Origin of the sequence: Escherichia sp. AM3 (genome assembly GCF_032029835.1) — a bacterium.
Lineage (GTDB): Bacteria > Pseudomonadota > Gammaproteobacteria > Enterobacterales > Enterobacteriaceae > Escherichia > Escherichia coli.
Genome location: NZ_JAVUPQ010000002.1, coordinates 115,344 through 213,372 on the forward strand (window position 1 = coordinate 115,344; position 98,029 = coordinate 213,372).

88 protein-coding genes, 2 tRNA genes and 2 pseudogenes (1 of these 92 running past the window's edge) are annotated in these 98,029 nt (G+C 49.7%); 25 read left to right on the top strand and 67 right to left on the bottom strand.

What is annotated here, in order from left to right:
- The 14 genes from RTW80_RS01675 to pdxB all read right to left on the bottom strand — a co-directional run.
- Positions 1 to 388, bottom strand: the 5' portion of a protein-coding gene (locus tag RTW80_RS01675) for an ABC transporter permease (protein WP_000569958.1). It extends 329 nt beyond the left edge of the window; the window shows 388 of its 717 coding nt (coding positions 1–388); it begins with the start codon at positions 386 to 388; its stop codon lies off the left edge, out of view.
- A complete protein-coding gene (gene hisQ / locus RTW80_RS01680) occupies positions 385 to 1,071 on the bottom strand; it encodes a histidine ABC transporter permease HisQ (protein WP_000965518.1) in 687 nt (228 codons plus the stop codon). The genes RTW80_RS01675 and hisQ overlap by 4 nt, the downstream gene beginning before the upstream one ends.
- Before the next feature lie 89 nt (positions 1,072 to 1,160).
- Entirely contained in the window at positions 1,161 to 1,943 is a 783-nt protein-coding gene (gene hisJ, locus RTW80_RS01685) for a histidine ABC transporter substrate-binding protein HisJ (RefSeq protein ID WP_000737621.1), read from the bottom strand.
- Between the two features lie 220 nt (positions 1,944 to 2,163).
- Entirely contained in the window at positions 2,164 to 2,946 is a 783-nt protein-coding gene (argT, locus tag RTW80_RS01690) for a lysine/arginine/ornithine ABC transporter substrate-binding protein ArgT (protein WP_000748261.1), read from the bottom strand.
- 265 nt (positions 2,947 to 3,211) lie between these two features.
- Positions 3,212 to 3,781, bottom strand: coding sequence for a flavin prenyltransferase UbiX (gene ubiX, locus RTW80_RS01695; RefSeq protein WP_000825704.1), 570 nt, complete (start codon positions 3,779 to 3,781; stop codon positions 3,212 to 3,214).
- A 94-nt stretch (positions 3,782 to 3,875) separates the two neighbouring features.
- Positions 3,876 to 5,393 carry an amidophosphoribosyltransferase gene (gene purF / locus RTW80_RS01700; protein WP_000334220.1) on the bottom strand — a complete coding sequence of 506 codons (1,518 nt, stop codon included), beginning with the start codon at positions 5,391 to 5,393 and terminating at the stop codon, positions 3,876 to 3,878.
- 36 nt (positions 5,394 to 5,429) lie between these two features.
- The gene (gene cvpA / locus RTW80_RS01705) at positions 5,430 to 5,918 is read right to left on the bottom strand and encodes a colicin V production protein (RefSeq protein WP_000262113.1); all 489 of its coding nucleotides are present in this window, start codon (positions 5,916 to 5,918) and stop codon (positions 5,430 to 5,432) included.
- A 258-nt stretch (positions 5,919 to 6,176) separates the two neighbouring features.
- The gene (gene dedD, locus RTW80_RS01710; protein ID WP_000146992.1) at positions 6,177 to 6,839 is read right to left on the bottom strand and encodes a cell division protein DedD; all 663 of its coding nucleotides are present in this window, start codon (positions 6,837 to 6,839) and stop codon (positions 6,177 to 6,179) included.
- A complete protein-coding gene (gene folC, locus RTW80_RS01715) occupies positions 6,829 to 8,097 on the bottom strand; it encodes a bifunctional tetrahydrofolate synthase/dihydrofolate synthase (protein ID WP_000584571.1) in 1,269 nt (422 codons plus the stop codon). The genes dedD and folC overlap by 11 nt, the downstream gene beginning before the upstream one ends.
- A 69-nt stretch (positions 8,098 to 8,166) precedes the next feature.
- A complete protein-coding gene (gene accD / locus RTW80_RS01720) occupies positions 8,167 to 9,081 on the bottom strand; it encodes an acetyl-CoA carboxylase, carboxyltransferase subunit beta (RefSeq protein ID WP_000118404.1) in 915 nt (304 codons plus the stop codon).
- 155 nt (positions 9,082 to 9,236) lie between these two features.
- Positions 9,237 to 9,896: a DedA family protein gene (locus RTW80_RS01725; protein ID WP_000364331.1), complete on the bottom strand. Its 660-nt coding sequence runs from the start codon at positions 9,894 to 9,896 to the stop codon at positions 9,237 to 9,239.
- An 82-nt stretch (positions 9,897 to 9,978) separates the two neighbouring features.
- A complete protein-coding gene (gene truA / locus RTW80_RS01730) occupies positions 9,979 to 10,791 on the bottom strand; it encodes a tRNA pseudouridine(38-40) synthase TruA (protein WP_001283590.1) in 813 nt (270 codons plus the stop codon).
- Positions 10,791 to 11,804 carry an aspartate-semialdehyde dehydrogenase gene (locus RTW80_RS01735; RefSeq protein WP_001289165.1) on the bottom strand — a complete coding sequence of 338 codons (1,014 nt, stop codon included), beginning with the start codon at positions 11,802 to 11,804 and terminating at the stop codon, positions 10,791 to 10,793. Before RTW80_RS01735 ends, truA begins: the two co-directional genes overlap by 1 nt.
- Before the next feature lie 65 nt (positions 11,805 to 11,869).
- Positions 11,870 to 13,006, bottom strand: coding sequence for a 4-phosphoerythronate dehydrogenase PdxB (pdxB, locus tag RTW80_RS01740; protein WP_000699122.1), 1,137 nt, complete (start codon positions 13,004 to 13,006; stop codon positions 11,870 to 11,872).
- 98 nt (positions 13,007 to 13,104) lie between these two features.
- Between pdxB and flk the strand changes: the two genes are divergently transcribed.
- Positions 13,105 to 14,100 (top strand): flagella biosynthesis regulator Flk, encoded by a 996-nt coding sequence (flk, locus tag RTW80_RS01745; protein WP_000615813.1) that lies wholly within the window; start codon positions 13,105 to 13,107, stop codon positions 14,098 to 14,100.
- Here flk and RTW80_RS01750 read toward each other — a convergent pair.
- Positions 14,097 to 15,275: an MFS transporter gene (locus RTW80_RS01750; RefSeq protein ID WP_000127762.1), complete on the bottom strand. Its 1,179-nt coding sequence runs from the start codon at positions 15,273 to 15,275 to the stop codon at positions 14,097 to 14,099. The genes flk and RTW80_RS01750 overlap by 4 nt on opposite strands.
- Positions 15,276 to 15,585: 310 nt before the next feature.
- Entirely contained in the window at positions 15,586 to 16,806 is a 1,221-nt protein-coding gene (gene fabB, locus RTW80_RS01755) for a beta-ketoacyl-ACP synthase I (protein ID WP_000817178.1), read from the bottom strand.
- Between the two features lie 158 nt (positions 16,807 to 16,964).
- On the opposite strand from fabB, the gene mnmC reads away from it, so the two are divergent.
- Complete coding sequence (gene mnmC / locus RTW80_RS01760) at positions 16,965 to 18,971, top strand: bifunctional tRNA (5-methylaminomethyl-2-thiouridine)(34)-methyltransferase MnmD/FAD-dependent 5-carboxymethylaminomethyl-2-thiouridine(34) oxidoreductase MnmC (protein ID WP_000683799.1); 2,007 nt, start codon at positions 16,965 to 16,967, stop codon at positions 18,969 to 18,971.
- Between the two features lie 120 nt (positions 18,972 to 19,091).
- On the opposite strand, the gene RTW80_RS01765 is transcribed toward mnmC, so the two are convergent.
- The 6 genes from RTW80_RS01765 to prmB are packed head-to-tail and all read right to left on the bottom strand — an operon-like array spanning position 19,092 to position 23,641.
- On the bottom strand, positions 19,092 to 19,370 hold the full coding sequence (locus RTW80_RS01765) for a YfcL family protein (RefSeq protein WP_000559764.1): 279 nt from the start codon (positions 19,368 to 19,370) through the stop codon (positions 19,092 to 19,094).
- Positions 19,371 to 19,403: 33 nt separating this feature from the next.
- Positions 19,404 to 19,952 carry an elongation factor P hydroxylase gene (gene epmC / locus RTW80_RS01770; protein ID WP_001089235.1) on the bottom strand — a complete coding sequence of 183 codons (549 nt, stop codon included), beginning with the start codon at positions 19,950 to 19,952 and terminating at the stop codon, positions 19,404 to 19,406.
- Positions 19,952 to 20,761, bottom strand: a complete 810-nt coding sequence (locus tag RTW80_RS01775) for a sulfite exporter TauE/SafE family protein (protein ID WP_000447359.1) — start codon at positions 20,759 to 20,761, stop codon at positions 19,952 to 19,954. The genes epmC and RTW80_RS01775 overlap by 1 nt, the downstream gene beginning before the upstream one ends.
- A complete protein-coding gene (gene mepA / locus RTW80_RS01780) occupies positions 20,761 to 21,585 on the bottom strand; it encodes a penicillin-insensitive murein endopeptidase (RefSeq protein WP_001043821.1) in 825 nt (274 codons plus the stop codon). The genes RTW80_RS01775 and mepA overlap by 1 nt, the downstream gene beginning before the upstream one ends.
- A gap of 3 nt (positions 21,586 to 21,588) precedes the next feature.
- Positions 21,589 to 22,674 carry a chorismate synthase gene (aroC, locus tag RTW80_RS01785; protein ID WP_000918470.1) on the bottom strand — a complete coding sequence of 362 codons (1,086 nt, stop codon included), beginning with the start codon at positions 22,672 to 22,674 and terminating at the stop codon, positions 21,589 to 21,591.
- A gap of 34 nt (positions 22,675 to 22,708) precedes the next feature.
- Entirely contained in the window at positions 22,709 to 23,641 is a 933-nt protein-coding gene (prmB, locus tag RTW80_RS01790; RefSeq protein WP_001295704.1) for a 50S ribosomal protein L3 N(5)-glutamine methyltransferase, read from the bottom strand.
- A gap of 165 nt (positions 23,642 to 23,806) precedes the next feature.
- On the opposite strand from prmB, the gene smrB reads away from it, so the two are divergent.
- Positions 23,807 to 24,358 carry an endonuclease SmrB gene (smrB, locus tag RTW80_RS01795; protein WP_000730816.1) on the top strand — a complete coding sequence of 184 codons (552 nt, stop codon included), beginning with the start codon at positions 23,807 to 23,809 and terminating at the stop codon, positions 24,356 to 24,358.
- Positions 24,359 to 24,430: 72 nt separating this feature from the next.
- Here the strand turns inward: smrB and RTW80_RS01800 are convergent, their stop codons facing one another.
- The 11 genes from RTW80_RS01800 to RTW80_RS01850 form a co-directional block, all read right to left on the bottom strand.
- The gene (locus tag RTW80_RS01800; protein WP_001315753.1) at positions 24,431 to 25,282 is read right to left on the bottom strand and encodes a StfH/YfcO family fimbrial adhesin; all 852 of its coding nucleotides are present in this window, start codon (positions 25,280 to 25,282) and stop codon (positions 24,431 to 24,433) included.
- Position 25,283: 1 nt separating this feature from the next.
- Complete coding sequence (locus tag RTW80_RS01805) at positions 25,284 to 25,823, bottom strand: fimbrial protein (protein ID WP_000844750.1); 540 nt, start codon at positions 25,821 to 25,823, stop codon at positions 25,284 to 25,286.
- Complete coding sequence (locus tag RTW80_RS01810; RefSeq protein WP_000714139.1) at positions 25,820 to 26,308, bottom strand: fimbrial protein; 489 nt, start codon at positions 26,306 to 26,308, stop codon at positions 25,820 to 25,822. The genes RTW80_RS01805 and RTW80_RS01810 overlap by 4 nt, the downstream gene beginning before the upstream one ends.
- Complete coding sequence (locus RTW80_RS01815) at positions 26,305 to 26,814, bottom strand: fimbrial protein (RefSeq protein ID WP_000018471.1); 510 nt, start codon at positions 26,812 to 26,814, stop codon at positions 26,305 to 26,307. Before RTW80_RS01815 ends, RTW80_RS01810 begins: the two co-directional genes overlap by 4 nt.
- Before the next feature lie 15 nt (positions 26,815 to 26,829).
- Positions 26,830 to 27,582 (bottom strand): fimbria/pilus periplasmic chaperone, encoded by a 753-nt coding sequence (locus tag RTW80_RS01820; RefSeq protein WP_000482748.1) that lies wholly within the window; start codon positions 27,580 to 27,582, stop codon positions 26,830 to 26,832.
- Between the two features lie 19 nt (positions 27,583 to 27,601).
- The gene (gene yfcU / locus RTW80_RS01825) at positions 27,602 to 30,244 is read right to left on the bottom strand and encodes a fimbrial usher protein YfcU (protein WP_001315754.1); all 2,643 of its coding nucleotides are present in this window, start codon (positions 30,242 to 30,244) and stop codon (positions 27,602 to 27,604) included.
- Between the two features lie 81 nt (positions 30,245 to 30,325).
- Positions 30,326 to 30,889, bottom strand: coding sequence for a fimbrial protein (locus RTW80_RS01830; protein ID WP_000033328.1), 564 nt, complete (start codon positions 30,887 to 30,889; stop codon positions 30,326 to 30,328).
- A 674-nt stretch (positions 30,890 to 31,563) separates the two neighbouring features.
- Positions 31,564 to 32,049, bottom strand: coding sequence for a phosphohistidine phosphatase SixA (gene sixA / locus RTW80_RS01835; protein WP_001195819.1), 486 nt, complete (start codon positions 32,047 to 32,049; stop codon positions 31,564 to 31,566).
- Between the two features lie 202 nt (positions 32,050 to 32,251).
- Entirely contained in the window at positions 32,252 to 34,396 is a 2,145-nt protein-coding gene (fadJ, locus tag RTW80_RS01840; protein ID WP_000426154.1) for a fatty acid oxidation complex subunit alpha FadJ, read from the bottom strand.
- Positions 34,396 to 35,706, bottom strand: a complete 1,311-nt coding sequence (gene fadI / locus RTW80_RS01845) for an acetyl-CoA C-acyltransferase FadI (protein WP_000531990.1) — start codon at positions 35,704 to 35,706, stop codon at positions 34,396 to 34,398. Before fadI ends, fadJ begins: the two co-directional genes overlap by 1 nt.
- 179 nt (positions 35,707 to 35,885) lie before the next feature.
- Complete coding sequence (locus RTW80_RS01850; RefSeq protein WP_000030901.1) at positions 35,886 to 36,170, bottom strand: YfcZ/YiiS family protein; 285 nt, start codon at positions 36,168 to 36,170, stop codon at positions 35,886 to 35,888.
- A gap of 371 nt (positions 36,171 to 36,541) precedes the next feature.
- Between RTW80_RS01850 and fadL the strand changes: the two genes are divergently transcribed.
- Positions 36,542 to 37,882, top strand: coding sequence for a long-chain fatty acid transporter FadL (gene fadL, locus RTW80_RS01855; protein WP_001296861.1), 1,341 nt, complete (start codon positions 36,542 to 36,544; stop codon positions 37,880 to 37,882).
- Between the two features lie 366 nt (positions 37,883 to 38,248).
- Positions 38,249 to 39,307, top strand: coding sequence for a protein YfdF (gene yfdF / locus RTW80_RS01860; RefSeq protein ID WP_312718246.1), 1,059 nt, complete (start codon positions 38,249 to 38,251; stop codon positions 39,305 to 39,307).
- 181 nt (positions 39,308 to 39,488) lie between these two features.
- On the opposite strand, the gene mlaA is transcribed toward yfdF, so the two are convergent.
- Positions 39,489 to 40,244: a phospholipid-binding lipoprotein MlaA gene (gene mlaA / locus RTW80_RS01865; protein ID WP_000776768.1), complete on the bottom strand. Its 756-nt coding sequence runs from the start codon at positions 40,242 to 40,244 to the stop codon at positions 39,489 to 39,491.
- Between the two features lie 293 nt (positions 40,245 to 40,537).
- Here mlaA and RTW80_RS01870 point away from each other — a divergent pair, with 293 nt between their 5' ends.
- From RTW80_RS01870 to intS, 3 genes are all read left to right on the top strand, one after another.
- Entirely contained in the window at positions 40,538 to 41,470 is a 933-nt protein-coding gene (locus RTW80_RS01870) for a formate/nitrite transporter family protein (protein WP_000368131.1), read from the top strand.
- 75 nt (positions 41,471 to 41,545) lie between these two features.
- Positions 41,546 to 41,620: transfer RNA gene (locus RTW80_RS01875), tRNA-Arg, on the top strand.
- Between the two features lie 161 nt (positions 41,621 to 41,781).
- Positions 41,782 to 42,942, top strand: a complete 1,161-nt coding sequence (gene intS, locus RTW80_RS01880) for a prophage integrase IntS (RefSeq protein ID WP_312718277.1) — start codon at positions 41,782 to 41,784, stop codon at positions 42,940 to 42,942.
- Positions 42,943 to 42,946: 4 nt separating this feature from the next.
- On the opposite strand, the gene RTW80_RS01885 is transcribed toward intS, so the two are convergent.
- The 12 genes from RTW80_RS01885 to RTW80_RS01940 all read right to left on the bottom strand — a co-directional run bounded on the left by RTW80_RS01885 (position 42,947) and on the right by RTW80_RS01940 (position 52,941).
- Positions 42,947 to 43,765 (bottom strand): glycine-rich domain-containing protein, encoded by an 819-nt coding sequence (locus RTW80_RS01885; RefSeq protein ID WP_312718249.1) that lies wholly within the window; start codon positions 43,763 to 43,765, stop codon positions 42,947 to 42,949.
- A gap of 224 nt (positions 43,766 to 43,989) precedes the next feature.
- Positions 43,990 to 44,307 carry a hypothetical protein gene (locus RTW80_RS01890; protein WP_021518678.1) on the bottom strand — a complete coding sequence of 106 codons (318 nt, stop codon included), beginning with the start codon at positions 44,305 to 44,307 and terminating at the stop codon, positions 43,990 to 43,992.
- Entirely contained in the window at positions 44,307 to 44,546 is a 240-nt protein-coding gene (locus tag RTW80_RS01895) for a hypothetical protein (protein ID WP_021543273.1), read from the bottom strand. The genes RTW80_RS01890 and RTW80_RS01895 overlap by 1 nt, the downstream gene beginning before the upstream one ends.
- A gap of 106 nt (positions 44,547 to 44,652) precedes the next feature.
- A complete protein-coding gene (locus tag RTW80_RS01900; RefSeq protein WP_021543321.1) occupies positions 44,653 to 44,847 on the bottom strand; it encodes a hypothetical protein in 195 nt (64 codons plus the stop codon).
- Positions 44,848 to 44,856: 9 nt separating this feature from the next.
- Positions 44,857 to 45,609, bottom strand: a complete 753-nt coding sequence (locus RTW80_RS01905) for a hypothetical protein (RefSeq protein WP_074523317.1) — start codon at positions 45,607 to 45,609, stop codon at positions 44,857 to 44,859.
- A gap of 11 nt (positions 45,610 to 45,620) precedes the next feature.
- Positions 45,621 to 48,164, bottom strand: a complete 2,544-nt coding sequence (locus RTW80_RS01910; RefSeq protein ID WP_312718255.1) for a hypothetical protein — start codon at positions 48,162 to 48,164, stop codon at positions 45,621 to 45,623.
- 301 nt (positions 48,165 to 48,465) lie between these two features.
- Positions 48,466 to 49,170, bottom strand: a complete 705-nt coding sequence (locus RTW80_RS01915; RefSeq protein ID WP_053274351.1) for a hypothetical protein — start codon at positions 49,168 to 49,170, stop codon at positions 48,466 to 48,468.
- A 1-nt stretch (position 49,171) separates the two neighbouring features.
- Positions 49,172 to 50,590: a ubiquitin-activating E1 FCCH domain-containing protein gene (locus RTW80_RS01920; protein WP_021518673.1), complete on the bottom strand. Its 1,419-nt coding sequence runs from the start codon at positions 50,588 to 50,590 to the stop codon at positions 49,172 to 49,174.
- Entirely contained in the window at positions 50,587 to 50,919 is a 333-nt protein-coding gene (locus RTW80_RS01925; RefSeq protein WP_001352219.1) for a hypothetical protein, read from the bottom strand. The genes RTW80_RS01920 and RTW80_RS01925 overlap by 4 nt, the downstream gene beginning before the upstream one ends.
- Positions 50,916 to 51,632 (bottom strand): hypothetical protein, encoded by a 717-nt coding sequence (locus RTW80_RS01930; RefSeq protein WP_059334153.1) that lies wholly within the window; start codon positions 51,630 to 51,632, stop codon positions 50,916 to 50,918. The genes RTW80_RS01925 and RTW80_RS01930 overlap by 4 nt, the downstream gene beginning before the upstream one ends.
- The gene (locus RTW80_RS01935) at positions 51,629 to 52,666 is read right to left on the bottom strand and encodes a hypothetical protein (protein ID WP_032082995.1); all 1,038 of its coding nucleotides are present in this window, start codon (positions 52,664 to 52,666) and stop codon (positions 51,629 to 51,631) included. The genes RTW80_RS01930 and RTW80_RS01935 overlap by 4 nt, the downstream gene beginning before the upstream one ends.
- Positions 52,663 to 52,941: a hypothetical protein gene (locus tag RTW80_RS01940; RefSeq protein ID WP_025269765.1), complete on the bottom strand. Its 279-nt coding sequence runs from the start codon at positions 52,939 to 52,941 to the stop codon at positions 52,663 to 52,665. Before RTW80_RS01940 ends, RTW80_RS01935 begins: the two co-directional genes overlap by 4 nt.
- A gap of 213 nt (positions 52,942 to 53,154) precedes the next feature.
- Between RTW80_RS01940 and RTW80_RS01945 the strand changes: the two are divergent.
- The 3 genes and pseudogenes from RTW80_RS01945 to torI form a co-directional block, all read left to right on the top strand.
- Positions 53,155 to 53,628 (top strand): annotated as a pseudogene (locus RTW80_RS01945) (DUF551 domain-containing protein); the annotation flags it as partial.
- Between the two features lie 174 nt (positions 53,629 to 53,802).
- The gene (locus tag RTW80_RS01950) at positions 53,803 to 54,147 is read left to right on the top strand and encodes a hypothetical protein (RefSeq protein ID WP_059338120.1); all 345 of its coding nucleotides are present in this window, start codon (positions 53,803 to 53,805) and stop codon (positions 54,145 to 54,147) included.
- Between the two features lie 125 nt (positions 54,148 to 54,272).
- Entirely contained in the window at positions 54,273 to 54,473 is a 201-nt protein-coding gene (gene torI, locus RTW80_RS01955; RefSeq protein WP_001163428.1) for a response regulator inhibitor TorI, read from the top strand.
- A 529-nt stretch (positions 54,474 to 55,002) separates the two neighbouring features.
- On the opposite strand, the gene RTW80_RS01960 is transcribed toward torI, so the two are convergent.
- Together RTW80_RS01960 and RTW80_RS01965 are read right to left on the bottom strand one after the other, a co-directional pair.
- Entirely contained in the window at positions 55,003 to 56,250 is a 1,248-nt protein-coding gene (locus tag RTW80_RS01960; protein WP_001197023.1) for an oligosaccharide MFS transporter, read from the bottom strand.
- A 71-nt stretch (positions 56,251 to 56,321) separates the two neighbouring features.
- Positions 56,322 to 57,236 (bottom strand): aminoimidazole riboside kinase, encoded by a 915-nt coding sequence (locus tag RTW80_RS01965; protein ID WP_001274887.1) that lies wholly within the window; start codon positions 57,234 to 57,236, stop codon positions 56,322 to 56,324.
- Between the two features lie 215 nt (positions 57,237 to 57,451).
- Here RTW80_RS01965 and cscA point away from each other — a divergent pair, with 215 nt between their 5' ends.
- Complete coding sequence (cscA, locus tag RTW80_RS01970; RefSeq protein WP_000194515.1) at positions 57,452 to 58,885, top strand: sucrose-6-phosphate hydrolase; 1,434 nt, start codon at positions 57,452 to 57,454, stop codon at positions 58,883 to 58,885.
- 7 nt (positions 58,886 to 58,892) lie between these two features.
- Here cscA and RTW80_RS01975 read toward each other — a convergent pair whose 3' ends face one another.
- Positions 58,893 to 59,888 carry a LacI family DNA-binding transcriptional regulator gene (locus RTW80_RS01975; RefSeq protein WP_001315771.1) on the bottom strand — a complete coding sequence of 332 codons (996 nt, stop codon included), beginning with the start codon at positions 59,886 to 59,888 and terminating at the stop codon, positions 58,893 to 58,895.
- 230 nt (positions 59,889 to 60,118) lie between these two features.
- Between RTW80_RS01975 and RTW80_RS01980 the strand changes: the two are divergent.
- Positions 60,119 to 60,337, top strand: a pseudogene (locus RTW80_RS01980) (D-serine transporter DsdX); the annotation flags it as partial.
- A 17-nt stretch (positions 60,338 to 60,354) separates the two neighbouring features.
- Positions 60,355 to 61,683, top strand: a complete 1,329-nt coding sequence (dsdA, locus tag RTW80_RS01985) for a D-serine ammonia-lyase (protein WP_000426426.1) — start codon at positions 60,355 to 60,357, stop codon at positions 61,681 to 61,683.
- Between the two features lie 107 nt (positions 61,684 to 61,790).
- On the opposite strand, the gene emrY is transcribed toward dsdA, so the two are convergent.
- Both emrY and emrK read right to left on the bottom strand, forming a co-directional pair.
- On the bottom strand, positions 61,791 to 63,329 hold the full coding sequence (gene emrY, locus RTW80_RS01990) for a multidrug efflux MFS transporter permease subunit EmrY (RefSeq protein ID WP_001018713.1): 1,539 nt from the start codon (positions 63,327 to 63,329) through the stop codon (positions 61,791 to 61,793).
- The gene (emrK, locus tag RTW80_RS01995) at positions 63,329 to 64,492 is read right to left on the bottom strand and encodes a multidrug efflux MFS transporter periplasmic adaptor subunit EmrK (protein ID WP_000435166.1); all 1,164 of its coding nucleotides are present in this window, start codon (positions 64,490 to 64,492) and stop codon (positions 63,329 to 63,331) included. Before emrK ends, emrY begins: the two co-directional genes overlap by 1 nt.
- Before the next feature lie 415 nt (positions 64,493 to 64,907).
- On the opposite strand from emrK, the gene evgA reads away from it, so the two are divergent.
- Together evgA and evgS are read left to right on the top strand one after the other, a co-directional pair.
- Complete coding sequence (gene evgA / locus RTW80_RS02000) at positions 64,908 to 65,522, top strand: acid-sensing system DNA-binding response regulator EvgA (protein WP_000991370.1); 615 nt, start codon at positions 64,908 to 64,910, stop codon at positions 65,520 to 65,522.
- A gap of 4 nt (positions 65,523 to 65,526) precedes the next feature.
- Entirely contained in the window at positions 65,527 to 69,120 is a 3,594-nt protein-coding gene (gene evgS / locus RTW80_RS02005; protein ID WP_001317243.1) for an acid-sensing system histidine kinase EvgS, read from the top strand.
- 55 nt (positions 69,121 to 69,175) lie between these two features.
- Here evgS and yfdE read toward each other — a convergent pair whose 3' ends face one another.
- The 5 genes from yfdE to RTW80_RS02030 all read right to left on the bottom strand — a co-directional run bounded on the left by yfdE (position 69,176) and on the right by RTW80_RS02030 (position 75,552).
- Positions 69,176 to 70,321 carry a CoA:oxalate CoA-transferase gene (gene yfdE, locus RTW80_RS02010; protein WP_001296867.1) on the bottom strand — a complete coding sequence of 382 codons (1,146 nt, stop codon included), beginning with the start codon at positions 70,319 to 70,321 and terminating at the stop codon, positions 69,176 to 69,178.
- 73 nt (positions 70,322 to 70,394) lie between these two features.
- Positions 70,395 to 71,339 carry a transporter YfdV gene (yfdV, locus tag RTW80_RS02015; RefSeq protein ID WP_000955028.1) on the bottom strand — a complete coding sequence of 315 codons (945 nt, stop codon included), beginning with the start codon at positions 71,337 to 71,339 and terminating at the stop codon, positions 70,395 to 70,397.
- A 69-nt stretch (positions 71,340 to 71,408) separates the two neighbouring features.
- Positions 71,409 to 73,103 (bottom strand): oxalyl-CoA decarboxylase, encoded by a 1,695-nt coding sequence (oxc, locus tag RTW80_RS02020; RefSeq protein WP_001283499.1) that lies wholly within the window; start codon positions 73,101 to 73,103, stop codon positions 71,409 to 71,411.
- Between the two features lie 53 nt (positions 73,104 to 73,156).
- Positions 73,157 to 74,407 carry a formyl-CoA transferase gene (frc, locus tag RTW80_RS02025; RefSeq protein WP_000106759.1) on the bottom strand — a complete coding sequence of 417 codons (1,251 nt, stop codon included), beginning with the start codon at positions 74,405 to 74,407 and terminating at the stop codon, positions 73,157 to 73,159.
- A gap of 512 nt (positions 74,408 to 74,919) precedes the next feature.
- Positions 74,920 to 75,552, bottom strand: coding sequence for a YfdX family protein (locus tag RTW80_RS02030; RefSeq protein WP_000825604.1), 633 nt, complete (start codon positions 75,550 to 75,552; stop codon positions 74,920 to 74,922).
- A 295-nt stretch (positions 75,553 to 75,847) separates the two neighbouring features.
- On the opposite strand from RTW80_RS02030, the gene ypdI reads away from it, so the two are divergent.
- Complete coding sequence (ypdI, locus tag RTW80_RS02035; protein WP_000867637.1) at positions 75,848 to 76,123, top strand: colanic acid biosynthesis lipoprotein YpdI; 276 nt, start codon at positions 75,848 to 75,850, stop codon at positions 76,121 to 76,123.
- Positions 76,124 to 76,199: 76 nt separating this feature from the next.
- Here ypdI and RTW80_RS02040 read toward each other — a convergent pair whose 3' ends face one another.
- Positions 76,200 to 76,442 carry a YfdY family protein gene (locus RTW80_RS02040; RefSeq protein ID WP_000639883.1) on the bottom strand — a complete coding sequence of 81 codons (243 nt, stop codon included), beginning with the start codon at positions 76,440 to 76,442 and terminating at the stop codon, positions 76,200 to 76,202.
- 352 nt (positions 76,443 to 76,794) lie between these two features.
- Here RTW80_RS02040 and lpxP point away from each other — a divergent pair, with 352 nt between their 5' ends.
- Both lpxP and ypdK read left to right on the top strand, forming a co-directional pair.
- Positions 76,795 to 77,715 carry a kdo(2)-lipid IV(A) palmitoleoyltransferase gene (gene lpxP, locus RTW80_RS02045; RefSeq protein WP_000484404.1) on the top strand — a complete coding sequence of 307 codons (921 nt, stop codon included), beginning with the start codon at positions 76,795 to 76,797 and terminating at the stop codon, positions 77,713 to 77,715.
- A gap of 355 nt (positions 77,716 to 78,070) precedes the next feature.
- Positions 78,071 to 78,142, top strand: coding sequence for a membrane protein YpdK (gene ypdK, locus RTW80_RS02050; protein ID WP_010723117.1), 72 nt, complete (start codon positions 78,071 to 78,073; stop codon positions 78,140 to 78,142).
- 64 nt (positions 78,143 to 78,206) lie between these two features.
- Here the strand turns inward: ypdK and alaC are convergent, their stop codons facing one another.
- Positions 78,207 to 79,445: an alanine transaminase gene (alaC, locus tag RTW80_RS02055; protein WP_000785931.1), complete on the bottom strand. Its 1,239-nt coding sequence runs from the start codon at positions 79,443 to 79,445 to the stop codon at positions 78,207 to 78,209.
- Positions 79,446 to 79,820: 375 nt separating this feature from the next.
- On the opposite strand from alaC, the gene ypdA reads away from it, so the two are divergent.
- Genes ypdA through RTW80_RS02070 form a run of 3 tightly spaced genes read left to right on the top strand, consistent with a single transcriptional unit; the run spans position 79,821 to position 83,137 of the window.
- Positions 79,821 to 81,518: a two-component system sensor histidine kinase YpdA gene (ypdA, locus tag RTW80_RS02060; protein WP_000544359.1), complete on the top strand. Its 1,698-nt coding sequence runs from the start codon at positions 79,821 to 79,823 to the stop codon at positions 81,516 to 81,518.
- A 14-nt stretch (positions 81,519 to 81,532) separates the two neighbouring features.
- A complete protein-coding gene (ypdB, locus tag RTW80_RS02065) occupies positions 81,533 to 82,267 on the top strand; it encodes a two-component system response regulator YpdB (RefSeq protein WP_001295458.1) in 735 nt (244 codons plus the stop codon).
- Positions 82,268 to 82,279: 12 nt separating this feature from the next.
- A complete protein-coding gene (locus tag RTW80_RS02070; protein ID WP_000646835.1) occupies positions 82,280 to 83,137 on the top strand; it encodes an AraC family transcriptional regulator in 858 nt (285 codons plus the stop codon).
- Positions 83,138 to 83,139: 2 nt separating this feature from the next.
- Here RTW80_RS02070 and ptsP read toward each other — a convergent pair whose 3' ends face one another.
- The 6 genes from ptsP to glk form a co-directional block, all read right to left on the bottom strand.
- Entirely contained in the window at positions 83,140 to 85,635 is a 2,496-nt protein-coding gene (gene ptsP / locus RTW80_RS02075; RefSeq protein ID WP_063119303.1) for a phosphoenolpyruvate--protein phosphotransferase, read from the bottom strand.
- Between the two features lie 24 nt (positions 85,636 to 85,659).
- On the bottom strand, positions 85,660 to 86,697 hold the full coding sequence (gene ypdE / locus RTW80_RS02080; RefSeq protein WP_000366028.1) for an aminopeptidase: 1,038 nt from the start codon (positions 86,695 to 86,697) through the stop codon (positions 85,660 to 85,662).
- Positions 86,697 to 87,782 (bottom strand): aminopeptidase, encoded by a 1,086-nt coding sequence (gene ypdF / locus RTW80_RS02085; protein WP_000173291.1) that lies wholly within the window; start codon positions 87,780 to 87,782, stop codon positions 86,697 to 86,699. The genes ypdE and ypdF overlap by 1 nt, the downstream gene beginning before the upstream one ends.
- Before the next feature lie 14 nt (positions 87,783 to 87,796).
- Complete coding sequence (locus tag RTW80_RS02090; protein WP_000985359.1) at positions 87,797 to 89,044, bottom strand: PTS fructose transporter subunit IIC; 1,248 nt, start codon at positions 89,042 to 89,044, stop codon at positions 87,797 to 87,799.
- Between the two features lie 21 nt (positions 89,045 to 89,065).
- Positions 89,066 to 89,392 (bottom strand): PTS fructose transporter subunit IIB, encoded by a 327-nt coding sequence (locus RTW80_RS02095; RefSeq protein ID WP_000038456.1) that lies wholly within the window; start codon positions 89,390 to 89,392, stop codon positions 89,066 to 89,068.
- Positions 89,393 to 89,610: 218 nt separating this feature from the next.
- Positions 89,611 to 90,576, bottom strand: coding sequence for a glucokinase (gene glk, locus RTW80_RS02100; protein ID WP_000170346.1), 966 nt, complete (start codon positions 90,574 to 90,576; stop codon positions 89,611 to 89,613).
- A gap of 203 nt (positions 90,577 to 90,779) precedes the next feature.
- Here glk and RTW80_RS02105 point away from each other — a divergent pair, with 203 nt between their 5' ends.
- Together RTW80_RS02105 and ypeC are read left to right on the top strand one after the other, a co-directional pair.
- Positions 90,780 to 92,036, top strand: a complete 1,257-nt coding sequence (locus RTW80_RS02105) for an ion channel protein (protein WP_000903148.1) — start codon at positions 90,780 to 90,782, stop codon at positions 92,034 to 92,036.
- A gap of 114 nt (positions 92,037 to 92,150) precedes the next feature.
- The gene (gene ypeC / locus RTW80_RS02110) at positions 92,151 to 92,477 is read left to right on the top strand and encodes a DUF2502 domain-containing protein YpeC (RefSeq protein WP_000490072.1); all 327 of its coding nucleotides are present in this window, start codon (positions 92,151 to 92,153) and stop codon (positions 92,475 to 92,477) included.
- A 140-nt stretch (positions 92,478 to 92,617) separates the two neighbouring features.
- On the opposite strand, the gene RTW80_RS02115 is transcribed toward ypeC, so the two are convergent.
- Positions 92,618 to 93,856 carry an Nramp family divalent metal transporter gene (locus RTW80_RS02115; protein WP_000186384.1) on the bottom strand — a complete coding sequence of 413 codons (1,239 nt, stop codon included), beginning with the start codon at positions 93,854 to 93,856 and terminating at the stop codon, positions 92,618 to 92,620.
- A gap of 335 nt (positions 93,857 to 94,191) precedes the next feature.
- On the opposite strand from RTW80_RS02115, the gene nupC reads away from it, so the two are divergent.
- On the top strand, positions 94,192 to 95,394 hold the full coding sequence (gene nupC, locus RTW80_RS02120) for a nucleoside permease NupC (protein ID WP_000376337.1): 1,203 nt from the start codon (positions 94,192 to 94,194) through the stop codon (positions 95,392 to 95,394).
- Between the two features lie 50 nt (positions 95,395 to 95,444).
- On the opposite strand, the gene RTW80_RS02125 is transcribed toward nupC, so the two are convergent.
- Both RTW80_RS02125 and RTW80_RS02130 read right to left on the bottom strand, forming a co-directional pair.
- Positions 95,445 to 97,634, bottom strand: coding sequence for a sensor domain-containing phosphodiesterase (locus RTW80_RS02125; protein ID WP_000497400.1), 2,190 nt, complete (start codon positions 97,632 to 97,634; stop codon positions 95,445 to 95,447).
- 208 nt (positions 97,635 to 97,842) lie between these two features.
- A tRNA-Ala gene (locus RTW80_RS02130) sits at positions 97,843 to 97,918 on the bottom strand.
- Positions 97,919 to 98,029: the final 111 nt, after the last annotated feature.

The following is a 98,029-nucleotide window of genomic DNA, read 5'->3' on the forward strand; positions in this document are numbered from 1 at the left end:
GCGGAACCGAACGGATTGCCCCAGCAAAAATCTCGGTAGTGTAAGCGCAGGTGTTAAGCGTCAGCGCCAGCACGGTACAGTTCAGGCCACTGCGGAAGAAAGCGTTAAGGAATTCGGTTCCCTTAACAATCTCAAGCGTGTACATGCCGGAATAGAACACCAGCAACTGAACATACAGCGGCGTACCACGAAAAATATAGGTAAATAACCAGATTGGAAACTGGATGTATTTATTACTGGAGACACGACCAATCGCCAGAAACAGCGCCAGGACTCCGCCTATCACTACCGACAAAATAAGCAGCCACAGAGTGATCGCCACACCAGTAAAGCGATAACCGTCGGTCCACAGCAGCGGTTTCCAGTATTCATGTAAGATTTCGATCACAGGTCAGCCCTCTTCACACCCACGGAGTAGCGGCGCTCAAGGAACAGCAGCACACCATTGGAAACAGTGGTGAAAACCAGGTAAATCACGCCACAGACGATGGCGAAATAGAACGGTTCCCAGGTACTTTTGCCTGCCAGTTGGGTGGCTTTGACCACATCTTCCAGGCCGAGTAACGAAACCAGTGCGGTAGATTTGAGGATCACCTGCCAGTTGTTGCCAATGCCTGGCAGGGCGTAACGCATCATCGCCGGAAACATGATCCGCCGAAACACTTGCCCACGAGTAAAACCGAACGCCGTCGCCGCCTCTATATGCCCTTTCGGCACTGCCATAAACGCGCCACGGAACGTTTCGGTAAAATAAGCACCGTAGATAAAACCGAGAGTAATAATACCAGCGACCATCGGATCGATATCAATCTGCCCGACGCCCATCGCCTCCGTCACCGTGTTTAGTGCAATCTGCAAACCGTAGAAAATCAGCAGCATCAACACCAAGTCCGGCACGCCTCGAATCAGCGTGGTGTACCCTTCGAAAATCAGCCCCGAAAGCCGATTTTGCGAGAGCTTACCGCCAGCGCCAATTAAACCGATGATTACAGCGAGCACTACAGAACTGATAGCCAGCTCCAGCGTGACGAGCGCACCCTGTAAAATAACACCTGAAAACCCATACAACATGCTGCCTGTCCTGTCGTGTGTGGTGAATTACCGCCTCTTGTCTCCCTCCGGTTACCCGAAGGGAGCGGGCTTTCTTTCACCGATGGCGATTAACCGCCATAAACATCAAAATCGAAGTACTTTTTCGCTAATTTCTCGTAAGTACCGTCAGCGCGCATTTCGGCAAAGGCTTTGTTCAGTGCCTCGCGCAGTTCGTTATCTTCTTTACGCAGGCCCATGCCGGTCCCTACGCCAAACAGTTTTTCATCTTTAACAGACGGGCCACCGAATTTGTAATCTTTACCGACAGGTTGTTTGAGGAAACCTTCGCTGGCAGCGACCTCATCCTGGAACGCGGCATCAATACGTCCGGCAGTCAGGTCAGAATAAATGTTGTCCTGCCCCTGATACGAGACGATTTCAATGCCTTTTGGTGCCCAATGTTCATTACCGAACGTCTCCTGGGTGGTGCCCTGCAATACGCCTACCCGTTTGCCTTTCAGCGACTCGACTGTCGGCTGAATGTCGGAATTTTTCGCCACCACCAAACGAGAATCGGCAGCGTACAGTTTGTCGGTGAAGGCTATTTCTTGCTGACGTTTTTCCGTAATGGAAAGCGATGACATGATGGCGTCAATCTTCTTCGCTTTTAAGGACGGGATTAACGCATCCAGCGGATTTTCGACAAACGTACATTGCGTATTGATGCGTTTGCATAATTCCTTTGCCAGATCGATATCGAAGCCAACCAGTTCGCCTTGTGAATTTTTTGATTCAAATGGCGCATAGGTCGGGTCGGTACCGATGCGGATGTTTTGCGGAATCGCAGCAAACGCCGCAGTTGCGCTGGAGAAGGCCAGAACCAGAGAGAGCGATAGCACCAGTTTTTTCATAATGTCCTCAACTGACAGTCTTTTTATAGGGAATATTTACAGGTTTGTTACACTTATCGTGCCATAAAATTGACCATCAAGGCAAAATATCCCGCCCCGTTAGACGTATTATTTTTCATTAAAAATGCTTAAGTATGCATTTCAATGCACCACGATAGTGCAACAAACCTGGCGTGCACCATGATGATCATTCCATCAGGTACAGCTTCCCAGCGACGTATCAGTCACCGTAGACATTAAAGTCGAAATACTTTTTCGCCATCTTGTCGTAGGTGCCGTCCTGACGCAGCTCGCCAAGCGCCTTATTGAAGGCAGCCGTCAGTTCAGCATCATCTTTACGTAGCCCTACACCGGTGCCATCACCGAAGTATTTTTTGTCTTTTACTGATGAGCCAGCAAAGGCGAAATCTTTACCAGCAGGTTGCTTGAGGAATCCTTCGCTGGCAGCAACTTCATCTTGTAACGCAGCATCCAGACGTCCTGCAGCCAGATCGGAATAGACCAAATCCTGGTTGGCATAGGCCACCACATCCACGCCTTTGCTACGCCAGGTCTCGTTAGCGTAAGCTTCCTGGGTTGATCCCTGCAGCACACCAACATGTTTACCTTTCAGTGAATCCAGCGTTGGCTGAATCGGTGAACCTTTGGCAGCAATCAAACGAGAATCTGCGGCGTACAGCTTGTCGGAGAAGGCAATCTCCTGCTGACGTTTATCGGTAATGGAAAGCGACGAAATAATGGCGTCGATTTTTTTCGCTTTCAGTGAGGGGATCAGCGCGTCAAAGTCACTGGCAACCCAGGTACATTTCACCTGCATCCGTTTGCACATCTCGTTACCGAGATCGATATCAAAGCCAACAAAATCACCTTTAGCATCTTTCGACGAGAACGGCGCATAGGTGGTATCGGTTCCGATACGTACCGTCTCCGGTAGCGCCGCATAGCTGGAAGCCGCTGCGGAGAGACCGACTAACAAAGACAGAGCGAGAATCGACTTCTTCATACATAACCCTCAAGTGAAAATGGCTTTTTTATGTTGTGTATTGTGTTGTGTGTTTGCAGGCTCTTTCATGCAGGTCTTATGCCATCTTGACGACAACAGTAACATTCAACGTTAAATATGTTAATAAGACGTTGCATTATTGTCCTGAAGTTGAAGATAGCAGGTATAGCGGTTGAATCGCAGCGTTTCGATTGAATGGCAGAAACAAAATGTCGAGGATTTGATCGCGGTTGCAAAATTGCCCTGAAACAGGGCAACAGCGGAGTTATGCGCCCTGCCAGCGGGCAAAGAGATCTTCAGGAAGGGTTATTGCAAACTGGTCAAGAACACGATTAACCGTCTGATTTATCACATCATCAAGGGATTGCGGGCGATGATAAAACGCCGGAACGGGAGGCATAATCACCGCACCGATTTCTGCCGCCTGAGTCATTAAACGCAGATGGCCTAAGTGCAATGGTGTTTCACGCACGCAGAGCACCAACGGGCGACGCTCTTTCAGCACCACATCTGCCGCACGGGTCAGTAAGCCATCAGTATAGCTATGGACAATGCCGGAAAGGGTTTTGATTGAACAGGGTAAAATCACCATCCCCAGCGTCTGGAAAGAACCGGAAGAGATGCTGGCGGAAATATCGCGCGCATCGTGCGTGACATCAGCTAATGCCTGCACTTCGCGCAGGGAAAAATCCGTTTCGAGGGATAAGGTCTGGCGCGCCGCCTGGCTCATCACCAGATGCGTTTCGATATCTGTGACATCGCGCAGAACCTGTAATAAGCGCACGCCATAAATCGCGCCGCTGGCACCGCTGATGCCTACAATGAGTCGTTTCATAAATAGTTGCCCTGTCAGACTTGCAGGCAGACTTTGCAGTATTTCGGCGGGAGTTGCAAGTCAGGGTGCCAGACCGGCACCCTCAGCGAAGGCATCATCCTTCGTTATGCATTTCGAGATTTTCCACTTCGTTCTGACGTTGCACTGCTTTGGCGTCATCATTACGTAACGTATCGAGGAAATCGAGGTAGCCCTGATCAACATCTTTGGTGACGTAGACGCCGTTGAACACCGAGCATTCAAACTGCTGGATATCCGGATTTTCAGCGCGAACGGCGTCGATCAGATCGTTCAGATCCTGGAAAATCAACCCGTCAGCACCGATGATCTGGCGAATTTCATCAACTTCGCGACCGTGAGCGATCAGTTCCGTGGCGCTCGGCATATCAATACCATAAACGTTCGGGAAGCGAATTTCCGGTGCCGCAGAAGCGAGGTACACTTTCTTCGCTCCGGCTTCGCGTGCCATCTCGATAATCTGCTCAGAAGTGGTGCCACGGACGATGGAGTCGTCGACCAGCAGGACGTTTTTATCGCGGAACTCGGCGCGGTTGGCATTCAGTTTACGGCGCACGGACTTACGACGCAGCTGCTGGCCCGGCATGATAAAGGTGCGGCCAACATAGCGGTTTTTAACGAAGCCCTGGCGGTACGGTTTGCCCAGAATACGAGCAATTTCCAGCGCGATATCACACGAGGTTTCTGGGATCGGGATCACCACGTCGATATCCAGATCTTCCCATTCGCGGGCAATTTTCTCGCCCAGTTTCGTGCCCATATTCACACGCGCGCTGTAAACGGAAATTTTGTCGATGAACGAGTCCGGGCGAGCAAAGTATACATACTCAAACAGGCACGGATTGCTGACCGGATTGTCAGCACATTGACGGGTAAACAACTGCCCTTCTTCAGTGATGTAAATCGCTTCGCCCGGCGCGACGTCACGCAGGAAATCAAAGCCCAGCGTATCGAGCGCTACGCTTTCGGAAGCGACCATATATTCTGTACGGTTCTCGTCAATATCACGTTTTCCCAGTACCAGCGGACGAATCCCGTTTGGATCGCGGAAAGCAACCATACCGTGGCCGATAATCATCGCCACACAGGCATATGCGCCGCGGATTAAGCGGTTTGTGGCAGCAATGGCAGCGAAAATATTGTCGGCTTCCAGCGGGTAGTGGCGGAAGTTGTCCAGCTCGCTAGCGAAGATATTAAGCAGAATTTCCGAGTCGGAAGTGGTGTTGATGTGGCGGCGTTTTTCTTCAAACAGTTTTTTACGCAACTCGTGAGCGTTGGTCAGATTGCCGTTGTGGGCAAGCGTAATGCCATACGGGGAGTTAACGTAAAACGGCTGCGCTTCAGAGGCGCTGGAGCTGCCAGCCGTAGGGTAACGCACATGACCAATGCCCATATTGCCCTGCAAACGCTGCATATGGCGAGCTTCAAATACATCGCTCACCAGCCCGTTCGCTTTACGCAAACGGAAGCAGTTATTGGCATCTATGGTGATGATGCCGGCGGCATCCTGACCGCGATGCTGAAGCACCGTTAAGGCATCATAAATCGACTGGTTAACCGGCATAACACCGGCGATACCGACAATACCGCACATACGTCTTTTTCCTCGTTAAGCCACATCTCAGAGCACTTACGCTCTGGGCAAGAAACTTGACGAGCTTTGCAGATAATCAAAAAACCATCTGATGATAAAACTGAACTGCGGGATCAGCTGTGATTTGCTCCAGTCTTCGCTTTTCGACACCCCGGTAAAGGAGTCGAGAAAGAATAGAATGGCGGCAACAATCAACACACCGCGCAACGCACCGAAACAGACGCCCAGCACCCGATCGGTGCCTGACAACCCCGTTTTCTCCACCAGCTGGCCTATCACGAAGTTCACGATAGCACCAACGATCAGGGTAGCGATAAATAGTACCGCGATGGCAATCCCATTTCGAACCAGTTCGTCTTCAAAGCCCGTAAACCAGACTGACAGGTAAGTGTAGTAATGACTGGCAACAAAGAAAGCACAACCCCATGTCACCAGCGATAACGCTTCACGAACAAAGCCGCGGATCAGGCTAACCAGAGAGGAAAAAGCAATCACCGCGATTATGGCGTAATCAATCCAGACCATATGTGTCCCACGATTTTACGCCCTGTCATCCTGTTCGGGGCGCATTCTAACAGAAAAAGAAAACGTTTGCGTAGGGATTTCCTTCCCGCGCATCAATAAAAATGGCGCTGAAAAAATATTCAACGCCATCGACTTTTTATGCCTTTGCGGCATCGTGCAATGCGTGTCGGATGCGGCGTAAACGCCTTATCCGACCTACGGTTCTAACCCTGCCCAGTCCTGATAAGACGCGCCAGCGTCGCATCAGGCAAGGCCGTATTAATTCGGCGTATAGCCCATTACCACGCCACTTAAGCCAGAAAGTTGCTTCAACTCACCCAGCGAACCTTTCAGCTTATCTTTCGAGGCATCCGGCCCAACCAGAATACGGGTAATTTTACCCTGCACTGGCGTGGATGGCGACGTATAAACCCGATAACCGGCACCGCGCAGCTTACCGACAATCTCATTTACTTTATCGGCATTTTTCAGCGCACCCAGTTGCACAACATAGGCTTTACCCGTTGGCGCTGCTTTTTCTTCCACGACCGGCTTCGGTTCTGGCTTCGGCGCAGGTGGTGCTTCAACCTTCGGTTTAGGCGGCTCCACCGGTTTCGGCTTCGGTGGGGCGACCGGTGCAGGTTCCGGTTCAAACTCGGTGTTATTGGCTGCAATAGTGGCCGGATCGAGCGACGGTGCTGCGGCATCACCTGCCCGCACCTCTTCCGCTGCGCCTTCCGGCGGCTGCGTCGGCAACGCCTGGGTGGCGGCTGGCATCATATCAGGCTCATCACGATCGCCCGCTTTCGGCACCAGCGGGATAGCCGCGAACTCATCCTGATAATGTTTTTTCTGCCCGTCCAGCAGCCCTGGAAGTACAATCACCCCCAGCGCCACCAGCACGATCGTGCCCACTAACCGATTCTGAAACTTACTTGCCACCGCTTCTCCTCGCGTCAATCACTTCCATGACATGTGCGACCGTGTGGAAAGAACCACACACCAGCACGGTGTCTTCCGCTTTAGCGTCCGCCATTGCGGCATCCCATGCCTGCGCAACGCTATCAAATGATTTGCCGTTACCCAAATGCTCAAGCAGTTGTTCTGCCGTGGCACCGCGCGGCCCTTCCAGTGGCGCACAATACCAGTCATCAACCACGCTTTTCAACCAGGCCAGAGTTCCGGCAATATCTTTATCATGTAGCATACCGATAACCGCCAGCACGCGCCCGTTTTTCGGTAGCGCTTTCATACGCCCGGTGAGATATTCCGCCGCATGTGGATTATGCGCGACATCAAAAATAACGCGTGGCGACTCGCTCACAATCTGGAAACGTCCCGGCAAAATTGCGCTGGCAATCCCGTCGCGAATGGCATTTTCACTGACTTCCAGCCCGCTGGCACGCAGTGCCGCCAGCGCTGTTGCGGCATTCGGTTGCGGGACAAGCGGCAACGGCAGATTTTCCAGCGTGCCGTGAGCATCGCTAAACGCCCAGTCATGATCGGTGACGGAATAGTTCCACTCAACGCCCCGACGTTGTAACAGTGCACCTTTTTCCTGCGCCACATCAGCAATGGTAGAAGGCATTTCCGGCTCACCGACAATTGCCGGTTTTGCGCTGCGAAAGATGCCTGCTTTCTCGCGACCAATACTTTCGCGATCTGGTCCCAGCCAGTCGGTATGATCCAGCGCAATGCTGGTTACTACAGCCACATCGGCATCGACAATATTGGTTGCGTCCAGACGACCGCCCAGCCCTACTTCCAGAATCACTACGTCAAGTTGTGCCTGTTTGAACAGCCACAACGCCGACAGCGTACCGTACTCGAAATAGGTCAGGGAAATATCACCGCGTGCCGATTCAATCTCCGCAAAAGAGGCGGTGTGGGCCGATTCCGGCAATTCCTGCCCCTGCACACGTACGCGCTCGGTATAACGCACCAGATGCGGTGAACTGTAGACGCCCACTTTGTACCCTGCCGCCATCAGAATCGACTCCAGCGTACGGCAGGTGGTGCCTTTGCCATTCGTACCCGCAACGGTAAACACAAATGGCGCTGGTTTCAGGACGCCAAGACGCGCCGCGACCTGGCTCACGCGCTCAAGGCCGAGATCGATAGTTTTACTGTGCAGGTTTTCCAGATAAGAAAGCCACGAAGCCAGAGGCGACGCGGCTTGAGGAGTGCGTTTGATAATCATGGTATCCGCTGATTCGTTACGGTGAGAATAGCAAAAGGGCAGAGCCAGTGGCCCTGCCCTTATCAGTTATCAGGCCTCAGGTTCCTGATCCGGTACCGGGGGTACCACTACGCCTTCACGCGGCGCTTCAGGATTCGGCGCTGGCAGATTCATCAACTTCGCCAGAATGCTCGCCAGTTTCAGGCGCATTTCCGGACGACGGACGATCATGTCGATGGCGCCTTTCTCGATCAGGAATTCACTGCGCTGGAATCCTGGCGGCAGTTTTTCGCGAACGGTCTGTTCGATAACACGCGGACCGGCAAAGCCAATTAACGCTTTCGGTTCAGCGATGTTGAGATCGCCCAGCATGGCGAAACTTGCAGAAACACCGCCCATCGTCGGGTCGGTCAGCACGGAGATGTACGGCAAGCCGCGCTCCTGCATTTTTGCCAGTGCCGCAGAGGTTTTCGCCATCTGCATCAGCGACATCAGTGCTTCCTGCATACGTGCGCCACCAGAGGCGGAGAAGCAGATCAGCGGGCAGTTATCTTCCAGCGCCTGCTCAACGGCACGCACGAAACGTGCACCCACAACAGACCCCATTGAACCGCCCATAAAGGCGAACTCGAATGCCGCAGCGACAACCGGCATTCCATACAGAGTGCCTTTCATCACCACCAGCGCATCTTTTTCGCCAGTTTCTTTCTGCGCAGATGCCAGACGGTCTTTATACTTCTTGGAGTCACGAAACTTCAGCACATCTTTCGGCTCAAGCTCGCTACCCAGCTCCACAAGGCTTCCTTCATCTAACAGGCTATGCAGGCGATTACGCGCTGTCATACGCATGTGATGGTCACACTTCGGACAGACCTCAAGATTACGTTCCAGCTCAGCGCGGTATAAAACCTGACCGCAGCTATCACACTTAGTCCACACCCCTTCAGGAATGCTCGCCTTGCGGGTGGGAGTAATGTTGCTTTTAATTCGTTCAATCCAGCTCATTAGGGACCTTTCTGTCTGAACCTGGTTCGATGCCAGTTTTATCTTTGGGGACGCATAATGCCATTTTTGCCCCCAACAGACCATGAATGTTGCACATTAAAACATAACAGCCCGAAACTTTGGATAAAAAAGTGGTCGAACCGCGGAGTTACTTTTTATTTTGCGGCGCGTGCCGCAGCGCGTTTGTGACGAATAAATTCGAAAACCCCAGGCAATATTGAAACAAAAATAATGCCAACAATCATCAGCTTAAGGTTGCTCTGAATGAAGGGGAGCGTGCCGAAGAAATAACCCGCGTAGGTAAAAATCAGTACCCACAACAGTGCGCCGATCACGTTATAAGCGGCGAAATGACGGTACGACATGTGGCCCATTCCCGCAACAAACGGCGCGAACGTTCTGACGATCGGTACAAAACGGGCGAGAATAATCGTTTTGCCGCCATGTCTCTCGTAAAACTGATGAGTCTTATCAAGATAACTGCGACGAAAGATTTTCGAATCCGGGTTACTGAACAGTTTGTCACCAAATAACCGTCCAATGGTATAGTTCACTGCATCACCGACAATAGCGGCAATCAACATAAGCACCACCATCATATGGACATTGAGATCGTTAGTTTCCAGCGACGCCAATGCACCAGCAACAAACAGCAGCGAATCACCAGGCAGGAATGGCGTTACCACCAGCCCCGTTTCGCAGAACAGAATCAAAAACAGAATGGCATAAACCCAGACGCCGTACTCCGCGACCAGCTCTGCCAGATGCACGTCAATGTGCAGGATAAAATCGATGAGGAAATAAATCAGGTCCATATTTGCCTATGCCTTGTACTCGTCATCTTTCAGGCTGTAACTACGTTGGCTACAGCCTGAAATGTTCCGAGCATTATTCTCGTTAGTCCGCCAGAAATAGCGGGCCCATTGGCGGTTTTGGAAGATCATACCGGTCAGGGTAATCCACCGCGACCAGATACAGCCCTTCCGCTTTTGCCGTTGCTGCCGCCAGCGTTCTGTCCTTTGCCGCCAGCAACTCTGCTATCCAGCTCTCCGGCTGGTTGTGGGCACCGACTTCCATCAGGCTGCCGACAATATTCCTGACCATATGATGTACAAAGGCATTCGCTTTGATATCTACCACCACATAAGGACCGTGACGCGTGACATTAATATGCATAACGTTGCGCCACGGGGTTCGGGACTGGCACTGCACCGCACGGAACGAGGTGAAATCATTCTCGCCCAGCAAGCATTGCGCAGCCCGATGCATCCGTTCAGCGTCCAGCGGTTCGTAAAAATGGGTTACCCCTTTACTCAGTACCGCCGGGCGCAGCCGATGATTGTAGATGATGTAGCGATAACGGCGAGCCGTGGCGCTAAATCGGGCATGAAAATCATCAGGTACAGCTTTAACCCAACGCACGGCGATGTCACCAGGTAAATTCGCATTTACGCCCAAGGTCCACGCCGCGTCTTTGCGCTGCGCGGTCGTTTCGAAATGCACTACCTGCCCGGTACCGTGTACACCAGCGTCAGTACGCCCGGCGCAGAAGACGGTAATGGGTTCGTTCGCCACCTGGGAGAGCGCCTTTTCCAGCTTCTCCTGCACACTGCGGACTTCATTCTGCCGTTGCCAGCCGTAATACTTACTGCCGTCGTACTCAATGCCCAGCGCAATTTTATAAACTGGCGGTTGTTGCTGGTCGGACATTAGTACAGATACTCCTGCACCAGTTTCTCGGCGATTTTTACTGCCATCAGCGCGCCGCCAAAGCGAACGTTATCGGCCACCGACCAGAACTGGACTTGCTCCGGCATACCGTAGTCATTACGCACGCAGCCAACAGAAAGATGCGGCGTACCCGAAGCATCCCCTACCTGAGTCGGGAATTCGTTCTCTTCAGAGAGCACAATATCTTCGCCCTGAGCAAACGCATCACGCGCTTCTTCTGCCGCCAGCGGACGCAGTGCTTCAAAGTTGACCATCTGGGCATGACCGTAGAATACCGGTGCCTGGACGACGCTTGCCGAAATCATCAGCCCTTCGTCCTGCAGGATTTTGCGTACTTCGTCAACGATACGACGTTCTTCACGCACGCTACCTTCGCTATCCGGCAACAACGGCAGCATATTGAACGCCAGTTGACGACCGAAGAAATCTTCTTCGTCAATCGGAATGCCGTTGAGCAATTTCGCACTCTGCCCCGCTAACGCATCGACCGCTTTTTTGCCCTGGGCGGAGGCTGAAATCAGGCTGGTAACACTGATACGCGACAAACCGCCCTGATCGATTAACGGTTTCAGTGCCGCCAGCAGCTGGCTGGTCAGACTGTCTGGTACGGCGATGACATTCCGGTTGCGGTAATCGGTCAGTACAAACGGGTTTACTTCCGGCACCACCAGCGGTACGTCGGGTTCGAGAGCAAACAGTCCGCTGCTGTCGATCACCAGGCAACCTGAGTTGGTCGCTTCTTCAACCCAGGCAGCGGTAGCTTCTTTGCCTGCGACAAAAAATGCCAGCTGCGCCTGCGTCCAGTCGAATTCAGCGGCATCCTGCACGGTGATTGTCTTACCACCAAAGCGCAGTTGTTCGCCTGCGCTTTCGTTACGTGCCAGTGCATAAATTTCCCCAACCGGGAACTGACGTTCAGCCAGCGTTTCAAGCAGGGCTTCGCCCACAGCGCCAGTTGCGCCCAGGACGGCAATGTTCCAGCCTTCAGACATGGTGGTTTACTCCAGAAATAGCAAAGCTCCCTGCCAATGTTACAGCAGAGAGCATGAAGAAGAGATTAACGTGCCGGATGATGAACGGCGTTAAAACCCAGTTTACACAGCAATGATGCCGCACTGGCGTCATCACAAATTACATACAGAGATGACCATTCACGGCGCTCAAGATAGTTTTTGCGCAGTTTATCGAACTCACCCGGTATCCCGGCGACTTTACGCAGCTGTGCGTCATCGCGGCGCACATCATACACCAAATGCACCAGCCTTTTCAGCGTCGGTTGATCGAGCGGGCCATGCAGCGTAATGCGACCAAACTCTGGCGCGGGCAGTAATGTATCCAGCGCAACGTGCTGTTCATGCCCAATAAACTTGCTATAGGCTTCAAACACTTGCGTAGTACCGCGTGCTTTACCTTCCAGGGTATAACCTGCGATATGCGGCGTGCCGATATCCACTTTTGTCAGCAACTCCACGTTAAGTTCCGGTTCGCCTTCCCAGACATCCAGCACTACGCTTAACTTCTGGCCTTCATTCAGGCAGGTCAGCAACGCAGTATTATCGACGACTGCGCCACGGCAGGCGTTAATCAGAATCGCTCCCGGCTTCAGGCTACGGATCAGTTTTTCATCCGCCAGATGCAGCGTTTTGTACGGCCCATCTTTGAAGAGTGGCGTATGGAAAGTCAGAATATCCGCATGCTGAACTAATTCATCCAGCGAGCGGAAATCACCCTCATCCCCACGGTCAGCGCGAGGCGGATCGCAAAGCAAGGTTTTAATCCCTAACGCTTCCAGTCGCGCTTGCAATCGACGTCCAACGTTACCAACGCCCACGATCCCCACCGTACGGTCGTGCAGTGAAAATCCATCGCGTTCGGCAAGCATCAGCAGGGAGGAGAAAACATATTCCACCACCGCAATCGCATTACAGCCAGGTGCCGCGGAAAAACCAATTCCCGCCTGCTTTAACCATGCTTCATCGACATGGTCGGTCCCTGCTGTGGCAGTACCAACAAATTTAATGGGTTTTCCTGCCAGCAAAGATTCATTCACTTTCGTGACCGAACGCACCATCAGCGCATCCGCGTCTGCCAGTTGAGCGACGGGGATTGGACGCCCGGGAACCGCGGTCACCTCACCCAAACGGCTAAATAAGTCGCGGGCATAAGGCATATTTTCATCAACAAGGATTTTCACGTTTGTGTTACCTGTATGAGACGAGAGTTAACCGGACAAGTGTGCCATAATCTCGCGGCCAGGCATACTTGCGAAGATTTCAGGTATAAGGATACGTAATGATACAACCTATTTCCGGCCCTCCTCCTGGGCAACCACCAGGTCAGGGAGATAACCTGCCGTCTGGCGCGGGCAATCAGCCTTTATCCAGTCAGCAACGTACTTCGCTGGAAAGCTTAATGACGAAAGTGACCTCACTGACGCAACAGCAAAGAGCAGAACTGTGGGCGGGTATCAGGCACGATATTGGTCTGTCGGGAGATTCACCGCTGCTTTCGCGTCACTTCCCTGCCGCTGAACATAATCTGGCGCAACGTCTGCTGGCCGCGCAAAAAAGCCATTCTGCCCGCCAGCTTTTAGCGCAATTAGGCGAGTATTTACGTCTGGGGAATAATCGTCAGGCGGTCACGGATTATATCCGTCATAACTTTGGTCAGACGCCGCTGAATCAGCTCTCACCGGAGCAATTAAAAACCATTCTCACCCTGTTGCAGGAAGGGAAGATGGTTATTCCGCAACCGCAGCAGCGCGAGGCGACCGACCGTCCTTTATTACCGGCGGAGCACAATGCGCTCAAACAGCTGGTGACCAAACTTGCGGCGGCAACGGGGGAACCCAGCAAACAGATCTGGCAATCGATGCTGGAACTTTCCGGGGTGAAAGATGGCGAGTTAATTCCAGCGAAACTGTTTAACCATCTGGTGACCTGGTTGCAGGCGCGCCAGACGTTAAGCCAGCAAAATACGCCGACGCTGGAATCACTACAGATGGCGCTAAAACAACCTTTAGATGCCAGTGAACTGGCGGCGTTATCGGCATATATCCAGCAAAAATATGGCCTTTCTGCGCAATCATCGCTTTCTTCTGCCCAGGCCGAGGATATTCTTAATCAGCTTTATCAACGGCGGGTTAAAGGGATTGATCCGCGTGATATGCAACCGCTGCTTAATCCTTTTCCACCGATGATGGACACGTTGCAAAATATGGCAACGCGTCCCGCGCTGTGGATACTGTTAGTCGCGATTATCCTGATGCTGGTCTGGCTGGTTCGTTAGCCCCGACGAAATGACAGTATCGTGACAATAATTCCCAGCACCGCAGAGATCGCCCCGGCAAGAAATACCGAAGAGTAACCAAACGTGGTCGCCAGCATTCCCGCCAGCGGCCCGGAGACGCCGAGGGCGATATCCTGAAACGCGGCGTAACCGCCCAGTGCGGTGCCGCGAACTTGTGAGGGGACGCGTTTAACCACCTCCACGCCCAGCGCAGGAAAGATAAGCGAACATCCGGCTCCGGTTAACGCCGCGCCCGCTAATGCGACCCACGCACCTGGGGCTTGCCAGAGCAACAACAAGCCCACCGTTTCTACAAGCAGAGAGACAATCGCCACTTTCACGCCGCCAAAACGGTCCGGCATCCAGCCAAACATGACGCGCATCACGACAAATGCGCCGCCAAACGCGGTAAGAGTAAAGCCCGCCATCGCCCATCCTTTGCTGGCAAAGTAGAGCGAAACGAAAGTCCCGATAACCGCAAAACCAACGCCTTGTAGTGCCAGCCCTAACCCTGGTTTCCAGATAAACCCGACAACGCTCCACAGCGATGGACGTTCTCCCGCCAGGGCCGGTACTTTGCGCACTGTGCCGTTACAGGCCCACGCCAGTAAGGGTAATACCATTGTGGTGATCGCCAGTGCGGCAAAACCGTAATGGCTATGAATCAACAGGCCAAGCGGAGCACCAACAGCGAGGGCACCGTAAATCGCCATTCCATTCCATGACATCACTTTGCCAGAGTGTTTTGCCCCTACGATGCCTAACCCCCAGGTCAGAGCGCCTGTCAGTAACTGGCTTTCACCAAACCCAAGAATCAAACGCCCGATGACCAACAGGGCAAATTTGAACGGTGCGGAGACAGGCAAAATCGCCGCCAGCAGCAACGCGCCGCCAGCCAGACCACAAGCTAACATCCCCTGAAGCGCCGAACGTTTTGCGCCATATTGATCGGCCAGTCGCCCGGCATAGCCACGCGTCAGCACCGTAGCCAGAAACTGAATCCCGACGACAATCCCGACCATGGTATTGCCATAGCCCAGATCATGATGAACAAACAGCGGGATAACCGGCAACGGCAGCCCTACGGTCATGTAGGTGAGAAAAACCGCAAAAGCGATGCGGAAGAGCGAAAAATTGGCAGAAGATCGTGTTTCGGTTTGGCTTACAGCAGTCATGCATTACTCCAGAATGCAGCGCAAGGCGAGGAGTATCCCCGTCTCATCTCTCTGGTTTCAGGGTTACAGTGCGTTGGCAGGATTTAACGCGTACGTCTTTTCAGAAGGAAATCGACAAAGCGGGAAGTTTGCCTGGAACAGGCGGCGATTGTCAATGATGTGAAAAAGGGAACCATCAGGTTCCCTTTTGCGTTAGTGCCGGAGGCCGCATTAGCGCGTAACGTAGGATGCGACGCTGGCGCGTCTTATCCGACCTACTCCGACTACTCCGACTACTCCGACTACTCCGACTACTCCGGCCTACTGCGAATTAATCTTTCAGCTTGCGCATTACCAGCGTGGCGTTGGTGCCGCCGAAGCCGAAGCTGTTAGACATAACGGTGGTCAGTTCGCGATCGGTCGTTTCGGTCACGATGTTCAGACCTGCAGCCTGCTCGTCCAGCTCTTCAATGTTGATGCTCGGGGCGATAAAGCCGTGTTCCAGCATCAGCAGAGAGTAGATAGCTTCCTGTACGCCAGCAGCGCCCAGAGAGTGACCGGTCATGGCTTTGGTTGCAGAAATCGCCGGGCTCTTATCGCCGAACACTTCACGGATAGCTGCCAGTTCTTTCACGTCGCCAACCGGAGTCGAAGTACCATGAGAGTTCAGGTAATCGATTGGGGTATCAACGCCGTGCATCGCCATCTTCATGCAGCGTACTGCGCCTTCGCCAGACGGAGCAACCATGTCTGCACCATCAGAGGTTGCGCCGTAGCCAACGATTTCAGCATAGATGTGAGCACCACGCGCCAGCGCGTGTTCCAGCTCTTCAACCACTACCATACCGCCGCCGCCAGCGATAACGAAACCGTCACGGTGAGCGTCGTAAGTACGGGAGGCTTTTTCCGGGGTGTCGTTGTATTTAGTAGACAGCGCACCCATCGCGTCGAATTCGCAGGCCATTTCCCAGCACAGCTCTTCGCCGCCGCCAGCAAACACGATGTCCTGTTTGCCCAGTTGGATCTGCTCTACTGCGTTACCGATACAGTGTGCGGAAGTCGCACACGCGGAGCTGATGGAGTAGTTAACGCCATGAATTTTAAACGGCGTGGCGAGGCAGGCAGAAACGCCGGATGCCATCGCTTTGGTGACCACATACGGGCCAACCGCTTTCAGGCCGCGCGGGCCGCGCATTGCGTCAGCGCCGAACACCTGGAAACGCGGGGAACCGCCGCCAGAACCTGCAATCAGGCCAACGCGCGGGTTATTCTGGTAAGCTTCCGGAGAAAGGCCCGCATCTGCGATTGCCTGCTCCATAGAAAGGAATGCATAAATGGATGCGTCGCTCATAAAGCGCACAACTTTGCGGTCAATGAGGCCAGTGGTATCCAGTTTTACGTTGCCCCAGACGTGGCTACGCATGCCGGAATCCTTCAGCTCCTGAGAGAAAGTGATCCCTGAACGTCCTTCACGCAGAGATGCCAGGACTTCCTGCTGGTTATTACCGATGCTGGAAACAATGCCCAGGCCAGTAATCACTGCACGTTTCATTCAATACCTCTGTAAGTCGCACATAGAGTAAGTTTCGAATGCACAATAGCGTACACTTGTACGCCGAACAAGTCCGATCAGCCATTTAATAGAGAAATTTGCGCAGCCTTACACACATCGCTAAGATCGAGCCACCGCCTGTAAGACGAGTAACTTACGTGAAACACTACTCCATACAACCTGCCAACCTCGAATTTAATGCTGAGGGTACACCTGTTTCCCGAGATTTTGACGATGTCTATTTTTCCAACGATAACGGGCTGGAAGAGACGCGTTATGTTTTTCTGGGAGGCAACCAATTAGAGGTACGCTTTCCTGAGCATCCACATCCTCTGTTTGTGGTAGCAGAGAGCGGCTTCGGCACCGGATTAAACTTCCTGACGCTATGGCAGGCATTTGATCAGTTTCGCGAAGCGCATCCGCAAGCGCAATTACAACGCTTACATTTCATTAGTTTTGAGAAATTTCCCCTCACCCGTGCGGATTTAGCCTTAGCGCATCAACACTGGCCGGAACTGGCTCCGTGGGCAGAACAACTTCAGGCGCAGTGGCCAATGCCCTTGCCCGGTTGCCATCGTTTATTGCTCGATGAAGGCCGCGTGACGCTGGATTTATGGTTTGGCGATATTAACGAACTGACCAGCCAACTGGACGATTCGCTAAATCAAAAAGTAGATGCCTGGTTTCTGGACGGCTTTGCGCCAGCGAAAAACCCGGATATGTGGACGCAAAATCTGTTTAACGCCATGGCAAGGTTGGCGCGTCCGGGCGGCACGCTGGCGACATTTACGTCTGCCGGTTTTGTCCGCCGCGGTTTGCAGGACGCCGGATTCACGATGCAAAAACGTAAGGGCTTTGGGCGCAAACGGGAAATGCTTTGCGGGGTGATGGAACAGACATTACCGCTCCCCTGCTCCGCGCCGTGGTTTAACCGCACGGGCAGCAGCAAACGGGAAGCGGCGATTATCGGCGGTGGTATTGCCAGCGCGTTGTTGTCGCTGGCGCTATTACGGCGCGGCTGGCAGGTAACGCTTTATTGCGCGGATGAGGCCCCCGCACTGGGTGCTTCCGGCAATCGCCAGGGGGCGCTGTATCCGTTATTAAGCAAACACGATGAGGCGCTAAACCGCTTTTTCTCTAATGCGTTTACTTTTGCTCGTCGGTTTTACGACCAATTACCCGTTAAATTTGATCATGACTGGTGCGGCGTCACGCAGTTAGGCTGGGATGAGAAAAGCCAGCATAAAATCGCACAGATGTTGTCAATGGATTTACCCGCAGAACTGGCTGTAGCCGTTGAGGCAAATGCGGTTGAACAAATTACGGGCGTTGCGACAAATTGCAGCGGCATTACTTATCCGCAAGGTGGTTGGCTGTGCCCAGCAGAACTGACCCGTAATGTGCTGGAACTGGCGCAACAGCAGGGTTTGCAGATTTATTATCAATATCAGTTACAGAATTTATCCCGTAAGGATGACTGTTGGTTGTTGAATTTTGCAGGAGATCAGCAAGCAACACACAGCGTAGTGGTACTGGCGAACGGGCATCAAATCAGCCGATTCAGCCAAACGTCGACTCTCCCGGTGTATTCGGTTGCCGGGCAGGTCAGCCATATTCCGACAACGCCGGAACTGGCAGAGCTGAAGCAGGTGCTGTGCTATGACGGTTATCTCACGCCACAAAATCCGGCGAATCAACATCATTGTATTGGTGCCAGTTATCATCGCGGCAGCGAAGATACGGCGTACAGTGAGGACGATCAGCAGCAGAATCGCCAGCGGTTGATTGATTGTTTCCCGCAGGCACAGTGGGCAAAAGAGGTTGATGTCAGTGATAAAGAGGCGCGCTGCGGTGTGCGTTGTGCCACCCGCGATCATCTGCCAATGGTAGGCAATGTTCCCGATTATGAGGCAACACTCGTGGAATATGCGTCGTTGGCGGAGCAGAAAGATGAGGCGGTAAGCGCGCCGGTTTTTGACGATCTCTTTATGTTTGCGGCTTTAGGTTCTCGCGGTTTGTGTTCTGCCCCGCTGTGTGCCGAGATTCTGGCGGCGCAGATGAGCGACGAACCGATTCCGATGGATGCCAGTACGCTGGCGGCGTTAAACCCGAATCGGTTATGGGTGCGGAAATTGTTGAAGGGTAAAGCGGTTAAGGCGGGGTAATCTGCTCTCGCAGTGTTTGCCGGATGCGGCGTGAACGCCTTATCCGACCTACGTGTGACGTGTAGGCCTGATAAGACGCGATAAGCGTCGCATCAGGCATGGTGCTCCAGACGCCGCAACTTACTGCTGTGACGCCTGCTGAAACAGGTTTTCCCACATATCGGTCACCAGCGCCTGGTCACGCGGCGACAATTCACCGGCACCAATGGCTTTTTCCAGACTCTGGCTAACGGTCGTATGCACCGCCTGAGCGGAGTGGTCATCACCACTTTCCAGTTCTGCGATGGCTAATGTCAGGTGGCCACGCAAATACCCACTGGCAAACAACTCATCATCACTGGCATGGTCAACCATACCGTCGATTAATGCCAGAATGCGTGATTCAAACTCCGCGATCATCTTCTTTCCTCATTGTAAAACGTGGCGCTGGCTTTAGTTGAGCGCTTCCGGCCACGGGAACTGTTCCGCCGTAAGTTCCGGCGTGTGATAATAATTTTGTAGTGCTTTAATGAAGCGTGCCGGGCGTTCAGGAATGCCGTTTGCTAGGTAATCCATCACCTGCGCATGTACCCGCCGTTGAAACACCACACGATCCGGTTCGAAGTCGCCTTCCAGATTGTCGCAACTGACGTTAAACGGATATCCCGCCGCCACACAGAACAACCAGTCGAGTGCCTGCGGCTTCACTTCAACATCTTCAAACTGGCTTTGCGTTTGGGCATCACGCCCATCCGGGCAATACCAGTAGCCGAAATCAACCAGCTCACGGCGCGCTTTCCCGGCAATACACCAGTGCGAAATCTCATGAATTGCGCTGGCATAAAAGCCATGAGCAAAGACGATTCGGTTATACGGTACTTCCGCATCAGCAGGAAGATAGATCGGTTCGTCGTCGCCTTTAATCAGACGGGTATTAAATTCATCGGCAAAGCAGCTATTAAAAATTTCAATCAACTGCTCATAGTGGTGTGTACTGTTCATTAGTTCATCCCCAACCAGTGGAGGATCTCCTGTCCGTGGCTATCAAAAAGTAATTTGGCACTCATCACCGCTGAGACAATAACAATCATCGGGCGGATCAGCTTTTGTCCTTTGCTCAACACCAGTCGTGAACCCATGCGCGCGCCGAGGAACTGCCCCACCAGCATGACAAAGCCCGTCGCCCAAATCACTTTGCCACCGAGAATAAACAGCAGTAAACCGCCGATGTTTGACGTTGCGTTGAGTAATTTGGCGTGCGCCGTGGCTTTGGCGAGGTTGAATCCGCACAGCGTAACAAAGGCCAGTGCGTAAAACGATCCGGCTGCCGGACCAAAGAATCCGTCATAAAAACCGACGCAGCCACCGGCAATTAACGCGAAGGGTAAACCGTACATCCGACGCTGGCGATCTTCTTCACCCAGCTTTGGCATCAGCAAGAAATAGAGGCCGATACAAATTACCAGAATGGGCAAAATCTGCCGTAAGACATCAGCCTGAACGTATTGCACCAGCAGTGCGCCGCTCATTGAGCCGACAAAGGTCATGGCGATATTGAGTTTCTGATCGCTTAAACTAACCACTTTGCGGCGAATAAAGTAGATAGTGGCGGAAATAGAGCCGCCGCAGGCTTGCAGTTTATTGGTTGCCAGCGCGTTAGCGGGAGACATTCCCGCAGCCATCAATGCCGGAATGGTGAGTAACCCACCGCCACCGGCAATCGAGTCGATAAATCCCGCCAGCATGGCGACAAAAAAGAGAACTCCCAGCAACAGCGGGGAAACCATAAACAGGCTATTAAACGTTTCCATTAGATCACGTGCTCATCCAGTAGCGCCTGGCAGGAAGGCGGCAACGGAGGCGGTGTCTTCTTCTCAGGCTTTGTTGTTCCCGGTTTTGGAGGTTCAAACCAGCTTTGCAGTTCTGCCCCGCAACCATCGCCTGGTGGCGGTAAAGGTTGATCTTCACACTCCAGACTATCGGCAGGACAACGTAATCGTACATGCATATGCGCGCGATGCTGGAACCAGGGTCGCACTTTGCGCAACCAGTCGCGATCGGTGCCCGCATCAAGGCAAAGTTGTTGTTTAATCGCCGGATTAACAAAAATGCGCGTGACGTCTTTGTCCTGGGCGGCGAGTTTGATCAAGCTGAAAATTTCTGGCTTCCACAGCGTGGAGACAACGTGTTTACCGTCGCGGGAAACTAAGTCCAGTGCTTGCGGGCGCAAGAGCTGCGCGGAGGTCCAGCGAGTTTTCGGCAGTTGCAGAAAGATATCGACATCCAGTCCGGTCTGGTGGCTGGCATGACCGCCGTTGAAACGCCCACCAGCAGGCATCCCCATATCGCCAATCAGCACCGTACCCATGCCCAGATTGCTCACCTGGCTACTCAGACGCTGGATAAACATCACCAGGTCCGGGTGACCGAAATAGCGACGCTGATCGGTACGCATGACCTGATAATGTTCGGACTGTATCGGCAGCGTGTCAGCGCCGACGATACAGCCATTAGAAAAACTGCCTATCGATTGTGCGCTACCCGGCACAGGTTGGGTTATTTTTTGCCACGGCGTCGCTGCCAGGCTAGCGCTACTGGCAAGCAGAGCCAGCAGCGCAATCGCGGTTTTGTTCATTTTTTACCAGCGTGGAATATCAGTCTTCACATCGGCATTTTGCGCCCGCTGCCGTAGCAGGTGATCCATTAAAACGATCGCCAGCATCGCTTCAGCGATCGGCACCGCGCGGATCCCGACACAGGGATCGTGACGGCCTTTGGTGATCATCTCAACTTCTTCGCCAAAGCGGTTAATAGTGCGCCCCGGCACGGTAATGCTGGAGGTCGGTTTCAGCGCCATATGGGCAATGATTTGCTGCCCGCTGCTGATACCGCCGAGAATGCCGCCCGCATGGTTGCTCTGGAAACCGTCTTTGGTGATTTCGTCGCGGTTCTGGCTGCCGCGCAGCGCCACTACGTCAAAACCGTCGCCAATTTCCACGCCTTTCACCGCGTTGATGCTCATCAGCGCATGGGCGATGTCGGCATCCAGGCGGTCAAAGACCGGCTCGCCAAGTCCGGCGGGGACACCACTGGCAACAACGGTGACTTTCGCGCCGATGGAGTCGCCCTCTTTTTTCAGCGCGCGCATCAGTTCATCTAACGCGTCGATTTTGTCCGGGTCCGGGCAGAAGAACGGATTTTGTTCAACCAGCGACCAGTCTTTGATTTCCAGCGGAATGTCTCCCATCTGGGTCAGGCAGCCGCGGATTTCAATACCAAATTTCTCGGCGAGATATTTTTTGGCAATCGCCCCTGCCGCCACGCGCATGGCGGTTTCGCGGGCGGAAGAACGTCCACCGCCGCGATAATCGCGCAGACCGTATTTTTGTTCGTAGGTGTAATCGGCATGGCCTGGACGGAAAACGTCCTTAATCGCACTATAATCCTGAGAACGCTGGTCGGTATTTTCGATCAACAAGCCAATGCTGGTGCCGGTAGTAACGCCTTCAAAAACACCGGAGAGAATTTTGACCTGATCCGGCTCGCGGCGCTGGGTGGTATAGCGCGATGTCCCAGGGCGACGACGGTCGAGGTCATGTTGCAGGTCCGCTTCCGTCAGCGGAATGCCTGGCGGAACACCATCGACGATGCAGCCGAGCGCCAGCCCGTGCGATTCGCCGAAGGTGGTTACGCGAAAGAGTTGTCCAATTGTGTTTCCAGCCATCACGGCTCCGTTATTGTTGTGTTTGCGTGTTTACTTAATCTTTATAAATCGCGAAATATTCACGGGCCGCCAGCAGCTGCTCTTTGGTGAGCATAAACACACCATCGCCGCCGTTATCAAACTCCAGCCAGGTGAACGGAACATCCGGATATTGTTCCATAAGATGTACCATGCTGTTGCCGACTTCACAAATCAGCACACCATCATCAGCAAGGTAATCTGCCGCGTTACCGAGAATGCGACGCGTCAGTTTCAGGCCGTCGGTGCCAGATGCCAGGCCCAGTTCCGGCTCGTGGCGGTATTCATTTGGCAGGTCGGACATATCTTCCGCATCGACATACGGCGGGTTAGTGACAATCAGATCGTACTGCACTTTCGGCAAGTCGCGGAACAGATCGGAACGAATCGGAATGACGTTGTGGATCAGACCGTGTTCTTCGATGTTCTGTTCGGCAACCGCCAGCGCGTCGGGAGAGATATCTACCGCGTCGACTTCCGCTTCCGGGAAGGCATAAGCACAGGCAATGGCGATGCAGCCACTACCGGTACACATATCTAAAATATGCTGCGGTTGCTTGCTGATAAGTCCGGCAAATTTATTGTTGATCAGTTCACCAATCGGCGAGCGCGGCACCAGCACGCGTTCATCGACGTAAAATTCATGGCCACAGAACCAGGCTTTGTTGGTCAGGTAGGCCACCGGAATGCGCTCGTTGACGCGGCGAATCACGCGCTCAACAATACGGTGTTTTTCGCTGGAGGTCAGACGCGCGGTGCGCATGTCTTCCGGGATATCCAACGGCAGGTAGAGCGAAGGCAACACCAGTTGCACGGCTTCATCCCACGGGTTGTCAGTGCCGTGGCCGTACCAGATATTCGCCGCGCTGAAGCGGCTCACCGACCAGCGCAACATGTCCTGAATGGTTTGCAGCTCATTTACTGCTTCATCAACGAAAATTTTATCCACGTATTCCTCCAGGGCATGATCGCAATAATTTCGGCGGCTAGTTTGCCATGAAGATGACGATAAATCAGCATTCACGCGCGGTGAGTGAGGAAAAATACGTTTAAAACGATCGATTGCGCTACGAGTCGGGTAAACTGTAGGAAAATTAGAAATAGAGACAGATAAATGAAAAAGAAAACAACACTTAGCGAGGAGGACCAGGCTCTGTTTCGCCAGTTGATGGCGGGGACTCGCAAGATTAAGCAGGACACGATTGTCCACCGACCGCAGCGTAAAAAAGTCAGCGAAGTGCCGGTGAAGCGGTTGATTCAGGAGCAGGCTGATGCCAGCCATTATTTCTCCGATGAGTTTCAGCCGTTACTGAATACCGAAGGTCCGGTCAAATATGTTCGCCCGGATGTCAGCCATTTTGAGGCGAAGAAACTGCGCCGTGGCGATTATTCGCCGGAGTTGTTTTTGGATTTGCACGGTCTGACGCAGCTGCAGGCCAAGCAGGAACTGGGCGCGTTGATTGCCGCCTGTCGCCGCGAACATGTGTTTTGTGCCTGCGTGATGCATGGGCACGGGAAGCATATTTTGAAGCAACAAACACCGCTGTGGCTGGCACAACATCCGCATGTGATGGCATTTCACCAGGCACCGAAAGAGTACGGCGGTGATGCGGCTTTGTTGGTGTTGATTGAAGTGGAAGAGTGGTTGCCGCCGGAGTTGCCCTGAGGAGTTGAGCGTGTTGTGCCAGGAGCGCGGAATGGCAGGGGCGAATGACCCTGCCAGGTGAGAAAAGGTGCGCTAATACATATTCAGTATGTAAGTGAATCGGCAGGTAGAATCTATGGGCTGTCGAGATGTCGTGTCCACGCGTAGCTTCATATCATGCAGTTGCCTGGACGTGATCGGTTGCGGCTCTGGCGTCACCGTCACTTTGGCATTATCACAGCCGGAAGTCGAGAAGGTCATCTGCTGTGCGACAAAACGGCAGTAGGCTCCACGCTCGTCAAAATTACTGCCATCACACAGTTTGCCGTTTTCCATCAGGAAAGTGGGCAGTGTTTGCTCAATAACACCACCTGTTGACTGCAACCTGACGACTTTGTTATGTACAACATAATTTTCATTCCAGGAAACATCATACGGTGCCAGGGACTCTGTCGGGCAGTCAGAGCTAACTTTTGTTGGTCCTATAAAAATTCCGGCCCCGAAACGCTGATCCATAGTACTGGCGCTTTCAACATAAGACGACACAATCCAGGGACAACCGTGTAAATCTCCATCGTAATAAACGCCAAGTACTAATTCATTACATGACCAGGCCGTTACTGGAGAGAGAGCATCATACTCTTCTAATCCGGGGCAGGTAGAATCCGGTAAGGTTGTATTATTGCGCTCCATCCTGAGTTCAGGGCCGGGAGGACTCCCGGTCCAACTAACTAAAGGCAAACTTGCTGCCGCAGTTGAATTAGATTCATACGTGCCATATTCAACTGATTGAGGGGTCAGGACTGAAAGATGAAAACGATACTTTGCAACAACGCTGGTCGTCCCCGCGGGTACATAGAGTGTGGCGATCTTTGTCGCAGCCTGTATCCCAGAAGCGCACAGAGCCAGCACCAATAAACATATAACATGACGTATTTTATGCATTTTATATATACTCAAACGTAGCTGTCAGGCTGGCGGTGAAATCACCGATGGTTACATCACGACCGCTTTTCGCCTGGATCCAGGCCCGGAAATTAATATCATTGTTGCCGTTGGTAAGCGCAAAAGTCGCCCCGGTGGTGTTGTTAATATCCACCCGCTTGCCGTCGAGCGTTTCCATCCCTATCCCCACGCCCTGCGCGGTGGAGGTGTCATCGACTGCCAGAAAACCCGGCTGACCGCTGTCTTCCGTTCCGGTGAGGGTGACTTTGACGTTGTATCCCGCCGGCCCTTTGCAGTCTTTCAGCTTAAACACAACCGGCAGATGCGCGGACTGCCCGGCGACCATCAAATCCCGGTTGCTGACGGTGGGAAAATGAATTTCCGCCAGATTGGCACCATCCACCACCAGCGTGCAGGATTTACTCAGCAGGTTGCCGTAAAAATGCAGGTTGTTATCGACTGCCCGTGCCCCCGTGCTGGCGGTCAGCAGCAGGCCTGCTAACAGCGCATAACCGGGTGAATAAATGTGTGCTGTTTTCATTGGTAATCCACCCGTAAGGTTGCGTAAGCAGAAAAATTCGTGTCCGTCAGCACCGCATCAGCCGCTTTGACCGGTACCGCCTCCAGCTTTGGCTTCTGGCTAAAATCGGTGGCGTTAATGGAAAGCGGCTCGTTGAGCTTAAAACGCTGACCGTCATGCTGAAGCTCAATTCCGAAGCCCGGTACATCCGTCTCAATAGCAGAGTCGTTGTAGGAGGTGGCAGTCCCCGTCCAGGAGAGTGTCATATTCCACTCGGGATCGCGGACATCCGAGTCGCAGCTCAGTTCGTAGTCCACTTTCTGACGACCATAATTGCCATCAATGCTGTCGATAATAAGATCGCGAAATTGCACTTCGATGGTTTGCCCGCCGCTGATGCTACAGGCGGGCGGCGACATCAGCGTACCGTGGAATGTGATGTCATCTTCCGCCGCCAGCACAGCCCCGCAACCAGCGCACAGTAAAAGGAGCAGGAATTTTTTCATTGGTAATCCACCACCATGGTCATCGTGGCGTTAAACTCCGACGGCGTCAGTTGCACCCCGCTCTGTTTTACCGGCACCGCTTTCAGCTGAGGCTGAGTGTTGACATTAAAAGGCGTCCAGTTATTTTCACCAACTGCAAACAGGGAGTTGTCGGCGGCGTTTTCTATCCGCACCCCCAGGCCGGCGATATCCGTGCTGAGAACCGTTTCTCCGTTGATCACGGCGGTATTGCCTTTGAGCTGCATCCGTAAGTCATCGCTGACTTTATTACCGCAGTTGAGGGTGTATTTCGCATCCTGTTGGTAATTGGTACCATCGATCCTGTTGATTATCACATTGCCAAATTTCACAGCGCTTCCCTTCACGGAGCAAGGCGGCGGTCCATCGACCAGGATTCGCAGCGTCAGATCCACCTGTTTGATATCACTGCCAGCAACAGCCAAACCGCTGATGCCCCATCCGGCCAGCACCAGCAACCCTGCGCCCGCTACAAACTTGTGACTCATAAGTCCCTCCCGGCATCAGCCTTTGCGGCTCTGCTCTTCATCCACCTGGCAGCTGTTGCCGGTGCATATGAAGTACAGCGGCATCCGCGCGCCGTAGTCGTTGATGTAAGTCAGCACCGGCACGCTGTCCATCTTCGCATTCAGCGGTGCGGAGGTTTTCGGCTCCATCATCAGCGGTGTGAATCCCGCCGGCGGGTTGCCGCCTTTTTTAGCGCTGGCGTTGCTGATGATCACGTAGTACGGCGTCGGGTTATTGACGGTGAAGTCCTGGCCGTTACGGATGAGCGTCACCTTATGCTGCCACGGACTTTTCATGCTGGTGTTCTCCAGCGCCTTCGGTCGCCAGAACAGTTTGATACGCGTCTGCAGCGCAATCTGCAGTGTGTTCGGTTTATTTGATTTCGGCGGAATTTCGCGCACGTTGAAATAGAACACGCTCTCGCGGTCGGCCGGCAGTTTGTTGATATCCGGCAGCCCCTGCACCTTCACCTGGCCGTTCATCATCGCATCGATGCGCTGCACTGGCGGAAGCACCGCAAGCGGCGAGCTGATTTTGTTGCCCTTTGCATCCTCTATCCAGCTCTGCGCCAGATAAGGCAGTGTGGGATCGTTGTTGCGCAGCGTGACGCTGATGGACTTGTCGCTTTCGTTAAACACCAGCCGTGTCCTGTCGGGCGTCACCGAAGCGTGGCTGGAGAAACTGACCGCTGTCGCCAGCAGCGCCAGTGCCGGGACAACGATTTTTGCAGTGTTAGTCAGATTAAACATGGATCATTCCTTAATCACGTTACTGGTTTACTGAAATTGAAGTCGGAGGTTCCGTTGGCGTCACCCGCTGTGTCTGTTCCTGAATCGCCGGTTTGACCGCCGGCGAAGTGATAGGTGCTACATTGCCTTTATGCTGGCATGGCAGTAACAAGCCGTTAAACAGATCGGCAGGCAGCGGGTCCGGCAGGTTGATATCGCAATGCGCAACACCACTCCAGAACACACTCATGTGTTCGCCAGGTTTCACCCCAGCCAGATAAACATTGCCGTCATCATCGACAAGGCCCACTGTCTGCTCGTTATCATTTTTTACTTCTGCGCCAAACGGAGGATGGCTGCCGTCGCTCAGGCGCAGCACCGCCATCGCTTTTTGTCCGCTAATGACAGCAAATTTACGGTAGCCAATGGCACCTTCAGTTAGCGTGGCTTGCACCACCGACTGGGTTGCTTCAGCGTTTTCAGGCAATCTGTTGAGGTCGATATACGCCTGATTGCGGTAATAGTTATTGACGTCAGAAACGACGGCTTTACCAAACATATTGGTATAAACAGCAGCCCCGTTACCTTCCACCGGAACATCGGCAACGCCATCGGCATCAATCAACAAGCGTGTCCCGCCCATATTCTGGGTACGGTGAAGTGCGCCACCGTGGGCAGTAAGCGTTGCGCCGCCCTGTAACGACAGGCCCGCAGAGGTGTATTGCCCTTCATGGTAGTTCGCACTGAGGTCAACCTGCGCCAGCGAACCATCATGGCTGTAATAGCCGTCAACGCTGGTGTGTTTGTCACTGGTGCCGACGTTCAACTGATAGTGAGTCGCGTCATCGACACGGCTGAAATAACCGACCTGACTGCTGTCCGTCCCACTGCCATAGTTACCGTTATAGCTAACGGTACTGTTGTCGCCCCACGGCATACTGAGCGAAATGTACATGCCTTTGTCGGCCTGGTTGTCATACTCGTAACGGTAGCCAGTCATCGAGATGCTGACATTACGAATACTGCCCATATTGAAATAGTGCGAGAGCATGATGTTGTAGTTTGTCTGCTCCTCGCGATCCCAGTAGGTATGGCGGGTATAGTTGAGATAAACCGAAACACCCGCATCGCGGAAGTTCTGGTTATAAGTGGCGGTGTACATCTCTTTGTCGTTGCCCGTGCGTACCATTCCGCTGTCACTGGCATCCAGATACTCGCTCATGGTCATAAAGTTCTCTTCCGAGAAGCGATATCCAGCAAAAGTAACGCGGCTGTTGAGCTGGTCAAAGTCTTTGGAATAACTCACACGGAAGGAGTTACCGTCCAGCGAACCTTTGCCATAAGCGGTGTCTTTATCCAGTTTGGTGTGCGAGTGAGTAACATCAAACGCGACCGCGCCGAATGTAGACAAATCGCGACCGACGCCAAGCGCCGCAGACTGATAGTTTTCATCTCCCAGTGCGCCGCCATATAACGACCAGCCGTTAGCGATCCCCCAGGAAGCTTCAGCACCAGAAAAAAATTCACCCTCGACATGGTGTCCCCACTCTTGCGGACGGCCCATCATGATCTTATAGCGAACCTGACCTGGGCGAGTGAGGTATGGCATCGAGGCGGTGCTGATGTCATATTCCTGCACCTGGCCGTTCTGTTCTTCAATGCGAATATGCAACGTACCGGAGACAGAATCACCAAGATCCTGAATACGAAACGGTCCAGCCGGAACCTGCGTTTCGTAAATCACACGCCCCATCTGGCTGACGGTCACTTTTGCTGTGGTGTGTGCCACGCCGGAAATGTCTGGCGCGTAGCCGCGCAGATTGGGAGGCAACATTTGATCGTCAGTACTGACACTGCCACCAACATAGTTAAAACCATCAAAAATATCGGATCTGAGGTAATCCTCGCCCAGCGCCAGTTTGGCTTTTAATGATGGTAACGCCCGCCAGGCATAGTAGCGACTCCACTCCCATTTTTTTTGAGTTTCATCGCCGCTGAATTCATCGTCATCATTACTGCGAGTATGTTGATAGTTAGTCTGCCAGTCAGCACGCATACGCCACGGCCCCAGGTTAACCCCGACCGTCCCGTTGCCGCTGATCTCGTTACTATCATCACCGCCATTTTCTTCGTGCCGGGTTTGTGCGTTGATGCTGTAGTCCGCGACGATCCCGGAGATGCCGTCATCCCAACGTGAAGGCGGATCCCAGTCGGGGTAAGTATATTCGAGGTAAGCCTGTGGCAGTGAAATGACTAATGCGGACTGGCTTAAATCAGCCTTAATTTCCATGCCTTCCAGTTGACCGGATTTCAGGCATTTAGCATCGTGGCTCCATTGCAGATTTTTCGCCACGTCTTCTTTTAAACCAAACTGCGCTACCAGTTCCGGTGTCAGACAAGCATAGCTTTTGCTCGCGTCATCTTCACCAGCATACCAGTAAATATCGTACTCTTCCGCCAATGGCTGTTTATTTAGTTGAACCTGTAAATTGTATTTTCCGGGCTCAACATATCCCTGGCTGGAAAAACGCTTCAGATCAATTTTTGTGTCGCCTTTTAATTCCAGAAAACGGGAATCAAACTGAATGTCGTCTTCAGCCCAGACACTGCTATAACTCCCTGACATTGCCAGCGCAATGCACCACGGAAGAATCCGTAATCGAAAAAGAGAATGGTCAGGCATACACGTTTCTATCCGTTTTTATTCTTGTTCGGTCAAAATCCATTTAAATCCCCCATAGCAGTGTCGCTATGGGGGTATGCCTTACAGGTAAGTAATCTGGAAGGTGGTATTTGCTTCGAAATTACCCAGATCTGGCGCATCAGCTGCGCCGACCAGCCAGGCTTTAAAGTTCAGTGTCTGCTTCGCTTTGCCTTTATTGGTAGAAGTGTCTTTCACTATTTTCTGGTCAATACCCATGCCGCTTTTGTAAGAGGTACCCAGAGAGTCACCGATCGCCAGGCTAACATTGTTAAATGCCGCACCGGTATCGGTATTGAAAATGGTGTAATAATTGCCGCTATTTGCAGAAGAAACGGTACCAGTAAAGGTAGTGGTCATTGTTTCCTGAGTATCAAATACGCAATCTTGCAGACGAATCTGGAAACTTTTCGGCGTGGTGGTGCCGTTATTTTTCAGTTTTTCGGCACCGATATCACCCATATCAACTTCCAGTTTGTGATCGTCCGGAACGATAGAACACACTGAGTCTTCAATGGTGCCGTAAAAACGTGCAGTACCGTTGTTACCCGCAGCGATTGTTGCCGTAGAGGTGAACACGCCCATCACCATTGCCGCAGCAATAGCTGTTTTAACAAACTTACTCATTATTTGTCCTTAAACTATAAATAATTAAAAATATAAACATTGCAATACATTGATTCAGTCAATAGCCAATGTTTATACCCAGCCATTGAATACGGCATGCGATCCAAAAAGAACAGGTCGTAGAAAATTGTATTCGTTGGTGTGGGGCCGCATAGTGATGTTTCCACACCCCTGATGCAATTTAATTTTACTAAAGAGTAAATGTAGATTTAATTAATATATTGACAGAAGAAAGGTTATCTTAAGGACATCCTTAAAAAATACGGAATAAGTATTTAGAAAAAATAGAAAGTATATCAATAATGAATATCAACAGCTTAAAAAACAAACAATGAACATATAATGCGATTGGCATTTATCCACTTTTGACAATATAATATATAAACACTATAGCCAGAATTTAATCAAGTTTCAATTACATCCTGCCTGATTATTCAACTCTATTATCTGTATTAATAAATGACAATGAGTGTCAAACAGACATTATTCATTTCAACATGTAACTTTGGGCAAAATCAAGATACGCGCAGAAGAATAATTTCCGAATGAATGTAGAAAGTGTTTTATTTATAGATAAGGAGAGTCTTCGATAGTAGTGAGGTTGACAGATATCCGCTGCCTGATGAGCAATTATGCCCAATGAATCTACCTCATTGGGCATAATTTGGAACACATCAGATAGCTTTTGCCATCTTCAGATTACACGGGCTCATCTGCCAGTTGAATGTACCGTTTCCGCTTTCATCAAGCGTTACGCTGGCAATGGCCGAGGTGGTAAACATAGGCGGCGTTTCGCCCGGACATAACTCGGCAACCAGATACCCGACTAACGGTAAGTGAGAGATCACCAGTACCGAAGCAACACCTTCATTGGTCAACGCCTGCAAATAGGCACTGACCAGACCAACATCGCCGCAGGGCGTTAACTCCGGCAGAACTTCTGCACTGGAAGGCAGGTTCAGACAATCCCCTACTTCTTCCAGTGTTTGCTCGGCTCGCAGGAACGGGCTCACCAGAACGCGTTCGATTTCCACTTTTTGACCTTTCAGCCAGTTCGCCATCAGGCGAGATTCGTCACAACCATTAGTGGTCAGAGGACGAACGGAATCACTGGCGGCATCGAGGGCTGCGTCGCCGTGACGCATGATAAAAACTTGCATATTGCACCGCTTTTGTTAACCAGATTCGCCCGTTTTCTTTCATCTGAAACCAGAGAAAGAAAACGGTGGCCGGCATTGTGCCTTATCCATTCACCGAATGAAACGCTGTTTTTTACCTCAATGGCGTAAGTATAGTCAATATGCGTTTACATTTTGACCAACACTCCGCCATTCAGCGCGGATTCATATAGCTTTGACCTTCTTATTGCAGGTCAGTTGCAGTTGTTTTCCAAAAACTTTCCCCACGCGCGCCCATCTCGACCAAACGCTCGCAAGGGGTAAAACGGGAACCATACTGCGTGGCAAGTCGTTGCATTATTGCAACCACTTCGCCCGCGCCGAGAGAATCGATATAGCGGAACGGTCCACCGAGAAATGGCGGAAAACCAATGCCAAATACCGCACCAATATCCCCGTCACGCACGCTACGGATAACCTGCTCATCAACACAACGTACTGCTTCATTCAGCATCAACATCACACACCGTTCAGCAACCTGCGGTGCGGAGAGTCGCCCCTGCCCTTGTGCGCCAATGAGCGGGTAAATGGCGGGATCGACCTGTTTTTTGCTTTTACGCCCTTTCTGACCATAAAGATAGAAACCCCGACCATTTTTTCTGCCTTTGCGATCGTCGTTCAAAATTGAAGAAACAACATTTGCAGGCGCGCTAAAACGTTCTCCATAAGCGGCTTCCAGTACAGGAATAATTTTAGTCCCGGTGTCGATTCCTACCTCATCCAAAAGTTGGATTGGACCTACCGGAAAACCAAATTTCACTAACGCGGCATCAATGTGCTCTACCCGTTCACCTTCGGTCAGCATGCGGATAGCTTCATTAATGTAAGGCGCTAAGATGCGATTGACGTAAAACCCGGCTTTGTCACGCACGACAATGGGCGTTTTGCCCTGTTTTTTCGCCAGTTTTACCGTAGTGGCGATGGTTTGCGCTGATGTACCCGCATGAGGAATAATCTCCACCAGCGGCATTTTTTCCACCGGACTGAAGAAATGCAGGCCGATAACTTGCTCAGGTCGCGTGGCGTGAGCGGCGATATCACCAATCGGTAAAGATGACGTATTCGAAGCAAAGATGGTATGAGCGGCGCTATTTTGCTCAACTTCCGCCACCATCTGTTGTTTCAATTCGAGATTTTCAAACACCGCTTCAATAATCAGATCGCGATGGGCAAAGCCGCGATAGTCCGTCGTTCCGGAGATTAATGCCAGCTGTTTGTCACGTTCGCTGGCTTTGAGATGACGACGGCGAACTTTGCCCTCCAGCTGATCCCAACTGTACTTCAGCGCATGATTTATGCCCTGCGGGTTGATATCTTTAATTCTGACCGGAAGCCCCGCTTTACAAGCAGTGACATAAGCAATACCGCCGCCCATCAAGCCACCACCTAAAATTCCCACGCTGTTTAATGGCGCAGGCGGTGCATCACTACCGGGATCTTTCTTCACGTCCGTACTGGCAAAAAAGATACTACGCAGCGCCTGCGATTGTGGCGTCATCGCCAGTTCGCCAAACGCCCGAGCTTCGGCGTCATAACCGCTGCTGGTGCCCTGCGCTAATCCCGTTTCAACAACCTCCAGGATGCGTTCTGTCGCCGGATAATTGCCTTGAGTTTTGTGTTCTGTTTTCTTGCCGACCATTTTGAACAGCAGCGCACGACCTAACGGCCCCGCCAGAATACGCTCGCGTACAGGTAGAGGGCGGGAAGATGGGCGATCCTTCTTCGCCAGCTCAACAGCGGCTTCCAGCAAAATGGAGTGCGGAACAACGTCATCCACCAGCCCCAGCTTTAATGCCTGTTTCGCCCGAAGTTGTTTTCCGGTGAGAATCATCTCTAATGCTGTACTGACGCCTATCAGACGCGGTAAACGCTGGGTGCCGCCTGAACCGGGTAACAATCCAAGTTGTACTTCAGGCAAACCGAGCACCGTTTTAGGATCGTCAGTACAAACGCGACCGTGGCACGCCAGCGCCAGCTCCAGCCCACCGCCCAGGCAAGCGCCATGAATAGCCGCGATAACCGGAATGGGCAAAGCATGAATCTCCGCCATCAACTGTTGGCCCTGCCGCGCCAGTGCTTCCGCTTCTTGCGCCGTTTTGCAGTTGCCGATCATGTTGATGTCTGCGCCAGCAATGAAGTTGTCCGGTTTAGCGGAGACAAACACCACGCCTCGCAACTCTTTGTTTTCACGGAGTTGCTTAATAATGGCGCGCACCTGCGAGGCAAACTCCGCCTTCAGGGTATTCATTTTCTCACCCGGTACGTCGATGGTGATAACGGCAATGTTGTCCAGACGAACATTAAGGGTAAACGCTGATGTCATTTCCATTATTCCGCCTCCAGAACCATTGCCGCGCCAAGCCCACCGGCAGCACAGGCGGTAACTAAACCAAATCCACCGCCGCGACGGTGAAGTTCATGCAATGTCTGGGTAATCATCCGCGCGCCGGTCGCCGCGAAGGGATGCCCGTAAGCAATCGAACCGCCAAGCACGTTAAATTTGCTATCGTCCACTTCGCCAGTGGCATGTGCACGCCCCAGTACTTCACGAGCAAAACGTTCGCTGCCCAGCAACTGAATATTCGCCAGTGTCTGAGCGGCAAAGGCTTCGTGCATATCGATCAATGTCAGATCGCTCATCGTCAAACCGGCACGCTCCAGCGCCAGCGGTGTTGACCAGGCCGGACCGAGCAACATGTCCTGCCAGACATCAATCGCAGTAAATGCGTAGCTGCGCAGATACCCCAGCGGCACCAGCCCTAATTCTTTCGCTCGGGATTCAGTCATCAGGATCACCGCTGCCGCGCCATCGGTCAGCGGCGTACTGTTTGCCGCCGTTACCGTTCCGTGTTTACGATCAAACGCCGGACGCAGCTTTGCGTAATCGGCAAGCGAGGAATTACCGCGAATATTGTTGTCTTCGACAAGCGGTTGTTTATAAGGAGGGATAAAGGCAGTCATCACCTCTTCTTTGAGTTTTCCGTCTGACCATGCCTGAGCGGCACGCTGATGCGAACGGTGCGCTAATGCATCTTGCTGTTCTCGGGTGATGCCGTAGGTTTTCGCCATTTGTTCGGCGGTGTCGCCCATCCGCAAGCCAGTAGAATATTCTGCTACCGCAGGCGGTACGGGCATTAAGTCGCGCAAACGCAGGCGAGAGAAGAGTTTCAGGCGCTGGCTCATGGTTCGAGCTTTGTTGACATCAACCAGCACGCGCGCCAGTTTTTTACTGACGCCAATTGGCAATACGGAAGAGGAATCTGCCCCACCGGCAATCCCCGCTCGGATAGTTCCCGCCATCAGGCTTTCTGCGACGTTTGCAACCGCCTGGAAACTGGTAGCGCAAGCGCGGCTGACGCTGTAAGCATCGGTATGCACATTCATTCCGGTACCGAGAACAATTTCACGCGCAATGTTGGGGGCTTCAGGCATTTGTACGACCTGACCAAAGACCAGCTGTTCAATCACTTCAGCGGGGATCTCGCTGCGTGCCAGCAGTTCGCCTACCACCATCTTCCCTAAATCAACCGCGGGAATGCCATGAAAAGCCGTCCCCTGGCGGGCAAAAGGCGTACGTAAACCGCTAACAATGGCGATACGATCGCCCTGGCGGGTAACCAGCGGTAAAACCTGACCCATAACACTCCCCTGTAAAAAAATAAATAAAGTGGTCTGACCTGATCATAGTCTTAACCATTTTTTTACATTTAGCCAAGCGGAGAAAAAAGAAAGTGGGAGCTATGACACAGTGAAGACAGGAGAAAGAAAAGAAAACGCCCCTGCCAGCAACTGACAGGGGCGAACGTACCCGAGAGGAATTAACGCAGACCCAGCTGGAAGATCAGCATTTCAGCTTCGCAGGCAAAAGTGAAATCGATATCCAGGCGCACACCGTCAGACTCTTCAGTGAAAGTCGGGGAGATTTTGCACGGTTCGGATTCCACGCTACGGGCTTTTTCAGTCAGCGCCGCCAGCGTTTGTTCTGCTTCTGCGCGGTTTGCAAACACGCGGCTGTAAGACGCGGTGCAGTCGGAGTTGTCCATAATGGTGCCAACATCCATACAGCAGCAAACCGGGGTTTCATCAGCACTACATTTACTCATCGTTGATTTCCTCTGTATGTGCACCCAAGGTGCCAGATAAACGTTGTGGATATTTTACGCTTCCGGAAAGTGCTGCTCCAGTTGTTAATTCTGCAAAATCGGATAAGTGACCGAAATCACACTTAAAAATGATCTAAAACAAAATTCACCCGAATCCGCGAGTGCGCAACCTCCAAATTTTGCCAGCTGGATCGCGTTTCTTAGATCATATTTGAAAAAAGATGGAAACATACTTGCAACATTCCAGCTGGTCCGACCTATACTCTCGCCACTGGTCTGATTTCTAAGATGTACCTCAGACCCTACACTTCGCGCTCCTGTTACAGCACGTAACATAGTTTGTATAAAAATAAATCATTGAGGTTATGGTCATGAGCCAGAAAACCCTGTTTACAAAGTCTGCTCTCGCAGTCGCAGTGGCACTTATCTCCACCCAGGCCTGGTCGGCAGGCTTTCAGTTAAACGAATTTTCTTCCTCTGGCCTGGGCCGGGCTTATTCAGGGGAAGGCGCAATTGCCGATGATGCAGGTAACGTTAGCCGTAACCCCGCATTGATTACCATGTTTGACCGCCCGACATTTTCTGCGGGTGCGGTTTATATTGACCCGGATGTGAATATCAGCGGAACGTCTCCGTCTGGTCGTAGCCTGAAAGCCGATAACATCGCGCCTACGGCATGGGTTCCGAACATGCACTTTGTTGCACCGATTAACGACCAATTTGGTTGGGGCGCTTCTATTACCTCTAACTATGGTCTGGCAACAGAGTTTAATGATACTTATGCAGGCGGCTCTGTCGGGGGTACAACTGACCTTGAAACCATGAACCTGAACTTAAGCGGTGCGTATCGCTTAAATAATGCATGGAGCTTTGGTCTTGGTTTCAACGCCGTCTACGCTCGCGCGAAAATTGAACGTTTCGCAGGCGATCTGGGGCAGTTGGTTGCTGGTCAGATTATGCAATCTCCTGCCGGGCAAACTCCTCAAGGGCAAGCATTGGCAGCTACCGCCAACGGTATCGACAGTAATACCAAAATCGCTCATCTGAACGGTAACCAGTGGGGCTTTGGCTGGAACGCCGGAATCCTGTATGAACTGGATAAAAATAACCGCTATGCACTGACCTACCGTTCTGAAGTGAAAATTGACTTCAAAGGTAACTACAGCAGCGATCTTAATCGTGCGTTTAATAACTACGGTTTGCCAATTCCTACCGCGACAGGTGGCGCAACGCAATCGGGTTATCTGACGCTGAACCTGCCTGAAATGTGGGAAGTGTCAGGTTATAACCGTGTTGATCCACAGTGGGCGATTCACTATAGCCTGGCTTACACCAGCTGGAGTCAGTTCCAGCAGCTGAAAGCGACCTCAACCAGTGGCGACACGCTGTTCCAGAAACATGAAGGCTTTAAAGATGCTTACCGCATCGCGTTGGGTACCACTTATTACTACGATGATAACTGGACCTTCCGTACCGGTATCGCCTTTGATGACAGCCCAGTTCCGGCTCAGAATCGTTCTATCTCCATTCCGGACCAGGACCGTTTCTGGCTGAGTGCAGGTACGACTTACGCATTTAATAAAGATGCTTCAGTCGACGTTGGTGTTTCTTATATGCACGGTCAGAGCGTGAAAATTAACGAAGGCCCATACCAGTTCGAGTCTGAAGGTAAAGCCTGGCTGTTCGGTACTAACTTTAACTACGCGTTCTGATAACACGTTCGCCTGGATAAAGTCACCTGCATAGCAGGTGACTTTAACTCCCCCACTTCACCGAAAGTAGTGTCCTCATTGCTTACCTCCTGAGTTTTGCAAACAGCCTGATGGCAGCTTGCCCTTTCAAATCAATAAGCGGTATCCACAGACAAATCTGAAGGGAAAGGCATATTTTCAGGCGTTCTGCTCGTCCTTCTCAAAGAGTTTACTTTTCTGAATTTCCAGGATACTCACCCCCCCCTGGCTATTGTGCGCTCATACACTCAAATTAAAGATAGGTTCTAAATAAATGAGCGTTTTTTGATAGTCTATTTCATTAGGTAATATATATTTGTAACAAATCAATCAAAATGGAATAAAATCATGCTACCATCTATTTCAATCAACAATACCAGCGCAACTTACCCAGAATCCATTAATGAAAATAACAATGATGAAGTTAATGGATTAGTACAAGAGCTCAAAAACCTTTTTAATGGTAAGGAAGGAATAAGCACCTGTATTAAACATCTACTTGAGCTTATAAAAAACGCCATACGAGTAAACGACGATCCTTATAGATTTAATATTAATAATTCCTCAGTTACTTATATTGATATTGGCTCCAATGATACAGACCATATTACTATTGGTATCGACAACCAAGAACCAATAGAATTACCTGCGAACTATAAAGACAAAGAACTCGTCCGTACTATCATTAATGACAACATAGTTGAGAAGACTCATGATATCAATAACAAGGAAATGATCTTCAGCGCATTAAAAGAAATATATGATGGAGATCCTGGTTTTATCTTCGATAAGATATCACACAAACTCAGACATACGGTAACGGAATTTGATGAGAGCGGGAATAGCGAACCAACGGACTTATTTACCTGGTACGGTAAAGATAAAAAAGGCGACTCTCTCGCTATTGTAATTAAAAATAAAAACGGAAATGATTACTTATCTCTCGGTTACTACGATCAGGACGACTACCACATTCAAAGAGGAATTCGTATTAATGGTGATAGTCTCACCCAATATTGTAGTGAAAAAGCCAGGAATGCTTCAGCGTGGTTTGAAAGCAGTAAAGCTATCATGGCAGAATCATTTGCAACAGGTTCCGATCATCAGGTTGTAAACGAGCTCAACGGGGAAAGACTGAGAGAACCTAACGAAGTTTTTAAACGTTTAGGTCGAGCAATAAGATATAATTTTCAAGTGGACGATGCAAAATTTAGACGCGACAATGTAAAAGAAACAATTTCTAATTTATTCGCTAACAAAGTTGACGTTGACCATCCTGAAAATAAATACAAAGACTTTAAGGATCTCGAAGATAACGTTGAAAAAAGACTTCAAAATCGCCAGGCGAAATATCAAAATGAAATTAATCAACTATCTGCGTCAGGTGTTAATTTTGATGATATTTAAAATTATTTTTCCAGTTTTTTGATTTTTCAACGCCTGAATATCGGAAATAGTCAGTGACGAACATCAGTATTTTTACATCATTACGTCCGGGTCATTGTCGGTTTATCTCCTTTTACTTGTGGTAATTGAGGGATAACAACAAAAAAGGTGAGTATTGCGACTCACCTTTTTTATTTGTTTCTTATTCAGAATCAATATCTTTTAAATCATCCTGAATCGCTTGTGCGTTCGGATTTTCCTGCGGTTTGAGTTCGCCGCCATTAGCGATGAAATCATGACGCTGGAAGTACGCTTCGCGCACCATAATATAAGGATCGGACGACTGACGCAGCAGACCATCGGAATCCAGCAGCTGAGCGCGGGTTTCGATCCCTTCAAGCGTCCATTTACCCACAGACATCGGCCAGGTCAGCCAGGAAAGAACCGGGTAAAGACCATCCGCCATATCACCACCGTCATCACGCAGCGTGAAGCTACCGTAGAACGGTAACTGAACGTAAGGCCCATAACCCACGCCATAATGACCAAGCGTACTACCGAAGCGGTGAGGTTCAGTCCGTTGCAGTTTCGGGTTCGCCATCCCTGCAACATCAATAAAGCCGCCCATCCCCAAAATGGTGTTCAGGAAAAAGCGGGTAAAGTGGACCATCCCCTGATAAGGGTCGCCCTGCAAGAAGTAGTTAACCATCACCGCAGGTTCTTCAAGGTTGCCAGTAAAGTTGCTCAAACCATTACGCGCCGGTTGCGGAACATAATCACGCCAGGCGACAGCGACCGGTCGAACAATATACGGGTCTAATACGTTGAAGTTGAAGTTGTACATGGTGCGGTTGAACCCTTCTAACGGGTCAGAACGCCCTTGCTGATCTGTACCGGAACTCGCACACCCCACCAGAAGCGTAGTTCCCAGAGCAAGCGCCGACAGGCGAAGCTTCATAAATGTCTCCCTGTTTTTTTATGGCTTATGCAGTTTGCCATCCATGACGGAACGATACCGTATCCGCCTGTTTAGGTGTGGGCGATTGTAACAGCACGTCAACTGATGTCCAGACGCCCTGATTTGCTGATTTGATCATAGCCTGGTAATCGCCGCCCTGTAGGCTACTTGATTCTATAGAAACAGAAAAAGGCAAACGCAGCCTTTTCTACATTTTCAGAGTAACTCCCGCCAGTTGCGAGCAAAAAAGCCGCTACGCTTTAGCTATACGTGCTAATTCAAGAGAAGAGACCATGGACAACGACAAAATTGATCAACACAGCGACGAAATTGAAGTTGAGAGCGAAGAAAAAGAGCGCGGCAAAAAAATAGAAATAGATGAAGATCGACTCCCCTCCCGGGCGATGGCAATTCATGAGCATATCCGCCAGGATGGTGAAAAAGAGCTGGAACGCGACGCAATGGCGCTACTGTGGTCAGCCATTGCGGCGGGTTTGTCGATGGGCGCTTCGCTACTGGCAAAAGGGATATTTCATGTCGAACTGGAAGGAGTGCCAGGCAGCTTCTTACTGGAGAATCTCGGTTATACCTTTGGTTTTATTATCGTCATTATGGCCCGCCAGCAATTATTTACCGAAAACACCGTGACTGCGGTACTACCCGTCATGCAAAAACCGACAATGAGCAACGTCGGCTTACTTATGCGATTATGGGGCGTCGTGCTGCTGGGTAATATTCTCGGGACAGGTATTGCTGCATGGGCATTTGAATATATGCCTATCTTCAATGAAGAAACTCGCGATGCATTTGTCAAAATCGGCATGGATGTGATGAAGAACACCCCCAGCGAGATGTTTGCCAACGCGATCATTTCCGGCTGGCTGATCGCCACTATGGTTTGGATGTTTCCTGCTGCGGGTGCGGCAAAGATTGTGGTGATTATATTGATGACCTGGCTTATTGCACTGGGTGACACCACCCACATCGTTGTCGGTTCTGTTGAAATCCTCTATCTGGTGTTTAACGGCACGCTGCACTGGAGCGATTTCATCTGGCCCTTCGCACTACCTACTTTAGCGGGGAACATCTGCGGCGGCACCTTTATCTTCGCGTTAATGAGTCATGCACAGATTCGTAACGACATGAGCAACAAGCGTAAAGCAGAAGCACGCCAAAAAGCAGAACGTGCGGAAAACATTAAGAAAAATGATAAAAACCCAGCATAAATGGCGAGGGTTTAAGCAATCGAGCGGCAGCGTACTTACCCCGCAGTCCATTAGCGGGTATACTCATGCCGCATTGTCCTCTTAGTTAAATGGATATAACGAGCCCCTCCTAAGGGCTAATTGCAGGTTCGATTCCTGCAGGGGACACCATTTATCAGTTCGCGCCCATCCGTACCAGTCCGCAAAATCCCCTGAATATCAAGCCTTCCGTAGATTCGCAGTTCGTCATGGTTCGCGTCAGATCGTTGACAGCCGCACTCCATGACGGGTAAAAAGTGGATAAAATAATTTTACCCACCGGATTTTTACCCATGCTCACCGTTAAGCAGATTGAAGCAGCAAAGCCGAAAGAAAAACCATATCGCCTTCTCGATGGTAATGGCCTGTACCTTTATGTCCCTGTATCCGGGAAAAAGGTATGGCAGCTTCGCTACAAGATTGACGGTAAGGAGAAAATCCTGACTGTCGGAAAATATCCGCTTATGACTTTGCAGGAGGCAAGGGATAAAGCATGGACTGCGAGGAAAGACATCTCGGTTGGTATCGATCCGGTAAAGGCGAAAAAGGCTTCGTCTAACAACAATTCCTTTAGTGCGATTTACAAGGAATGGTACGAGCACAAGAAGCAAGTCTGGTCTGTAGGCTATGCAACTGAACTTGCAAAAATGTTTGATGACGACATTTTACCCATCATCGGCGGTCTTGAGATTCAGGATATTGAGCCGATGCAACTGCTGGAAGTAATCCGCAGATTTGAAGATCGCGGTGCAATGGAGCGAGCCAACAAAGCACGCAGAAGATGCGGCGAGGTTTTCCGTTACGCTATTGTCACCGGTAGGGCTAAATATAACCCGGCACCTGACCTTGCTGACGCCATGAAGGGATACCGCAAGAAGAACTTCCCGTTTCTTCCTGCAGACCAGATCCCGGCATTCAACAAAGCACTGGCAACATTTTCAGGAAGTATCGTATCGCTCATTGCCACCAAGATTTTACGCTACACTGCCCTAAGAACGAAAGAGCTTCGTTCCATGCTATGGAAGAACGTCGATTTTGAAAACAGGATTATCACCATCGACGCCAGTGTGATGAAAGGACGAAGGATCCATGTAGTACCGATGTCAGACCAGGTGGTTGAACTTCTCACTACGCTAAGCTCAATCACCAAACCAGTCTCAGAGTTTGTTTTTGCCGGGCGCAACGATAAGAAGAAGCCAATCTGCGAGAACGCGGTATTGCTTGTGATCAAACAAATCGGCTATGAAGGTCTGGAAAGCGGTCACGGATTCAGGCATGAATTCAGCACGATTATGAACGAGCACGAATGGCCTGCTGACGCTATTGAAGTGCAGCTGGCACATGCCAACGGCGGATCTGTGCGCGGTATTTACAACCATGCTCAGTATCTCGATAAGCGCAGAGAAATGATGCAGTGGTGGGCGGATTACATCGATGGTCGTGCAGGAGTGTAAGCCATTACGCGAATTCTTCCACGATCGCCATGCCAGTAGCACCATCACCACCGGTAAATGCCGTACCGGTAAACCCAAGGTCATACGCGCCACCACCACCGGATCCGGGAGCTGCGCCAGCAATACCGGCCTGAGAACCCGCCCGGCCACCGCCGCCAAAATACGACGCCCCGCCGTTGCCCGTCAGAAGGCTTGAGCCTGTCTGTCCATCTGAGCCGGTACCACCGTTGATCCTGATATCTCCGGTCGCCGCCGTACCTCCGGCGCCGCCGGCGGTATTGGACACGCCTGACTTCACGCCGCCTTTCCCGCCAGGAGCTGAGAACAGGCTGGCAAACGAGGTAGCACCACCATCCGCACCACTTACTGCGCCAACTCCGCCCTTACCACCCTTGCCGACAGTAATCGCATAAGAACTGGCAGCAGACAGGTCAACCCATACGATAATGGTCGCGCCCGCGCCGCCGCCAGCACCGGAGAAGGTTTCTGTATTGTTGGAGGCCTGGCAGCCGCCACCGCCGCCACCGGCACCGGTCAACGTTACTTTTGCATAACGGGCCAGAGGAGATCGCGTATAGGTTCCGTTTGCATAGAAAGCTTTTGGAGTGCCAAGTGAACGCCCGACAAAACCAGAGGAATCAGATATTCCGAGGTTATAACGGGCTTCATTTATCGCATCCTCACCGGCATCTTTAATTTCTGACAGGTTATTGCTGATCTGCAGGAACGACAACAATGATCCGGCGGTCATTAAATTCGCGACAATGTCATTCGTTGACCATACGCGTGCCGTAGTTCCTTCCTGACCACGAATTACTGTCATCACGTCACCGGATACAGACGTGACGTGCATAATTTCAGAAATTGTTTTCGTGGCCGCGTCGGTTATCGTTAATTTGAAATAACTCTGCCCAGATACAGGGGATGGGAATAAAGACCCAGCTCCAGTACCCACGGTAATAACGGTAGCGGACGCGCTAATACCCGCAGCGAGAACACTCTTTGCGTTATTATTGGCTAATAGCTTCAGCGCCATATATACCCCAGTTAAATAATAGAATTATCGGAACGAACATCGCAGATAGTAAACGTCACGACGCCGATGACAGTAACATCGTCCAGGGCTTCGCCCTCGATCGCTTCACCATCTTCAGTAATCAGTGACTTTCCTCTCAGCGTGGCAAGCTCCGTCCCGCCGCCGTGCTGGATAAGAACCTGACTACCCTGCTTTGGCTTCAGGGAGATATCCAGCACAACGTAACCGCCAGATCGCTCGAAAACTAGCGTGTTTGGGCCGACATTGCAGATCGAGTTAACAGACAACCTTTGCTCAACGTAGTCCGTCGCTGGTGAAGGGAATCCCATTAGATCACCCTCCCCATGTTGGCCATCATCCACAAACGGTTTTCGCTATGGTCGGTGGTTTTGTCGACAAAGTACGTCTGCTCTCTAGATATCCACGCATTAGCCTCTGCGTCGGTAAAGTGCAGCCCAAGCCTGCGCAGCGCTGACACAAAATCCTTTGTGTGCAGGTACTGGTAGCCTTTGGAGTTGCGCAATACCGACTCGCGGAATGCCTGATTGATGTCTGACTGACGGTGCATGATCTGCCCTCCGATAAACACTGTTTTTATATACAGTAGTTTTATGAGGAGAGAAGATCAATATAGCCCATGGCTATCAATGCACGCTTCTGTGCTAACGTTTTGATTATTCAGCAGACCATGAATTAACTGTGACAGCATCAGGTATTCCACCACCGAATTTCATATTTATTGCATTCAGCTCAGCCATCACAGCCTCTTTTATCGCTGCATCATTTCCTTCTGATTCAACAGCAAGCGTTCCTGAATAAATTACCTGACCGTTTTTTGTCGCCTGATAATCCGCAATATAGCCAGCCATATGCACTCCTTAAATGTTTTTGCCTTTCAGCTGATAATAATTTTTGTAATAGGTGTAAATAGTTGCCATTTCAGCATCCGTTATTGCCCTGGATACAATCAGGCATGCCCGCATGAAGATAGTGGCAGTCGTGGCTCCCTCGACAGAACCGCCCAGCAGAATTTTTGACGAAGGTACAGCATAAGGAGTCGTCGCTGCGGTGCGGGTTGCTGACTGTGATGTGCGTGGCAGATCAAGCTTAGTCAGCATTGATCCGCTACCGTTGTCTCGCACAAACCGACTGACTGCCATTTCGCCATCAATTACGGCAGTAGACGGGATAAGGTCGGCCTGTTGTGCTGCACCTGCTGCAGTCAACCATTTAGCTCTCCACGCTGTATCCGTAGTTTGTGTACCACGAGTACGCTGTGGCGCGTTCATCTGCACCCGGCCCACAACAGCACCAATTACCCCTGGATGGACAGCTATTGTCACCATTGTCAGATCGCTGCCGTTATATGCTGCTATGTCGATGTTTGTATCCAGGTGGTTAGCCTCAGTGAGACTGACTCCATAATCACCAAGAACAGGTGAGCCAACAACAGACATGGCAGCGCCTACCCGGTTTCTGGTTAAGGACGCCGAATCGTTTACATCAAAATCAGCCTGTAGAATGATTCCCGGGATTAGCGATGGAAGTTGCGTTATATCATTGGGAAATGGATATTTCTTCAGATATCTGGTGGCAACTATTCCGGTATTTTGATAAACCAGTGTACTCATATTTGATAGTCCTATAACGAAAATGAGAAAACAGCGAGGTCGTTATAAAGAGGCAGGCCTGATAGTGACGTCCCTGTTTGGGAATCTCTGATACACCCGCGTGAACCAGTTACAGGACCGGGGTTTTGTCCGGCAATCCCCTGGCTTGCGTAAGATATCGCTGTCGCAGTGGTCGAATCGGTCTTGGTGATAACTATTTTTGCTGCTGTTCCGCTGCCGCTGACGGCTACCGAAGCAATGGTGGCCCCGGTCAGGACAAAGCCGTAGTTGCCTGGATCGGTAACCCTCGAGGTGTCAATCACGAGATCACCAACACAACCCGCCACTGGAATAGTGATTGTGGTTCCGGACTGCACAACACCAGACTCTATTGGCACAAGCGAGGATTTTGTATTGTCATTCAGCCACCCACCGACAACCGAGCCAATAACCTCGCCTTCAGTCCGATATCCAGCACTGGTCAGATGCTCCCCGTCAGAATACGGGCGGGCATATTGTGCGCTGGCGAGATGAATTAACGCATTATCACGGGCTTCCTGGTATTGCGCGATACCGATGTTATTGGTTCTCGTAGTGCCAGCAGTACCGCCGTAGGGGATTATGTTGGATAGCTGGCCGACAAACATGTGAAGCGACTGGCTTTCTCCTGTTGCCGCGTTAATGACAGACTCGTACTGAGCACGGAGAGTCTCCATTGCGGCACGATAACTGGATATTGATGTCCCGGCAGCCGCATTCTGGTTTCCGTGGATGAGCACCATTACGGGAACATACTGCATGCCCAGATTCTCAGCCATGTCCACAGCTGCCTGAATCATTTTCGTTGCACCGGTAAAAGTCGCTGTTCCAGATGAAATGTCTGCAATTGCAGTACCTGATGAGCACGCATCGGAAACCAGCACAGTGTCCCCGGTAAGCTCATGAATTTTAAAAGCCATACCGCTTGATGGCGACTCCTGACCAGGCCGCGTTCCAACATTCTCCCGGCATGGGATAACGGTTCCAAGTAGCGACTCATTCAAAGTATCATACTTAAAATCGACTTTCGGGCCGGTACCAAAAGCCAGTATGCCGTAATCTGCCTGCGCTGAAGTCGTCACAGGGCTTTGTGCCTGCGTTGAGCCGCCAGCAGCAAGAGACTGCCCGGTTATAATCACATGAATAAGGTAGCGTAATGACTCACGCGCGCGATAATTCCCGTCATAAGTCGATCTATAAGTTAGGAAGCTACCACTAATGTTGGAAAGAAAACGAAGAAATTTAGCGAATGCTACAGGAGCAATATTTGAGACCCCGGTGTCGTTCGTGATCTGAGTTACATTGCTACCATCCACCGCAATGATATTCCCATCAACTGAAGCAACCATGGGGAACTCAGAGGCGTCTCCGCCGCTCGAACCTGACATAGCATCTTCGATAGAGCCGTCCGGATATTCAACTTTGTAAACTTTACCTTCTGCATCCATCCATGCTTTTGTATACCCGTCAAAAAATGTTTCATCACTAATCCATGTCTTTTGCTCGCCAAATGTAACAACCCCTGATGTAGAAATGCTAAATATAAGGGTACCCTCACCCCTCAACTGACATAGAATGCCGCCACCATCATCTGTCACAAATTCAATTTTGTCCCCAAGCAATAACGCAGCGAGATTCGTGGTTCCGTCGCTGAGTATTTCGCTTGTCGACTTTCCTTCTTTATCAACCCATGCCCATGCTGTATCAGGATATCCGCTAATGTTTGTGGATGCTCCAGTGGACATTATCCTGGATACTTGCTGTGAAATTAAGAGCTCAACATATTCCTTTGAAATAATAGAGCGGCCTGTCTTCCCAAGCACTCCATTGTTATTAATATATTCATCAGCGGTGATAAAGTTCTCGTTTGCAATCCAGCATGATGATCCCGTCTTAATATTACCAGCGTCTGCATCAGCCTGCGCCGCCGCCAGCGTAGGGAATTCGCGAATTGTCCCAGTTACAGCAGCTGTACCTGGCTGCTTAGCCTGTAACACAGCCACGCCAGCATTGTTTTGATACTGCCATGCAGCAGAAAGCGCATCAGGCCCCTGGGCTACCCAGAACGACTGGCCGTCAGTAGTTGCTGCCAGCCCTGCAATGGTCCCATCAGGATCACTGGCAGTTTTATAGAATGTGTATTTGTTCTTTGCGTATTCAGAGGCGTTATTAGCAGCCTCAATTGCCTGATCTGCTGATGCAGCTGCCTGCTGGGCATATTGAGCGATAATGTTCAGCGTATCCGCCGTCATCATGTTGGCAACCATGTCGTTGGCCGCCCACGCACGCGCCAGCGTTCCTTCTTGCGCACGTTCAATCGTGAAGATGTCTCCGGCCTTAGCTGTCACGTTCACGATCTCAACCTGTGAGCCGGTGGCGGCATCGGTGAGAGTGAGCTTAAAGTAACTCTCGCCTGCCACAGCATCAGGGAACTCGGCACCAGTTCCAGCGCTAACGATCAGCGACGTGTCGGTTGCGCTGATAGCAGAAGCCAGCGTGCTTTCTGCGTTGTTTGTAGCCAAAAGGGTTAGTGCCATGTATCCTCCGGGATTAGGCAATAAAAAAACCGCAAGCGCGGCCTTTTAAATGGTGAATATTATGAATAATGCTTCTATTGCTATTTTAAAAATACTTTTAGGAACTCTATCTACTTTATTAATACTCCTTTCGTGCGCCTTGCTTATTATTTTATTTGGATTTCTTTTTCAGCAAGGAATGCCGCCAATAGATATGATAAAAATGTCATCCATTTTGTTTTTATCAATAGTTGTGCTGTATATAATTTGTCAGAGCGTTAAATCACATCTGTATATAACAATAGATAATCGAGATAAAAACCTAATCAAATATCTCAACCGTGACTGACTGGTAAAACGGCATGTGCAGCAGGCCGCTATCCATGGCCTGCTTGAAAAAAATGGCGAACTCGAAATCCTCAGTGATCACAAAGGCCGTGTCCTTCTGGTTGTACTTCCTGGAGTTATAGGCCGATGCATTGTAGATAGCGCTCCGCGTGAACATGCGGCGCCCTTTATAGATGGAAATCACGATACCGCCATCCACAAACTGGATCGAGATACTCCATCGCTGGTCGTTGAGAATGTCGGTGCCATTCACTCCCAAAAGGAACCGCAGAATACGCCGCTTTATCCATGGGATAGAGAAATAGAAGCCGTCACCTTTGTAAAAATTCCAGGTCATGATCCGCTTAAAAAGGTCATCAGAGACAACAACCTGGTTTGACTGGTCAATCACCCGGTACTCATTGAATGCCAGCTGGTTAAATTCGAAGGTGTTATATGGGCCTATCTCCTGCTGATCGCTGCTGGAAATCACCGGCGGCAAAACGCCATAGATGCCATGGGCAATCCACCGGAGCTGATCTCCGGTGTTGTAGTCACCGATGAAAATCGGCAGGTTGGCATTAACCATCCAGTCATAAATGCCCTGCGCCATCGAGTTATACGCAGTAAAAAACGCCCGCAGATTTTCATCGTCGTTGTATTGCGTATACATATACGACCGGATGATATCGTCCAGCATGCTACGCCCCTGTTACGATCACGCCATCCGACGCGATATAAAAATAACTGAACTTATCGCCGCTGATGATATTCGTCCCGGCATCCGGTGGTGTTATCACACCATTGATGGTGACCACGACGTTTAAAGTGCTGATCAGCCCCATGTCGATTGTCGAGTTAATCGCCTGTAAGAATGCGTCTTTCAGGTTGTTAACGTTCAGCGGTTTCCCGGCGAATATGCCGTTCACATACTGAATCGTAGGCGCCGAGACCAGAGAGGCGACCGTGGCATCTGTCAGGTAGTTAACACTTTCTGTCCCCCACTGATACGTCACAGTGACCCGCTGCAGCAATGGCGTCACGAACGGGATCACGTAGTTATCAGGCCAGTCATTCACCGTCACGGTATTGTTTCTGACGTTCGGTGTCACCTCGCCGCCGCCTCCCCAGGTCCCGGATGACGTGGTGTCAATCCCGATGGAAAACGTGTGAGGAGACAGTACCGTCACGGTCAGAGGGACGTCATTAATACCCGTCATCCCGGTAACGCCAGTGATCCGGATAACCTGGCCGTCAGTGTAACCATGAGTCAGGTCTGTGCTGACGACACCAGGATTTGCATTCGTGATCCCCGTTACGTTCAGTGAACACCCTTTCAGCCGGCTGATATCCCCCGCAGACTTATAGAGCGCGCCAGCAATATCGTAAATATCACCGCCGGCACACATGACTATCCATTTATCCCCGTCCTGAATGACAGAAACCAGGCGCGCCTGCACGTTATCAAGGCTGGTGAGATATTGCCGGATAAATCCAGGATATCCCTGAACGGTGGCCATCTGCGCCTGCCATACGCGATCACGAAACTGATAGTTCGTTTCCGGGTCAGCACCCGGAGTGCCGGCGATCGGGTTGGTGCAGGTGATGGTGACGTCAGACGGTAGACTGGATATGATCTGGTTAACCGTATTTACCGGCACCGCCCAGGTCCCGGTCTCCGTTCCCTCGCATGATACGCTGGCAGATACTCCAGACGACGAGATAATCGTCGCATCACTGACTGAATAGGTATAGGTCCCATCAGAAACAATAAACCCCTGTGGGATAACAAATCCCGCGGGGCCGGAAAACTGAACCGGGACTGTTGTTGTGCCAGCCGTTTTCTGCCCAGGAATACCAGCCTGCTGTGCGAGAAGCTCCAGCATGGCCAGGTTAGCCTTTAGTGGCCCCACCGAGTTAATCAGGTCAACCCTTGCTTGATCACAAACGATGAGCGCGCCGACATCGGTACTGGCCACGTCCTCAATCAGAGATCCAGGCAAATCAGTTGTGAGTCCCGGAGATAGCGCAATTGCCTGAGAAACGAGCTGTGCTCGTAGCTCTTCCGGCGTCAGAGGAACCGGGCCTGCTGACGTATAGCTGACTGGTAAATCGCTCATACGGCCACCTGTGTAATTATTTTTGAACCTGCATTTGTGATTGCCGAGATGTTATAAACAGGCGGGTCGTCGCTGATCAGCGCAATCTGCAGCGAGGAAAAATACTGGCTGAACTGTTTCTGAATACGGTTTACGTAATACGTCGGCAGGATTTGCTGGATCACCGACCCGGCGGCCGGGATTCCGTTGTTCGCATAAAATGGCGACTCCTGCGGCGCCAGTTTCAGATTCTGGATCAGGGTCGTCAAATACACCGAGTCATTAAACCCATATTCGTCGGTTTCCACCAGGACCCACTTCCCCTCAGAGTTTCGGCCATAGGTTCTCACTCGGTGATACTCCCGTTATACGTTGAAGTCGGCCCCCCGGTATCATTTCCATCGTTGCCGTTTGAATGCTCATGGCTGTTAAGCCAGGCCAGAAGCGACTGCCATCCGGCGTGCATGATTGCCGGGCTGGTACTGGCCACTGAATCCTGCAGATGCCCTGCCTCTCCTGAAAGGCTCCATTTGCTACCGGTCAGTGAAAAAACTGTCCCGCCAACGGTGACGGTGAAGCTGTCAGGTGTGGAAATAGCGATGCTGTCAGGCTTCAGGAGAAACGTCGTGTTGTTGCCGCTGTCGCGCAGCGTTACACCCTCCGGACCGTATACCGTCACCACCTGTCCGTCGACACCCTGCCACTCGGTATTACTGATCGGCAAAAAAACGAGGGCGCTTAAGTTTGCTGGCGGAGTCATATCTGCAATGCCGCCTCCCTGACCGCTAACCCCGCCAATGTAAGTATCTGCGGGGATAACAATCCCCTTATCTCCCGGCTGCATAGGGTAACGAATATATTGAGGGCCAAATAAGGGGATAGTCACTTGCGGCAAAACATATGGGATATCCCTTAGCTCGAAGGAGACGGTGATCATATTCCCAGTTTGCTTAACCACGCTCGCCGGAAGAACTTTCCCTGATTTTTGAAGCGCATTTTCAATCTTTCTTTCAGTAAACCTGTTCATGCTTGAGGCAAAATTAAGCTTGTTGTCGATGCTCATGCACTACCTGCCTTAATGAAAGGGGAAGCCTCAATAATTGTTACCCATGCCTCTGCCGTTGGTTGCCTGCTATTCCCTAACAGGCGAACGGAGTTCACAATAAAGTCGCCAGTAAAGGCAGAGTCTTCTCGATACTGAGAATACGAAGAGGCCTGTATCAACGGAGTGCTTTTTTTAGGCATCAGGATGTGATCGCCAACCTGAATATCACCGCGCATTACGCACGCCATGCTGATTGTGTTAAATGCCACCCATGTCGGCTGCCCTATCAAATCCTTGAAATCTATTTGGGTTGGGCTGTTGCTTCTGGCTACGGCGCTGGAAACAGAAGTCTTATCCGGGTGGTTATCATAATCGTTATCCCATACCCGGATCTCATTACCATTCACTATTGCGATCTCTACACCAGAGTACCCGCTATCGCGAATTCTGGAACGTGAAAAAGCATTAAGGTCCTTGGCCAGGGTGACAATGTCATCACAAAACAGCCCCCGGTAATGATTAAGGATTAGCCGGTCGCTTATGTTGATATTGAACGTATACCCTCTGATGTTCATAAAACACTGCGTGAGGGCTACAGAAAGCTTCTGCCCCTCCTTCCAGTCAAAGGTTAAAGGAAGGGGTACGGGTTTGTTATTTGGCACGTTCTGGACAGGACCAACCACGATTATGAAGTCAAGTCGTAACTCAATACCCTGCCAGTTACCAAAGACCTGATTTATCACGCCATCCAATACCAGTTTTGGTGCGGTAACCTTGCCAGCCAATGGCAGCCCGTCTTTCATCCCAAGGAATATTTTAATTTTTTTGCCAAAAAAATTCTGGCGAGCCTGCTGCATTTCTTTTGGGCCAATACCCCAGATGGTCAGGTGAGTTTCGCCCTGGGGAGTCGATTCACCGTACCTGAGGATATCAAACTCAATCATCAGGGCGCCGGGGTTGTAAACTCCGTTCTTATGGCTACTGTATTTTATCGTTCTTTCCGGAGAGGCACCTTCAGCAGGAATGGTTATCTCAATATCATAATATCTCATGAACTGTTTACCTCAATCAGTCCATTCTGTTCGCGCCAGTACATGGAGGACGAATTAAACACTCCGGAGATAATATTTATTCCACCGTTAAGCTCGGAGCCAACGAGCGGGGTATTTAGAATGGTATTCCCAGAGCCATCTGTAATGAGGACATACCACCTCAGCCCGGCAATGTTCCATTTAACCTGGCAGTTATAGACGGTACCATCAAGGATCGGTGTAAATGTCATGCTTTGACGATCATTGCCGGTAAACGGATAATTCTGGGTTGTCATGGCCCTACCCCCAACTTACCCAATAGGCCGGTTATTGCTTCCGATACAGAGCTCCCGAGAGGCGTGTTGCCAAGAGCATTGGCGGTATTAGTCCAGGATGGGTCGGTTACCATATCCCCGGCGCCAATCTTGTTTAAAAAATTGTTCACGGCCTGCTCTGCACCATTATCGGTTATCAGTGGCTGCTCGAAATCCCATATCCATGAACGCTGTGGTAAGGGCGTTGAGTATGCCTGCCACGCTGCCATGCTTCAGGGTAGCCAACCTGTAAGCCAAACTTACAAGTTTCCAGTTAATACACCTTGCCAGGATGCGCCAGCCCATATCTGGCTGCAAACAGCTGGAGTATGGCCAGAAGATGGCGAGTTAAGCGAATTAACGTGGTGCAGCCACAATCAGCACCATGATGACACGCTATATGTTCGAGCTGACTTGGTAAATGGCAATTCTCCGGTAACTCCGGATGGTTGGATAAGCTGTAGTGAGCGAATGCCGGATACCAAAACAGCCGTTCTTGTTGCCGTGGAGTTTGACAGGAAAGGTGACTGGCGAATGAAATGGGCTACTTACATCCCCGGGCATCCTGACGCTAATAATGGGTGGATAATTCCTGGTGCGTCGTGGAAACCGTCACACTGGATGCCGCTACCAGAACCGCCGCAGGGAGTGAATGATGCCGCCAGTTAAAGTTGTGATTATCACTTTGGTGATAATAGTGATTGCGAGAATCATGTCTGGTGAAATTGGGTGGATATGGTAATGGCTAAGGCAGCAGCAGAGCGCAACTAACAATCCTCGCACTCGCGGGGATTTCTTTTATCTGAACTCGCTACGGCGGGTTTTGTTTTATGGAGATAAGAAATGTCAGATTTGGCTATGAAGGTTTTGAAATGGCAATCGACTGGCGATGTTGGCATCAGTAGCGCAACTCTTGCCTCAATCGCATGTGGACTGAAAAAGAATATCTATGGTCATCACTTCGGCGCTCCACATGACGCAGCAGACTTCCGGCGATGCGTTGCACTTGTTGAGCAGATTCCAGAAATCAGAGATTCATTCGACAAGGTTGCAAAGCGCGTTCCGGCATTCAAAGGCATCATCAACGAATGGGATTCCCTCGTTGCTCTGTTGAAGTCTGAAATGAAGATACACGGAAACAAAGCACCAGAGACTTACAGAAGAATTAGCGAGTTACGCAAGGACTAATCACAGCCTCACACTCGATGAGGCCAGTTCATTTCTCAAGATATCCAGACATACCATCGCCGCATCAATGCGGTTTTTTTATTGCCTGATTTGCAGGTTCGATTCCCTATTCGGAGATAGCACTCATGCAACACGAACTACAGCCTGATTCACTGGTTGATTTGAAATTCATCATGGCCGATACTGGCTTCGGTAAAACCTTCATCTACGACCGGATTAAGTCCGGCGACCTGCCAAAAGCCAAAGTTATCCACGGGCGAGCAAGATGGTTATATCGTGACCATTGTGAATTCAAAAATAAGCTCTTAAGCCGCGCCAATGGGTAAAATAGCGGGTAAAATATTTTTCACATCTAAAAAACACCATTCCAATCAATCCCCTGCTGCTTCAAGTAGATGTCTGCAGGGGACACCAGATACCCTTCAAACGAAATCTACCTTCACCCCGTAAAAGATGGGTTTGGCAGCACACTTGCCTTATATCTACTCATTTTTACTGCAACAGGTTGAAATCTCAGCACTGTCAGAAAGCGCTGATGACTAAACAGCCCTGGGCCGGGCGATGTAACCATCACACAGAATCCTGATAGCGAAATATGGCGTGACTCGATACTTCACTCCGCAATGCATTCCTTGATGAATTCGCAGGACCGTGATACACGGGACAGGTCACTGAATGACGACAATGTCCTGGAAATCAGCGAACCGCGCATCTGAAGTACATTTGAGCGACTGTACCAGAACATGAATGAGGCGTTTGGATTAGGCGATTATTAGCAGGGCTAAGCATTTTACTATTATTATTTTCCGGTTGAGGGATATAGAGCTATCGACAACAACCGGAAAAAGTTTACGTCTATATTGCTGAAGGTACAGGCGTTTCCATAACTATTTGCTCGCGTTTTTTACTCAAGAAGAAAATGCCAAATAGCAACATCAGGCAGACAATACCCGAAATTGCGAAGAAAACTGTCTGGTAGCCTGCGTGGTCAAAGAGTATCCCAGTCGGCGTTGAAAGCAGCACAATCCCAAGCGAACTGGCAATTTGAAAACCAATCAGAAAGATCGTCGACGACAGGCGCTTATCAAAGTTTGCCACGCTGTATTTGAAGACGGATATGACACAAAGTGGAACCTCAATGGCATGTAACAACTTCACTAATGAAATAATCCAGGGGTTAACGAACAGCGCGCAGGAAAGGATACGCAACGCCATAATCACAACTCCGATAAGTAATGCATTTTTTGGCCCTACCCGATTCACAAAGAAAGGAATAATCGCCATGCACAGCGCTTCGAGTACCACCTGGAATGAGTTGAGATAACCATACAGGCGCGTTCCTACATCGTGTGATTCGAATAAACCTGCATAAAAGACAGGAAAAAGTTGTTGATCAAAAATGTTATAGAAAGACCACGTCCCCACAATAAATATGACGAAAACCCAGAAGTTTCGATCCTTGAAAACTGCGATAAAATCCTCTTTTTTTACCCCTCCCGCATCTGCCGCTACGCACTGGTGATCCTTATCTTTAAAACGCATGTTGATCATCATAAATACAGCGCCAAATAGCGAGACCAACCAGAAGTTGATATGGGGACTGATACTAAAAAATATGCCGGCAAAGAACGCGCCAATAGCATAGCCAAAAGATCCCCAGGCGCGCGCTGTTCCATATTCGAAATGAAAATTTCGCGCCATTTTTTCGGTGAAGCTATCAAGCAAACCGCATCCCGCCAGATACCCCAAGCCAAAAAATAGCGCCCCCAGAATTAGACCTACAGAAAAATTGCTTTGCAGTAACGGTTCATAAACGTAAATCATAAACGGTCCGGTCAAGACCAGGATGAAACTCATACACCAGATGAGCGGTTTCTTCAGACCGAGTTTATCCTGAACGATGCCGTAGAACATCATAAATAGAATGCTGGTAAACTGGTTGACCGAATAAAGTGTACCTAATTCCGTCCCTGTCAACCCTAGATGTCCTTTCAGCCAAATAGCGTATAACGACCACCACAGCGACCAGGAAATAAAAAAGAGAAATGAGTAACTGGATGCAAAACGATAGTACGCATTTCTGAATGGAATATTCAGTGCCATAATTACCTGCCTGTCGTTAAAAAATTCACGTCCTATTTAGAGATAAGAGCGACTTCGCCGTTTACTTCTCACTATTCCAGTTCTTGTCGACATGGCAGCGCTGTCATTGCCCCTTTCGCCGTTACTGCAAGCGCTCCGCAACGTTGAGCGAGATCGATAATTCGTCGCATTTCTCTCTCATCTGTAGATAATCCCGTAGAGGACAGACCTGTGAGTAACCCGGCAACGAACGCATCTCCCGCCCCCGTGCTATCGACACAATTCACAGACATTCCAGCAAAATGGTGAACTTGTCCTCGATAACAGACCACCACACCTTCTGCACCTTTAGTCACCAACAGCATGGCGATCTCATACTCTTTTGCCAGGGCGCATATATCCCGATCGTTCTGTGTTTTTCCACTGATAAGTCGCCATTCTTCTTCCGAGAGCTTGACGACATCCGCCAGTTGTAGCGCCTGCCGCAAACACAAGCGGAGCAAATGCTCGTCTTGCCATAGATCTTCACGAATATTAGGATCGAAGCTGACAAAACCTCCGGCATGCCGGATCGCCGTCATCGCAGTAAATGCGCTGGTACGCGAAGGCTCGGCAGACAACGCAATTGAACAGAGATGTAACCATTCGCCATGTCGCCAGCAGGGCAAGTCTGTCGTCTCTAAAAAAAGATCGGCACTGGGGCGGACCATAAACGTAAATGAACGTTCCCCTTGATCGTTCAGATCGACAAGCACCGTGGATGTCCGGTGCCATTCATCTTGCTTCAGATACGTGATATCGACTCCCTCAGTTAGCAGCGTTCTTTGCATTAACGCACCAAAAGGATCATCCCCCACCCGACCTATAAACCCACTTGTTCCGCCTAATCTGGCGATTCCCACCGCAACGTTAGCTGGCGCGCCGCCAGGACAAGGCAGTAGGCGCCCGTCTGATTCTGGCAAGAGATCTACGACCGCATCCCCTAAAACCCATACTTTGGCTGACATTTTTTTCCCTTAAATTCATCTGAGTTACGCATAGTGATAAACCTCTTTTTCGCAAAATCGTCATGGATTTACTAAAACATGCATATTCGATCACAAAACGTCATAGTTAACGTTAACATTTGTGATATTCATCGCATTTATGAAAGTAAGGGACTTTATTTTTATAAAAGTTAACGTTAACAATTCACCAAAATTGCTTAACCAGGATGATTAAAATGACGCAATCTCGATTGCATGCGGCGCAAAACGCCCTAGCAAAACTTCATGAGCACCGGGGTAACACTTTCTATCCCCATTTTCACCTCGCGCCTCCTGCCGGGTGGATGAACGATCCAAACGGCCTGATCTGGTTTAACGATCGTTATCACGCGTTTTATCAACATCATCCGATGAGCGAACACTGGGGGCCAATGCACTGGGGACATGCCACCAGCGACGATATGATCCACTGGCAGCATGAGCCTATTGCGTTAGCGCCAGGAGACGATAATGACAAAGACGGGTGTTTTTCAGGTAGTGCTGTCGATGACAATGGTGTCCTCTCACTTATCTACACCGGACACGTCTGGCTCGATGGTGCAGGTAATGACGATGCAATTCGCGAAGTACAATGTCTGGCTACCAGTCGGGATGGTATTCATTTCGAGAAACAGGGTGTGATCCTCACTCCACCAGAAGGAATCATGCACTTCCGCGATCCTAAAGTGTGGCGTGAAGCCGACACATGGTGGATGGTAGTCGGGGCGAAAGATCCAGGCAACACGGGGCAGATCCTGCTTTATCGCGGCAGTTCGTTGCGTGAATGGACCTTCGATCGCGTACTGGCCCACGCTGATGCGGGTGAAAGCTATATGTGGGAATGTCCGGACTTTTTCAGCCTTGGCGATCAGCATTATCTGATGTTTTCCCCGCAGGGAATGAATGCCGAGGGATACAGTTACCGAAATCGCTTTCAAAGTGGCGTAATACCCGGAATGTGGTCGCCAGGACGACTTTTTGCACAATCCGGGCATTTTACTGAACTTGATAACGGGCATGACTTTTATGCACCACAAAGCTTTTTAGCGAAGGATGGTCGGCGTATTGTTATCGGCTGGATGGATATGTGGGAATCGCCAATGCCCTCAAAACGTGAAGGATGGGCAGGCTGCATGACGCTGGCGCGCGAGCTATCAGAGAGCAATGGCAAACTTCTACAACGCCCGGTACACGAAGCTGAGTCGTTACGCCAGCAGCATCAATCTGTCTCTCCCCGCACAATCAGCAATAAATATGTTTTGCAGGAAAACGCGCAAGCAGTTGAGATTCAGTTGCAGTGGGCGCTGAAGAACAGTGATGCCGAACATTACGGATTACAGCTCGGCACTGGAATGCGGCTGTATATTGATAACCAATCTGAGCGACTTGTTTTGTGGCGGTATTACCCACACGAGAATTTAGACGGCTACCGTAGTATTCCCCTCCCGCAGCGTGACACGCTCGCCCTAAGGATATTTATCGATACATCATCCGTGGAAGTATTTATTAACGACGGGGAAGCGGTGATGAGTAGTCGAATCTATCCGCAGCCAGAAGAACGGGAACTGTCGCTTTATGCCTCCCACGGAGTGGCTGTGCTGCAACATGGAGCACTCTGGCTACTGGGTTAACATAATATCAGGTGGAACAACGGATCAACAGCGGGCAAGGGATCCGCGTCACTCTTCCCCCTTCACGACCTTCAATAATATGCAATGCAGCTTCCCGCCCGATAATGTCATGTGGAAGCTGAATTGTGGTCAGCGGCGGTAAAAACAGATGCCCGACGCCAACCAGATTATCAAAGCCCATTACGGCGACATCCTGCGGGATTCGTACCCCCTTCGCCAGAAGAACCTGATAAGCCACAAAGGCTGCGCGATCGTTACCACATATCAGAACATCAAAATCTGGTTTGCCCGATTTGAAGTGGTCATTGAGTAAACTTGCGAGATCGGTGTAGTGATCATCACCTGTTGCCATGTGAAATTGTTTCACCTCAGCCAGATCTCGTCCAGCATCACGCCAGGCCTGCTCAAATCCCTGCCGACGATACCCTGTTGCCAACGCACTTTCCGGTAGCCAGAAGCATAACGGTTGACGATAGCCCGCCGCGAGCAAATGCTGTGTTGATTCATATTGTGCAGTGTAATCATCAGGGATATAACTGGGTAACGCTGGGTCATCCGCCACACAGTTCGCCAATACAATATTTTCACCATACAGAGACTCAGGCAGCGTGATATGTCGCAGCCCCATTGTAGTATAGATAATGCCATCCGGACGGTGGGCAAGCAGCTGACGTGCCGCGCGGGCAGCGTCATCTTCAGAAAAAATATTGATTAAAAAACTATTCCAGCCGAACTCGCTGGCGGTTTGCTCAATGGCAAGCAGAATATCAACAGAGAAAGGAGTGGTAGCCGTGTCCTGCGCCAGCACGGCGAGAGTCGACGGCTTACGTCCTTGAGCGCGCATCTTACGGGCGGAAAGATCAGGAACATAATTCAGGGTCTGGATTGCCTGCAATACGCGGTCACGCGTTGCAGGACGCACAGATTCTGCATTATGCATCACCCGGGAGACTGTCATCATCGACACTCCCGCCAGGCGTGCGACATCCTTTAATGAAGCCATACCCAAGCCGTTTGCCGTAAAACGGGCACTGTAGCAGAAACAGACGTCACTGGCGAGATCCAACGCCCTATCACCTGACACAGCAATACAATAAAAAATAACAATAATTCCCGGACAATTGTCCCCAATTCCGCCTCTGTTCTCGCCAACGAGTAACCATATAGGCAAGTAAGTAAAACATGCCAACTGGCATCGCCAACCTGGAGAAGAAAATATAAATATGGATCATTGTGCTGCCGCTGTATCCCGACATCAGCCCGGAAATTATTGCGATTGCTATCGGTTCAGGTGCAATTGGCTGCACGATCGTTACGGACTCGCTTTTCTGGCTAGTGAAGCAATATTGCGGCGCTACGCTCAATGAAACATTTAAATACTATACGACAGCGACATTTATCGCTTCAGTCGTCGCTCTGGCGGGCACATTCCTGCTGTCATTTATCATCTAAGCGCAAAGAGACGTACTATGGAAAACGCTAAAATGAACTCGCTCATCGCCCAGTATCCGTTGGTAAAGGATCTGGTTGCTCTTAAAGAAACCACCTGGTTTAATCCTGGCACGACCTCATTGGCTGAAGGTTTACCTTATGTTGGCCTGACCGAACAGGATGTTCAGGACGCCCATGCGCGCTTATCCCGTTTTGCACCCTATCTGGCAAAAGCATTTCCTGAAACTGCTGCCACTGGGGGGATTATTGAATCAGAACTGGTTGCCATTCCAGCTATGCAAAAACGGCTGGAAAAAGAATATCAGCAACCGATCAGCGGGCAACTGTTACTGAAAAAAGATAGCCATTTGCCCATTTCCGGCTCCATAAAAGCACGCGGCGGGATTTATGAAGTCCTGGCACACGCAGAAAAACTGGCTCTGGAAGCGGGGTTGCTGACGCTTGATGATGACTACAGCAAACTGCTTTCTCCGGAGTTTAAACAGTTCTTTAGCCAATACAGCATTGCTGTGGGCTCAACCGGAAATCTGGGGTTATCAATCGGCATTATGAGCGCCCGCATTGGCTTTAAGGTGACAGTTCATATGTCTGCTGATGCCCGGGCATGGAAAAAAGCGAAACTGCGCAGCCATGGCGTTACGGTCGTGGAATATGAGCAAGATTATGGTGTTGCCGTCGAGGAAGGACGTAAAGCAGCGCAGTCTGACCCGAACTGTTTCTTTATTGATGACGAAAATTCCCGCACGTTGTTCCTTGGGTATTCCGTCGCTGGCCAGCGTCTTAAAGCGCAATTTGCCCAGCAAGGCCGTATCGTCGATGCTGATAACCCTCTGTTTGTCTATCTGCCGTGTGGTGTTGGCGGTGGTCCTGGTGGCGTCGCATTCGGGCTTAAACTGGCGTTTGGCGATCATGTTCACTGCTTTTTTGCCGAACCAACGCACTCCCCTTGTATGTTGTTAGGCGTCCATACAGGATTACACGATCAGATTTCTGTTCAGGATATTGGTATCGACAACCTTACCGCAGCGGATGGCCTTGCAGTTGGTCGCGCATCAGGCTTTGTCGGGCGGGCAATGGAGCGTCTGCTGGATGGCTTCTATACCCTTAGCGATCAAACCATGTATGACATGCTTGGCTGGCTGGCGCAGGAAGAAGGTATTCGTCTTGAACCTTCAGCACTGGCGGGTATGGCCGGACCTCAGCGCGTGTGTGCATCAGTAAGTTACCAACAGATGCACGGTTTCAGCGCAGAACAATTGCGTAATGCCACTCATCTGGTGTGGGCGACGGGAGGTGGAATGGTGCCGGAAGAAGAGATGAATCAATATCTGGCAAAAGGCCGTTAATAACGTTTCAACGCAGCATCGCAATCCTTTCCCTGGGTGAGCGATGCTGCCGATGGCGCAGACTTAAGATCCCCGGTCTTACCCGCTATAACCCCCTCCTTTTATCATCACCCAATGCCTTTCGCTGTAAACGGCGGTTTCGCAAACCAAACCAAAACCGTAAGTAAGATAAAAGCAATAGCCGCCATACGGAAAATCTCATTTGCAGAAATAGAAAGTGACTGCTGGGTTATTTCATTATTAATTTCATTAAGAACTCCTGAAAGCGAACCATAATATTTATCCATAATTTGTGACGATGAATTAAACACGGGGTTAAATTGATCGATGGTTGCTGTCAACTGACTATGGTGTAACGATTCGCGTCGTCCCCACAGCGTCATTGTCAACGACGTACCAACTGATCCTGACAAGGTACGAAAAAAATTACTCATACTCGAGGCATTGGCAAATTTATTATCTGGCAAGCCTGAAAACGAAATCGTTGTTAAGGGTAAAAAGAAACAGGCAACGGCGAATCCCTGGAAAAACTGTGGCAAAATGATGCCTGTAAAATCAATCGTTGGCATAAATGTCACAGAACGCCAGTAATAGCAAACCGCATACATCAAAAAACTAAATGTCACTAACAACCGCATGTCTATTTTGTTGCCATAACGTCCTATCAAAGGTGAAATTAATAGTGGCATGATGCCGATGGGCGCATAAGCAAGTCCGGCCCATATCGCATTATACCCCATCGTTTCCTGGAGTAACTGCGGCATAAGGACGATCGCTCCAGAGTAAAATAAATACGCGCATGTGATACTCACAATACCAATGGTGAAGTTACGGGACTTAAACAAACTGAGATCAAGAATCGGGTTCTCTGAGGTCGACTCCCAAATGACTAAAGAGATCAGAGAAATAACTGATACTACTGTTAATATTATTATTGTACTCGAGTTGAACCAATCCAGATCGCGCCCTTTATCAAGCATAATTTGCAAGCCACCAACACCGAGCACTAACAGGGTCAGTCCTGGTAGATTCATTTTGACCGGTGAAGTTTCAGTTTCTCTTCCTTTAAGTAAGGTTAAGCATAATGTCAGGACGATAATCCCCATAGGGACATTGATTAAAAATATCCAACCCCAGCTAAAGTTATCGCAAATATAACCGCCCAATATCGGCCCACATATCGGAGCGATAATCACGGTCATTGACCATAATGCCAGAGCAAATGTTCTTTTTTCTGGTGGATAATTCCTTAATAATAAACTCTGTGACAGTGGAATTAACGGCCCCGCCATTAATCCCTGAACGACTCTAAAAAATATCAGCACATCAAGATTGGTCGATAAACTACACATTAAGGAAGACAGCGAAAAAAAAGTGACTGAAAGTAAAAATAACCTTAATTCGCCTATTCTTTGTGCCAGCCTGCCGGTAACAGGGATCGCAATGGCATTTGCTACGCCAAACGAGGTGATAACCCAGGTGCCTTCGTCTGTTGATGCTCCCAGAAAGCCAGATATTGTCGGTATTGCGACGTTAGAAATAGTGGAATCCAACATTTGCATAAACGTCGCTAATGACAATGCAATAGTAACGCACCATAACGTCCCACCGGTTAATGGTGCCGGAGTCGATTTAGTGATTGCCATTAAAATTGTCCATTATGCGAAATAATGTTGCTAATTTCTTTTTCTATCGGACTGGTATCGATAACTAAAGCCTTACTGGTATAAGCCGGCATGGAGGTCACGGTTGAAGCCAGCTCAGGCATCTCGGCAATGTCTTCGTTCTTCGTATCAATAGTTGCTGTCATCGATAAACCAATACGCAAGGGATGTTCCATGAGTTCTTTTGGATCAAGAGAAACTTCAACCGGTACACGCTGAACGATTTTGATCCAGTTCCCTGTCGCATTTTGTGCAGGTAATAAGGAGAACGCATTGCCGGTTCCCATATTGATCCCTGTCACCCGACCATGAAACACAACATTTTCACCATAAAGATCGCTGATAATATTGACCGATTGACCAATCCGTACATCCGTGAGTTGTGTTTCTTTAAAGTTGGCATTAACCCACATTTGACGTGCCGGTACGACAGCCATTAACGATTGTCCGGGGCTCACTGTTTCGCCGACCTGAACACTTCGCTGGGCAATATAGCCGGTAACCGGACTCTTAATATCCGTACGTTTAAGCGCCAACCAGGCTTCTTTAGTTGCATCCGCCGCTTCAACGACTTGTGGCTGACGGTTTAATGGTGTGTTCATTACTAAAGCTTTATTCGCTTTATAAGCCTGGATAGCGGCATTCAATGCCGCTTTGCTACTTATTAACGTATCTTTGGTATGCTCCAGCGTTTCTTTTGAAATAACCCCCTGCTTCGCTAACGGCACTCGACGGTTATAATCTTCTAAAGATTGTTGATACTGAATACGTGCTGAAGCGACTTCGGCACTGTATTGTTTATCCTGTAAGTATAGTTTATTCGTTTGCCGAACAATATTTGCCAGATTATTTTTAGCTTTATTGAGTGCGATAGTGGCATCAGTTTTATCCAGTGAAACTAAAATGTCACCTTGTCGAACGTAGTTCGTATCTTTATGATTAACGACAGTGACACTACCTGAGACTTGTGCAGAAATTGGATCTGCATTCCCCGTGACATAGGCGTCATCTGTACTAATCATGTCTTCTAATTCCATTGACCAATAGGCATAGGCACCTGAAAACGCAATAAATAAAACTACCGCCAATAAAGAAAAGTATTTTCTTCTGTTAGAATGTTTTTTATTTGAATTAATCTGTTCCACTATTATCTCTCATTTCTCATAGATGAAATTTATGAATTGAATGAAAAGAGCATTCATTCTTCATATCAAACACAGTGCATGTGTTGCACATTATCCCAGGAACGTTGGAGGCCTAATTTAAATGAGGTGCAAAAAAAACAACAGAGGACTAAACCGTGGCTTTTGCAATACAATTCTTACGCCTGTAGGATTAGTGAGAAGACTTATAGTGCTAACTTGAAACTATAAATCATCGGTATAATCCCTGATTTTATTGTTGACATTTCATTTATGCCGACTATTTATATGGTATACTTGTCGAATTATCTTAAAGGAAGCTCAGATTTTCTTATTTTTATTGAGAAAATGAGATGACGCCTTATGTCTGTATTACTACAGGGAGAAGGGAGATGCTTCATTGCAAAGGGAATAATCTATGAACGCAATAATTATTGATGACCATCCTCTTGCTATCGCAGCAATTCGTAATTTATTGATCAAAAACGATATTGAAATCTTAGCGGAGTTGACTGAAGGGGGAAGCGCCGTTCAGCGGGTGGAAACACTTAAGCCTGATATCGTCATCATTGATGTCGATATCCCCGGAGTTAACGGTATCCAGGTGTTAGAAACGCTGAGGAAGCGCCAATATAGCGGAATTATTATTATTGTCTCCGCTAAAAATGACCATTTTTACGGGAAACATTGTGCTGATGCTGGCGCTAATGGATTCGTGAGTAAAAAAGAAGGCATGAACAATATCATTGCGGCTATTGAAGCTGCAAAAAATGGCTACTGCTATTTCCCCTTCTCTCTCAACCGGTTTGTTGGAAGTTTAACGTCCGACCAGCAAAAACTCGACTCCTTATCGAAACAAGAAATTAGTGTCATGCGGTATATTCTTGATGGCAAGGATAATAATGACATTGCTGAAAAAATGTTCATCAGCAACAAAACTGTCAGCACTTATAAAAGTCGCCTGATGGAAAAATTAGAATGTAAATCACTGATGGATCTTTACACATTCGCGCAACGTAACAAAATCGGCTAATCACATGAAGTTTTTACCCTATTTTTTTCTTCTCTGTTGTGGTCTTTGGTCGACCATAAGTTTCGCAGACGAAGATTACATCGAATATCGTGGCATCAGTAGTAACAACCGTGTCACACTTGATCCAGTACGTCTGAGCAACAAGGAATTACGTTGGTTAGCGAGCAAAAAAAATCTTGTGATTGCAGTACACAAGTCCCAAACGGCTACCTTGTTGCATACCGATTCGCAGCAACAGGTTCGTGGTATTAATGCTGATTATTTAAATCTTTTAAAAAGAGCGTTAAATATCAAATTAACACTCCGGGAATACGCCGATCATCAAAAAGCAATGGACGCGCTTGCAGAAGGTGAAGTCGATATAGTGTTATCACATTTAGTTACTTCGCCGCCTCTTAATAGTGACATTGCTGCAACCAAACCATTGATAATTACCTTTCCGGCGCTGGTAACCACCCTTCACGACTCAATGCGACCGCTTACCTCACCAAAACCAGTAAATATTGCTCGGGTAGCAAATTACCCCCCAGACGAGGTAATTCATCAATCGTTTCCAAAAGCAACAATTATCTCTTTTACAAATTTATATCAGGCATTAGCATCCGTATCAGCCGGACAGAATGATTACTTTATTGGTAGTAACATCATTACCAGCAGTATGATTTCCCGCTATTTCACTCACTCCTTAAATGTAGTGAAATATTATAACTCGCCGCGTCAATATAATTTTTTCTTGACCAGAAAAGAATCCGTCATTCTTAATGAAGTACTCAATAGATTTGTTGATGCTTTAACAAATGAAGTTCGCTATGAAGTTTCACAAAATTGGCTTGATACAGGAAACCTGGCCTTTCTGAACAAACCATTAGAACTCACTGAACATGAAAAACAGTGGATTAAGCAACATCCCGATTTAAAGGTGCTGGAAAATCCTTACTCTCCTCCCTATTCTATGACGGATGAAAATGGCTCGGTTCGGGGCGTTATGGGGGATATTCTTAATATTATTACCTTGCAAACAGGTTTAAATTTTTCTCCGATCACCGTTTCACACAATATCCATGCCGGAACACAGCTTAACCCCGGTGGATGGGATATAATACCTGGCGCTATTTATAGTGAAGATCGAGAAAATAATGTTTCATTTGCAGAAGCTTTCATAACAACGCCATACGTTTTTGTCATGCAAAAAGCACCTGACAGTGAACAAACATTAAAAAAAGGAATGAAAGTTGCCATTCCATATTATTATGAGCTGCATTCGCAATTAAAAGAGATGTATCCGGAGGTTGAATGGATACAGGTCGATAATGCCAGCGCTGCATTTCACAAGGTTAAGGAAGGTGAACTTGATGCTCTGGTCGCGACACAGTTAAATTCGCGTTACATGATCGATCATTACTATCCTAATGAACTTTATCATTTTCTTATTCCTGGCGTTCCGAATGCATCGCTTTCGTTCGCTTTTCCTCGCGGAGAACCGGAACTTAAGGATATTATTAATAAAGCACTGAATGCAATTCCCCCAAGCGAAGTTCTGCGCCTGACGGAAAAATGGATTAAAATGCCCAATGTGACCATTGACACATGGGACCTATATAGCGAGCAATTTTATATTGTTACGACATTATCCGTTTTATTAGTTGGCAGTAGCCTTTTATGGGGATTCTACCTGTTACGCTCAGTTCGTCGTCGTAAAGTCATTCAGGGTGATTTAGAAAACCAAATATCATTCCGAAAAGCACTCTCGGATTCCTTACCGAATCCAACTTATGTTGTAAACTGGCAAGGTAATGTCATTAGTCATAATAGTGCTTTTGAACATTATTTCACTGCGGATTACTACAAAAATGCAATGTTACCATTAGAAAACAGTGACTCACCCTTTAAAGATGTTTTTTCTAATGCGCATGAAGTCACAGCAGAAACGAAAGAAAATCGAACAATATACACACAGGTATTTGAAATTGATAATGGCATCGAGAAAAGATGCATTAATCACTGGCATACATTATGCAATCTTCCTGCAAGTGACAATGCAGTATATATTTGTGGTTGGCAAGATATTACTGAAACGCGTGATCTAATTAATGCACTCGAGGTAGAAAAAAATAAAGCGATAAAGGCTACCGTAGCAAAAAGTCAGTTTCTGGCAACGATGAGTCACGAAATAAGAACACCAATAAGCTCTATTATGGGCTTCCTGGAACTTCTGTCGGGTTCTGGTCTTAGCAAGGAGCAACGGGTGGAGGCGATTTCACTTGCCTACGCCACCGGACAATCACTCCTCGGCTTAATTGGTGAAATCCTTGATGTCGACAAAATTGAATCGGGTAACTATCAACTTCAACCACAATGGGTCGATATCCCTACTTTAGTCCAGAACACTTGTCACTCTTTCGGTGCGATTGCTGCAAGCAAATCGATCGCATTAAGTTGCAGCAGTACATTTCCTGATCATTACCTGGTTAAGATCGACCCTCAGGCGTTTAAGCAGGTCTTATCAAATTTACTGAGCAATGCTCTCAAATTTACCACCGAGGGGGCAGTAAAAATTACGACCTCCCTGGTTCACATTGATGACAACCACGCTGTTATCAAAATGACGATTATGGATTCTGGAAGTGGATTATCGCAGGAAGAACAACAACAACTCTTTAAACGCTACAGCCAAACAAGTGCAGGTCGCCAGCAAACAGGATCTGGCTTAGGCTTAATGATCTGCAAAGAATTAATTAAAAATATGCAGGGCGATTTGTCATTAGAAAGTCATCCAGGCATAGGAACAACATTTACGATCACAATCCCGGTAGAAATTAGCCAGCAAGTGGCGACTATCGAGGCAAAAGCAGAACACCCCATCACACTACCTGAAAAGTTGAGCATATTAATCGCGGATGATCATCCGACCAACAGGCTATTACTCAAACGCCAGCTAAATCTATTAGGATATGATGTTGATGAAGCCACTGATGGTGTGCAAGCGCTACACAAAGTCAGTATGCAACATTATGATCTGCTTATTACTGACGTTAATATGCCGAATATGGATGGTTTTGAGTTGACTCGCAAACTCCGTGAGCAAAATTCTTCCTTACCCATCTGGGGGCTTACAGCCAACGCACAGGCTAACGAACGTGAAAAAGGGTTAAGTTGCGGCATGAACTTATGTTTGTTCAAACCGTTGACCCTGGATGTACTGAAAACACATTTAAGTCAGTTACACCAGGTTGCGCATATTGCACCTCAGTATCGCCACCTTGATATCGAAGCCCTGAAAAATAATACGGCGAACGATCTACAACTGATGCAGGAGATTCTCATGACTTTCCAGCATGAAACGCATAAAGATCTACCCGCTGCGTTTCAAGCACTAGAAGCTGGCGATAACAGAACTTTCCATCAGTGTATTCATCGCATCCACGGTGCGGCTAACATCCTGAATTTGCAAAAGTTGATTAATATTAGCCATCAGTTAGAAATAACACCTGTTTCAGATGACAGTAAGCCTGAAATTCTTCAGTTGCTGAACTCTGTAAAAGAACACATTGCAGAGCTGGACCAGGAGATTGCTGTTTTCTGTCAGAAAAATGACTAAATAGCGGCTCCCACAATGTTCAAATGTGGGAGCTATTTACCAGCACATCTTACATTTATGATGAGAACTCCTGGCGAATTTGTTCCCCATGCTGGTCGAGCGTTGCCGCTCCCGGCATAACATGCGGGTCCGCGCAGCCGCTGATTTTTATCGGATTACCCGGCATCATTATTCCCCCGGCTTCAATCAACATATTTCTTGCCTGAGTTTGTGGCAATTTAATGGCCTCAGCCACACTTAATAACGGCGCGACGGGTACACCAACTTCATGTATTCTGGCTAACCAAACTTCAGCTGCCTGCGTTTTTAACGTCCGCTCAATATATTGTTTAAGAATAGCCTGGTTTTGTACGCGTAAAATATTGCTGCTAAATCGGGGATCATTAACCAGTTCCGTAAGCTCCAGTGCCTGGCATAACGCAGAAAAAAGCTTGTCATTACCACAACAAATCGTAATCGGCTTATCCTGAGTATTGAAAACATCAAAAGGTGCCATGTAGGGATGGCGATTTCCCAGACGTTGTGGTGACTTCCCTGTCGCGATATATGCCATCAGACCATGCTCCAGAAAACTCAGCGTGGCATCAAACATCGCTATATCGACATGCGCCCCTCTCTGGCTCTTTTCGCGGCCATAAAGTGCACTCACTATTCCGCTGAATAAATAGACACCGCCGCATAGATCCGCAAGAGATGTACCAACGCGCACTGGCGGAGCATCAGGATATCCTGTTTCCATCATTATCCCGCTCATTGCCTGAATGATGGTATCGTAGGCAGGAGCATCTTTTAGCGGACCGGTATGTCCGAAACCTGACGATGAAGCATATATGAGGCGCGGGTTGATTTCTTGAAGCGTTTCCCATGAAAACCCCAGTTTTTCCATTGTACCTGGGCGAAAATTCTCAGCTAATACATCAGCTTGTTTGAGCATATTTATAAATATACTTTTATCGTGATCATTCTTTAAATCAAGAACCACACTCTCTTTGCCATGATTAATAAAACTGTAATAGAGTGACTGTCCATCCACATAGGGACCAAATGTGCGGGTATCATCACCATGACCTGGTGGCTCAACTTTAATTACCCTTGCGCCCATATTACAAAGAAGTTGAGTTCCGAAAGGTCCATTAAGGACATGTGTCATATCGATAACTAATAAGCCTTCAAACGGCCCTTTGCTTTCATTATTTGTCATTTGCTTATGCCTTGAAAAAAGCCGAAGGTGAAAAGACACTTCGGCATTTATGTAAAATCAATAACATGATTAATTATGAAACCAGTCGACTGACATAAATCCACAAGGGAGCCGTGACGACAAAACCCAGTACGCTCACAGCCAATGACGCTGTACCAGTGCGGGTGTAGACATTAAACCGGCTGGCAATAATGATTCCGGAGAATGCCGGCGGTAATGCGCCTGCCAGTACCATCATCTGCAAATGTTCGCTGTTCAAATGACATGCCATACCAACGAGAAGCAGCGCCAGTGGCATCAGAATCAGCTTCAGGAAGGTGTTATAAGCAATTTCGGCACTGAACTCGAATTTATGTGCAGCCAGAGTCAACCCCGCAGCGAATACCGCTACCCCTGAGTTAGCCTTCGCAATCAGATTAAAGGTTGGGTCCCATGCTGCCGGAATTTTTACCCCAACCAACACCAGGATCGTTGCCAGAACAGGTGCCCATACAACTGGCTCCTTTGCCGCAGAAATTAATGCGCTCAGATTACTATTCTTCTTACCATCCGCTCCTGAGGAAGGATTCAGCAAATACAGACCAATAGGAATAGTAATTGCGTTAACAATAATAGAAATAATTGCTACCACTAAACCTGTTGATACGGAATCACCATAAATAGGATCGAGAACTGCAAACCCCAGGAATCCAATGGTAGGTGAACCTGCAATTAATGCACATACAGCTGCTTCTGCATGGGTACGTTTAAAAAATTTGTAGCAACCGAACCAGGAGAAAAAGAAACATCCGACAATAACCACAAGTGATACAAGGGTCAGACGAGTGTCCGCAAAAATCATTTCCCTGTTTGCCCGAGTAATAGATACAAATAGAGCCGCAGGAAGCGCGTAGTTTAATACCAGTTTATTAAATGCCCGAGCTTGATCTTCTGAAAATGTTTCTCGTCTGCCGCTAAAATAACCCAACAGCATGATTACGATAATAGGCAATAAATCGCCAATAAAAAATGTTAGCATAATAGTATTTCCGATAAGGGTCCCCTCACCATCGCATAATGAGTTGGCAAGAGGAGACGATGTCAGTATTTAATTACCAGCGACTTGTTTTGGGTTAAGTTTGGTAATATGGCCACTTTCAGTTCCTGCTGCAGGGTCGATGACCACATTAATAATGGTCGGTTTGCGCGACTGAATACCGGTGGTTAAAGCATGACGAAGTTCATCTGTCGTGGTGACGTTATAGCCAACGCCACGAAACGCATCCATTAATTTGTCATACCTTGCATGGTGCAACAGATCCGTTGGTGATGGTGCACCAGCGCCACTGAGATCAACACCGTCTCCTCTGTAGATGCCGCCATTATTAAAAATAACGATCGTCACCGGCAGGTTATATCGACAAATCGTTTCAATTTCCATCCCACTGAAACCAAAAGCACTATCACCTTCAATGGCGACAACCGGAGAACCAGAAGTCACGCTAGCACCGATGGCATAGCCCATACCGATGCCCATGACACCCCAGGTACCACAATCCAGACGACGACGTGGTTTATACATATCAATAATATTTCGTGCATTATCCAGGGTATTTGCACCTTCATTAACTAAATAAATATCCTGGTTCTCGCGCAATACGTCGCGCACAGCACTTAATGCATTAAAGTAATTTAATGGTTGAGTATCTGTACTTAATTTTTCATGCATTTTTTGTGCATTTTGCTGCTTGTGGATATTTAAAATATCGCGCCATACCAGTGGAGTCGTAAATGTGTTTTGTTTCAGTTCTGCCAGCATACCTTGCATACTGGATGCAATATCACCAACGACTGGCACAGCAATGGGGCGGTTGCTGTCAATTTCCTGCGGTTCAATATCCAGTTGAATAAACTGTGTATCTGCCGCCCATCCTTTTTTACCGTGTGCCAATAACCAATTCAGTCGTGCACCAACAAGCATGACAACGTCAGCATTTGCCAGGGCAAACGAACGCGCAGCTGCCGCAGAAAGTGGATGCGTATCTTCAAGGATCCCTTTCGCCATAGACATTGGCAGGAATGGAATCTGAGTACTTTCAATAAATTCACGAAGCTGTTCATCAGCTTGTGAATACGCCGCGCCTTTGCCAAGGATAATTAATGGCCGTTCAGCTTTTGCTAAAAGCGAAATTGCGCTAGTGACTGACTTCGGGCATGGCAATAATGCTGGCGACGGATTTTCAACTTTAACAATCGTGGTTAACGCTTCGTCTTTTTCCATCGTCGCGGCCAGGACATTTGCTGGCAAATCAAGATAAACTCCGCCAGGGCGACCCGATACAGAGACCCGGATAGCGCGTGCCAATGCAATGCCAAGATCCTGCGGCTGATTAACGCGAAATGCTGCTTTGGCATACGGTTTTGCCGCATTCATTTGGTCCAGCTCTTCATAATCACCTTGCTGTAGGTCGACGATCGCGCGGTCGCTGGAGCCGCTAATCATGATCATCGGAAAACCATTTACCGTTGCGTTGGCCAATGCGGTCAAACCATTGAGGAATCCTGGCGCAGAAACTGTCAGGCAGATCCCCGGTTTTTGGGTAAGAAAACCGCTTGCCGCAGCGGCATAGCCTGCCGACTGCTCATGACGAAAACCAATATAACGAATGCCTTCCGCCTGGGCATGGCGTGCCATATCCGTCACAGGAATACCTACAACACCATAAATAGTGTCAATATTATTCTGTTTTAATGCTTCAACGATGATATGCATACCATCTGTCATTTGAAGTTGATCTGACATGATTAATAACCTCGAAATTTTTATAAATTGGGAGCCAGAAGCCCCCGTTAATATCAGATGGCGTGGTTTTGCTTCATTGCAGCAATTTCATCGTCGCTATAACCCAGCTCCTGCAATACAGCAGCGGTATGTTCACCTAATAGCGGCGCAGCTTTAATATCCGGCGTAAAGGCAGAGAATTTCATTGGACAACCAACGGTCAGATATTTTCCACGCAACGGTTGTTCCACTTCAACAACACTGCCACTTTGGCGCAAAGAGGGATCAAGTGAAATTTCTTTCATACTTAAAACCGGTGCACAAGGAATATCAAACTGAGTCAAATAGGCCACCGCTTCATGTTTATCAATAGTGACAGTGTATTTTTCGATTTCAGCAAAAATATCGAAAATATGTGGCTGTCGTGCATGGGCTGTACTGTATGCCGGATCGGTAATCCATTCTGGTTTGCCGATGGCTTTACAGGTGTTTTCCCAGTTTTGCTCCTGAATAGTGAAATAAATATAGGCGTTAGGATCGGTTTCCCAGCCTTTACATTTCAGGATCCAGCCAGGCTGACCGCCACCACCTGCATTACCACCGCGGGGAACTGCATCACCAAATGTACCATTCGGATACTGCGGGTATTCTTCCAGATAACCCAATTTATCGAGACGCTGCTGGTCACGTAATTTCACGCGGCAAAGGTTCAATACGGCATCCTGCATTGACATGGTGACTCGTTGCCCACGCCCCGTTTTTTCGCGATGCAGCAAAGCAGCAAGTAAACCGATCAGCAAATGCATTCCGGTGTTGCTGTCACCCAACGCTGCAGCGCTTACCAGCGGCGGACCATCCCAAAAACCCGTAGTGGATGCCGCGCCACCCGCTGCCTGAGCAACGTTTTCATAGGCTTTTACATTCACATAAGGCGAACACTCATCAAACCCTTTGATCGAACCAAAAATCAGACGTGGATTGATTTCTTGAATATGCTCCCAGGTGAAGCCCATGTGATCAATGGCCCCTGGATGAAAGTTCTCGACTAAGATATCAGCTTCGCGGATCAGCTTTTCCATTACCTCTTTGCCTTCCGCTGTTTTGGTATTTAACTCAATAGAACGTTTGTTACTGTTAAGCATGGTGAAGTAAAGCGCATCGATATCAGGAATATCTCGCAGCTGGTGACGCGTTACGTCACCAACGCCGGGACGTTCAATTTTAATAACGTCAGCGCCAAACCAGGCCAGCATTTGAGTACAAGATGGGCCAGATTGCACACCGGTGAAATCGAGAACTTTAATTCCTTGAAGTGGAGTTGACATAGCAATACCTATTAGTTAATTAAATATGTGTTAATTTAGCGTTTATTTAAGGCGTAATATCTTCTATAAATAACCCGCAAAATATCGTCGTAGCGGCACTCGATATTTTCACATTCCTGTATCAAGTGCTGAAAATCATTTCATCGCCACTTCCAATTCCTTTCTGCATGGTAAGTAGTGAGGACGAAAAGAAGAATATGATAAATATTGCTTCGCGGTAATCAGAGAGAGCCGCGAGATTTGTGATGTTATTCTTACAACTGTAAGAAGCGCCGGTGATTTACAAGCAAGGGTATGATTACGCTTTTTAAAGCGTACCATAAAACATAACATAATAAATGATTTGTGATGACACGGGATTATTGCGGTTTACTTTGAGGAATATAAAATGCGAGTTTATAGCACCGCGAGCGCCAAATAATTTTATGACCACAACCTGTCGTATTGTGGTCATAAAAAATTGTCGGCTGGAGGGAGTTAAATCCTTTACCTCAATATACTGCCTGTCAGCATTAGTTCACAAACAGTGCTTCGCTATCGACGATGATTCCATCTTCCGCACCTTTAAGCGCCAGGTTTGCCTCGTAGTATTGCTTTTTATCAAGCAGTTTCTGCGCATCAGCAAGTGCATTACGAGTCTGTTTAAGTGGCATCAGATATTGGTTTTCCATTACGCCAACACCGGCCAGGCGAAGCTCTTCCATTGCGCCCTTTTTATCCCCTTTCGCCATTTTTTCATTGGCAATTTTTATCGCGGCTTCTTTTTCGGGAGTTGCTACATAACTCTCAGAAATTCCGACAGATGCATTAATGACAATATATTGGTCATCATTGAGATTGGTCTTTTTACCTGGCTTAGCGAACTTTGCCCATTCGGTACTGTCATCTGACAGCAAAGCGGAAGCTTCATTGGTCAGTTCTTTTGCCTTTTCTGGATCGCCATGAAACAGAGCCAGGCGCGCTACCTGCACGTCACGCATCGCATATAAACCTTGTTCAGAGATACGCTCTGCTGCTGCCGTTTTCTGGGTTTGCTGAACTTGCTGAGTTTGCTGTTGTGCCGCTACCGGTGCATTATCAGCAGCCCATACAGTTGAAGATGCCAGAATTGCTGTGACCATCGTAGCCATAATTAAACGTTTCATACTTACCTCATTCTTTAACAGTTTTAGAAAACGCCGCCATCATATTGGGTGAGCATGAAATGAGAAATCAGAGAGCAACGGTCATTTTGAAAGGGTTATCTTACAGTTGTAGTTATTATCGCAAGAAGTATTTTAGTCTTACAATTGTAGGAATCTGCTTCCTGTCGCAGAGAACTATTCTTATGTACCACAAAGAGATGTCATTTATTATATCGATGTAAATATTGATTAATTATATGTAAATACAGCCATAACATCGTAGGTTCTCAGTGAACCATTTTCAGGATAACTTTCTATGAAAGTAAACTTAATACTTTTCAGCTTATTTTTATTGGTCTCTATTATGGCATGCAATGTTTTTGCATTTTCCATTTCTGGTGGTGTAAGTGAGAGGAGCTATAAAGAGACTGAAAAAACATCAGCGATGACGACCACACACTCTACAAAACTTCAGCCATCACAGGCGATTTTGTTTAAGATGAGAGAAGATGCGCCACCATTAAACCTCACAGAAGAAATCACGCCTACTTATCCGACAAAGGCGAATTATCTTATTCATCCTGTGCGATAGCGTCTGTCACATGGCAGGTGAACAATCATGTCTGATGCTGATGTGAACACCTGCCCAAATGAGCCATCCTGACCCACTATCGCCTGCCATACCCCACCATAAAGCGAATCATCAAGCCACAAGCCGGGGCAAGAAACATAAATATCCCCGTCACCAGTTCATTACCGCCAGTTAACCACATGGTGAAGTAATAAATGAGTGCAGCGAGGATCACCATGCCGAAGAAAGAAGAGACCGCCGATACCACGTTCAGTACCTGACCGATGTAGCCGCTTACGCAGACAATACACAGGGCGAGAAACATCCATAAATAAATCATAGCTCAACCTCCTGCCGCGCTAAAAAACCTGTAACTTCAGTCACTTTAATAGTAAGACAATCCTTAACCTCTGGCAATTTTTGCTAAGCATCAATGAAAACAGCATGTTAAATGCAAGACTGTTGTGTACGGAAAAATATTTACTTTGCACGATTAATAATCAGTAGCTGAAAGCAGTCAGCGAGTGATAAAGTACAGATACCGCATTCATGCTCCTCGTGGTTATGTCCTGACTAGTCTTTACACTCTTTACAGGAACCATTGTCGTACATGATGGCCCAACCAATTGAGTGTACCGCTGTCGACATGGAATCTTCTGCGATACAACAATTCGTATCTACAGAAGGTAACTATGTTTCCACAATGCAAATTTTCCCGCGAGTTTCTACATCCTCGCTACTGGCTCACATGGTTTGGGCTTGGTGTACTCTGGCTTTGGGTACAGCTTCCTTATCCTGTTCTCTGCTTTCTCGGCACGCGTATTGGCGCAATGGCGCGACCATTCCTGAAACGTCGTGAATCTATCGCCCGTAAAAACCTGGAACTTTGTTTCCCGCAGCATTCTGCGGAAGAACGCGAGAAGATGATTGCCGAAAACTTTCGTTCACTCGGCATGGCGCTGGTAGAAACCGGCATGGCATGGTTCTGGCCCGACAGTCGCGTACGTAAATGGTTTGATGTTGAAGGGTTGGATAACCTTAAACGCGCACAAATGCAAAATCGCGGCGTAATGGTTGTCGGCGTCCATTTTATGTCGCTGGAACTGGGCGGCCGCGTGATGGGACTGTGCCAACCAATGATGGCTACCTATCGTCCACATAATAATCAGCTGATGGAATGGGTGCAGACCCGTGGGCGCATGCGCTCTAACAAAGCGATGATCGGCAGAAATAATCTGCGCGGCATTGTCGGTGCACTGAAGAAAGGTGAAGCGGTATGGTTTGCTCCCGATCAGGATTATGGTCGTAAAGGCAGCTCCTTCGCGCCGTTCTTTGCGGTGGAAAATGTCGCCACAACCAATGGCACCTATGTTCTCTCCCGTCTCTCTGGCGCAGCCATGTTGACCGTAACGATGGTAAGAAAAGCGGATTACAGCGGATATCGTTTGTTCATCACCCCAGAGATGGAAGGCTACCCGACAGATGAAAATCAAGCCGCTGCCTATATGAACAAGATTATCGAGAAAGAGATCATGCGCGCACCGGAGCAGTACCTCTGGATCCACCGTCGCTTTAAAACGCGCCCGGTGGGAGAATCGTCGTTGTACATTTAACAAACTGCTCTTACTCTTTCCCTCCTCAAATCGGCCATAATAACCTCATGGTTTTTATGGCTTTTTTCTTAAGGTTTTTTCCTTCGCTGAATATCTAATTATTACCGTCAGAAATTAAACTGTCGCCGATATGAGACACTTGTAAGTTACTAAAAGTAAATAAGAAAATGCCTCTTGTCTCGTTTCAGTTTTAGGCGTACATTAGCGCCGTCTCGAGCAGTTTAGCTCAGAATTCTGGGGTGATGCCCACGGTAAAATACAGGGCTTTTAAGGTCGCTTTGCCCGGTGTCAACTCACTGTATCAGGTGTAATGAAGTCATTCAGGCGTAACAGTAATTACGCGGAGAGATGTAAAGTGAAATATTTCTTTATGGGCATTTCTTTTATGGTCATCGTTTGGGCCGGTACTTTTGCCCTGATGATCTAAAAGCAAACTGTGCAATGAAAAACAGGAGCCATCAGGCTCCTGTTTGCATTTCTGACGACGGTGTTTATTCCGCGTTTTCGTGAATATGTTTGCTGCTGGCGGGTAGTAAACCGTCGGCACGGAACATCGCTTTAATCCCTCTGATGGCCTGACGAATACGGTCGCGGTTTTCAATCAGTGCAAAGCGAACATGCGTATCACCATAGTCGCCAAAGCCAATCCCCGGCGAGACACAAACCTTCGCTTCGTTAAGGAGCTTCTTGGCAAATTCCAGCGATCCCATGGCCGCATATGGTTCCGGGATTTTCGCCCAGACATACATCGAAGCCTTCGGCATTTCAACCATCCAGCCCGCTTCATGCAGCCCTTTAACCAATACATCACGGCGGCGTTTGTACTGTTCGGCAATGTCGCGCACGCACTGTTGATCGCCCTCCAGCGCCGCAATCGCCGCCACCTGCAACGGCGTAAAGGTGCCGTAATCGTGATAGCTTTTAATACGAGCCAGGGCGCTGACCAGCGTTTTGTTGCCAACCATAAAGCCGATACGCCAGCCCGCCATGTTGTAGCTTTTCGACAGCGTAAAGAACTCGACTGCCACATCGCGTGCACCCGGTACCTGCATAATTGACGGCGCTTTCCAGCCATCGTAGACGATATCGGCATAGGCCAGGTCATGGACCACCAGCACATCGTAGCGTTTCGCCAGCGCCACTACTTTTTCGAAGAACTCCAGTTCCACGCATTGCGCGGTTGGGTTTGACGGGAAGCCGAGGATCATCATCTTCGGTTTCGGATAACTTTCACGAATGGCTCGCTCCAGTTCGTTGAAGAAATCGACACCTTCCACCAGCGGCACTGAGCGTACCTGCGCCCCGGCAATCACCGCGCCATAAATATGGATCGGGTAACTTGGATTCGGCACCAGCACCGTGTCACCATGATCCAGCGTCGCCAGCATCAGATGCGCCAGGCCCTCTTTCGAACCAATAGTGACGATGGCTTCTGATTCCGGGTCGATTTCAACGTCGTAGCGATCCTGATACCAGCGGGAAATGGCGCGACGTAACCGCGGAATGCCGCGTGAAGTGGAGTAACCATGCGTGTCCGGGCGCTGGGCCACAGTACATAATTTTTCGACGATATGCGGCGGAGTCGCACCGTCCGGGTTACCCATGCTGAAATCGATAATATCTTCGCCGCGCCGACGCGCAGCCATTTTCAGTTCAGCGGTGATGTTAAAAACGTAGGGCGGGAGACGATCAATGCGCGTAAAGCGACGTTCAGGGCGAGTGTCAGCCATAATTTCCTCAGATTAACGTTAGCGCCCGGACCGTCCGAGCGACGCTGCCACGATGGTGGCTGTTTTGAAAATAGCCTGATTAATTTCTGTCTGTCCAGCGTTTTAGAACATTTTATTAATGACGTTAAATGAGGAACTCTGCTTTAAAAACAGGAAATTTATCTGCGCTAACAAGAAAATTACCACTCATTTTATTAACATAATAATTTCAATAAATTTACTAACCAGAAGTGCATTATCAAGAGATGCATTGCTAATACACCATTTATCTATCAATCCCCTTTTAAAATTGTGGTTTTTCCTCAAAAACGGCCTGCTGGTCATCAGCCTTCAGGTTACCTATCATAGAGGTTTAATCCTTATTCAGAGTCACCCGTGCACGAAATATTCAACATGCTGCTGGCGGTCTTCGATCGGGCAGCGTTAATGCTTATCTGCCTGTTCTTTCTCATCCGTATCCGCCTGTTTCGCGAACTGTTGCACAAGTCGGCGCACTCCCCAAAAGAATTGCTCGCCGTTACCGCCATTTTCTCGCTGTTCGCCCTGTTCAGCACCTGGTCCGGCGTTCCCGTAGAAGGCTCGCTGGTGAACGTACGTATTATCGCGGTGATGTCCGGCGGGATTCTGTTTGGCCCGTGGGTAGGCATCATTACCGGCGTGATTGCGGGTATTCACCGGTATTTAATTGATATCGGCGGCGTGACGGCGATCCCCTGCTTTATCACCAGCATTCTGGCGGGTTGTATATCGGGCTGGATCAACCTGAAAATCCCCAAAGCACAGCGCTGGCGCGTCGGTATTCTCGGCGGCATGTTGTGTGAGACGTTGACCATGATTCTGGTAATTGTCTGGGCACCAACTACCGCGTTGGGGATCGATATCGTCTCTAAAATCGGCATTCCAATGATCCTCGGTAGCGTCTGTATCGGCTTTATTGTGCTTCTGGTGCAAAGCGTTGAGGGCGAAAAAGAGGCCAGCGCCGCGCGGCAGGCCAAGCTGGCGCTGGATATCGCCAACAAAACGCTACCGCTGTTTCGCCATGTCAATAGCGAGTCATTACGCAAGGTCTGCGAAATTATCCGCGATGACATTCACGCCGATGCGGTGGCGATTACTAATACCGATCATGTGCTGGCCTATGTTGGCGTGGGTGAACATAACTATCAGAATGGCGATGACTTCATTAGCCCGACTACCCGTCAGGCGATGAATTACGGAAAAATCATCATTAAAAACAATGATGAAGCCCACCGCACACCAGAGATTCATTCCATGCTGGTGATCCCATTGTGGGAGAAAGGGGTCGTGACCGGAACGCTGAAAATTTACTACTGCCACGCGCATCAGATCACCTCGTCATTACAGGAAATGGCGGTCGGTCTGTCGCAAATCATCTCCACGCAACTGGAGGTTTCACGCGCCGAGCAGCTACGTGAAATGGCAAATAAGGCAGAGCTTCGCGCCCTGCAAAGCAAAATTAATCCCCATTTTCTGTTTAACGCTCTGAACGCTATTTCATCGTCAATCCGTCTGAATCCGGATACCGCTCGCCAGTTGATCTTTAATCTGTCGCGTTATCTGCGCTATAACATTGAATTAAAAGACGATGAGCAAATCGATATCAAAAAAGAGCTGTATCAAATTAAAGACTATATTGCCATTGAGCAGGCCCGCTTTGGTGACAAGCTGACGGTTATCTATGATATTGATGAAGAGGTGAATTGCTGCATTCCCAGCCTGCTGATCCAGCCGTTGGTGGAGAACGCCATTGTCCACGGTATTCAGCCTTGCAAAGGTAAAGGCGTTGTCACCATCAGCGTTGCAGAGTGCGGAAATCGGGTACGCATTGCGGTGCGAGATACCGGGCACGGCATCGATCCAAAGGTGATTGAGCGGGTCGAAGCGAATGAAATGCCGGGCAATAAAATTGGCCTGCTGAATGTCCATCATCGCGTGAAGTTATTGTATGGCGAGGGGCTGCATATCCGCCGCCTGGAGCCGGGGACGGAAATTGCGTTTTACATTCCTAACCAACGCACCCCAGTCGCCTCACAGGCTACGTTATTGCTTTGAGCCGGAGTGATATTGTGAAAGTCATCATTGTTGAAGACGAATTCCTGGCACAACAGGAACTGAGCTGGCTAATTAAAGAGCACAGCCAGATGGAGATTGTCGGCACCTTTGACGACGGTCTGGACGTGTTGAAGTTTTTGCAGCATAACCGCGTCGACGCCATTTTTCTGGATATCAATATTCCGTCGCTGGATGGCGTGTTGCTGGCGCAAAACATCAGCCAGTTCGCCCATAAACCGTTTATTGTGTTCATCACCGCGTGGAAAGAACATGCGGTAGAAGCGTTTGAACTGGAGGCGTTTGACTACATTCTCAAACCGTATCAGGAGTCACGTATTACCGGGATGCTGCAAAAACTGGAAGCGGCCTGGCAACAACAGCAGACCAGCAGTACGCCTGCCGCGACGGTAACGCGTGAGAATGACACCATTAATCTGGTGAAAGATGAGCGAATAATCGTCACGCCAATTAACGATATCTATTACGCCGAAGCGCACGAGAAAATGACCTTTGTCTATACGCGGCGTGAATCCTACGTAATGCCGATGAACATTACCGAATTTTGCAGCAAACTGCCGCCGTCGCATTTTTTCCGCTGCCATCGCTCATTTTGTGTCAATCTGAACAAAATACGCGAAATCGAACCGTGGTTTAATAACACCTACATTCTGCGACTGAAAGATCTGGATTTTGAAGTGCCGGTCAGCCGCAGCAAAGTGAAAGAATTTCGCCAGTTAATGCATCTTTAATCGGGAACTTTCATGAAAGCACCAGGCTTGCCCGCCGATCAACAATTTTTCGCCGATCTGTTCAGCGGCCTGGTGCTTAACCCGCAACTACTGGGGCGCGTCTGGTTTGCCAGCCAGCCTGCCTCGTTGCCGGTGGGCAGTTTATGTATTGATTTTCCCCGTCTGGATATCGTGCTGCGCGGCGAATACGGCAATCTGCTGGAAGCAAAGCAGCAACGTTTGGTGGAAGGAGAAATGCTGTTTATTCCGGCGCGCGCGGCTAATTTACCGGTCAACAACAAACCGGTGATGCTGTTAAGCCTGGTGTTCGCTCCGACCTGGCTTGGGTTATCGTTTTACGATAGCCGCACCACGTCGTTGTTGCATCCTGCTCGCCAGATCCAGCTTCCCAGCCTGCAACGCGGTGAAGGTGAAGCGATGCTTACCGCCCTCACCCATCTTAGCCGTTCGCCGCTGGAGCAAAATATCATTCAGCCGCTGGTGTTAAGTTTGCTGCATCTTTGCCGTAGCGTGGTGAATATGCCGCCGGGCAATTCGCAGCCGCGCGGCGATTTTCTCTATCACAGCATTTGTAACTGGGTTCAGGATAATTATGCCCAGCCGCTCACCCGCGAGAGCGTGGCGCAGTTTTTTAATATCACGCCCAATCATCTGTCAAAACTGTTTGCTCAGCATGGAACGATGCGTTTTATCGAGTATGTGCGTTGGGTGCGAATGGCGAAGGCGAGGATGATTTTGCAGAAATATCATCTGTCAATTCATGAAGTGGCACAGCGTTGCGGTTTTCCGGATAGCGACTATTTTTGTCGCGTTTTCCGGCGTCAGTTTGGTCTGACGCCGGGAGAGTACAGCGCCCGTTTTCAGGGCTAACGTCAGAAGGTTAATTCTGTTTCCAGCAGCGTCAGGATACTTTGTGCATCTTGCGCGGCAAACAACGACTGGCGGAAGTTTTTATTCACCAGTTTACGCGCCAGCTGCGAGAAGACTTTCACATGATTCATCCCTTCGTTAGCACCCAGCGTCAGCATGATCACCAGTTCGACTTCGCCCATTTCTGACTGCCAGCCAATCGGTTTCGCCAGCCGGGCAATGCTGATACTGGAATGACGGATCCACTGAGATTTGGTGTGCGGGATCGCTACGCCAAAACCAACGCCGGTGGTAACAATCTCTTCCCGCTGCCAGACATCTTCTTCCAGCTCAAACGGATGTTCAGTGCGCCCGTTAACGCCGAGGTTGCCGCACAGGAACTGGATCGCCTGCTCTTTATTGCTAAAATCCTGATCAACAAAGATATTCTCCAGCGCCAGCTGTGGGCGAACGTCTTCTTCCGGCGTAAAGGCGGTGAGTAACGCTTCAATTTCCTGCGCACTGCGGCATTCACATGCCTGACGCGCCAGTTCCCGACACGCCTCGCTATCCAGTTGACGAAGCTGGCTTTTCACCGCCGGAATACGCGGGCTACTCATACTCAGCTCATCCAGGCCCAGCCCAAGCAGTAGCGGCAGATAACGGCTTTCACCGCCCAGTTCACCGCAAATGCCTACCCATTTGCCCCGCTGATGCGCAGTGGTAACTATTTGCTGCAACATGCGCAGGAACGATGGCGTAATCGGGTTATATAGCGGCGATACGCGCGGGTTATTACGATCGACCGCATACAGATACTGGGTCATATCGTTGGAGCCGATACTGAAGAAATCGACCTCATCGCAGAAGTGGTCGATGATGTAGCACACCGACGGAACTTCCACCATGATCCCAAGCGTAATCGTCTCTGCATGACGCAGGCCATCGCGCTTAAGCTCAACGATCGCTTTTTGGATCTCGCCTTTCACCCATAAGATCTGATCGAGGCTGTGAACCATCGGGATCATCAACTGGGCGTTGCCGAAACTGGCGGCGCGCAAAATGGCCCGCAGTTGAGTGCGGAACAGGCCAGCAAATTCCGGGTAAATACGTACCGCGCGATAGCCGAGGAACGGGTTCTCTTCCTGGGGAATATTCAGATAAGGAATGCTTTTATCGCCGCCGATGTCCATCGTGCGGAAGATAATCGGCTTGTCGCCCGCCGCCAGTAGCACCTGCTGGTAGGCTTCAAATTGCTCCTGCTCGTCCGGCGCGCTGTCGCGATCCATATAGAGCATTTCGGTACGGAACAGCCCGACACCTTCCGCGCCGTTGGCAAACGCGCCTGGCGCTTCCAGAGCGGTGCCGATATTCGCCGCAATATCAATACGCTTGTTATCACGGGAATAGGCCAGCTGCGCGGCAGCCTGCGCCTGTTGTTTTTGGCGTTTATCCGCCAGCGTCTGCGCGACCTGATAATAACCGCTCACCGCGTCATTCGGGTTAATCGCCAGCACGCCGCACTGGGCGTCAAGCACTGCAGGTTGCCCGGCATAACGGGCAATCGCATCCAGCGGCAAGCCACTCAGTACCGGGATCGCCGAGGCACGGGCCAGAATCAGTGTATGCGAGGTGCGCCCGGTTTTCTCCAGAATCATGCCCGCAAGATTTTTCAAATCAAGGCTCAAAAACTGGCTTGGGGTTAAATCTTCAGCCACCAGAATGGTCGGTTTTTCAAGCACCAGCTTGTTGCGCGGCTTCAGTTCCGGCCAGGTGATATGCAGCAACTGTTCGCTGATATCGCGAATGTCGCTAACACGTTCGCGCAGATAATCGCTGGCAGAGGCAGAAAGTTTGGCGCAAACCTGCTCCATATTGCTGATGATCGCCGCCCCCAGCCCCTGATGCTGTTCTGTCATCAGGCGACGGATATTGCCTGCAAATTCATCATCCTGAATCAGCGACAAATGGGCGCTGAGGATAGTTTTGCTTTCGCCGTCACGCTCACGCAATTGCTGGTTCAGTTGCTCGGCAAGCGTTGCCAGGCTGTGCTCCAGCCGGGTGGAATCTTGCGCACTGGCGGGGATTGCCCGATAACTGTCGAGGCTGTCGCTTTGTAACAGGGTCAGCGTACCCACGCCGACGCCGCTTGCCAGCACATTGCCGTACAGTAAATCCGGGTTAAGGCGGCTTAATGAACGCGGCAGCGGATGCGCCGTCAGTTCTGCCTGCGTAGGCTGAACGCTGTCGCTGTCGATAAAGCGCACCTGGATGTACTCTTCCAGCACGCGCCGCGCCTGCTCTTCATCGCTGCCGCTAATGTTCAGGCTGCAACTGTCATTAAATAGGGTGCCGGTGCCAATCAGCGCCAGCGAGCTTTTCGCATCTGCCTTTGCGTTCTGGCGATGGTTAATAAAAGTGATTTCGCTTTGCCACTGGCTGCACTGTTCTTTAAGTTCCCACGCCGGACGAGCATGTAGACCGTTAGGCAAAGGACAGAGAAATTGAATCGTTAACATAACCGCTCCGGGTTAATCAGGAGATCATCTGAAATCCGTCAGTTGAACAACCGTCTCACGCGTAAGACGTTGAATAAGGGCAGATAAAAGTTGCTGCATCTGCAAAATGTCGCGGCAATCGGCAATCGATGCGGCGCAATGTCCATGGCGGGTTGCTGGCCCCATCACCACTGTGGGCACGCCGGTGCCGGTTAAGTGCACCGCCCCGCCGTCCGTGCCGCCGTTGCTGAACATATCTGCCTGCAACGGCACGCCAATTTCTGCCGCCACGGTTTCGACCCAGGCGGTAAGTTTTGGCGGCGCAATCAGCGACTTGTCGCTTAACACCAGCATCGGCCCGTTACCAATCTGGCGATGGTTAGCCGCGCCATAATCAAAGTTTTTCGCCCAGCAGGCGGTATCAAGCACAATGGCGACGTCCGGCGACACCGCGCGGGTGGCAGTTTGCCCGCCGCGTAATCCCACCTCTTCGCTGGAACTTGCCACCAGCCACACTTCCGCAGGTAGTTCGGCGTCGTGCAGTTCGCGCAGTAACGTCACCAGCAGATAGCAACCGAGGCGGTCATCAAAGGCTTTCCCCATCACTCGCTGGTGAGGGAGAACCTGAAAAGTGGTATCAAACGTGACGCGATCGCCGGGACGAATTCCCGCCTGCATCACTTCGTCATAGGAGCGCGCACCAATGTCCACGCGCATGGCGCTGACGTCATTCCCCTGCCGGTCGCCGTCAAGCAGGCCTGGAATTTTGCACTCTTCACGGGTGGTGATGCGCACCGGCTGCAGCTGGCGGGCAGCCATGCGTACGTTGCCAACCGGCAGCACATCAATCGCCCCTTCGCGGGAGATGCTGCGCACCATAAATCCCACTTCGTCCATATGCGCACAGATCATCACCTTCGGACCTGTCGATTCATTCAGGCGGATCAGCACCGATCCCAGACCATCAAATCGCACTTCTTTTTGCAGGCGATCCGCTTCTTCCAGCAGGATCTGCCGCACTTCCTGTTCCGAGGAGGCGATCGCATCTGCCTCGCTCAACGCTTTTAATAGCGATAAATCCATTATGCCTCTCCCGTGAGCAACACTGTTTTCGGCATGGCGTAGAGCACTTCTGCGCCTTGCGGGGTAACCAGCACAACATCTTCGATGCGCACGCCCCCTTGCCCTGGCAAATAAATCCCCGGCTCCACGGTCAGTAACATGCCTGGCTGTAGCGTCGTGGTGTCCCGCGGTGAAAAACGCGGATCTTCATGAACTTCAATGCCGATAGCGTGACCGGTGTTATGACCGAAATAGTCGCCATAACCTGCTTCTGTAATGACCCGGCGCGCGGCATCGTCAACCTGCTGGCAGCGCACGCCGGGGCGAATCGCGGAGATTGCTGCGAGCTGTGCCTGCAGGACAATTTGATAGACGTTAAACAGCGGGTGAGATTCGGCGCTCACCCCTTCGCCATTCACCAGCAAGGTGCGCGTCATATCAGAGCAGTAGCCCTGATACAGCGCACCGAAATCGAGAGTGACAAACTCGCCCGCTGCAACAATCTTGTCGCTGGCTTTGCCGTGCGGCAGCGCCCCACGCCAGCCACTGGCGACAATGGTGTCAAAAGAGGCTTTTTCTGCGCCCTGCTGGCGCATAAACCACTCCAGTTCAGCGGCTATCTCGCGCTCGCTCATCCCCGCCTGAATAAAGCGGCGAATATGCTCTGCACCGCGATCAGCAATCCCACAGGCGAGGCGGATTTTCTCCACCTCCTCTGGCGTTTTGATTTGCCGCAGCACATCCGGCGTGGCGCTAACCAGTTTCGCATTGAGTTCAGACTGCCAGCGGTGCGCGGTTTCCCAACTCACCTGCTGGCCCTCAAAACCGAGCGTTTGCAACTGTTCATCGGCAATGATTTGATTGACGATAGTGGTAAGCGTGTTCGTCGCGTCAAGCAAATGCAGCTGGTAGCCTTGCGCACGGGCTTCCACCTCAACGTAATAGCGCGAATCCACCAGAATGTGCGCACTTTCACGGCTAATCACCACATAACCTGATCCGGTGGAGATCCCCAGATGCGGCTGTTTGTTCTGCCGTGAGGAGAGAAGCACTGCATCCAGTTGTTGCGCCTTAAGCCAGTCGCGCAGCGAAGCGAGTAATGTCATCTGGATTTTCCTTCTTACAGGCTATCGATTAACAATTTGCCTTTACGGAACATCATCAGACGCAGGAACACCACCATCAGCGCAGTTATGACTGCCCCCAGCGCGATCCCCGCCATATAGACGCCCAGGTTAGTGACCAGCGGCCATGCCCAGATAGCGGACTCCGGGAACCATTGCACTGCGCCCAGCCAGACAGCGGCGGTTGAGCCGACAATAGCGCCGACCATATACGACGGAATGGCGGTGATGGGGCTTTCCAGCGCAAACGGAATCGCACCCTCACTGATCCCCATAAACGCCAGGAACATGGCGGTCTTACCCTGCGGATAAAGTTGAGCGTTGAACAGGCGTTTGCCGGTTAAACGACGGTCGATAATGGTCGCCAGCCCCAGACCAATCGGCGGAATAACGATAGCGATAGAACGAGCGGTGACCGGTAATACGTGGTCAGTGGTAAAGCTGAAGGCAACAAAACCTGCGGCTTTGTTGATCGGGCCACCAAGGTCGATTGCTGTCGCCGCGGCGATCCCCATTGCGTACATCAGCGCGCCCTTCTCACCTGCGGCAGTCAGCACAGTACGGATACCGCCGTTGATCCAGCCACCAAAGGGGGTGATGACGTAGTACATCGCCAGCATGACAAAAATGGCGGAAAGAATCGGGAGCAAAAATGTGGTTTTGAACGCTAACAGGAAATCCGGTAACTGGATTTTCTGGTTCATCCACTTCACAAGGTAACCCGCGACGATAGAAATAATCAGCGCACCAATGAAGGTGGACGGCACCGGCGAAGAGGTCGCCCATTGCATAGTGCTGGGATCGAAGTTCAGCAGTTGCGTCGGCTGGGTAGACATCAACCCGCCGATAAAACCAGCCGGGAACGCCAGTTTGCCACCGATAGAGTTCGCCACAAAAGCAGCAAACATCGGAATGGCAAAACCAAACAACACGCCGCCGAAGGACTGCGACAGCCAGGCAAATTTAAGTAAGGAGAGGTCGAAACCGGAGAATTTCCCGCTATTAAGAGCATCCATGATGCCGATCTCAGCAGGAATTTTAAGCCAGCTATAAGCAATCAGCTGGCTGAAAGCGAGGATCACACCGCCCATAATTAAGGTCGGCACCATGCGTGAAATCCCTGACATCACATGCTGCGGGAGTTCACCCCAGAAGCTGGTTTTAGAGGCCTGCGGATTCTTAACTGCCGCTGCCGCACCGGATGCGCCAGGCACAACGGTTGCACTGCGTTTTTTAATGGCCATAACAATTATCCCTGTCGAATATTACTGTTGTTCAGAGGCAATCATCTCTTCGATTTCTTTGATGATGCCCGCAGCGTTTTTAATTGCGTCCTGCAAAGTGATTTCATAAACGTCGCGTGATTCGAAACGTTCGTTATCTTCCGGGGTAACTGCCACGGAGTGGATGATGATGGTCGCTTCGGCGATATCCTGCGCCGTCAGGCGATTCTGGATACCGTCCGCGCCCTGGGTTTCAATTTTCACTTCATAACCGGCTTCTACCGCCGCTTCTTCCAGCGCCTGAGCGGCCATAAAGGTGTGAGCCAGGCCCATCGGGCAGGCACATAAGGCAATCAGTTTCTTACTCATCGTTAATTCCTCGTTCAGTGATAGTTGACGAGTGAAATTATGAACGTGCAAAACAAATCGCCGTTACCAGACAAATAATGCATTTACTGGAGAATTAATCCCGCTGTACGGAAGTGTGACGCAGGTCGGCCTTGTGAGGGGACACAAAGAAAAATTGAATAAACTGTATGATTTAAAAGATTATCGGGAGAGTTACCTCCCGATATAAAAGGAAGGATTTACAGAATGTGACCTAAGGTCTGGCGTAAATGTGCACCGGAACCGAGAAGGCCCGGATTGTCATGGACGATGAGATACACCGGAATATCATGGACATATTCTTTAAAGCGCCCTTTATCTTCAAATGCGGCACGGAAACCGGAGGCTTTGAAGAACTCAAGGAAGCGCGGCACGATACCGCCCGCAATAAACACGCCGCCAAATGTCCCGAGATTGAGCGCCAGATTGCCGCCAAAACGGCCCATAATGACGCAAAACAGCGACAATGCGCGGCGGCAATCGGTGCAGCTGTCAGCCAGCGCGCGTTCGGTAATATCTTTTGGCTTGAGATTTTCTGGCAGGCGGTTGTCAGCTTTCACAATTGCGCGATACAAATTCACCAGCCCAGGGCCAGAAAGCACGCGCTCCGCCGAAACATGACCAATTTCCGCACGCAATATTTCGAGGATAATGGCCTCTTCTTCACTATTCGGCGCAAAATCAACGTGACCGCCTTCGCCTGGCAAGCTTACCCAACGCTTATCGACATGGACCAGATGCGCAACCCCAAGCCCCGTTCCGGCACCGTAAACCGCAATAGGCTTACCTTCGACCGGTTCTGCGCCACCAAACTGAATCAGATGCTCTTTTTTCAGCATCGGGATCGCCATCGATACAGCGGTAAAATCGTTAATAATTTCCAGATGGCTAAAACCGAGATTCTTTTTCATTTCGGCAATTGAGAACGCCCAGGTATGGTTGGTCATCGCCACCCAGTCACCGGTAATTGGGCAAGCGATGGCAATACAGCCGTCTTTCACCTCGACCTTATGTTCTTCAAGATAAACGCGAATGACCGCTTCGAGGCTGGGGTAATCAAGCCCTGAATAGGTCTTAGCCTGCGAGATTTCACCACTGGCAATATCACACAGAGCAAGACGTGCGTTGGTGCCGCCCACATCACCGACTAATGCATACTTTGTCATTCTTCAACTGCTCCGCTAAAGTCAAAATAATTCTTTCTCACACTGTAAATACCTGGGGGCATAACAACAACGCCGGAAAGGCAGGCTCCCTGTAAATATCGATCTGGGTCACACAGTTACTTTATCGTTTCAGCACCAATTGCAGCGATGCCTTTTTGCAAGCTGGGCAAACTAAGTATCTGACCCCGCATAAGGAATAGAACATGCTCCATCCGCGAGCCAGAACCATGTTGTTATTATCGCTCCCCGCCGTGGCAATTGGGATTGCGTCCAGTCTTATTCTGATTGTGGTGATGAAAATCGCCTCGGTATTACAGAATTTGCTCTGGCAACGACTGCCGGGAACTCTGGGGATAGCCCAGGATTCACCCCTCTGGATCATCGGTGTATTAACGCTAACGGGTATTGCGGTGGGGTTGGTTATCCGTTTCAGCCAGGGTCATGCCGGACCAGACCCCGCCTGTGAACCGCTGATCGGCGCACCGGTTCCGCCCTCTGCGCTACCTGGACTTATCGTAGCATTAATTCTCGGTCTTGCTGGCGGCGTCAGCCTGGGGCCGGAACATCCGATCATGACCGTCAATATCGCCCTTGCGGTTGCCATTGGCGCTCGTCTGTTACCGCGCGTCAACCGAATGGAGTGGACTATTTTAGCCTCTGCCGGAACCATCGGCGCGCTGTTTGGTACACCTGTTGCGGCGGCGTTGATATTTTCGCAAACCTTAAATGGCAGTAGTGAAGTTCCGCTATGGGATCGTCTTTTTGCGCCGTTAATGGCGGCAGCAGCTGGTGCACTTACTACCGGATTATTTTTCCATCCTCATTTTTCACTGCCCATTGCTCATTACGGACAGATGGAAATGACCGATATTCTCAGCGGCGCAATTGTCGCGGCGATTGCCATCGCCGCAGGGATGGTTGCCGTATGGTGCTTACCACGGTTGCACGCGATGATGCATCAAATGAAAAATCCGGTGCTCGTGCTGGGTATTGGCGGATTTATTCTCGGTATTCTGGGGGTTATTGGTGGACCAGTTTCGCTGTTTAAAGGGCTGGATGAGATGCAGCAGATGGTGGCAAATCAGGCTTTCAGCACCAGCGATTACTTTTTGCTGGCGGTAATTAAACTTGCCGCCCTGGTCGTTGCTGCCGCCAGTGGCTTTCGCGGTGGGCGAATTTTCCCGGCAGTGTTTGTCGGCGTGGCATTAGGGTTGATGCTGCATGAGCACGTTCCCGCCGTACCAGCGGCAATAACCGTTTCTTGCGCTATTCTCGGCATCGTGCTGGTGGTAACACGCGATGGCTGGTTAAGTCTTTTTATGGCGGCAGTCGTTGTACCCAATACCACATTGCTACCGCTGCTCTGTATCGTCATGCTTCCGGCATGGCTGTTATTAGCAGGTAAGCCGATGATGATGGTCAATCGTCCGAAGCAACAGCCCCCCCACGATAACGTTTAGCAAAAAATGCTCTCCTTTATGATTTAAGAGTTATGGCGATGATACGGGGCTTTACCTCCCCGTAATATTGCGTTAACAGGCCGCTGACGGCTTCGATCGTGAAGGAGAATAACAATGTTCAGGTCACTGTTTCTGGCGGCCGCCCTGATGGCATTTACCCCGCTTGCAGCAAACGCAGGTGAAATCACCCTACTGCCATCAATCAAATTACAAATTGGCGATCGCGATCATTACGGTAATTACTGGGACGGTGGTCACTGGCGAGATCGTGATTACTGGCATCGCAATTATGAGTGGCGCAAAAACCGCTGGTGGCGTCATGATAATGGCTATCATCGTGGCTGGGATAAGCGTAAAGCGTATGAGCGTGGCTATCGTGAAGGCTGGCGCGATCGTGACGATCATCGCGGAAAAGGCCGCGGACATGGACACCGCCATTAAACACATTCGCCAATGGAGCACAATGCCTGATGCGACGCTAGCGCGTCTTATCAGGCCTACAAACCGGCTCTTTAACGCGTAGGGCGGGTAAGGCGTTTACGCCGCATCCGCCAATAGTGCCAGATGCGACGCTCATTCAACTACAATCCCAGTGCCGTACCCACCAACAACCAGATATTCAGCGCCACTACCAGCACCACAATCACCCAGCCTGTCTGTTTTACGCGTTTGCTGTTCACCAGATCGCCCATCAACTTGCTGTCACTGGTGAAAATCAGCAGTGGAACCAGCGCCAGGGCGATACCAAAACTTAACAGCACCTGACTCATAACCAGAATCCGTGTCGGATCTAATCCCATCAGAATGACAATAAATGACGGCAACATGGTGACTGTACGACGCACCCACAGCGGGATATGGAAGCGAATGAACCCCTGCATCACCACCTGCCCCGCCAGTGTCCCCACCACCGTTGAGGACAGTCCGGCAGCAACCAGGCTTAATCCAAAGACCGTTGCCGCAGCATGGCTTAACAACGGTTGCAGCGTCAGATATGCCTCATCAAGATCGGCAACACCAGTATGACCAGAAAAGTGGAACGCCGCCGCAGCTGTAGCCATCATCGCCAGATTGACAAAACCGGCAATAGTCATGGCGATAGCCACATCCCATTTGGTGGCGGAATAACGTTGTTGACGCGAACCGCCATGTAAATGCTGAGTGAGCGAAGAGTGCAAATAAATCACATGCGGCATAATCGTCGCCCCTAACACGCCTGCTGCAAGGAAGACCGCTTCCGAAGTAGGTAAACTCGGGATCACCATTCCTTTACCCAGCTGCGCCAGGTTAGGCTGGGAGAAAATCAACTCGACAATGTAAGCCGCGGCAACAAACAACAGTAACCCGCCAATCACTTTCTCCAGCGGTTTTTGCCCGCGACGTTGCAGCATTAAAATCAGGAAAGTCGCGATCCCCGTCAGCACCGCACCTTGCAACAACGAAACACCAAGAATGAGTTTAAAACCGATCGCCGCACCAATAAATTCCGCCAGGTCGGTTGCCATCGCAATAATTTCTGCCTGAACCCAATAGAACCACACTACGGGACGCGGATAGTGATCGCGAATTTGCTCCGCCAGATTTTTACCGGTGGCAATCCCTAGTTTGGCAGAGAGGATCTGAATCAACATCGCCATCAGGTTGGCCCAAACGACAACCCACAGGAGCTGATAGCCGAAGCTGGCACCCGCCTGAATATTGGTCGCAAAGTTACCGGGATCGATATAACCAATCGCCGCAATGAACGCAGGTCCCATTAATGCGAGCCTCGTCTTGCGCGCCGCCCGTCCGCTGCTACTCTCAACGCGATAGTTCGTCATCTTGTGCCTCTAAAACATAGCCTTTGCTATGTTTCATGCTATGCCAAACGAGAATGATTATCAAATTCATTTAAATGGGTTGTGGTGATTTCTTTGATAGACCAGGATTATGACTACGAAAAGATTGATGACTTGAATGTTATGGTTATGTTTAATGTTAGCACATTTACATAACTTTCAGCTTCCATACACAACATAGCAGAAATGTATGACAGATCACTATTTTTGAAGCTTGTCACAGGACGTCATTATAGTGTGTGTCAGATCTCGTTTTCCTTAACCATGTTACATAGAATGTGCACGGAAATTTAACCTGCCTCATATTTGGAGCAAATATGGACCGCGTCCTTCATTTTGTACTGGCACTTGCCGTTGTTGCGATTCTCGCACTGCTGGTAAGCAGCGACCGCAAAAAAATTCGTATCCGTTATGTTATTCAACTGCTTGTTATCGAAGTGTTACTGGCGTGGTTCTTCCTGAACTCCGACGTTGGTTTAGGCTTCGTGAAAGGCTTCTCCGAAATGTTCGAAAAACTGCTCGGATTTGCCAACGAAGGGACTAACTTCGTCTTTGGTAGCATGAATGATCAAGGCCTGGCATTCTTCTTCCTGAAAGTGCTGTGCCCAATCGTCTTTATCTCTGCACTGATCGGTATTCTCCAGCACATTCGCGTGTTGCCGGTTATTATCCGCGCAATTGGTTTCCTGCTCTCCAAAGTCAACGGTATGGGCAAACTGGAATCCTTTAACGCCGTCAGCTCCCTGATTCTGGGTCAGTCTGAAAACTTTATTGCCTATAAAGATATCCTCGGCAAAATCTCCCGTAACCGTATGTACACCATGGCAGCAACGGCGATGTCCACCGTATCTATGTCCATCGTTGGTGCATACATGACCATGCTGGAGCCGAAATATGTCGTTGCGGCGCTGGTACTGAACATGTTCAGCACCTTTATCGTGCTGTCGCTGATCAACCCTTACCGTGTTGATGCCAGTGAAGAAAACATTCAGATGTCCAACCTGCACGAAGGTCAGAGCTTCTTCGAAATGCTGGGTGAATACATTCTGGCAGGTTTCAAAGTTGCCATTATCGTTGCCGCGATGCTGATCGGCTTTATCGCCCTGATCGCCGCGCTGAACGCACTGTTTGCCACCGTTACTGGCTGGTTTGGCTACAGCATCTCCTTCCAGGGCATCCTGGGCTACATCTTCTATCCGATTGCATGGGTGATGGGTGTTCCTTCCAGTGAAGCACTGCAAGTGGGCAGTATCATGGCGACCAAACTGGTTTCCAACGAGTTCGTTGCGATGATGGATCTGCAGAAAATTGCTTCCACGCTCTCTCCGCGTGCTGAAGGCATCATCTCTGTGTTCCTGGTTTCCTTCGCTAACTTCTCTTCAATCGGGATTATCGCAGGTGCAGTTAAAGGCCTGAATGAAGAGCAAGGTAACGTGGTTTCTCGCTTCGGTCTGAAGCTGGTTTACGGCTCTACCCTGGTGAGTGTGCTGTCTGCGTCAATCGCAGCACTGGTGCTGTAAGCACCATACATAAAAAAGCCGGGGATAATTCCCCGGTTTTTTTACGCCTGTTAATCAGCTAATGGCTGCGGGCGACCAATCAAATACCCTTGCAGATATTGCACCCCGAGCTTATGCAATAGCGCCTGCTGCTGTTGCGTCTCGACAAACTCCGCGACCACACTCAATGACTTCGCTTTCGCCAGATCGGTAATTGATCTCACAATCATCGCATCCAGCGTGTTCGTGACAATATCTTTCACAAAGACGCCATCAATTTTGATGATATCAGCCTGCAAACGCTTTAACCGTTCGTAGTTGGCATATCCGGTGCCAAAGTCATCAATCGCAATCCGGAAACCAAACTTATGCAGCTGCTCGATGTTGTACATGCTGCTTTCTGCGTTAGAAAACGCCTGCTCCTCGGTGATCTCAAGAATGACCGCCTGCGGGGAGATGTGATAACGCTTAAACAGACGAATAATCCGCCCGGCAATATTCTTTTGCAGCAGCGTGAGCGGCATTAAATTGACTGAAAAGCGCGGTCCTTTTTTGTCGCAAGGGTGTGTTGCCAGCCACTTCAACAAGGATTCCAGCACTTGCAAATCAAAACGCGCGCTAAGGTTAAACTGAGCAATAAGGGGCAGAAACTTATCCGGGGTCATAATGCCGCCGTCATATTTCAGTCGCGCGAGGATCTCATCATAACCTTCACCCTCTTTGTTGCGAATTGGCTGGGCGTAGAGCAGCAAATCACCCTGATCTAACGCCGTGCGAATGGTATTCAGCAATAGCACCTGTTTAGTGGTCTGCCCGGAAACCATCTCCTCTCTGCTATCCAGCGCCAGCACATGATGATGTGCGCAGGATTGCTCCGCCAGCCAGCTTAACTGCCCCAACAAGGGTTGCAGGGTTTCCTGATTTCCATCAAAACGCCCCCAGGCAGCACCATAGCCCATATCCAGCCCGGTATTGTTCCAGTGAATTTGCCGACTATTCAGGATGTTAACCATATGCTGGAGTCGCCCTTCCGTTTCCGGCCCGCTCAGCACTAACAGCAGTTCACTACCCGGCAATTGATACAACTTTTCGTTTTCCTGCATCAACGGCAGCAGCGTACGGCAAATTGAGCGGATACAGTGAACGCGCATCATTAAGCCGTAATGACGACTCATAAACTCAAGATTATCAATGCGCAGGCAGCAAAAACTCTTGCCCGCCTCTTGCTCCGGCGCTTGTTCCAACGCACGAAAGTTGGGTAGGAGCGTTAACGGATCTGTCAGCGCCTGCAAATGCCAGCGGCGATTAAGCCATTCACTGCGATGATAAATGCGCACCATATAGAGCAGGCAAACGCTAAAGGAAATCAGCACCGCAAGAATAAATGCCAGCGAATATTCGGTTTCCACCCCTTGCAAAAAGTTCTGGTTGTAATTCAGAAGGCAAAGCGTTGAAACAGCCCAGGTGAGATTTAAAAACGGATAGCGAAGCTTACCGACCCCGAGGGTAAAGATGATGAAGAAAACGGGTACCAGGTAACCGGCAATAAAGTCGTTTTCATAAGGTGTGCACAACAGAAGTAGCAGCACGCTTAACGCTGCCAGCCAGCTTAAGGTAAATGCGCGTTTCTCTTTGCCCAACGACGGAGCGATATCCCTGCGCCACAATATCTGCGCAAAGTGGGGACTTACAATCATGCGAGTGAGATAGTAGAAAAGCATGTTGTAAATCAGCACAGCGGTGAAAAGGCTTAGCAAATCAACGACCGTGAAAATGGCATCCGCATCGCCGAAAAAGGTGGATATCTTTAGCGGGAAATCAAAGAAGCTCCCCACAAGATACATGCTGCATTTGATGCCGATCGGCGTCACCAAACCAAGCCAGAACAGACGTTGCCAGACATATCGGCTGGTCAATCCATAACGCCAACGCGTCCCCAGCTGCCAGCGTAATATTGCGCAGGCACACAACACGACAAACGTCTGGCTACCGAGCATGACCGCAGTCTGTAAAAAAGAGAGATGAAAGTTCCACAGATTGGTGCAAAACATCCCGCATAAAACGGGAACGACACCGCGCCAGCCAAAGATAAACAAGATTGACAGCATTACGCACAGTGGCATCCACGCCAGAAAGATATAACTGGAATGGATAATGGCAAGTGGCGAAATAAAACGGGATAGCTGAATAAGTACCACGGTGAGCGTAAACGCTAGTGTGAATATCTTGATATTTTTTATCAGGTTATGCTCCACAAACATGAGTACACTACTCTCACTGATCGGGGTTTTCAGGCACACAAATAATAAGTTTATTCGCATCGCGAAGCAAACAGGGGGCCAGCCTGTTACCGATTTTTCATCCAATGATGCTTTCACCAGGCGGCACTAACCCGGACGTAGACTGTATTACAAAAGCGGCAAAAAGCAGAGACAAAAAACCCCCGCTTTGCAGCGAGGGTTGGAAATTTGGTGGAGCTAAGCGGGATCGAACCGCTGACCTCTTGCATGCCATGCAAGCGCTCTCCCAGCTGAGCTATAGCCCCACGATGCGTTTACGTACCAAGTTTGCTGGGTGCAAAATTTGGTGGAGCTAAGCGGGATCGAACCGCTGACCTCTTGCATGCCATGCAAGCGCTCTCCCAGCTGAGCTATAG

Coding starts and splice junctions, on each gene's coding strand:
- RTW80_RS02105 (WP_000903148.1), top strand. CDS start 90,780: ATGCTCCATCCGCGAGCCAGAACCATGTTGTTATTATCGCTCCCCGCC.
- fadL (WP_001296861.1), top strand. CDS start 36,542: ATGAGCCAGAAAACCCTGTTTACAAAGTCTGCTCTCGCAGTCGCAGTG.
- RTW80_RS01915 (WP_053274351.1), bottom strand. CDS start 49,170: ATGCTGGACGATATCATCCGGTCGTATATGTATACGCAATACAACGAC.
- alaC (WP_000785931.1), bottom strand. CDS start 79,445: ATGGCTGACACTCGCCCTGAACGTCGCTTTACGCGCATTGATCGTCTC.
- evgS (WP_001317243.1), top strand. CDS start 65,527: ATGAAGTTTTTACCCTATTTTTTTCTTCTCTGTTGTGGTCTTTGGTCG.
- RTW80_RS01895 (WP_021543273.1), bottom strand. CDS start 44,546: ATGCACCGTCAGTCAGACATCAATCAGGCATTCCGCGAGTCGGTATTG.
- RTW80_RS01805 (WP_000844750.1), bottom strand. CDS start 25,823: ATGAAAACAGCACACATTTATTCACCCGGTTATGCGCTGTTAGCAGGC.
- truA (WP_001283590.1), bottom strand. CDS start 10,791: ATGTCCGACCAGCAACAACCGCCAGTTTATAAAATTGCGCTGGGCATT.
- RTW80_RS01765 (WP_000559764.1), bottom strand. CDS start 19,370: ATGATCGCGGAGTTTGAATCACGCATTCTGGCATTAATCGACGGTATG.
- RTW80_RS01810 (WP_000714139.1), bottom strand. CDS start 26,308: ATGAAAAAATTCCTGCTCCTTTTACTGTGCGCTGGTTGCGGGGCTGTG.
- RTW80_RS01900 (WP_021543321.1), bottom strand. CDS start 44,847: ATGGCTGGCTATATTGCGGATTATCAGGCGACAAAAAACGGTCAGGTA.
- yfcU (WP_001315754.1), bottom strand. CDS start 30,244: ATGCCTGACCATTCTCTTTTTCGATTACGGATTCTTCCGTGGTGCATT.
- RTW80_RS02090 (WP_000985359.1), bottom strand. CDS start 89,044: ATGGCCATTAAAAAACGCAGTGCAACCGTTGTGCCTGGCGCATCCGGT.
- yfdV (WP_000955028.1), bottom strand. CDS start 71,339: ATGCTAACATTTTTTATTGGCGATTTATTGCCTATTATCGTAATCATG.
- RTW80_RS01725 (WP_000364331.1), bottom strand. CDS start 9,896: ATGGACCTGATTTATTTCCTCATCGATTTTATCCTGCACATTGACGTG.
- folC (WP_000584571.1), bottom strand. CDS start 8,097: ATGATTATCAAACGCACTCCTCAAGCCGCGTCGCCTCTGGCTTCGTGG.
- ubiX (WP_000825704.1), bottom strand. CDS start 3,781: ATGAAACGACTCATTGTAGGCATCAGCGGTGCCAGCGGCGCGATTTAT.
- accD (WP_000118404.1), bottom strand. CDS start 9,081: ATGAGCTGGATTGAACGAATTAAAAGCAACATTACTCCCACCCGCAAG.
- RTW80_RS02115 (WP_000186384.1), bottom strand. CDS start 93,856: ATGACGAACTATCGCGTTGAGAGTAGCAGCGGACGGGCGGCGCGCAAG.
- flk (WP_000615813.1), top strand. CDS start 13,105: ATGATACAACCTATTTCCGGCCCTCCTCCTGGGCAACCACCAGGTCAG.
- RTW80_RS01750 (WP_000127762.1), bottom strand. CDS start 15,275: ATGACTGCTGTAAGCCAAACCGAAACACGATCTTCTGCCAATTTTTCG.
- RTW80_RS01735 (WP_001289165.1), bottom strand. CDS start 11,804: ATGTCTGAAGGCTGGAACATTGCCGTCCTGGGCGCAACTGGCGCTGTG.
- RTW80_RS01960 (WP_001197023.1), bottom strand. CDS start 56,250: ATGGCACTGAATATTCCATTCAGAAATGCGTACTATCGTTTTGCATCC.
- lpxP (WP_000484404.1), top strand. CDS start 76,795: ATGTTTCCACAATGCAAATTTTCCCGCGAGTTTCTACATCCTCGCTAC.
- RTW80_RS01815 (WP_000018471.1), bottom strand. CDS start 26,814: ATGAGTCACAAGTTTGTAGCGGGCGCAGGGTTGCTGGTGCTGGCCGGA.
- RTW80_RS01975 (WP_001315771.1), bottom strand. CDS start 59,888: ATGGCTTCATTAAAGGATGTCGCACGCCTGGCGGGAGTGTCGATGATG.
- RTW80_RS02095 (WP_000038456.1), bottom strand. CDS start 89,392: ATGAGTAAGAAACTGATTGCCTTATGTGCCTGCCCGATGGGCCTGGCT.
- ypdF (WP_000173291.1), bottom strand. CDS start 87,782: ATGACATTACTCGCTTCGCTGCGCGACTGGCTTAAGGCGCAACAACTG.
- cvpA (WP_000262113.1), bottom strand. CDS start 5,918: ATGGTCTGGATTGATTACGCCATAATCGCGGTGATTGCTTTTTCCTCT.
- ypdE (WP_000366028.1), bottom strand. CDS start 86,697: ATGGATTTATCGCTATTAAAAGCGTTGAGCGAGGCAGATGCGATCGCC.
- ypdI (WP_000867637.1), top strand. CDS start 75,848: ATGAAAGTAAACTTAATACTTTTCAGCTTATTTTTATTGGTCTCTATT.
- RTW80_RS01920 (WP_021518673.1), bottom strand. CDS start 50,590: ATGAGCGATTTACCAGTCAGCTATACGTCAGCAGGCCCGGTTCCTCTG.
- RTW80_RS02070 (WP_000646835.1), top strand. CDS start 82,280: ATGAAAGCACCAGGCTTGCCCGCCGATCAACAATTTTTCGCCGATCTG.
- hisQ (WP_000965518.1), bottom strand. CDS start 1,071: ATGTTGTATGGGTTTTCAGGTGTTATTTTACAGGGTGCGCTCGTCACG.
- RTW80_RS01965 (WP_001274887.1), bottom strand. CDS start 57,236: ATGTCAGCCAAAGTATGGGTTTTAGGGGATGCGGTCGTAGATCTCTTG.
- RTW80_RS02040 (WP_000639883.1), bottom strand. CDS start 76,442: ATGATTTATTTATGGATGTTTCTCGCCCTGTGTATTGTCTGCGTAAGC.
- evgA (WP_000991370.1), top strand. CDS start 64,908: ATGAACGCAATAATTATTGATGACCATCCTCTTGCTATCGCAGCAATT.
- mlaA (WP_000776768.1), bottom strand. CDS start 40,244: ATGAAGCTTCGCCTGTCGGCGCTTGCTCTGGGAACTACGCTTCTGGTG.
- RTW80_RS02030 (WP_000825604.1), bottom strand. CDS start 75,552: ATGAAACGTTTAATTATGGCTACGATGGTCACAGCAATTCTGGCATCT.
- fadI (WP_000531990.1), bottom strand. CDS start 35,706: ATGGGTCAGGTTTTACCGCTGGTTACCCGCCAGGGCGATCGTATCGCC.
- RTW80_RS01820 (WP_000482748.1), bottom strand. CDS start 27,582: ATGTTTAATCTGACTAACACTGCAAAAATCGTTGTCCCGGCACTGGCG.
- RTW80_RS01930 (WP_059334153.1), bottom strand. CDS start 51,632: ATGAGCATCGACAACAAGCTTAATTTTGCCTCAAGCATGAACAGGTTT.
- oxc (WP_001283499.1), bottom strand. CDS start 73,103: ATGTCAGATCAACTTCAAATGACAGATGGTATGCATATCATCGTTGAA.
- RTW80_RS01910 (WP_312718255.1), bottom strand. CDS start 48,164: ATGGCACTAACCCTTTTGGCTACAAACAACGCAGAAAGCACGCTGGCT.
- fadJ (WP_000426154.1), bottom strand. CDS start 34,396: ATGGAAATGACATCAGCGTTTACCCTTAATGTTCGTCTGGACAACATT.
- yfdF (WP_312718246.1), top strand. CDS start 38,249: ATGCTACCATCTATTTCAATCAACAATACCAGCGCAACTTACCCAGAA.
- ptsP (WP_063119303.1), bottom strand. CDS start 85,635: ATGTTAACGATTCAATTTCTCTGTCCTTTGCCTAACGGTCTACATGCT.
- yfdE (WP_001296867.1), bottom strand. CDS start 70,321: ATGACAAATAATGAAAGCAAAGGGCCGTTTGAAGGCTTATTAGTTATC.
- nupC (WP_000376337.1), top strand. CDS start 94,192: ATGGACCGCGTCCTTCATTTTGTACTGGCACTTGCCGTTGTTGCGATT.
- RTW80_RS01885 (WP_312718249.1), bottom strand. CDS start 43,765: ATGACAGTAATTCGTGGTCAGGAAGGAACTACGGCACGCGTATGGTCA.
- RTW80_RS01950 (WP_059338120.1), top strand. CDS start 53,803: ATGTCAGATTTGGCTATGAAGGTTTTGAAATGGCAATCGACTGGCGAT.
- RTW80_RS01850 (WP_000030901.1), bottom strand. CDS start 36,170: ATGAGTAAATGTAGTGCTGATGAAACCCCGGTTTGCTGCTGTATGGAT.
- RTW80_RS01905 (WP_074523317.1), bottom strand. CDS start 45,609: ATGAGTACACTGGTTTATCAAAATACCGGAATAGTTGCCACCAGATAT.
- purF (WP_000334220.1), bottom strand. CDS start 5,393: ATGTGCGGTATTGTCGGTATCGCCGGTGTTATGCCGGTTAACCAGTCG.
- sixA (WP_001195819.1), bottom strand. CDS start 32,049: ATGCAAGTTTTTATCATGCGTCACGGCGACGCAGCCCTCGATGCCGCC.
- RTW80_RS01870 (WP_000368131.1), top strand. CDS start 40,538: ATGGACAACGACAAAATTGATCAACACAGCGACGAAATTGAAGTTGAG.
- epmC (WP_001089235.1), bottom strand. CDS start 19,952: ATGAACAGTACACACCACTATGAGCAGTTGATTGAAATTTTTAATAGC.
- intS (WP_312718277.1), top strand. CDS start 41,782: ATGCTCACCGTTAAGCAGATTGAAGCAGCAAAGCCGAAAGAAAAACCA.
- torI (WP_001163428.1), top strand. CDS start 54,273: ATGCAACACGAACTACAGCCTGATTCACTGGTTGATTTGAAATTCATC.
- fabB (WP_000817178.1), bottom strand. CDS start 16,806: ATGAAACGTGCAGTGATTACTGGCCTGGGCATTGTTTCCAGCATCGGT.
- RTW80_RS01775 (WP_000447359.1), bottom strand. CDS start 20,761: ATGGAAACGTTTAATAGCCTGTTTATGGTTTCCCCGCTGTTGCTGGGA.
- RTW80_RS01935 (WP_032082995.1), bottom strand. CDS start 52,666: ATGAGATATTATGATATTGAGATAACCATTCCTGCTGAAGGTGCCTCT.
- hisJ (WP_000737621.1), bottom strand. CDS start 1,943: ATGAAAAAACTGGTGCTATCGCTCTCTCTGGTTCTGGCCTTCTCCAGC.
- RTW80_RS01800 (WP_001315753.1), bottom strand. CDS start 25,282: ATGCATAAAATACGTCATGTTATATGTTTATTGGTGCTGGCTCTGTGC.
- RTW80_RS01940 (WP_025269765.1), bottom strand. CDS start 52,941: ATGACAACCCAGAATTATCCGTTTACCGGCAATGATCGTCAAAGCATG.
- frc (WP_000106759.1), bottom strand. CDS start 74,407: ATGTCAACTCCACTTCAAGGAATTAAAGTTCTCGATTTCACCGGTGTG.
- RTW80_RS01890 (WP_021518678.1), bottom strand. CDS start 44,307: ATGGGATTCCCTTCACCAGCGACGGACTACGTTGAGCAAAGGTTGTCT.
- RTW80_RS01830 (WP_000033328.1), bottom strand. CDS start 30,889: ATGAGTAAGTTTGTTAAAACAGCTATTGCTGCGGCAATGGTGATGGGC.
- RTW80_RS02125 (WP_000497400.1), bottom strand. CDS start 97,634: ATGTTTGTGGAGCATAACCTGATAAAAAATATCAAGATATTCACACTA.
- emrY (WP_001018713.1), bottom strand. CDS start 63,329: ATGGCAATCACTAAATCGACTCCGGCACCATTAACCGGTGGGACGTTA.
- aroC (WP_000918470.1), bottom strand. CDS start 22,674: ATGGCTGGAAACACAATTGGACAACTCTTTCGCGTAACCACCTTCGGC.
- mepA (WP_001043821.1), bottom strand. CDS start 21,585: ATGAACAAAACCGCGATTGCGCTGCTGGCTCTGCTTGCCAGTAGCGCT.
- cscA (WP_000194515.1), top strand. CDS start 57,452: ATGACGCAATCTCGATTGCATGCGGCGCAAAACGCCCTAGCAAAACTT.
- argT (WP_000748261.1), bottom strand. CDS start 2,946: ATGAAGAAGTCGATTCTCGCTCTGTCTTTGTTAGTCGGTCTCTCCGCA.
- smrB (WP_000730816.1), top strand. CDS start 23,807: ATGAAAAAGAAAACAACACTTAGCGAGGAGGACCAGGCTCTGTTTCGC.
- glk (WP_000170346.1), bottom strand. CDS start 90,576: ATGACAAAGTATGCATTAGTCGGTGATGTGGGCGGCACCAACGCACGT.
- dsdA (WP_000426426.1), top strand. CDS start 60,355: ATGGAAAACGCTAAAATGAACTCGCTCATCGCCCAGTATCCGTTGGTA.
- ypeC (WP_000490072.1), top strand. CDS start 92,151: ATGTTCAGGTCACTGTTTCTGGCGGCCGCCCTGATGGCATTTACCCCG.